At 53.7% G+C, this 115,343-nt stretch carries 89 protein-coding genes, 2 pseudogenes, 1 CRISPR repeat array and 1 riboswitch (1 of these 93 running past the window's edge); of the genes and pseudogenes, 31 read left to right on the forward strand and 60 right to left on the reverse strand.

The window, feature by feature from the left end; all coding sequences use genetic code 11:
* Nucleotides 1-2,106: S-layer homology domain-containing protein (locus WBG83_RS09340; protein ID WP_336744736.1), on the forward strand; the 2,106-nt coding region annotated here is incomplete at its 5' end.
* A 249-nt stretch (nucleotides 2,107-2,355) separates the two neighbouring features.
* Here WBG83_RS09340 and WBG83_RS22580 read toward each other — a convergent pair.
* On the reverse strand, nucleotides 2,356-2,610 hold the full coding sequence (locus WBG83_RS22580) for an integrase core domain-containing protein (protein ID WP_442955816.1): 255 nt from the start codon (nucleotides 2,608-2,610) through the stop codon (nucleotides 2,356-2,358).
* A gap of 202 nt (nucleotides 2,611-2,812) precedes the next feature.
* On the opposite strand from WBG83_RS22580, the pseudogene WBG83_RS09345 reads away from it, so the two are divergent.
* Nucleotides 2,813-3,953, forward strand: a pseudogene (locus WBG83_RS09345) (IS630 family transposase).
* 231 nt (nucleotides 3,954-4,184) lie between these two features.
* Here the strand turns inward: WBG83_RS09345 and WBG83_RS09350 are convergent.
* The 19 genes from WBG83_RS09350 to WBG83_RS09440 form a co-directional block, all read right to left on the reverse strand.
* Nucleotides 4,185-5,126 carry a serine/threonine protein kinase gene (locus WBG83_RS09350; RefSeq protein WP_336744738.1) on the reverse strand — a complete coding sequence of 314 codons (942 nt, stop codon included), beginning with the start codon at nucleotides 5,124-5,126 and terminating at the stop codon, nucleotides 4,185-4,187.
* A 285-nt stretch (nucleotides 5,127-5,411) separates the two neighbouring features.
* Nucleotides 5,412-6,659: a (Fe-S)-binding protein gene (locus WBG83_RS09355; protein ID WP_336744874.1), complete on the reverse strand. Its 1,248-nt coding sequence runs from the start codon at nucleotides 6,657-6,659 to the stop codon at nucleotides 5,412-5,414.
* Nucleotides 6,660-6,927: 268 nt separating this feature from the next.
* Nucleotides 6,928-8,343: an FAD-linked oxidase C-terminal domain-containing protein gene (locus WBG83_RS09360; protein WP_336744740.1), complete on the reverse strand. Its 1,416-nt coding sequence runs from the start codon at nucleotides 8,341-8,343 to the stop codon at nucleotides 6,928-6,930.
* A 189-nt stretch (nucleotides 8,344-8,532) separates the two neighbouring features.
* Nucleotides 8,533-10,056, reverse strand: coding sequence for a four-carbon acid sugar kinase family protein (locus tag WBG83_RS09365; protein WP_336744742.1), 1,524 nt, complete (start codon nucleotides 10,054-10,056; stop codon nucleotides 8,533-8,535).
* A 5-nt stretch (nucleotides 10,057-10,061) separates the two neighbouring features.
* Nucleotides 10,062-11,321 carry a ribulose-bisphosphate carboxylase large subunit family protein gene (locus WBG83_RS09370; protein ID WP_336744744.1) on the reverse strand — a complete coding sequence of 420 codons (1,260 nt, stop codon included), beginning with the start codon at nucleotides 11,319-11,321 and terminating at the stop codon, nucleotides 10,062-10,064.
* A gap of 293 nt (nucleotides 11,322-11,614) precedes the next feature.
* Nucleotides 11,615-12,295, reverse strand: a complete 681-nt coding sequence (locus WBG83_RS09375; RefSeq protein ID WP_336744746.1) for an aspartate/glutamate racemase family protein — start codon at nucleotides 12,293-12,295, stop codon at nucleotides 11,615-11,617.
* A gap of 11 nt (nucleotides 12,296-12,306) precedes the next feature.
* Nucleotides 12,307-14,040: a hypothetical protein gene (locus WBG83_RS09380; RefSeq protein ID WP_336744747.1), complete on the reverse strand. Its 1,734-nt coding sequence runs from the start codon at nucleotides 14,038-14,040 to the stop codon at nucleotides 12,307-12,309.
* A 1-nt stretch (nucleotide 14,041) separates the two neighbouring features.
* Nucleotides 14,042-15,661: a response regulator transcription factor gene (locus tag WBG83_RS09385; RefSeq protein ID WP_336744748.1), complete on the reverse strand. Its 1,620-nt coding sequence runs from the start codon at nucleotides 15,659-15,661 to the stop codon at nucleotides 14,042-14,044.
* Nucleotides 15,662-15,721: 60 nt separating this feature from the next.
* A complete protein-coding gene (locus WBG83_RS09390; RefSeq protein WP_336744749.1) occupies nucleotides 15,722-16,546 on the reverse strand; it encodes a carbohydrate ABC transporter permease in 825 nt (274 codons plus the stop codon).
* On the reverse strand, nucleotides 16,543-17,412 hold the full coding sequence (locus WBG83_RS09395) for a carbohydrate ABC transporter permease (protein WP_336744750.1): 870 nt from the start codon (nucleotides 17,410-17,412) through the stop codon (nucleotides 16,543-16,545). The genes WBG83_RS09390 and WBG83_RS09395 overlap by 4 nt, the downstream gene beginning before the upstream one ends.
* A gap of 87 nt (nucleotides 17,413-17,499) precedes the next feature.
* Entirely contained in the window at nucleotides 17,500-18,837 is a 1,338-nt protein-coding gene (locus tag WBG83_RS09400; protein ID WP_336744751.1) for an ABC transporter substrate-binding protein, read from the reverse strand.
* A gap of 385 nt (nucleotides 18,838-19,222) precedes the next feature.
* Nucleotides 19,223-21,070, reverse strand: coding sequence for a cache domain-containing sensor histidine kinase (locus WBG83_RS09405; protein WP_336744752.1), 1,848 nt, complete (start codon nucleotides 21,068-21,070; stop codon nucleotides 19,223-19,225).
* Nucleotides 21,071-21,507: 437 nt separating this feature from the next.
* The gene (locus WBG83_RS09410) at nucleotides 21,508-22,635 is read right to left on the reverse strand and encodes a PQQ-dependent sugar dehydrogenase (RefSeq protein WP_336744753.1); all 1,128 of its coding nucleotides are present in this window, start codon (nucleotides 22,633-22,635) and stop codon (nucleotides 21,508-21,510) included.
* A 261-nt stretch (nucleotides 22,636-22,896) separates the two neighbouring features.
* Nucleotides 22,897-24,525, reverse strand: coding sequence for a response regulator transcription factor (locus WBG83_RS09415; RefSeq protein ID WP_336744755.1), 1,629 nt, complete (start codon nucleotides 24,523-24,525; stop codon nucleotides 22,897-22,899).
* On the reverse strand, nucleotides 24,522-26,336 hold the full coding sequence (locus WBG83_RS09420) for a sensor histidine kinase (protein ID WP_336744756.1): 1,815 nt from the start codon (nucleotides 26,334-26,336) through the stop codon (nucleotides 24,522-24,524). The genes WBG83_RS09415 and WBG83_RS09420 overlap by 4 nt, the downstream gene beginning before the upstream one ends.
* A gap of 56 nt (nucleotides 26,337-26,392) precedes the next feature.
* Nucleotides 26,393-27,241, reverse strand: a complete 849-nt coding sequence (locus tag WBG83_RS09425) for a carbohydrate ABC transporter permease (RefSeq protein ID WP_336744757.1) — start codon at nucleotides 27,239-27,241, stop codon at nucleotides 26,393-26,395.
* Entirely contained in the window at nucleotides 27,238-28,185 is a 948-nt protein-coding gene (locus WBG83_RS09430) for a carbohydrate ABC transporter permease (protein ID WP_336744758.1), read from the reverse strand. The genes WBG83_RS09425 and WBG83_RS09430 overlap by 4 nt, the downstream gene beginning before the upstream one ends.
* Nucleotides 28,186-28,312: 127 nt before the next feature.
* Nucleotides 28,313-29,653, reverse strand: coding sequence for an ABC transporter substrate-binding protein (locus WBG83_RS09435; RefSeq protein WP_336744760.1), 1,341 nt, complete (start codon nucleotides 29,651-29,653; stop codon nucleotides 28,313-28,315).
* Between the two features lie 318 nt (nucleotides 29,654-29,971).
* On the reverse strand, nucleotides 29,972-32,290 hold the full coding sequence (locus WBG83_RS09440) for a glycoside hydrolase family 88/105 protein (RefSeq protein ID WP_336744761.1): 2,319 nt from the start codon (nucleotides 32,288-32,290) through the stop codon (nucleotides 29,972-29,974).
* A 434-nt stretch (nucleotides 32,291-32,724) separates the two neighbouring features.
* On the opposite strand from WBG83_RS09440, the gene yhbH reads away from it, so the two are divergent.
* Complete coding sequence (yhbH, locus tag WBG83_RS09445) at nucleotides 32,725-33,873, forward strand: sporulation protein YhbH (protein ID WP_336744763.1); 1,149 nt, start codon at nucleotides 32,725-32,727, stop codon at nucleotides 33,871-33,873.
* A 172-nt stretch (nucleotides 33,874-34,045) separates the two neighbouring features.
* On the opposite strand, the gene WBG83_RS09450 is transcribed toward yhbH, so the two are convergent.
* Both WBG83_RS09450 and WBG83_RS09455 read right to left on the reverse strand, forming a co-directional pair.
* The gene (locus tag WBG83_RS09450; RefSeq protein WP_336744765.1) at nucleotides 34,046-35,071 is read right to left on the reverse strand and encodes a DUF7309 domain-containing protein; all 1,026 of its coding nucleotides are present in this window, start codon (nucleotides 35,069-35,071) and stop codon (nucleotides 34,046-34,048) included.
* Between the two features lie 56 nt (nucleotides 35,072-35,127).
* A complete protein-coding gene (locus WBG83_RS09455) occupies nucleotides 35,128-36,777 on the reverse strand; it encodes a diguanylate cyclase domain-containing protein (RefSeq protein WP_336744767.1) in 1,650 nt (549 codons plus the stop codon).
* Nucleotides 36,778-37,181: 404 nt separating this feature from the next.
* Nucleotides 37,182-39,611: a CRISPR direct-repeat array (repeat unit 32 nt; unit sequence GTCGCATCCTATATGGGTGCGTGGATTGAAAC).
* Between the two features lie 466 nt (nucleotides 39,612-40,077).
* On the opposite strand from WBG83_RS09455, the gene WBG83_RS09460 reads away from it, so the two are divergent.
* Nucleotides 40,078-41,502, forward strand: a complete 1,425-nt coding sequence (locus WBG83_RS09460; RefSeq protein WP_336744768.1) for a SpoVR family protein — start codon at nucleotides 40,078-40,080, stop codon at nucleotides 41,500-41,502.
* 826 nt (nucleotides 41,503-42,328) lie between these two features.
* On the opposite strand, the gene WBG83_RS09465 is transcribed toward WBG83_RS09460, so the two are convergent.
* Complete coding sequence (locus tag WBG83_RS09465; RefSeq protein WP_336744769.1) at nucleotides 42,329-42,691, reverse strand: helix-turn-helix domain-containing protein; 363 nt, start codon at nucleotides 42,689-42,691, stop codon at nucleotides 42,329-42,331.
* 348 nt (nucleotides 42,692-43,039) lie between these two features.
* On the opposite strand from WBG83_RS09465, the gene WBG83_RS09470 reads away from it, so the two are divergent.
* The gene (locus WBG83_RS09470; protein WP_336744770.1) at nucleotides 43,040-44,368 is read left to right on the forward strand and encodes a CotH kinase family protein; all 1,329 of its coding nucleotides are present in this window, start codon (nucleotides 43,040-43,042) and stop codon (nucleotides 44,366-44,368) included.
* 54 nt (nucleotides 44,369-44,422) lie between these two features.
* On the opposite strand, the gene WBG83_RS22585 is transcribed toward WBG83_RS09470, so the two are convergent.
* The 5 genes from WBG83_RS22585 to WBG83_RS09490 form a co-directional block, all read right to left on the reverse strand.
* A complete protein-coding gene (locus tag WBG83_RS22585) occupies nucleotides 44,423-44,719 on the reverse strand; it encodes a TetR family transcriptional regulator C-terminal domain-containing protein (RefSeq protein ID WP_442955821.1) in 297 nt (98 codons plus the stop codon).
* A 61-nt stretch (nucleotides 44,720-44,780) separates the two neighbouring features.
* Nucleotides 44,781-45,494: an HD-GYP domain-containing protein gene (locus tag WBG83_RS09475; protein ID WP_336744771.1), complete on the reverse strand. Its 714-nt coding sequence runs from the start codon at nucleotides 45,492-45,494 to the stop codon at nucleotides 44,781-44,783.
* 300 nt (nucleotides 45,495-45,794) lie between these two features.
* Nucleotides 45,795-46,022, reverse strand: a complete 228-nt coding sequence (locus WBG83_RS09480; protein ID WP_336744772.1) for a hypothetical protein — start codon at nucleotides 46,020-46,022, stop codon at nucleotides 45,795-45,797.
* Between the two features lie 18 nt (nucleotides 46,023-46,040).
* Entirely contained in the window at nucleotides 46,041-47,468 is a 1,428-nt protein-coding gene (locus WBG83_RS09485; protein WP_336744773.1) for an ATPase domain-containing protein, read from the reverse strand.
* A 272-nt stretch (nucleotides 47,469-47,740) separates the two neighbouring features.
* Nucleotides 47,741-49,735, reverse strand: a complete 1,995-nt coding sequence (locus tag WBG83_RS09490; RefSeq protein ID WP_336744774.1) for a helix-turn-helix transcriptional regulator — start codon at nucleotides 49,733-49,735, stop codon at nucleotides 47,741-47,743.
* Nucleotides 49,736-50,131: 396 nt separating this feature from the next.
* Here WBG83_RS09490 and WBG83_RS09495 point away from each other — a divergent pair, with 396 nt between their 5' ends.
* On the forward strand, nucleotides 50,132-50,770 hold the full coding sequence (locus tag WBG83_RS09495) for an HD-GYP domain-containing protein (protein WP_336744775.1): 639 nt from the start codon (nucleotides 50,132-50,134) through the stop codon (nucleotides 50,768-50,770).
* A 296-nt stretch (nucleotides 50,771-51,066) separates the two neighbouring features.
* On the opposite strand, the gene WBG83_RS09500 is transcribed toward WBG83_RS09495, so the two are convergent.
* Nucleotides 51,067-52,176, reverse strand: a complete 1,110-nt coding sequence (locus WBG83_RS09500) for an acyltransferase (RefSeq protein WP_336744776.1) — start codon at nucleotides 52,174-52,176, stop codon at nucleotides 51,067-51,069.
* A 207-nt stretch (nucleotides 52,177-52,383) separates the two neighbouring features.
* Between WBG83_RS09500 and WBG83_RS09505 the strand changes: the two genes are divergently transcribed.
* Entirely contained in the window at nucleotides 52,384-53,454 is a 1,071-nt protein-coding gene (locus tag WBG83_RS09505; RefSeq protein ID WP_336744777.1) for a M15 family metallopeptidase, read from the forward strand.
* A 408-nt stretch (nucleotides 53,455-53,862) separates the two neighbouring features.
* Here WBG83_RS09505 and glgP read toward each other — a convergent pair whose 3' ends face one another.
* The 3 genes from glgP to WBG83_RS09520 form a co-directional block, all read right to left on the reverse strand.
* Nucleotides 53,863-56,022 carry an alpha-glucan family phosphorylase gene (gene glgP, locus WBG83_RS09510; protein ID WP_336744778.1) on the reverse strand — a complete coding sequence of 720 codons (2,160 nt, stop codon included), beginning with the start codon at nucleotides 56,020-56,022 and terminating at the stop codon, nucleotides 53,863-53,865.
* 433 nt (nucleotides 56,023-56,455) lie between these two features.
* Entirely contained in the window at nucleotides 56,456-58,216 is a 1,761-nt protein-coding gene (locus tag WBG83_RS09515) for a stalk domain-containing protein (RefSeq protein WP_336744779.1), read from the reverse strand.
* A gap of 18 nt (nucleotides 58,217-58,234) precedes the next feature.
* The gene (locus WBG83_RS09520) at nucleotides 58,235-59,959 is read right to left on the reverse strand and encodes a stalk domain-containing protein (RefSeq protein ID WP_336744780.1); all 1,725 of its coding nucleotides are present in this window, start codon (nucleotides 59,957-59,959) and stop codon (nucleotides 58,235-58,237) included.
* Nucleotides 59,960-60,230: 271 nt separating this feature from the next.
* Here WBG83_RS09520 and WBG83_RS09525 point away from each other — a divergent pair, with 271 nt between their 5' ends.
* The gene (locus WBG83_RS09525) at nucleotides 60,231-61,409 is read left to right on the forward strand and encodes a sensor histidine kinase (RefSeq protein WP_336744781.1); all 1,179 of its coding nucleotides are present in this window, start codon (nucleotides 60,231-60,233) and stop codon (nucleotides 61,407-61,409) included.
* 290 nt (nucleotides 61,410-61,699) lie between these two features.
* Nucleotides 61,700-62,776, forward strand: a complete 1,077-nt coding sequence (locus WBG83_RS09530) for a Gfo/Idh/MocA family protein (RefSeq protein WP_336744782.1) — start codon at nucleotides 61,700-61,702, stop codon at nucleotides 62,774-62,776.
* 236 nt (nucleotides 62,777-63,012) lie between these two features.
* Here WBG83_RS09530 and WBG83_RS09535 read toward each other — a convergent pair whose 3' ends face one another.
* Nucleotides 63,013-64,908 carry a PrkA family serine protein kinase gene (locus WBG83_RS09535; RefSeq protein ID WP_336744783.1) on the reverse strand — a complete coding sequence of 632 codons (1,896 nt, stop codon included), beginning with the start codon at nucleotides 64,906-64,908 and terminating at the stop codon, nucleotides 63,013-63,015.
* A gap of 323 nt (nucleotides 64,909-65,231) precedes the next feature.
* On the opposite strand from WBG83_RS09535, the gene WBG83_RS09540 reads away from it, so the two are divergent.
* Both WBG83_RS09540 and WBG83_RS09545 read left to right on the forward strand, forming a co-directional pair.
* A complete protein-coding gene (locus tag WBG83_RS09540) occupies nucleotides 65,232-66,074 on the forward strand; it encodes a DUF2161 family putative PD-(D/E)XK-type phosphodiesterase (protein ID WP_336744784.1) in 843 nt (280 codons plus the stop codon).
* 32 nt (nucleotides 66,075-66,106) lie between these two features.
* Nucleotides 66,107-67,126 (forward strand): polysaccharide deacetylase family protein, encoded by a 1,020-nt coding sequence (locus WBG83_RS09545; RefSeq protein ID WP_336744785.1) that lies wholly within the window; start codon nucleotides 66,107-66,109, stop codon nucleotides 67,124-67,126.
* On the opposite strand, the gene WBG83_RS09550 is transcribed toward WBG83_RS09545, so the two are convergent.
* Entirely contained in the window at nucleotides 67,107-68,426 is a 1,320-nt protein-coding gene (locus WBG83_RS09550) for an ATP-binding protein (protein ID WP_336744786.1), read from the reverse strand. The two genes, WBG83_RS09545 and WBG83_RS09550, sit on opposite strands and share 20 nt — an antisense overlap.
* A 104-nt stretch (nucleotides 68,427-68,530) precedes the next feature.
* On the opposite strand from WBG83_RS09550, the gene WBG83_RS22590 reads away from it, so the two are divergent.
* From WBG83_RS22590 to WBG83_RS09570, 5 genes are all read left to right on the forward strand, one after another.
* Nucleotides 68,531-68,638 carry an AraC family transcriptional regulator gene (locus tag WBG83_RS22590; RefSeq protein WP_442955817.1) on the forward strand — a complete coding sequence of 36 codons (108 nt, stop codon included), beginning with the start codon at nucleotides 68,531-68,533 and terminating at the stop codon, nucleotides 68,636-68,638.
* A gap of 52 nt (nucleotides 68,639-68,690) precedes the next feature.
* Nucleotides 68,691-69,137, forward strand: a complete 447-nt coding sequence (locus tag WBG83_RS09555) for a hypothetical protein (RefSeq protein WP_336744787.1) — start codon at nucleotides 68,691-68,693, stop codon at nucleotides 69,135-69,137.
* Nucleotides 69,134-70,198, forward strand: a complete 1,065-nt coding sequence (locus WBG83_RS09560; protein ID WP_336744788.1) for a phosphodiester glycosidase family protein — start codon at nucleotides 69,134-69,136, stop codon at nucleotides 70,196-70,198. Before WBG83_RS09555 ends, WBG83_RS09560 begins: the two co-directional genes overlap by 4 nt.
* A 75-nt stretch (nucleotides 70,199-70,273) precedes the next feature.
* Complete coding sequence (locus tag WBG83_RS09565) at nucleotides 70,274-70,396, forward strand: hypothetical protein (RefSeq protein ID WP_336744881.1); 123 nt, start codon at nucleotides 70,274-70,276, stop codon at nucleotides 70,394-70,396.
* A gap of 188 nt (nucleotides 70,397-70,584) precedes the next feature.
* Nucleotides 70,585-71,061, forward strand: a complete 477-nt coding sequence (locus tag WBG83_RS09570) for a hypothetical protein (RefSeq protein WP_336744789.1) — start codon at nucleotides 70,585-70,587, stop codon at nucleotides 71,059-71,061.
* A gap of 302 nt (nucleotides 71,062-71,363) precedes the next feature.
* Here WBG83_RS09570 and WBG83_RS09575 read toward each other — a convergent pair whose 3' ends face one another.
* Both WBG83_RS09575 and trmL read right to left on the reverse strand, forming a co-directional pair.
* A complete protein-coding gene (locus tag WBG83_RS09575; protein WP_336744790.1) occupies nucleotides 71,364-71,609 on the reverse strand; it encodes an AbrB/MazE/SpoVT family DNA-binding domain-containing protein in 246 nt (81 codons plus the stop codon).
* Nucleotides 71,610-71,803: 194 nt separating this feature from the next.
* Nucleotides 71,804-72,268 carry a tRNA (uridine(34)/cytosine(34)/5-carboxymethylaminomethyluridine(34)-2'-O)-methyltransferase TrmL gene (gene trmL, locus WBG83_RS09580; protein WP_336744791.1) on the reverse strand — a complete coding sequence of 155 codons (465 nt, stop codon included), beginning with the start codon at nucleotides 72,266-72,268 and terminating at the stop codon, nucleotides 71,804-71,806.
* 161 nt (nucleotides 72,269-72,429) lie between these two features.
* Between trmL and WBG83_RS09585 the strand changes: the two genes are divergently transcribed.
* The 3 genes from WBG83_RS09585 to WBG83_RS09595 all read left to right on the forward strand — a co-directional run bounded on the left by WBG83_RS09585 (nucleotide 72,430) and on the right by WBG83_RS09595 (nucleotide 75,686).
* Entirely contained in the window at nucleotides 72,430-73,143 is a 714-nt protein-coding gene (locus WBG83_RS09585) for a response regulator transcription factor (protein WP_336744792.1), read from the forward strand.
* A gap of 244 nt (nucleotides 73,144-73,387) precedes the next feature.
* Nucleotides 73,388-73,978: an RNA polymerase sigma factor gene (locus WBG83_RS09590; RefSeq protein WP_336744793.1), complete on the forward strand. Its 591-nt coding sequence runs from the start codon at nucleotides 73,388-73,390 to the stop codon at nucleotides 73,976-73,978.
* On the forward strand, nucleotides 73,956-75,686 hold the full coding sequence (locus WBG83_RS09595; protein WP_336744794.1) for a DUF4179 domain-containing protein: 1,731 nt from the start codon (nucleotides 73,956-73,958) through the stop codon (nucleotides 75,684-75,686). The genes WBG83_RS09590 and WBG83_RS09595 overlap by 23 nt, the downstream gene beginning before the upstream one ends.
* A 167-nt stretch (nucleotides 75,687-75,853) precedes the next feature.
* On the opposite strand, the gene serC is transcribed toward WBG83_RS09595, so the two are convergent.
* The gene (gene serC / locus WBG83_RS09600; protein WP_336744795.1) at nucleotides 75,854-76,942 is read right to left on the reverse strand and encodes a 3-phosphoserine/phosphohydroxythreonine transaminase; all 1,089 of its coding nucleotides are present in this window, start codon (nucleotides 76,940-76,942) and stop codon (nucleotides 75,854-75,856) included.
* A 410-nt stretch (nucleotides 76,943-77,352) separates the two neighbouring features.
* Between serC and WBG83_RS09605 the strand changes: the two genes are divergently transcribed.
* The 4 genes from WBG83_RS09605 (at nucleotide 77,353) to WBG83_RS09620 (ending at nucleotide 80,970) form a co-directional block, all read left to right on the forward strand.
* Entirely contained in the window at nucleotides 77,353-77,679 is a 327-nt protein-coding gene (locus WBG83_RS09605) for a 2'-5' RNA ligase family protein (RefSeq protein WP_336744875.1), read from the forward strand.
* 123 nt (nucleotides 77,680-77,802) lie between these two features.
* A complete protein-coding gene (locus WBG83_RS09610; protein WP_336744796.1) occupies nucleotides 77,803-78,585 on the forward strand; it encodes a hypothetical protein in 783 nt (260 codons plus the stop codon).
* A 199-nt stretch (nucleotides 78,586-78,784) separates the two neighbouring features.
* Nucleotides 78,785-79,462 (forward strand): response regulator transcription factor, encoded by a 678-nt coding sequence (locus tag WBG83_RS09615; RefSeq protein WP_336744797.1) that lies wholly within the window; start codon nucleotides 78,785-78,787, stop codon nucleotides 79,460-79,462.
* Nucleotides 79,459-80,970, forward strand: a complete 1,512-nt coding sequence (locus WBG83_RS09620; RefSeq protein WP_336744798.1) for a sensor histidine kinase — start codon at nucleotides 79,459-79,461, stop codon at nucleotides 80,968-80,970. The genes WBG83_RS09615 and WBG83_RS09620 overlap by 4 nt, the downstream gene beginning before the upstream one ends.
* Before the next feature lie 442 nt (nucleotides 80,971-81,412).
* On the opposite strand, the pseudogene WBG83_RS09625 reads toward WBG83_RS09620, so the two are convergent.
* Nucleotides 81,413-81,529: pseudogene (locus WBG83_RS09625) on the reverse strand (pirin family protein); the annotation flags it as partial.
* Between the two features lie 54 nt (nucleotides 81,530-81,583).
* A complete protein-coding gene (locus WBG83_RS09630; RefSeq protein WP_442955818.1) occupies nucleotides 81,584-81,982 on the reverse strand; it encodes a DoxX family protein in 399 nt (132 codons plus the stop codon).
* Nucleotides 81,983-82,356: 374 nt separating this feature from the next.
* Here WBG83_RS09630 and WBG83_RS09635 point away from each other — a divergent pair, with 374 nt between their 5' ends.
* Entirely contained in the window at nucleotides 82,357-84,240 is a 1,884-nt protein-coding gene (locus WBG83_RS09635; RefSeq protein WP_336744800.1) for an extracellular solute-binding protein, read from the forward strand.
* Nucleotides 84,241-84,501: 261 nt separating this feature from the next.
* On the opposite strand, the gene glnA is transcribed toward WBG83_RS09635, so the two are convergent.
* The 8 genes from glnA to WBG83_RS09675 all read right to left on the reverse strand — a co-directional run bounded on the left by glnA (nucleotide 84,502) and on the right by WBG83_RS09675 (nucleotide 93,476).
* Nucleotides 84,502-85,926, reverse strand: a complete 1,425-nt coding sequence (gene glnA / locus WBG83_RS09640) for a type I glutamate--ammonia ligase (RefSeq protein WP_336744801.1) — start codon at nucleotides 85,924-85,926, stop codon at nucleotides 84,502-84,504.
* A gap of 327 nt (nucleotides 85,927-86,253) precedes the next feature.
* Nucleotides 86,254-87,300, reverse strand: coding sequence for a 3-deoxy-7-phosphoheptulonate synthase (gene aroF / locus WBG83_RS09645; RefSeq protein WP_336744802.1), 1,047 nt, complete (start codon nucleotides 87,298-87,300; stop codon nucleotides 86,254-86,256).
* Between the two features lie 232 nt (nucleotides 87,301-87,532).
* The gene (locus WBG83_RS09650; protein ID WP_336744803.1) at nucleotides 87,533-88,051 is read right to left on the reverse strand and encodes a DUF2062 domain-containing protein; all 519 of its coding nucleotides are present in this window, start codon (nucleotides 88,049-88,051) and stop codon (nucleotides 87,533-87,535) included.
* Complete coding sequence (locus WBG83_RS09655; RefSeq protein WP_336744804.1) at nucleotides 88,044-89,003, reverse strand: 4-hydroxy-3-methylbut-2-enyl diphosphate reductase; 960 nt, start codon at nucleotides 89,001-89,003, stop codon at nucleotides 88,044-88,046. The genes WBG83_RS09650 and WBG83_RS09655 overlap by 8 nt, the downstream gene beginning before the upstream one ends.
* A gap of 89 nt (nucleotides 89,004-89,092) precedes the next feature.
* Complete coding sequence (locus tag WBG83_RS09660; protein ID WP_336744805.1) at nucleotides 89,093-90,544, reverse strand: sensor histidine kinase; 1,452 nt, start codon at nucleotides 90,542-90,544, stop codon at nucleotides 89,093-89,095.
* Nucleotides 90,545-90,547: 3 nt separating this feature from the next.
* Nucleotides 90,548-91,237 carry a response regulator transcription factor gene (locus WBG83_RS09665; RefSeq protein WP_336744806.1) on the reverse strand — a complete coding sequence of 230 codons (690 nt, stop codon included), beginning with the start codon at nucleotides 91,235-91,237 and terminating at the stop codon, nucleotides 90,548-90,550.
* A gap of 121 nt (nucleotides 91,238-91,358) precedes the next feature.
* The gene (locus WBG83_RS09670; protein ID WP_336744807.1) at nucleotides 91,359-92,936 is read right to left on the reverse strand and encodes a S1C family serine protease; all 1,578 of its coding nucleotides are present in this window, start codon (nucleotides 92,934-92,936) and stop codon (nucleotides 91,359-91,361) included.
* Nucleotides 92,937-93,062: 126 nt separating this feature from the next.
* Nucleotides 93,063-93,476: a YugN family protein gene (locus WBG83_RS09675; RefSeq protein ID WP_336744808.1), complete on the reverse strand. Its 414-nt coding sequence runs from the start codon at nucleotides 93,474-93,476 to the stop codon at nucleotides 93,063-93,065.
* Nucleotides 93,477-93,680: 204 nt separating this feature from the next.
* Here WBG83_RS09675 and WBG83_RS09680 point away from each other — a divergent pair, with 204 nt between their 5' ends.
* On the forward strand, nucleotides 93,681-94,967 hold the full coding sequence (locus WBG83_RS09680) for an ammonium transporter (RefSeq protein ID WP_336744876.1): 1,287 nt from the start codon (nucleotides 93,681-93,683) through the stop codon (nucleotides 94,965-94,967).
* Between the two features lie 392 nt (nucleotides 94,968-95,359).
* Here the strand turns inward: WBG83_RS09680 and WBG83_RS09685 are convergent, their stop codons facing one another.
* The 12 genes from WBG83_RS09685 to metA all read right to left on the reverse strand — a co-directional run bounded on the left by WBG83_RS09685 (nucleotide 95,360) and on the right by metA (nucleotide 108,412).
* Entirely contained in the window at nucleotides 95,360-95,743 is a 384-nt protein-coding gene (locus tag WBG83_RS09685; protein ID WP_336744809.1) for a hypothetical protein, read from the reverse strand.
* A gap of 509 nt (nucleotides 95,744-96,252) precedes the next feature.
* Nucleotides 96,253-96,384: a hypothetical protein gene (locus WBG83_RS09690; RefSeq protein WP_336744810.1), complete on the reverse strand. Its 132-nt coding sequence runs from the start codon at nucleotides 96,382-96,384 to the stop codon at nucleotides 96,253-96,255.
* An 84-nt stretch (nucleotides 96,385-96,468) separates the two neighbouring features.
* The gene (locus WBG83_RS09695) at nucleotides 96,469-97,008 is read right to left on the reverse strand and encodes an RNA polymerase sigma factor (protein ID WP_336744811.1); all 540 of its coding nucleotides are present in this window, start codon (nucleotides 97,006-97,008) and stop codon (nucleotides 96,469-96,471) included.
* Between the two features lie 142 nt (nucleotides 97,009-97,150).
* Nucleotides 97,151-97,831 (reverse strand): 3D domain-containing protein, encoded by a 681-nt coding sequence (locus WBG83_RS09700; RefSeq protein WP_336744812.1) that lies wholly within the window; start codon nucleotides 97,829-97,831, stop codon nucleotides 97,151-97,153.
* 126 nt (nucleotides 97,832-97,957) lie between these two features.
* The gene (thrS, locus tag WBG83_RS09705) at nucleotides 97,958-99,895 is read right to left on the reverse strand and encodes a threonine--tRNA ligase (RefSeq protein WP_336744813.1); all 1,938 of its coding nucleotides are present in this window, start codon (nucleotides 99,893-99,895) and stop codon (nucleotides 97,958-97,960) included.
* A gap of 448 nt (nucleotides 99,896-100,343) precedes the next feature.
* On the reverse strand, nucleotides 100,344-101,216 hold the full coding sequence (locus WBG83_RS09710) for a putative sporulation protein YtxC (RefSeq protein ID WP_336744814.1): 873 nt from the start codon (nucleotides 101,214-101,216) through the stop codon (nucleotides 100,344-100,346).
* 232 nt (nucleotides 101,217-101,448) lie between these two features.
* Nucleotides 101,449-102,033 carry an HD domain-containing protein gene (locus WBG83_RS09715; protein ID WP_336744815.1) on the reverse strand — a complete coding sequence of 195 codons (585 nt, stop codon included), beginning with the start codon at nucleotides 102,031-102,033 and terminating at the stop codon, nucleotides 101,449-101,451.
* Between the two features lie 273 nt (nucleotides 102,034-102,306).
* Nucleotides 102,307-103,440 (reverse strand): cyclic dehypoxanthinyl futalosine synthase, encoded by a 1,134-nt coding sequence (gene mqnC, locus WBG83_RS09720; RefSeq protein WP_336744816.1) that lies wholly within the window; start codon nucleotides 103,438-103,440, stop codon nucleotides 102,307-102,309.
* Nucleotides 103,441-103,537: 97 nt separating this feature from the next.
* Nucleotides 103,538-104,869 (reverse strand): EAL domain-containing protein, encoded by a 1,332-nt coding sequence (locus WBG83_RS09725; RefSeq protein WP_336744817.1) that lies wholly within the window; start codon nucleotides 104,867-104,869, stop codon nucleotides 103,538-103,540.
* 238 nt (nucleotides 104,870-105,107) lie between these two features.
* Nucleotides 105,108-106,277, reverse strand: a complete 1,170-nt coding sequence (locus WBG83_RS09730; protein WP_336744818.1) for a trans-sulfuration enzyme family protein — start codon at nucleotides 106,275-106,277, stop codon at nucleotides 105,108-105,110.
* Nucleotides 106,267-107,445 carry a PLP-dependent transferase gene (locus WBG83_RS09735; protein WP_336744819.1) on the reverse strand — a complete coding sequence of 393 codons (1,179 nt, stop codon included), beginning with the start codon at nucleotides 107,443-107,445 and terminating at the stop codon, nucleotides 106,267-106,269. Before WBG83_RS09735 ends, WBG83_RS09730 begins: the two co-directional genes overlap by 11 nt.
* Nucleotides 107,446-107,482: 37 nt before the next feature.
* Entirely contained in the window at nucleotides 107,483-108,412 is a 930-nt protein-coding gene (metA, locus tag WBG83_RS09740) for a homoserine O-acetyltransferase MetA (RefSeq protein ID WP_336744820.1), read from the reverse strand.
* 87 nt (nucleotides 108,413-108,499) lie between these two features.
* Nucleotides 108,500-108,620: riboswitch (SAM riboswitch) on the reverse strand.
* 357 nt (nucleotides 108,621-108,977) lie between these two features.
* Here metA and corA point away from each other — a divergent pair.
* Nucleotides 108,978-109,913 carry a magnesium/cobalt transporter CorA gene (gene corA / locus WBG83_RS09745; RefSeq protein WP_336744821.1) on the forward strand — a complete coding sequence of 312 codons (936 nt, stop codon included), beginning with the start codon at nucleotides 108,978-108,980 and terminating at the stop codon, nucleotides 109,911-109,913.
* Between the two features lie 104 nt (nucleotides 109,914-110,017).
* On the opposite strand, the gene WBG83_RS09750 is transcribed toward corA, so the two are convergent.
* A complete protein-coding gene (locus tag WBG83_RS09750) occupies nucleotides 110,018-110,971 on the reverse strand; it encodes a sugar ABC transporter substrate-binding protein (RefSeq protein WP_336744822.1) in 954 nt (317 codons plus the stop codon).
* 43 nt (nucleotides 110,972-111,014) lie between these two features.
* Here WBG83_RS09750 and WBG83_RS22595 point away from each other — a divergent pair, with 43 nt between their 5' ends.
* The 5 genes from WBG83_RS22595 to WBG83_RS09770 all read left to right on the forward strand — a co-directional run.
* Nucleotides 111,015-111,098, forward strand: a complete 84-nt coding sequence (locus WBG83_RS22595) for a DUF7004 family protein (protein ID WP_442955822.1) — start codon at nucleotides 111,015-111,017, stop codon at nucleotides 111,096-111,098.
* A 640-nt stretch (nucleotides 111,099-111,738) separates the two neighbouring features.
* On the forward strand, nucleotides 111,739-112,680 hold the full coding sequence (locus WBG83_RS09755; protein ID WP_336744823.1) for a carbohydrate ABC transporter permease: 942 nt from the start codon (nucleotides 111,739-111,741) through the stop codon (nucleotides 112,678-112,680).
* Between the two features lie 12 nt (nucleotides 112,681-112,692).
* Complete coding sequence (locus tag WBG83_RS09760) at nucleotides 112,693-113,526, forward strand: carbohydrate ABC transporter permease (RefSeq protein ID WP_336744824.1); 834 nt, start codon at nucleotides 112,693-112,695, stop codon at nucleotides 113,524-113,526.
* 129 nt (nucleotides 113,527-113,655) lie between these two features.
* On the forward strand, nucleotides 113,656-115,044 hold the full coding sequence (locus WBG83_RS09765) for an ABC transporter substrate-binding protein (RefSeq protein WP_336744825.1): 1,389 nt from the start codon (nucleotides 113,656-113,658) through the stop codon (nucleotides 115,042-115,044).
* An 86-nt stretch (nucleotides 115,045-115,130) separates the two neighbouring features.
* Nucleotides 115,131-115,343, forward strand: partial view of a cache domain-containing sensor histidine kinase gene (locus tag WBG83_RS09770; protein WP_336744826.1) — the start only. Its footprint extends 1,719 nt past the window's final position; the window shows 213 of its 1,932 coding nt (coding positions 1-213); it begins with the start codon at nucleotides 115,131-115,133; the stop codon falls past the right edge of the window.

A 115,343-nucleotide genomic window follows, 5' to 3' on the forward strand; every position in this document is an offset into this window, starting at 1 on the left:
GCGCAGGAGATTACCATCACCAACACCGGCACCGGAACGATTACCGGGTTGGCAGCGGCATTGGGCGGCACGGATTACGAGATCAGCACGGCGTTGTCGGCGACCAGCATCAACGCAGGCGGCACGGCTACGGTGAGCGTCCGCCCGAAGACCGGCCTGACCGCTGACACCTACACGGACACCCTGACGATTACCGGAGATAATGGCGTGTCCCAGACGGTGAGCCTGAGCTTCACCGTGAACGCGGCTGAATCTAATGTGCCGTCAGGAGTAACGGCAACTATTGGAAACGCTAAGGTTACATTAAACTGGAACCCGGTAGCCGGGGCCACCGGATATAAAATTTATCAATCTGTTGTATCAGGAGTATATAGCGATCCACTCGCAACAGTAGCAGCTGCTGTTTACAGCTATGAATCTACCGGACTTGTTAATGGCATTACCTACTATTTTGTTATTCAAGCAACGAACAATGGTGTTGACAGTCCGAATTCTGCAGAGGTCAGCGCAATGCCTCTGAATGTGCCCGGATCTCCTACAAACGTAAATGCTTTTGCAAGGGATGGGCAGGCAACCGTTACCTTTACTGCCCCTGCCGATAATGGAGGAAGTCCGGTAACAGGCTATGCGGTAACCGCAAGCCCCGGCAATATCACGGTTACGGGTACGGGAACCACCATCACGGTAACCGGCTTGACCAACGGTACAACCTATACCTTTACAGTCACTGCAGTGAATGCCGCCGGAAACAGTGCAGCTTCAGATCCCTCCAATTCAGTAACTCCGTACAAGCAGTCCAGTAGATCTGGAGGTAGTACTCCTTCAGCTTCTACTGAACCAACGACACCAGCGGAGACCGGTGTAATCGTTCTTGTTAACGGTAAGTCTGAAAATGCAGGTAAGGCAACTACCACAAAAGACGGTGAAAGAACGGTCACAACCATTGCTGTAGACCAGGCCAAGCTTGAGCAAAGGCTGTCTCAGGAAGACAAAAACGCAGTGGTTACCATACCCGTCAACACACAATCCGATGTAATAATCGGAGAGTTGAATGGACAAATGGTGAAAAACTTGCAGGATAAAACCGCGGTTTTGCAGCTTCGAACAGAAAGCGCCAGCTATTCGTTGCCGTCACAGCAGCTTGATCTTGCGGCTATCTCGGCACTCCTGGGCCAGAACGTCGAACTGAAGGACATTAAGCTGCAAGTGGAAATTGCAAAATCTCCCGCTGAAACAGTTAAGATTGTAGAAAGCTCTGCCCAAAAAGGCGAATTCGCTATTGTGGCTCCGCCTATGGACTTCAGCGTAACTGTCAGCAGCAACGGGAAAAGCACGGAAATGACTAAGTTCAGTGTTTACGTAGAAAGAACCGTACTGATACCTGACGGAGTCGACCCTAACAAGATCACTACTGGTATTGTTGTGGATCCTGACGGGACGGTAAGGCATGTTCCGACCAAAGTAACGTCCATCGACGGAAAATATTACGCAATCATCAACAGCTTAACCAACAGTACTTATTCCGTTGTTTGGCATCCTCAAGAATATATGGATGCCGCCAACCATTGGGCAAAAGAAGCGATCAACGACATGGGTTCCAGGATGGTAGTCACTGGAGTAGGCAATGACTTATATGAGCCTGACAGAGATATCACCCGTGCTGAATTTGCGACTATTGTCGTAAGAGCCTTAGGCTTGAAGCCGGGAACCGGAAACAGTCCATTTACCGATGTAAGCTCTTCGGAGTGGTATAGCCCCTATATCCAAACAGCCGCGGAATATGCAATTGTTTCGGGATACGGGGATGGAGAATACGGACCCATGGACAAAATTACTCGTGAGCAGGCCATGGTCATGATCGCAAGAGCAATGAACATTACGGGACTCAAATCCGGGGTTGCCGAAACTGAAGCGGATTTCTCACTATCAGTCTTCGGTGATTGGCAGCAAGCTTCCTCTTGGGCGAAGGAATATATCGCAGCCTGCGTCAAGGCTGGACTTGTGTCCGGTAAAGAGGGAAATTTGCTGGAGCCGGAAGAGCATATCACAAGGGCGGAAGTTGCGGTCATCGTCAAAAGACTGCTTCAAAAGTCACATTTGATATAAGACTACAGGAATAAACACAAAGAACCTGCCTTTATGTGAATGGCAGGTTCTTTGTGTTCTCTATCGAAAAAAATTGGCTCAAGTGAAGCGTTCAATATAACGCCATCAGATGGGGCACGCACAGTTCCGGCCGGTTAAACACCCTTATGGTGGACACTGCACCGCTTATTCAATATAGCGCTTAGATTTACTCGTAAATGCTTCGATTTACTGCCGAATGAGTATTTTAATAAGTATTTGGCACAATTTTCAGACTTTTATCGTCTTAGCCTTGATAGTTCCTTGTTTAATGGCATCCATGTATTCGTACGGGGATAGATCGTAGATGCTGCCATGAATGCGGATCCGATTGTAATCCTGAATAAAGTCGCTCACGATTATATACGCCTGTTGATAAGTCTCGAATTCATGCCGCTGGTAACACTCTTGTTCGATGATCGAATGATATGATTCGATATGGGCGTTCTTATTCGGCGTTTTTGGCGGAATGCGCTCATGAATCATCTCGAAGCGGTTTCAAGCCTCTTCGAATAAATGGCTAATAAATTGTGGACCGTTGTCTGAGCGAATGACAGGCTTATTCTCTTTATCAAAGAGCCGACGCTTCATAAGCGCTTCCTGCGTGATTTGTACTAGTACTCTCTCAACCCTAATTGTATAGATTGGATAGATCTGGTATAGTAGTGCTAAAAAGAGGTTTTCATACATGCGTCCTATCCAATACCCTGTTCGCTTAACGACTGAAGAACGCGAGCAATTGCGTGCATTCATATCCAAAGGCAAAGCTGCGGCCCGATCGATCCGTCGCGCTCAGATCCTTCTGGCTGCCGATGAAAACAGGCCAGGCGGCTGCTTGAAAGAAGTAGAGATCGCCGAGCGTCTGCAGGTCCACGTCAACACCGTGTATAATGTTCGAAAAGCGTTTGCTGATCAAGGGTGGGACAGTGCAATCGGTCGAAAGAAACGACTCACACCACCTGTAGCGCCAAAGGTGACAGGCGATGTTGAGGCAAAAATCATCGCGCTCAGTTGCAGCGCACCACCGGTTGGAAGAAGTCGCTGGACGTTGGATTTACTCGCCGACCGAGCGGTTGAATTGAACTACATCGACAGCATTTCCCATGAGACCGTCCGGAAGGTCTTAAAAAAACGAACTTAAACCTCATCTTCGTAAATGTTGGTGTATCCCACCTGAGCAAAACGCGGCGTTTGTTGCCGCCATGGAAGATGTGCTGGACGTTTATCAATTACCTTACGACGCCGATTGTCCGGTGATCTGCATGGATGAGAAGCCGTACCAACTGTTGGATGAAGCTCGCGAACCGATTCCGATGAAGGCAGCCAAGCCTCGTCGGGAAGATAGCGAATACGTTCGACACGGAACGTGCAGCATCTTTGTCTTTACAGAACCCTTGGCAGGTTGGCGGCATGTTGCGGTACGGGAGCAACGAACCCGTATCGACTGGGCAGAGCAAGTTCGCGAATTGCTGGACGTCCATTATCCAAATGCGCCAAAGATAAAATTGGTCATGGACAATCTAAACACACATTCCATTGCCTCGCTCTATCAGGCTTTTGAGCCTGAAACCGCCAGACGCTTGGCGAAGCGACTGGAAATCCACTACACACCCAAACATGGAAGCTGGCTAAATATCGCAGAGATTGAGCTCAGTGTGATGACCAGCCAATGCTTGGGACGACGCATCCCCTCCATTCCTGAATTGGCACGCGAACTGTCCGCATAGGAATGCGCTCGAAACGAGCGTCAGAAAGGCGTGGATTGGCAATTCACAACAGCCGATGCTCGAATTAAGCTAAAGCGGCTTTATCCACAATTTAAAAGTTGATTCGATACTAGTAAAGAGTTTGCGGCGAGAGGTTTATTATAAACCCGGGAACGTTAAGTCCTATCCGGAATATGACAGCAGTGAACCATGCCTATACTAGAAAAGAGACCCTCCAACGCCGCTGCTGCGGCGTTGAAGGGTCTTCTTTTTTCGGCAGGCCAGGCAGGATTCAAAAAAGCGCAATGCCCTGCCTGGGCGGACAGCCGGCTCTTAACGCCCGGCCCCGGCTATTTACCGTGAGCTTCCGCGATTTCGGACAAATCGGGCCTGAAGCCGCAGCTTCCGGCATTCGAGCTGAACCGCCGTTTGCAGCAGCTTGACGGAGCCGCACCGGCGCTCCTGGCGCACAGCCAGCCCCCACCGGATCATCCAGGCTAGAAGCGGCGACACGGATTTGTTGTGCTGTCTGACGGGCGGCAGATGGTCCTCGAACAGCCGGCGCGATACATCCAGCGGCGCTTGCCCGCAGCAGTAATAATACAATGTGGCAGCCAGACTGTATACGTCCGAGTGGACCCCCTGTCTGGACCGCTCCGAATAAAACTCGAGCGGCGAGTACCCTGTGGATGTGAAAATAGCGTGGCGCTTCTCCCGCTCGAAATACACAGCCGATCCAAAGTCGATCAGCTTCGGGCTGCCATCCTTCCCGATAATGATATTCGCCGGCTTAATATCCCGGTGCAGGACGCCTTGGCTGTGAATGTAGCGGAGCGCATCCATAAGCGGGAGCACGATGTTTTCAAAAAAATCGGCGGCAACGTCCGGATGGGACCACGAGTCAAGCTCATCCAGCCGGCGGCCGTAGCAGTAATCAGTAACGAAATAACAGGTATGATTCGCTTCCACGTGTCCGACATAGGCGGCTATGCTCGGATGAGCCAATGATTTTACAATCATCACCTCGCGCATAAAAGCCTGCAGCAGCTCTTCATACTTGCCCTTCAGAGACGGCTGACGGCAAATAACGGAGGTACGGTCTGTATCGCGCAGCGCCAGCTGGCACGGAAAAAACTCCTTGACCGCCACCTTCCGGCCGTCTTTTCCGGTCGCCAAATAAACGATTGACAGCTCACTGGAGGAAATGACGTGCTTCAGCTTATATTCGCCGTTCAGCACCGTATTTCTTCTTAACGCATACTCCAGCTCAGGCTTCTGTTCAGGCCTTCTTCGCATTGCTCTCCTCAACAGCCTTTCATCGGATATTTCAACGGTTTGTTTCCCTTTTATCCTGTCGACGACTGTATTTTATCATGTTCCTTCACCGGCGGCATGGATTTTGGACAAGATAGTAGAAAATGCTCAGTATTTCCCACAACCAGGACAAAGGTCGGGGGCCCCTTGGATTTCATGCTTTCCAACGATCATAGGACGGTGTGGCATGAGACTGGCCGGCCGTCTGCACAAAAGGCCACCCTGCGGGCGGCAGTCCCGCAGGGTGGCCTTTGTATACCTCATCTCTCATTTCGCCGGAACCAGGCGCTCCGCCAGGAAGTCCACCACATGACCAGCCTGCATCGTGCCTGCAGCATCGTGCTTGTCGATTCCCAGCTTCATTTGCAGCAGGCAGCCGGGATTGCTGGTCAGCAGACAATCCGGCGCGGCCGCTTGTACATGCGCCATCTTATGGTCCAGAATTTGGCCTGCCATGTCCGGCTGGGTCAAATTATAAATCCCCGCCGAGCCGCAGCAGCGATCCGCTTCCTTCATTTCGGTAAAAACGGCCCCCTCTACCTGCTTCATCAGTCGGCGCGGCGCATCCGAAGATCGCATGACGTTGCGGAGATGGCAGGAATCCTGATACGTAATACGGACCGCGGAGCCGGAAAATTGCAGCGCCCGTCCGAAGCGCACCAGCAGGTCCGAGATGTCGAACACCCGTGAGGCAAACCATTCCGCCCCTTCCTTCCAGTCGGGGTCCTCATGCAGCAGATGGCCGTACTCGACCATGCTGGCGCCGCAGCCGCCTGCATTGGAAGCAATATAATCTACTCCAGCCGCCTGGAATACTTGAATATTGCGCCGTGCGAGCCCTCTGGCCTGCTCTGCCTCGCCGCTGTGAGCATGCAGCGCGCCGCAGCAGTTTTGATCCGGCGGGATAACGACCTCAAAGCCCGCCTCCGTCAGCAGCTTGACCGTATTCACATTCGTCCCGGCAAACAGCACGTCCATAATACAGCCCCGGAACAAGCCTACCGTCGCGATCTTCTCCCCTTTGGCCGGATGCCTCTCGCCAATTAGGCCGATAACCCCTTGATAGGACGCTTCCGGCATAATCCGCTCCATCGCCTGCAGATGAGGCGGAAAAAGCTTCATCAGCCCGGTTTTGCGCGCCGCCTGATTCAGCTTCCATTTCTGCGCCAGTCGCAGTGCCCCGCCCAGGAGCCGCATCCGCTGCTGATAAGGGAACAGCTGCTGGAAGGCAATCCGCCGGACCGCCCGTATCCATGGACGATGCGTTTGGGTATGATCCTCCAGCGCATCCCGGGTTTGCTCGATGAGATGGCCGTACTGAACGCCCGCAGGACAAACCGGCTCGCAAGCACGGCAGCCCAAGCAATGATTCATTTGTTCTTCAAAATCATGATTCGGCTCCATGAGCCCGTCTACAGCAGCCTTCATTAGTGAAATTCGCCCGCGCGGCGATTCCTGCTCCACTCCCGTCTCCCGAAAGGTCGGACAGGCTGGCAGGCAAAAGCCGCAGCGCATACAATTGGTCAGCTGCTCATAATCAAGCCGGGCAGCCAGCTTCTCGGTCAGCGGCTGATAAGGAGATAGGGCAGCGGGAGCGGATTGTATTCCCCCGGATGGAGACGGAGCAGTCAAGGAAGACGGAATGCCGGCGCCCGTAAGAGCTGCTTGGCTTCCTGCCATGTGGCTAGTCCCGGCAGGCCGGGCTCCTGTTATGGCTTCCCCGGTGCGATTGTGCTCCTGGTTGCCAGCCGCAGGTTGCGGTTGTACAGCTTGCCGTCCAGCTTCAGCCACGGTCAATCACCCGCCTTTTCCGGGTTTCCTTGGCAAACAGCTTGCCGGGGTTCAGCAGATTGTGCGGGTCAAACGATTGCTTGATGGCCCGCATGACATCGATTCCGGCACGGCCCACCTTCCATTCCAAATAAGGAGCCTTCACCGCGCCGACCCCATGCTCGCCGGTAATCGTGCCCCCGAGCCGAATCGCCGCCTCGAAAATTTCGGCGAACGCCTCCTCCACGCGGTGGATTTCTTCATGATTCCGTGCGTCAGTTGTCGCCGTCGGGTGCAGATTACCGTCACCGGCATGGCCGAAGGTGCAAATTTGCACCTCGTATTTTTGGGCAATCCGGTTAATTTCAAGTACCATTTCCGCGATTTTGGACCGCGGCACCGTGGCATCCTCCAGAATCGTAGTCGGCCGCAGCCGGGCCAGCGCAGTAAAAGCGCTGCGGCGTGCCGTCAGCAGCTTTAACGCTTCTTCCTCACTTGCCGCCACCGAGACGCGGTCGGCCTGCTCAGCCAGACAAATCGCTTCGATCCGGGCGATATCCCGCTCCACCGTCTCCTGTTCCCCGTCCTGCTCGATCAGCAGAATCGCGTTCATATCCAGCGGCAGGCCCAGCTTGGCGAAATCGTCAACAACACGAATCGTCGGGTTGTCCAGAAACTCCAGGGTAGCCGGTATAATACGCTGCTCAATGATTTTGGACACCGTACGCGCCGCTCCGTACAAATCCTTGTACATGGCGAGCATCGTTTTTTTGTACCGGGGCGGGGGAATCAGCTTCAGCGTAGCCTCAGTAATGATGGCCAGCGTTCCCTCCGAGCCGACCAGCAGCTTCGTCAGGTCATAGCCTGCGACATCCTTCATCAGCTTGCCGCCGGTCCGGATAATCTCGCCGTTTGGCAGCACGGCCTCCAGGCCGATCACATAATCCTTGGTTGTACCGTACTTCAATCCGCGCAGGCCGCCCGAGCATTCGGCAATGTTGCCGCCAATCGTTGAAATGGACATCGAGCTGGGATCCGGGGGATAAAATAAGCCCAGCTCCTCCACCTTTGTAATAAACTCCTTCGTAATCAGTCCCGGTTGAACCGTCGCCGTTAAGTTCTCCAGATCGAACTCCAGGATCTGGTTCATTCTATGCATCACCATCACAACGCCCCCCTGCAGGGGCACCGTACCGCCGCACAGGTTCGTGCCTGATCCGCGGCTGATGACCGGGATTCCGTCTTCAGCCAGACGCTTCATAACGGCCGCAACCTGCCGGGTATTCTCCGGGTAAACCACCGCATCCGGCAGCGCCTGGAGCATCGGTGTTCCATCATAGGAGTGGGTAATAAGCGAATTCATATCATCCTTGAAAAATGCGTCGCCGACAATGTGGCGCAAATCGTGCTTCACGGCTTCAGACAGCACTGTGCGCACCTCCTGGCTGTAGTTTCTTAGTTTAAGCGGTGTTTGCTCTATCCACCGAATTTTGAATGAATGGATGAAAAACAGCTGCCCCCGGTCAGTCAAACAGGCCGGATCTCCGGCCGTTATTCAGCCCGTGCCGCCGTTTCCAGCGCTGACAGCGCGCACCGGCATGGCGCGCGCTGTCAGTGATTAATTTTGAACCGGCTCTGCTTTGCCGCCAAGCCGGACCTTCTCGAAGAAATGCTCGCCGCCCACTTGCCCGCCCTTGAGCACCAGCTCCAGGCCGTCAAACGGCAGGTCTTCGGAATACGCCTCGCACAACGGCGCTCCCGGGTCCAGCGCTGCCTTGCAGGACAAGGCGTAGACACCCAGCTCCCGGGTAATGTAGCCCGACGTATCGCCTCCGGCAATGACAATCCGCCGCAGGCCTGCAGCCCGCACCAGCTCCCGGGTCAGACGGCCAAGCGCTCCGCCAAGCAGGCGGCCGCTTTCCTCCGGCTTGCAGCCTTGGGCCGCCAGGATGCTGCGAATGCGCCCGATGCTCTCATCCTGCGGACCGGAGGCTGTATACAGCACGACACTGCGGCCGCTTTGCAGCAGGCACAGCGCCTCTGCCTTCACCTGAGCATGGGCGGCTTCAGAGGTTTCGGGCTGCAAAAGCTGATCCGCCGGAACACGGATACCCGCATGACCGGCCCGCAGCGCCGCCTGGATTTGCCGCTCGGTCACCGGCGAGCAGCTGCCGGAAACCGTAAGCAGCCGGTCCTCCTCGCCTACGGACGGTCCATCCGCACCAGCGTCTGCGGCTTCGTTCAGTAAGCCCGACGTTTTCCACCAGGAAGCCAGCGCGTACTCGACGCCGGAAGAACCGACAACGAACAAGCTGTTCCCGGCAGCTGCCTCCTGCTGTGCTTCCTCCCAGATTAACCGGCCGGCTGTTTCCAGCCGCCGCTCGTCCAGCACATCAAACAGCACCAGCTTGGACCGTTCTGCTTGCAGCAGCTGCTCCAGCCGTCCGCGAACCCCTTCATAAGCACCGTCAAGCGCGACGATATCCAGCAGAGAGACCGGCAGCTCCGTTTGCTTCCGCAGATGCTCCCGCAGATCCGACTCGGCCATAGGCGTTACAGGGTGCCGTGACATCGTCGGATGGCGATCCAGCCGGAACACAGCTTCCCCTCCGGCAGCCGCAAAATGATGCCCGAACACCGTATACCGGCGCAAATACGGGACACCTGCCAGCAGCGGAGTATAACGCCCGCCTCCAAACACGTCCCGTCCGATCTCCGCCGCTTTGCCGATGCTTCCCGTCTCCGGGGAGGAGTCGAAGGTAGAGCATACCTTATAATGAACAACCGCAGCCCCTGCGGTCTTCAGCGTTTCCAGCACCGGCCGCAGCTCCTGCTCCATCTGATCCGGCGTCAGCGAACGGCCCACTCCGGCCACCCCGAAGCAGCGAACAGTGGCAAAACGCTCCTGCAGCAGCTCTGCGGACGGTGGCGACAGGAATAAAACCGTCTTCAGCCCGGCACGGAACAGCGATTCCAGCACATCCGTCGACCCGGTGAAATCGTCCCCGTAGTAACACAGCAGCCTTCCGGGCCGGGACGAATCCTGCTCCTGTCCATGTGCTTTCTCCAAGGGAGCGGACAAGCCGGAAACCGCTTCTCCGGTTCCGCTGTACGCCCCCAGGCCTGGTTGACTTCCATTCATTCCGCTCAGTCCTTCCCGAACTTCTCAATCGCCCGCTGCAGCACAGGGTGACTCGCAGCGTATACCTCAAGCGGGATGCCCTGAACTGCCGCCTCCCAGCCCAGCTTCATGCTCTCGAAGCCTGCGGTCGCCCCATCAGGATGGGCAAGCATGCCGCCTCCCGCCAAATGCATGACATCCACCGATCCGGCAGCTGCATAAGTCGCCGGCGCCGAGCCCGCCCACTGCATGGAAGAAACAACCGGCATCGTCTGATAACCGCCCCAAAGCGGGGTCGTGCATGCCTCAATCGAGCGGGTGACGGAGGCGTTACTTTCGTAGAATTTGCTGTTTAGCCCGTTGACATGAAGCTGATCAGCCCCAGCCAGACGGCACAGCTTTTGGTAGGCGGTAAATTCAAGCCCCAGCCCCGGGCAGCGTGTCAGCATCCCCCACTGATTCCGATGGCCGTGAATCGGCACCTCGCTGTAAGTGTTCAGATGCGCCAATCCGGCCAGACCGACGCTCATCACACTGACCATGACGCAGGTTCCTCCTGCCTTCACGACCAGGTCATGATTGCGCTGCAGCTCATCAATATCGCCCGTAATGTTAAAGGCGTACATCAGCTTTTTGCCGGTGGCGTCCGCAGCCCGCTCTACAGCCTCCATAACCGCCTTGACCTTGTGCTCCAGCGGGGCGAACGGCGGATTTCCGTTTAACTCGTCATCCTTGATAAAATCCATTCCGGCCAGCGCCAGCCGCTCCACCAGTGCGGACAGCTGCTCCGGCGTCAGCCCGATGCTGGGCTTGACGATGGTGCCGAGAATCGGCCGATCGTAGACGCCCGTCAGCCTGCGAGTGCCTTCAATGCCAAATTTGGGGCCCGGATAACGGGCGGCAAAAGCCTCTGGCAGATCCAGGTCCATCAGGCGCAGCCCGGACAGCTCCTGCAGCTCATACAGATTCCCCGCCACAGCGGACAGCAAATTCGGGATCGAAGGCCCGAAATTATGCAGCGGAAACGATACCTTAATCAATCCGCGCCGGAAACGGCCGTCATGTCCCGCCGGGGGCTTCGAGCCGGGAAGAGTCGGTGTATCCAGCTCCTCCAGGGGCTCAATAGACTCTACAATCGCCCCGTAGCGCTCCTTCAGCTCATCTGTCTCCCCAGGCACTGCCGTAAAGGTCCCGGTAGACTGTTCTCCGGCTATAACAGCAGCCGCACGCTCCAAGGAATACGGCGTTTCCGCCAAATAAGTGGCGATTACTCGTTCTTGCTGCATGGTGCTTCTCCCCTCTGCTTCACTTGCATATATTGTCCTCCCGAGGTTACGAGAGTCTTCTCCGGCATTCGGTAGGGATAAGGCTGGAATGAAGCGCCGATCGCCGCTCCACTCCAGCCCTGCCTCCGGTTTTTTTCACCGTTCTATAAAATTTAAACAGTCCGCTCTTTCTGAATTTCGAACGCATGAACGTCAGCCGGAACCGGATATCCTCCGGACTGTCCGCACCGCACAGCGCCTCACAGCACGCACTTGCGGCCGTGCCGCTCCCGGTTACAGGCCATCAGCCTGCCCTATGCCGTATGCCCTTGCTCCGCCGCAAGCTCCAGTGCGGCCTTTACGGCCTCTACGCCAAGACGCGGCGAAGACAGCACCGGCTTGCCGGTCTCCTCGCGCAGCTTGCTTTCCATCCGGGCCATGGATCCCTGCGCCAGCACGATGACATCAGCATCGCTGGCCGCACGCTTGGCCGTTTCCAGCAGGATGCGGTCATGCTCCTCCGGCTTGCCGCCGACCAGCGCGTCAAATGCGCCTTCCGCAAGACCGTTCACCAGCGTGACTTGCCGGCCGGCCAAATCCGCCTGCTTTTGGACCAGACGCATCGTTGGCTCCAGCGTAGAAGGCAGCGTCGCCAGCACGGCAATCCGGTCATAGCCAATCGCCGCTTTGGCTGCCATCGCCTCGTCAATTTTGACAATCGGCACGCCGATGAAGCCCCGTGCAGCATCCGCCACTTCTCCTACGGAAGAGCAGGTGTTCAAAATAACATCCGCGCCAAGCTCCTCGGCATGATGGAAATACTGAATCAGGCGGCGCGCCACGCCAGGCGGCACCTGCCCTGCTTTAACGACATCCCCGATCAGGCTGTCGTCGATAATATTGACGAGCCTGCAGCCCGGCAGCACCTCTTGAAAAACCGCCTTAAGCGGGTCGGCCAGCCCCTGGCCGGTATAAACAGCAACAACCGTTTTCATGTTTCCGCCTCCTACCATACGATTTCTTTCTCCGGCCGGCGGTAGCTGCCCTCGCGCATCGGAGCCTGATCATATACCTTGCGGCCGCTGTACAGCGGCTTTTTCGTTCCTTCCGGACTAATGCCGACTACATCATCCCCGCGCCATATTGTTTCAAACGTTTGGCCTACCGCATTTTCAATCGTTTTGCGGTGGCTGATGGGGAAGGTGATCGTAATTTGTTCCCCTGCCTTCGCTTCGCCAAGCAAGAGGAAATGCTTATTGACCCAGCGGCTTGGCTCACGTCCGTTCCCTTCGGTAACCTGGCCGTCCAGCTCACGCACATACTGGATTTTGGTGAAGCCCGCCCACTCCGGAATCCGGACCTGAAGCCGTTTTACATCCTGATGCACATCGATGACCACCTTGCCCTCATGCGGCAAATAGCTGCTCACATCCAGCCATTTGGAGCCCCGGTTCAGCAGGAAGTTGACACTCACGGTGCCGTCCTTCTCCGTGACCGTGTTGCTCCAGCCCATGAACAAGCCGCGCGTGCCGGAGCCCAGGCAGCAAATTTGCAAATCGCTCGTATGCCCGCGGCCCTCGATGACGTCACAGACGAAGTCGTTCGGAGCCGAATAGCCGGCGAAAGCGCCCTTCGAGCGCTGCGCTACCTTGAAGAAGGTTTTGCTTGCCGGAATGTCGCCGGACTTGCTGTCGCTCTCCTCCACCCAGCTCAAATCCAGCAGCTGCGATTCGGTGAGATGGTTGCGCAGGAACCGCTCCACGATCCCCCAGTACTCCACATATCCGCTCTTCGCCAGCGAGATGCCTGTTGCGATGAGGTCCACCAGCGAGCACGTTTCATGCTCGTAAGCCTGCTCATGCAGGTCGCCGGGCGTCCAGCCGAAGGCCGTGCACTTGGTCAAAGCCCAGTCATAGCTTTTCTTCACCCAAGCGATGGTTGCGGCATTTCCTGTAAACATGCCAAAACGCGCGATTGCATCCAGCGTGCCAAGGCGGGTATGGAAATGTCCGCTCCGGTAGGCCAGAGAATCGTTAAAGCTGCCGTCCGGGTTGAAGACGCCGCTGCGTTCCATAATCAGCGCGGTGAAAAACTCGCACAGCTCCAGCGCATCCGGATTGCCCGTCAGCTCATGATATTTCAGAAGCGGCATCACCAGGCGCCCGCAGAAGGCGGCCGGGTCCGGGGCAAGACGCAGTTGAACTCCGTTGCTGGACGGCCATCCGCCCTCTTTATATTCGGAAGCCGGATAATACCAGATATCCCGCTCCTTAATCGCGATCCGCTTGAGCGCAGCTACATGACGATCCGCGGCTTCCTTCACCTTCAGATCGCCGGTATCCAAATACCAGGTCGTTAAGGAAAGAATCACCGCGCGCTGGTCGATCAGATTCGCGTTCGTATCCCAGCGGTGTACCGGATTCAACTGACGATAGCTCATTCCGTCCTCCTTGAAAAAGGACAGCAGGTTTTCCCGGTACTTCTCCTCAACCTCCTTGCCGTACTCCTCGCCCGACATGTGCCGGGCCAGAATAAGACCGTCGATCATCCGGCCGTGCGAGGAGCCGTAGTCCCAGTCGCCGTGCGTCATAAAAGCAGGCTTGTGCATCAAATCCGCAGCAAAAAACGGAATGCCGTTATAATCCTCGTCCGCCATGCCAATCATGGCGTTAATGGCGTGTCCAGCGCGCTCCTCCAGCATCAGGGTATCGGGAATAAGCTTTTTCGTTTGGTTGTCCATGTCATAACATCCTTTCTTCACTGCGTTGTACGGCAAGCCGGTACTGGCCAATAGTGAGACCTGTTTTCTTTTTAAAAATTTGGCTGAAATACCGGTAATCCTCATAGCCGACCTTTTGCGCAATTTCGTAGTTTTTATAGGCAGAGTGCTTCATAAGCTCTTTGGATTTGCTAATCCGGTAATCGGTTAAATAATCGACGAAATTATGGCCCGTCATTTTTTTGAACAAGCGGCTCAAATAATCGGTATTCATAAAATAACCGGCCGCGATCTGATGCAGCGTAAGCGGCTGATCGTAATGAGCTTCAACCAGCTTCTGCACCTCCCGGACAACCTTCTCGCCATGCTTTTCCCCCAAGCTGCCGGTGCTTGCCGCGCTTGCCAGCGCGCCGGGGATAATAACGCTTTCGAACAAAGCCTTCACTGAAGCCGCATCGCTTCGGCAGCTAATCATCTCGGCATAGGCCAGCACCGGCTTGCCGCACGCCTCCTCCAGCCCAATTCCGCCGGTTTGCAGCTGCTTCTCTATGGCATGAAGAAGCATTGCGGCGCTTCGCTGCATGTGCTCCACAGACGCGGACTCCCCGCTGAATGCGGCAAACAGCCGCTCGAAATTCGAGGCGGCCGCCGTCCGGCTTCCCAGCTGTAGCGCTAACAAGAAAGCATCCTCCAGCTCCTGCGGATAAACAGGAGAAGGACAGCCGGGGTCCTTCCCGGCAGTCCGGATAACCCCCTGCTCCAGCAGCCTTTTCTGCTTCAAAGCCTGCTTGCCCTCGGCATACGCCGACCGGATAGCGCCGGACATCTCCCGGCTTCCGACCGCCATGAGAATGCTGCTTGCCCCGAGACTGAAGCTCACTCCGGCTGCCTGCTTCAAGGCCGTTTGCAGCTGCTGCCCCAGCTTCAGCAAATGCTCCGGTATGAGCCGCTCCCCTGTAACCATGACGACGATTTCCCGGGAAGGGCCGGGCGCCGACGTGATCCCGGCCTCCCAGCGCCCGCCGAACAGGAACGGCCTGCTGCGCTGAAGCGCTTCTAGAACAGGAGCCGCCAGAGCACGATGGTCAAAGGCGTCCCGGTATACGTCCGGCTGCCCGGCCAGCACCGCCAGCTGCACGGTGGAGCTGCCGCCGGATGGAAGCCACGCCGCCGGAAGCGGCTGCTCTGCCGTCTCCTCCTGAAACAGCAGCCGATGAAGCAGCGCTTCCCTGCCGCCCTCAGCCGGAGCCTCCCGCTCTGCATCCCGCCGGTCCAGCTCGGCGACGGCTTTGTCCAGCACTGCCGCAAGCTCTTCCTTCTTCACCGGCTTAAGCAGGTAATCGAACGCCTTATGCCGGATGGCCTCCTTCGTGTATTCGAAATCGGAATACCCGCTGACCACCACCTTGAGCAGATCCGGCGCAGCTTGATGCAGCAGGGCCAGCAAAGCCTTGCCGTCCACCTCTGGCATCCGCATGTCCATAAACAGCAAATCCGGCTGCAGCGCCATCACCAGCTCATATGCCTCCTGGCCGTCCCCGGCTTCCCCCGCAAGCACGAGATTGTAGCGTTCCCATGGAATCGATTGAATAATTCCCCGGCGAATCCACTTCTCGTCATCCACAATGACAACCTTCCGCATGGACGCGACCTCCCGTGTGTGTAATGGCTGCAGGTGACGGAGCCGTTGCTTTTGCATCGCTCAGCCCTTCAGCGAGCCCGCCGTCAAGCCTTCAATAATATATTTTTGCAGCAGCAAATATACAAGCAGCACAGGGGCAATAACAACAATCATGAAGGCAAAAACAACGCCCCAGTTCGTGCTGTACATCGTCACGAAATTGAATATTTGCAGCACAATGGTCCACTTCGTACTGTCGGTCATTAAGTAGAACGGACCGAAAAAGTCGTTCCATACCGACACCATCACAACGATGGTCACTGTCACAAGCACGGTCATGAGCAGCGGAAGAATCATTTGCACGAACAGGCGGAAGTAGCTGCAGCCCTCCATCAGCGCGGCCTCATCCAGCTCCCGCGGAATCGATTTCATAAACCCGACCAGCAGAAACACCGAGAACGGGAGCAGCACGGCGGTATAATACATCACCAGACTAAGGTAAGTGCCGCGAATATGGAGCAGCCCCATCAGTTCAATCGTAGGCACAATAGAAACCGGAACGATTAACCCCATAATGAACAGGAAGTACACGCCCCGCAGCAGCTTGCTGTCCCGGCGCTGAATAATGAACGCCGCCATAGAGGCGAACAAATTCACACAAATGACCACCAGGCCGGAGATTAAAAAGCTGTTCGCAAACCCCCTCAGAATATGGGCCTGCCCGAAAATATCCTTGTAATTGCTGAAGTGCCACTCCGACGGAAGCGACAGGCCGAACAAGGCCGATTCCCGGATATCCTTGAACGAATTAATCAGGATCATGACGAACGGAATGAGAATGACCAGCGCGCAGCATACGGCGACAAGCTCCAGAGCAAGAAGCACAGCACGTTTTTTCCGGCTCACATCTCCACCTCCCTGCGCTTCATGCCCATCAAGACAGGCACGCCGACAAGCGTGACGAGCACGAACAAGACCACATTGACCGCTGTAGCGTAACCGAACTCGCCGGAGCTGAACATGCTGCGGATATACGTGAAGAACACTTCCGTCGTATAACCCGGTCCGCCCTCAGTCAGTACCATAACCATTTCAAATACTTTCATGGAGCCGATCATCGACAGCAGCACATTTACGGTAAACGCAGGCGCCAGCAGCGGAAACACGATGTGGCGGAAGCGGTTCCAGTAGGTGGCGCCGTCAATGGAGGCGCTTTCGGTCAGATCCTTCGGAATGAACTGCAAGCCGGCCAAATAGACAACCATCGCAAACCCCGCCACCCGCCAAATGTCCGTGGCGATAATCGAAAACAGGGCGTAGGCCGGGTCATTGAGCCAGTCCTGCGCCAGGCTGCCCAGCCCGACAGCACGCAGCAGCTCATTCACAATGCCGTGCTCCGGATGATAAATCGCCCGGAAAATGTACCCGATAACAATTGGCGCAATCACATAAGGAAGAAAAAACACCATCCTTAGCAGGTTGCGCAGCTTCAGAGCCTCATTTAGCACCAAGGCCAGAGCGAGACCGCAAACATTTTGCAGCACTGTGACCGCCGCCGCAAAAATGAGCGTATTGGACAGCGCTGTTGTAAGCCGCGGCTCCTGAAACAGCTCCACATAGTTAGCAAATCCGACAAACCGGATATCCGGGGCGTTAATGTTCCAATCGGTAAAGCTGTAATAAAACCCAATTAAGGTCGGGGTTATAAAGAACAGCAGAAACACCGCCAGCGCCGGAAACGAAAAATAAAGCGGGTACCTTTGTTTGCCCACGCCTGCCCCTCCTTCCTTGTATACACTGCGCAGCCCGGCCGGATTCGGGAGAATTCCCGTCCCGGCCGTGTCTGCGGCAGAAGCATGTTATTCGAAACCGGTTAAACGCTTGGATTTGCCGTCTTTTTTATACCCTGCATCAAATTCCTTCAGGGCAGCGTCGACATTTCCGTTAATAAAGAAGGTTTGCAGCGTTTTCTGGAAATCCGAAAAGGTAGGGGTCAGGCGGTTTTGAATATTGACTTTGGCCTTCCCGGCATCAATCAGCGCTTGCACCTGCTTCTGAACCGGGTACAGCTCGCTCTTGGCATCCTTGAAGATCGGAATGCCTGGCGCGTTTTGATAGTACAAGTTCACCATATCCGCAGAAATCATGTATTTCAATAGGTCAATCGCATCTTTAGCGTGTTTGGCCTTCTCCGGGATCATCAGCTGGTTCGGCGGCGTAATCGCAGCGATGCCTTCATCGCTGGCCGAAGGGAACGGGAAGAAGCCGATATGCTCCGCGACGAACGGCTTGCCGAATTTCTTCTCCAGCTGCGGAATGATGCCATCCAGCATGAAGGCCATCGCGACCTTGCCTTCGCCCATCAGATTTTGCAGCTCGTCATAGGTGCCTGCCATAACATTGTTCTGCATCAGGCCCAAGTCCCGCAGCTCCTTCTGCTTGACGAACAAATCTCTGACCTGAGGAATGTCAGCCAGATTCAGCTTATTGGCCTCCAGCTTCTGAACGCCCTCATCACCAATGGCCGGATCGACGTTCGTCACCCATCCTGTCAGGTAAAACACCTGCGGCGGCCAGCCGTCCTTCACACTCTCATAAAACGGTGTGACGCCTGCGGCTTTAATTTTCTTAGCGATCTCAAGCAAATCGGCATAGTTTTTCGGAGGCTGGACACCGGCTTTTTGGAAAACGTCCTTGTTGTAATAGACGCCCATCATGCCGGTAGCGCCGAAGGGCACGCCGTAAATTTTGCCGGCAGTTGTCGTTTGGAACTGCTTCATGGAAGGAATAATCCGATCCCACACCGCAGTATCCCCGGACCATTCATGCAGAGTCTCTTCCGCACGCAGCTTGACGTTCTGCTTGGTACCCGGCTGCATCAGGAACAGGTCGGGAAAATCGCCCGTCGAGAACCGGGTTTTCATCATATTGTCGTAATCCGCCCCCGGCAGCGCCTGCAACTCCACCTTGTTGCCCGTCTGCTTCTGGTATGCTTCAAAAATTTTGGTAAACGGCGCGGAATCCACCGTATTCGGAAGCACGAAGGTCAGCGTGACAGGCTCCTTTGCCTTGGCCGGACCTGGAGAGCCCTGCCCTCCCGCGGCCGGAGTCCCGGCATCTGTCGACGCGCCGCCGCTGCAGCCTGCAAGCCCCATAACCGCCAGACAGAAGGCCAGCATCAGGAAAACCGGTTTCATCTTTTGTCTCATCCTTTGTTTCATTTTTTGTTTCATTTCATGTACCCTCCTTGACGTTCTCTCATGAAATGGGAAATCCGTTGAAGCCATTTATTGAAATCGCTTACATTCTTATTATATGAAATCGGTTTCACCAGACACATTCACGATTCCGACTTCCAATGTTGAAAATTCCGACCTCCGCCAGGCATCGCTCCGGTCCCGCCAATCGGTGTGCCGTCCCATGACGGCGGTCAACGTTGGCGCTGGTCATGCTTCCCGGATTCCGCCTGCCTTCCGATTATCCGCCCCGAGGCCTGCCTTGGTTGACAGCCGGTTTTTTACGCCGCCTTACTTATCACTAGAATCAGGAAAGAAGTTCACCCCGACAGGTCATCTTTCCCGTTCAGTCCGCAGCTCCTTCCGAAGGCTTAACCGGCCGCTCAAACCGGAGCGTCACGCTGGTGCCGCGCCCTTCCCGGCTCTCCAGCAGCAGATCGAATTGCTCGCCCAGCCGAATCGCGTACCGGGCGTACACATTGCGGACACCGATGCCGCGTCTGGCTTGCCGAGGCGGCTCACTCTCCCGGTAAAGCCGCTCCTGGAGCATCTGGCGCACCTCGTCGAGCCGCGCCTCGGTCATCCCCGCCCCGTCATCACGAACCGTCAGCAGCACCCGGTGCCCTTCCCGCCGCGCGATAACCTGTATCAGAGTCGGTCCCCGCTTCCGTTCCCCGCCATGGTAGACGGCATTCTCCACAAGCGGCTGAAGGGTCATTTTTAACAGCGGATAATCAGCCAGCTCCTCATCTATTATCTGCTCGCAGCGGATTTTATCCTCAAACCGGATGCCTTGGATATTCATATAAGCGTTAATTTGCTCAAGCTCCTCGCGCAGTGTGACCACCTCGTCCCCGCTGCGGGTGTTGTACCGGAACATATCGGCCAGCGACTGCGACATTTCGCCAATTTGTCCGACCTCGTAGTAATCCGCCATCGCCTTGATGCTGTCCAGCGTGTTGTACAGGAAATGCGGATTGATTTGAGAATACAGCATCGCCAGCTCCGCTTGCTGCAGCTTGATTTGGTAAACATATTTGGTCTCGATCAGCGTTTGCAGCTCATCCTGCATATCGTTGAAATTCATCGCAATGCGGCCAATCTCATCCCTTCTCCGGATATCGACCCGAATGGAGAAATCGCCTCGTTTAATCCGGTTGACCGTCTTGTACAAATCCAGAATCGGCCTTGTAATTCTGCGCCCGAACAGCACGGAAATCAGGAACGTGACGACAAACGCAGCCAGCGCGGTGACCAGCGTAGCGGTCTTGATTTGATCGAGAGGACCGAAGATTTCATCCCGCGGCATAATCAGCAGCACCTTCCAGCCGGAATAGCCGGACTCCGTGTACGACACGAATTCGCTCCGGCCGCCGTTTGTTTCCCAAAAGCTGCCGGACGCCCCGTCCAGCCGCTGAAATATGCCCGCGGACAGCTCGCCGGACGAATCGCTCCGGGAAGAGAAAACCTGCTCGCCGCGTTCATTTAAAATGACAAACCGGCTGCTCGGCGATAAGCTTTCCCGCTGTCCGATTTGATCGAACAAATCGTCGGTATACTCCGCCCGCACGATAATGAAATGCAGCGGATTGGCAAAATCCCGAATCAGAATCGATGAGGCGTAGGCCGCTTCATCCCTGTATGCCCGTCCGCCGGATAGCGGTCCCTGGAAATAAACAAGCCCGTCCTTCCCCACCGTACGAAGAAACCAGTCCGACTGCCGCACCTCATCAGCCGTCCACGGATTCCGGTTATCGGATGCATAGAGCAGCTCTCCGCTGCTGTAATAAATTTGGAACCGGGTGAAATCCCGGATGGGCGTGATATTGAAGCCGCGGAGAAACAGGTCCCCAAGCTTTTGCCGGAACTGGAATTTCTCCTGATCGCTCATTGCCGCATAGCCGTTAATTCCGCTAATGTACTCCGAATCGTAGTATGGGGCCAGCAGGCGTCCGCGCTTGCTTTGGAAATCGTTATCCATGCTTTGCTCAATTTGCTTCACGATTTGCAGACCGGCTGCCTCAATCCGCTCGGCCATCGTCTGATACGAAATATAGAAGGAGATGGCTCCCACCAGTGCAACGCACAGCAAAATAATGACGGTATAGCTGAGGATCAGCACCGTACGAATGCTAGAAAATCTGGCGCCGAGCTCGCCAATCGCGGCCCGGATGTTCTGTTTTACCGACAGCATGGGCGTACCTCCTGCCATTCATTCCCAAAGTAGAAAACGCTATCATCAGTGTAACTTCTCCGCGGCCGGGCATAATCCTTCTCCCCTGCTGTTCCAAAAGCTGTTCCAAATCCTCCCGGGCACAGGCGGCTCGCGTACTCATGCCTTCCCGGAAGGCTGATACAAGGACCATCGTGATTCAGATGCCATGCCGAACGCTGAAGCTGTGCAGGCTGAAAGAAGCACACCGCTATCTGGGGAATCCCGCCGTTTAAACTGGAAGGACAGCTTTATTTGAAGCTATAGAGGCCTTCCGGAAAGCCGCTGCCGCGGCTTCAATCCTTCGGAATTCAATAAAAGCACTGCTTCTCTTCACAGCCATATCTGTGAGAAGCAGTGCTCATCATGTCAAACCATGTTATTGGGGCTGGTCCGCCAAGTCGGGGCGCTCGTCCTAATTATTTCAGCAGCAGCAGCCGGTCGTCCTGCTCTGAAGGCGTGCCCCGGCCATCGGTATTGTTCGTGATGACGTAGGTGCGTCCTTCATGAATCTGGACATCCCGCAGCCGCCCCCCCTTCTCCAGCACGGCCGTCAGCTTGTGCGTGTCCGTATCGAGCATGAACAGCCGCTGGCCGCGGAGCGCGGAGACCAGCAGCTTGCTATCACCGGCAAACGTGATGCCGGAGGGCGCGATCGCCGTCTCGCCGGAGTGATACAGCGGCTTAACCATGTCCGGGTGCTCCTGGTCGCCGATGATGACCGGCCAGCCGTAATTTTTCCCGGGCTCAATGCGGTTCATCTCATCATGGCCGCCCGGAGTGCCCGAAGGCCCGTGCTCCGAGCTGTACAGCGCCCCCTTGCTGTTCCAGGCCAGCCCCTGCGGGTTGCGGTGCCCGTATGAATAGACGAGCGAATTCGGAAACGGATTGTCGGCGGGAATTTGGCCGTCCAGGGTCATCCGCAGTATTTTGCCGGCAGTGCTGCTCAAATCCTGCGCCAGCTGCTCCTTTCCGGCATCCCCCGTCGTGATATACAGCTGCCGGTCCGGGCCAATCGCCAGCCGCCCCCCGTTATGCGTGACAGAGCCGGGAATGTCCTCAAGAAGCGCTCCCGCCTCGCTCCAGCTGTCTCCCTGCTTCTTCAGCAGGACGACCCGATTGAGCACGTTCCCGTTCTCCCGGTACGTATGATAGGCGTAAGCCTGCCCGGAGGATGCAAAATCCGGCGCCAGCACCAAACCGAGAAAACCGCCTTCCCCTTGCGCAAAAACAGCCTTGCTCAGCTTCACCGGCAGACGTGTCATCTGCATGTCCTGTACGGCAACAATATTGCCTTCCCGTTCGCTGATATAAATCGTATCCCCGTGAAATTGAATCCCCCACGGCACCCGAAGCTTCTCCGCCAAAACGGTAAAAGCGGCCTGATTCAGCTCCGCCTTGCTCCCTGCGGACAGTGATTGTTCATGGCCGGAACCGCTCCCGCTTCCGCCCTTAAACAGGCTTTCTTCCTGCCGGCAGCCAGCCGCCGCCGCAAGCACCGCGGCAAGCTGCAGGCAGACGGCAGCCCGCCTCCAGTTTTTTGTCATCCTGCTTCCCCTCCTCGTCAGCCCTTCGGGCTCCTTGTTAGTACCATTATAAACAAATTCGCCCCGTTCTAAAAAATGCGGGGACTGTCTCCATATCGGCTGCAAGGCGGGGACGACTCCAGGATGACGACAAAGAACCCCGATCTCCGCTGCCGCGCGGGGACGAGGTTCTAGTTGTAGAAGCACACGCAGACCGCCATCTTGCAGCTATCATGCGCTTGAAGCTGCGCACAGCGTGCATGATGACGGCATCGTCTTGAATTACAAGCGCAAGTATTCGGACGGACTCTTGCCCGTTATCATTTTAAACACCTGGCTGAAATAGGTGGCGTTATTGAAGCCCACCATTTCGCTGACCTCGTATACCATATGCCGGCCGGATTGCAGCAGCTCTACCGCCCGTTCAATCCGGTACCGGTTCAGATAGCTGACGAAGTTTTCCCCTGTGACCCGTTTGAAGAGCTGGCTGACGTATTTCGGATGGGCATACAGTCCTTTGGCCAGCGCCGCGAAGCTGATCTCCTCCGCGTAATGCGCCACGACATAAGCCTTGACGCTATCGACCAGCCGGTTGCTTTTTTTCTCGGACAGCTCCTGCCGCACCGCCTGCAGCCAAACCTCCACCATGGTATCCATCCAGCCGATCAGCTCTTTCAGCGCGTAGTGCTGCTGTATTTCCTGCAGAAACTGCTTCATCGCAATCGGCGGGGGCAGCACCGGAAAATGGCTGTTCCAGCTGTAGATAAGGGAATGGAACAGGCTGACAAAAACGGTGTACGTATCCTGCACCGTGCCGGATGCTTCCTCCCGAAGCATATCCCTCAGTATCCCCCATGTCTCCTCGGCCTTGTCCGGGTCCAATAGGGACCAGGCATCGTTCCACTGCTTCAGCAACTGGGTATAATCGTCCGCCTCCCGCCCGCTCCGGCTGTCCCCCTCATAAGGGTATACCCGGCTCATGCCCTGGAACTCCGCAGTCTCCAGCGCTTCCCGGCTTTCGAGATACGAATCGATCACCTCGCACAGCTGTACTCTAACCGATCCGATTCCCGCTGTCGCTTCCATCTTCAAATAGGTTGAGATTTTATCGACGATTCTGCCGGTCATTTGCACTGTCAGCTCCGGCAGCTCCTTCTCCGGGGGAGCGTCCGCATGGCTGAACATCAGCAGGACGAACAGCTCGTCGGAGTAGTCGAGCACGTGCCCTTCCAGGTGGCTGACTGTGCTCAGCTCCTGCTCCAAGGTCTCCCGGATAATATTGCCGGCCCCGAATTTCAAAAGCTGCCAATCCCGCTCCTTGAGCTTCGTCACGAAGCCGGGCCGACTCAATTGAAGGCTCACCGCAAGCACCTGCTGCGGAATGCTCAGCCCTACATAGTCAAACCGTTCCTTGAGCAGCTCATCCGGCCGATACCTGGTCGTCAGCAGCTCCAGCAGCAGCTTTTCCCGCAAATACGGCTGTATTTTGCCAATTTCCTGCTTGTACGCAAGCTCCAGCTTCCGCTTCTGCTCAAGCACATCCTGCTCGGTTATCACGTCGCGCAGCACAGCCTCAATCTCGTCCACGCTTGCCGGCTTCAACAGGAAATGATTGACGCCCCAGCGCATCGCCGTCCTCGCGTTCTCAAACTCGTCGTATCCACTCAGGATGACAATCGGCAGTCCCGGGCATTCCTTGCGCAGCGCCTGCGTCAGCTCCAGCCCGTTCAGTCCCGGGATGTACACATCCGTCATCACCATATCGGGGCGCAGCGTCCGAAACAGCTCCAGCGCCTGCAGCCCGTCAGAGGCCGTACCGGCAATTTGCAGCCCAAGCTCGTTCCAGCGGATATGGCGGGTCAAGGCCTTCATAATGTGCGGATCGTCGTCTACCAGCAATATGGATTTCATTGACTGTCACCGTCCAACCATTGGTTTAGCTCTTCCTCTGTCTCAATGACGGGCAGCGTCATCGTTACCTTCGTCCCGCTATTCCCGTTCCGGGCAGCCCGCAGCCCGTACGTCATGCCGCAATACAACTGAATGCGCTTGTGTACATTGTGCAGTCCGATGCCCTTAGCGCTGCCCAGCTCCCAGCCGTCCGGCAGGCCGGCTCCATTATCGGTGACGCTGATTTCCAGGCGAGGCGGCTCCCCCGGAGGCTCCAGCACACTCAGCTCCAGCTTGACAGTCAAGATGTTCAGCTTCCCTTGCGGATTGCCGTGGATTACCGCATTTTCGATTAGAGGCTGGAGAATCACCTTCGGAATGAAAAAGCCCCGGATTCGCGGGTCCATCCGCTCTTTGTAATCAATGCCGAACGACAGACGCTCCCGCTGGATGTCGACATAACAGCGCGCGTGCTCCAGCTCATCGCGGACCCGGATGAACATTCGGCCTCCGCTCAGACCGATTCGAAGCAGCCGGCTGAGCTGCAAGATCATGCGGCTAATATCCTCCGCCTCGTAATCCAGCGCCCGCCAATGAATCATATCCAGCGTATTGTATAAGAAATGAGGCTTGATTTGCGCCTCCAGCAGCCCGGTCTCCGCTTCGCGCTTGGCCTTGCTTTCCCGCTTGACTGCATCCATCAAGTCTGTCAGCCGGGAGGCCATATGATTAAACCCATGGGAGAGCTGGGCGTATTCCTCGGTGAAGGAAAGCTTAACCTGTGTATCGAAATGCCCCCGCTCCAGCCGTTTCATGCCTTGAATGAGGATGCGCAGCGGCCGGATAATCCGGCTGACGAAAAAATAGGCGAACGCGGCGGACAGAACAAGTCCCAGCACGCCGATACCAAACACGTACCAGCCGGCCTGGCGTGTCCCGGCCAGCAGCACGCTGACCGGCACAATTTGCACCAGCCGCCACTGGATAGTACTTGGCTTGGAGTAGATGACCAGGTGGGACGCGTTATTTTTCCACTTGATCTCATACCCGTCCTCCTGTACATAAGTCAGCGCTGTCAACCACTCGGAATCGGCTGCGCTCTCCCTGCCCTCAAAGCCCGGGTCGTCAACCTGCATCACGATTTTTCCCGCTGTATCCAGCAGCAGCACCTGCCCTTCCAGCACCAAAGGGACATCGGCAAAGCGCTGAATAATATCGGCCCGGGTCAAACGAATCAGCACATAGCCGACCGTCCCGCCCTGCTGGTTGAAGATGCGCTGGGCATACCCGATAAGCGAGGCGCCCGTCTCTTCATCCGGCAGCGAAACCCAGACCGAATCGGCCTGCTTAAGCGTCATAAACCAGCCCGTCTCCGTAATGCCGCTAATCGGATAGATGCCATCCCCGGCGCTTCCCGAAACGTCCCGAAACACATCCGTATACAGCTCGATGGCGCTGACGCCTTTATTTACGACGAGAGTGCGCTGCAGCAGCTGCGACACCTCCCGCCGTTTTATAATCAAATCCAGCTTGCTGTCGGCGCCGCTGCGTTCCAGCCGTTCAATAAGCTCCTTGCTGCTGACCAGCGAGTAGGACATGCCTGTCACATTCGGAATAAAATCGAAGCCCCGCTTCGTGCTCTCGTTCAGCAGGGCCAGCCGCGCCTTGCTAATTTCGGTGAAGGTCACATCCGAGAAAGCCTGATACGCAATCCACAGCACCGCGGACAAAAACAGCAGATTAAAAAAAATGAAGCAAGACACCATTAAGGTGGATAGCTTGCTTCGCTGCAATGAAAATCGGCTAAACCGGAACGCTGGTCTCTTAAGCATGTATGTCAACCCGTTTCCTGTTGTTTGAAAGGCGAAACGCCCAGCATACCTTGAGCTTATCCTTTCAGACCGGAGGTTGCAATTCCTTCTACAAAATATTTCTGGCACAGCATAAAAATAATAAAGCAGGGCACGAGCGAGAGCACTGACATGGCGAACATCGGCCCCCAATCCGACTGGGAGCTGGAATCCAGAAACAGTCTCAGTCCGAGCGGTACCGTGTATTTGCTGACGTCACTCAAATAAATGAGCTGGCTGAAGAAATCGTCCCACGTCCACAAAAAGGTGAAAATCGTCGTCGTAATCAGCGCCGGCAGCGCAAGCGGAATAATAATCCGCCAGTATATTTGTACCGGCCCGCAGCCGTCGATGGTTGCGGCTTCATCCAGCTCTCGCGGCAGGCCGCGGATGAACTGGACGATCAGGAAGACAAAGAAGGCATCCGTCGCCAGCCATTTGGGAATAATAAGCGGCAAATACGTGTTGACCCACTCCAGCTGGTTGAACAAGATGTACTGCGGAATGAGGGTCACATGGTGCGGCAGCATAATCGTCATTAGCATCAGACTGAAGCCCAGCGCCTTGAAGCGGAAGTCCAGCCGGGCGAACGCGTAGGCCGCCATCGAGCAGGAAATCACATTTCCCAGCACCGCCCCGAGAGAAACAGTAAACGAGTTGGTCAGAAACAGGGAGAACGGATTGCCCTGAATGCCGCTCCAGCCGGTGCCGTAATTGTGGAAATTCCATTCGCTGGGCCAGAACCAGGTCTCGGAAAAAATCAGGTTGGCCGGCTTGAAGGAGCTGCCCAGCATCCACAAGACCGGGTACAGCATCACAAAGGCAAGGAGCGAAATAATCGTATGCTTCAGCAAAGCAGGCCACACGCCGGAACGGAGCAGCGTCATGATTTTCCACCATCCTCATAATGGACCCAGAGCTTGCTGCTGCGGAAGACGAGCAAGGTAAACAGTCCAATCAAAATAACAAGCACCCAGGCCATCGCGGAAGCATAGCCCATTTGAAAGAAGGAGAATCCTTTTTTGTACAAATATAACGAATACATGAGTGTCGAGTTGACCGGTCCGCCCGTTCCGTTGCTAATGACGAACGCCTGGGTGAACGACTGGAACGACGTAATAATCTGCATCACCAGGTTGAAGAAAATGACCGGCGTCAATATCGGCAGCGTGATGCTGAACAGCTGACGCAGCTTGCTGGCCCCGTCCACAGAGGATGCCTCATAATAGTCCGACGGGATCTGCTTGAGGCCGGACAGGAAAATGACCATGGACGAGCCGAACTGCCATACCGACAGCAGCACAATGGAATACACCGCATATTTCGGATTGGCAATCCAGTCCGGCGCCTCTACTCCGAACATCGCCAGGAAGCTGTTCACCAGGCCGTCGCCGCCCAGCATTTTGCGCCACAGCATGGCAATGGCCACACTGCCGCCCAGCAGGGTCGGAATGTAATACACAGTCCGGTAAATCCCCAGACCGCGGATGCCCTTGTTAAGCAGCAGCGCGACCAGCAGGGCAAAAATCAGCTTCAGCGGCACAGAGACGAACACATACAAAAAGGTGACCTTGAGGGAGGCGAGAAACAGCTTGTCGCCGAACAGCATCGTACTGTAATTGCTAATCCCCACCCACACCGGTGCGCTCAAAATACTGTAATCCGTGAAGGAAAAGTACAGCGAGGCCAGCATCGGACCCAGCGTTAAAAAGACGAGACCGACAATCCAGGGGGATAAAAACAGAAGCGCCGCTTTGTTATGGGCATACCTTCTCCGGGCTTTGGTTTTCTCCGCCTGCCGGCTTTGTACAAGACTGACTTCAGCGTTCATTTCATTGTCCTCCTTCTTGCAGCTTGCTGCAGCATCTTCGGTGCCTGCAGCCTCAAGACGCATAGATAGTATAATGGCCGGCACGCCTTGCGGCCTTCCGTTCCCGGTTCTGGCCGCGAGCGTGCCTTTATTTGGTTTTGAGCAGGCTTTTGTTGGCCGCGGCGATAAACTGTGTCATGATGTCGCCTGTCTCGCCTTGACCGAAGGCGATTTGCTCGCTGGCGGTTTTGAAGTGTTTGTCCACCTCGGAATAGCCTTGCGGATACGGCGGATCAATATCGCCGGAGTGTGTGGAGACCAGGTCGATAAAAGCAAACACCTCCTTCTCCCCCTGCGTCAGCGCCGGCTTCAGCCCATCGCGGAGGGTCGAGTTGACAGGGACACCGCGCTCGGCTCCGAGGATTTGGGCTGCTTCCGGGTCATTGACCATAAATTCCAGCAGCGCTGCGACTTCTTTCGGATGCTTGGTCTTGGCATAGCCGGTAATAAACATGCTGGGCTTCAAATATTCCCCGATTGCTTTCTCTGCCGCGCCATGCGGAATGACCTGAATTGCTAGCTTGTGATCCTGATTTGTCATCAGCTTCTGGAACGTCAGCAGCTGGTTCGACCATGCGAAATCCATGGCGGCCATTCCAAGCACAATGGGCCGGGTCTCCGGCGCATTCGTTGTGGCCGCGGCGATTTCCGCTGTTGTCGTGCCGCCGTTCTGGCGAAGCTCCGACCACATGCCGAACCATTGTGCAAAATCCTCCGGAGCGGCGCCTAGCCCGCCTTCCTTAAATAGCCCTCTCCCGTTTTGCCGGACCTTAATTTCAAAGATGTTGGTCGTGCCGGAGACATCCGCCGATCCGAAGTAGCCTTTGCCTTTGGCCTGGGCGATTCTGGCCGCCGTGTCACGAAAGTCCTTCCAGGTCCAGCTTTCCTTCGGCTCCTCCAGCCCCAGCGCCTTGAATTCCGTCGCGTTATAAAGCACGCCGGGTGCATTCACACCCCAGGTCAGTCCATAGAGCTTGCCGTCTATCGTTCCCGCCTTCAGCATGCTCTTGTCATGGTTTTCCGTATGCAGCTCACTGCTCTGGACATAAGGCGTTAAATCAAGCAGCGCTCCGCGCCTCGCGTAATCGGCCAAAAAGGCGTAATCCATCTGAATGATGTCCGGCGCATTGGCTCCGGCCACCTGTGTGGACAGCTTGTCAAAGTAGCCGTCCCAGCCCGAATACTCCGCCTTGACGGTAATGCCGGGATGCTTCTGCTCGAACAGCTTAATCGCCCGGGCTGTCAAATCATGACGGGTCTGCGACCCCCACCAGGTCATGCGCAGTTCCACCTTGCCCTCTGCGGCTTTGTCCGGGCTGCCGCCTGCCGCCGTATCTCTTGCTGCCTGATTCCCGCTGGAGCAGGCCGCCGTCATCAACAGAAGTGAAATACCAAGCAACGAAAGGGTTTTCTTAGACCGCTTCATCATTCCAGCATCCCTTCGTAACGTTTTGGCTTCAACCATTGAAAGGGCTTACAAATATATCTTACCCGGGTTGGTATCCGCTTGAAATAAACAAAAGTAAGGTGAAGTATCAAAAAAGTAATATCCTTATTTAATGGCTTTATCCGCCATAACAGCCGCATTCTATCCCTCACAGCGCCATGTCCTCCGGCTTATTTTGGCATCATTTTAGGAAAGCGCTTTTCCATGCTGTTAAACCAGCAGAAGCTCCTCGCTCCACACGTCGGGAACGGCAAAACGCCGGGCAGCACCCCGGCGTTTCCGTCTCATGTTTCTCCCGAATTATACAACCTCTCCAGCCAGCCAGCTTTTGAGCTTGGCCACCTCCGTGCCGGCCAGCATCATAATGCCGATGCCGTGATTATCATTGGTCACAGTCAGCAGATCCTTGTTGTAATATTCGGCCGTAAACGCATACCGCGACCCGCTGCATACCCCGTGCACATTGCCCTGCCGGTCAATCGCGATCCGCGTCAGACCGTCCCAGGCGCGGATCGCGGCCTCGGTGAAGCGCACAGGCTCTTCCAGCCAGCCGAAGCGTACTCCGCGCGAGAACGCATAAGCGAACATCGCCGTGCAGGAGGCTTCCTCATAGGTCTGGTCATCGTTCAGCACCTGATGCCATAACCCGCTGTCCGCCTGGAGCGCTGCGTATCCGCCGCACAGCTCGTTGAAAAAGGCAAGCAGCTCGGGCCGGGCCTCATGTCCCTCCGGCAGCGCCTCCAGCACCTCCGAGAGGGAGAAAATCGTCCAGCCGTTGCCCCGTCCCCAAGGAATTTGCGTCGCTTGCCCGTATTTGAAATCATATACATGCGACATGATACGCTGCTCCGGCATGAACAGATAGCGCCGGAACAGCAGGAACTGCCGGGCCGCCTCGTCCAGCGCCTCCGGTGTCCCGGTTAACCTGGCATAACGGCACAAAAACGGGGTGCTCATATACAAATCATCGGCCCACATCGTATTGGCGGAATATTCCCCCGGGCATTTGCGGTAAAAGGCGCCATCCTCCCGGCGCTCCAGCCGGTGCAGCATAAAATCGGCAATCCGGTGCCCAATCCGCAGGAAATCGCCGTCGCCCCCCTCGCGGTGCGCTTCCAGCATCGCAGAGCCGAACGAGCCGCAATTGTCCAGCATCTTCATCATAACAAGCTGCTGATTAATCGCCGGAAATCCGTACCGCTCCTTGTCCCACAAGGAGTAATCAAACATCGTCGTGCAGGCCTGCACATGCTCCAAGGCGTACTGCACGACATCCGGCCGCTCAAGATACCGTCCGGTCTGGAGGAGCCCGTAAATCGTTACGCCTAGCGGGTAGTCCCAGCGGGCATAGTTTGTCACACTGCCGACGGTCCACTTGTTGCTCAGCATCGCATTCTCATAATAGGGGCGGACCCACGCCTTCGGCCGGTCCAGCCTCCAATAGGTATGTGTGCCTGCAGCTGTCGTCAGGCCGTTTGCCGGGGCGGACTGTCCGCCCGCGCCGCTTGCGCCATCCGCCTCAACTGCTGCCTCGTGACTCGTCCCCTCCAGCGGGTACAGCCTGTCGATGCGGGTCAAATCTTCCCGGGCAAACTGTGCTTGCGCCGGGAATGGCCCGGTATACAGCCATGGCTCGCCCGACAGGCCGTGAACCGGATACGGGGCTTCCAGCGGCAGAACGGCTCCGTCCGACGTAGCAGCCTGCAGAGTAAAGCCCCACGGCTCCGCTGTGCACAGGCTGTGCACCAGCACGTCATGACGGCCGCCGCCTAGCTCAATCTCCGTCCGGAAGCTGCCGCCCTCCTCCAGCACAACAGCCGGCTTACCCGCGACCCAGACGGTTACGGGCCCGGAAGCAGTCCCCTCCAGCACGGCCGGCTCCTGCCCGGCCGACGTCTTATTCAGCTTGGTCCAAGCATAAGCTCCATGTCCGGGACAGTGGCCGTAAATCCGCTGCAGAGCCGGCATACCGAGCTGCTCATCCGGCCAATTCGTCTGCGGCAGCCATTGCAGGCCATATTGCCGCTCGGAAGCAAGCAAATCCGGAAAGGCTCCTTCCCCGATGACATCCCGGTCCACCGGCTCCGAATATGCCCATCCGGCCTGCCCGGCGCGTTCCTGAAACGGCGACAGCACATTCAGAATCCGCACCTTGGCCTCATCGGGACCGAACAGGCAGCCGAAGCCGGCCGGGGTGCTTGTGAGACTTAGCAGCAGACTGTTCCAGCCCTTGGTGAAGTGCAGATTCAGCTTTACGGTCGCCTCCGGGTCCAGCTCATCCATAACGGTAGATCGGTACGCCAAATCGCCGTTGAAATAAAACCGCACCGGGCCGAGACTGCGGATCAGCACATCCAGACTGCGCTCACCGTCGCTCCAAACCAGTCCGCCCGCATAAGCAATCTGCCCCGGCTTCGCCTCTGGAAAACGCTTACTCAAATCCAGTACAAACAAGCCCTCGTCATTTTGCAAAATGCCGGCTTCAAAAAAAGTCCGGAACGCGAACCCGGCCTGCGGGTTGGCTCCGATGTACCTGTCGGCCAGCACCTTCAGCATAGCACTGTCGTTATCTCCAAAGCGGTACCGGATGCTTTCTTGCTCTTGAAAGTATTTCGTCATCTGTCCAGTTCCTTTCCGTGCTTTTCACAGGATTTTTGATAAAGCGCTTAACCTAATCTGTCTCCAGTATACATGAATCCCCCTCCGCTTGTCACCGTCTCCTGTATGAAAAAAATGACGTGCTGTGGCCCAAGTAAAGAGAAGAAGCAGCGCTGTTTTTTTTCCTTTTTATGCTTGTCCTTTGACTTGAACGAGTTATACCCAGATGTGAGCCCGAACCGTTCTCCATCCCCCGCACCTGATTCCACTCGAAGCATCCGGTATAAACCAAATAAGCCGATTGGAGAAATAAGATTTATAAATTTCTGCGGCTGCCTGCTCACATATCCCCACAGCGCCTGAATATATTTGATAACAAGCTCTTTTTTTCGGGGAGACCTTTCAGGGTATGGCCTGCCCCTTTGGAATACACATTTGTTCGGGAGGTGCCGCACTTGAATCAACCGCTGTTTATCGTGTCCCGCGACGACTGGTCCCTGCACCGCAAAGGCTACCAGGACCAGACCCGCCATCAGCAAAAGGTCAAAGAAGCGCTCAAGGATAATTTGCCCGATTTGGTTACAAATGAGGACATTATCCTGTCCAAAGACAAGCAAATTATTAAGGTCCCGATCCGCAGCATTGACGAATACCGGTTCCGCTATAACCACCATAAGAACAAGCATGTCGGTCAGGGCGACGGGGACAGCCAGGTTGGAGATGTGCTTGGGGTCGACCCCGCGCCTGCGAACGGACCGGGTCAAGGGGAAGGCGCCGGGGATCAGCCCGGCGAGGATTACTATGAAGCCGAAATCAGCATGGAAGAGCTTCAAAATATGCTGTTCGAGGAGCTGGAGCTCCCGCATCTGGAGCAGAAGGAGAACGACAACGTCTCCGCCAAGGAAATTTTGTTCAAGGATGTGCGCAAAAAGGGCATGATGTCCAACATCGACAAACGCCGCACCATGATTGAGAATTTGCGCCGCAACGCCCGGGAAGGAGCTCCCGGCATACACGATATCAGCCCGGACGATCTGCGCTTCAAAACCTGGGAGGAAGTGGAGGAGCCGCACTCCAATGCGCTGATTTTGGCCATGATGGATACTTCCGGGTCGATGGGCCAGTTCGAAAAATATATCGCCCGCAGCTTCTTCTTCTGGATGACCCGCTTTCTCCGCACGAAGTACGAGAACGTCGAAATCGTATTTATTGCCCATCATACCGAAGCGAAGGAAGTCAGCGAAGAGGAGTTTTTCACCAAGGGGGAAAGCGGGGGCACCATTTGCTCCTCCGCCTACCAGAAGGCCATCGACATTATCGACGCACGCTACTCGCCGGCGCGGTACAACATTTATCCGTTCCACTTCTCCGACGGCGATAACCTGACCTCGGATAACGAACGCTGCGTCAAGCTCATCCAACAGCTGCTGGAGCGGTCCAACCTGTTCGGCTATGGCGAGGTCAATCAATACAACCGCAGCAGTACGCTCATGTCGGCCTACCGCAGCCTCCATCACGACCGATTCCAGCACTGCATCATCCGTGAAAAAGGCGAAGTGTACAAGGCGCTCAAAACCTTCTTCGGCAAGCCCGCCGGCGCGTAAGCAGCACCCGGATGCAATAATTTTTTTTATATTGAAGACTTATTTTTTCAACGCGCTTTTACGAAATAAACTTCCCCCCCCCTGTTGCAGGTGTTGACTGCCGGACGGCTCAATGAAACAAACCCGCCTGGTTTAGCAGAGACCGGCGGGTTTGTTGTATATAAAACCAAAATCAGAAAGAAGCTCTGGAGAAGTACTCCATCAAATCGTTGCGCGCCTCATCCAGCATCGGCAAGCCCTCCTCACAAAGAAAAACACGAATGTCAAAGAAAGATACAATTTGCCGGATATAGCCAAGTACATCCTCATCCTGAAGCCAAATCTCGGAAGGAGCCGCCTTCACGGTTTCAATGACACTCAGCAGCAGCTCCGCTGTTCTCTCAGCAGTCGCTGCCTTCTCTCCCATATCGAATTTCAATATTTGTCCGCTTCCCTGATCCACAAGCAGGCTTGACACCGGATAATAGGGCCGCTCTCCCTCCTTCACCGGTAGCGGCATGAAGAAACAATCCAGCTCCCAGACACCAGCCGTGCCTTGAAGGGATTTCTTCGCTTTGGCCATACGGATCTCATTTATGATCGCAGCCTGGATAGGCGTGCTCTTCTGGGGCTCGCCTGGAGCCAGCCACTGGCTTGTCCAGACCGGATCACTGCCGTTTGTCTGGATCACCCTGGTCAGGAAGGTCCCCTTCTCCGTGTCTATCAGCTCATCCGGATTGGACTTGAAGCTTTCAGCCACCACCACCGCCTGCTGCAGCACCAGGGTCAAAAATAAAACCTGCTCCTCCGCTTTAATGGGCCAGGGCATAAATCCTGGTTCATAGAGTCTGAATGTCGGCCAGGCATACGCTCCCCGGAAGGTGAGACCCAGAGATTTAATTTGCTTCAGCTCTGCTGGATGCAGCTCCGCCCGGCTGTCGAATGAAATCATATAGCAATGCTGGGAAAAAAGCGGGTCCCCTTCCAATTGCCCCATCATCATGTCGAGCAGTGTTTGCAGACCCCCAGACCCGATATAAACGGCAAGCCCGTACATTTCTCCGCCATTACCAAGAATGCAGCAGTAGCCTGTTTCTCCAGTGGCAGGATTCTGTACGCCAAAGATATGCCCATTGGACATCCAGTCCCAGCATTTTTTCTTCTTAAAGGCCGCTGCAGCTTCATATAATTGTTGCCATTGCTCCGTCTTTGCGTTCATATCGATTTCTCCTTTAATAAGAGGGATCGCGGAACTTCCGAGCAGCTCCATCGCCGTTATTTCGCCTGATTCGTGACAAAGGCAGCATCCCCGGCAAAGGTCACGCGATTTTTCCCTGTTTGTTTAGAGTGGTACAAGCATTCATCTGCCCGTTGTATAACTTCCGCCAGCTCCAGGCCGTGCTCCGGGTACATCGCCACCCCGATGCTGCAGCCGACAGAAACCTGCTCGCCTTCAATAACAAACGGCTGATTCAGCAGCCTGACGATTTCATTGGCCAGTATCTCCGACTCCGCATAGGCTTGTACAGCCGGCATACGCAGAAGCAGCAGAAATTCGTCGCCGCCCAAACGAACGGCAAGGTTGCCCGGCAAGGTTGCCGATTCCAGCCGCTTCGCAACCTGCTGCAGCAGAAGATCACCGCTCTGATGGCCCAGGGTGTCATTCACCTTCTTGAACCCGTCCAGATCCAGATACAAAAAGACAAGGCTTTCCGCAGAATCAAGCTGCACAACCGTCCGTTCCAAGTAGCCCTCCAAAGCGGCGCGGTTCGGCAGACCGGTCAGTTTGTCGTGAAGCGCCAGGCTCTGCATGCTTCCAAGCGCAGATTCCGTCCGGCTCAAGGATTCCACCAGACTGCGCAGCGAACGGGATAAACTGTACAGCTCCCTGAAGCCCTTATACGCAGGAATTTCAATCGGCTCGCCGGCCCTCAGGCGGTTAGCCGCTGTCGTAAGCCCGCGGATGGGCAGTGAAATTCGTTCGGCCAGCAGCCAGCCGACAATAGCAAACAACACAGAAGCAATGACGCAAATGAGAATAAAATCGTCCATCAGCTCCTCCACCGGGGAGAAAGCGACCGCTTCCGGCTGCCGCACCAGAACGGTCCAGCCGAGTCCTTCATAATTCAGGTAGCCGTCACCGTAAGCATATCCGGTCAAGTACGTGTTCCCGTCCGGCCACTTCACCAGCTCCCAGCCATTGCCTCCCTGCTGTGCCCGCTTCACACTGTCCAAAATCAGAGGTTGGCCGACCATCTCCTGCGGTCCAAGCAGGACCGTGCTGTCGGATTTGCTGACGATAAACAGGTCTAAATGCTGGATATGGCCCTGCTGCGGCTCCAGAACCGTCCGCTGCACTTCCTTGGACCATTCCCAGCTCAGATGGGCAGCGAGTACACCGAGCGTTTGCCCCTCGGCATTTTTTACAGGCAGACTGATGTCTACAAACTGCAATGCTTCCCCAGTCGGATTGGGCAGGAATTTGGACAGCAGCACCGCCTCATGCACATCCCCGATAAACCGTCCATTGATGCCTTCCTTGAATACCGGCCGCGCGGAAATATTGCTTCCGACGAGAATACCGTTCGTTGCAGCAACGACCTTTCCCTCTGTATCCGTGTAGCCCACCCATGAAAACGAAGGGAAGCTGGCCTTTAGCTGATCCAGCAGCCTCTGAACGCCGTCGGCGCTTCCCATCTGCTGGAACGTATCCAATGTGGCAAGCATTTCCATCTCCCCGGCTCTGGACCACATAAAATTGTCCAGCTTGTCGGACATCTGGTAAGCAATGCCCGAAAGAGACTGTCCGATTTCCGTTTGAATGACACGTGTAGCCTGTTTTCCCATGAGCATTCCCAGCACAACGGACAATAAAATAAGAAACGCAATAAAGGTCAGGGTTAAAAACGTACGCAGTTTAATCATGAAAGCCTCCAAAGCAGCGATTCAAGCCTTCTGGAACAAAAACCCCCACTTAAACAGGCGGTGACCGATGAACAAGATCATCGGGGCCCCAGGCTTATCAAACAAATGTGGGCCAAAGACTTCTTTGCTGCTCAACTGCTTGTTAAACTATAATACAATGAGGAAAAGAAAAGCAACACAATCAACCGGAGCCTCTTCCCACATTGGGGCTGCGTCGAATCTGGTGCGAATGTGAAGCTCACATGCTTTTCCCGGATCATTCGCACCTCAGATTTTGTCGAAACAAGTAGAATCACTATGTCTTGCAAAAAAGTCAAGGATTGATCTATACTTTTATGGAATGGGAATTATAGGAATCCAGTATGATTCATGCTTCTGTGTTATGAATCATGTTGATTTTCGCTGTCGCATCCTATATGGGTGCGTGGATTGAAACTTTCATGTACTCATCAGATAATTGATAAACATTTTGTCGCATCCTATATGGGTGCGTGGATTGAAACTGCTCAGTGGGATGTAATCGTGCAGGAAGCCTTAGAGTCGCATCCTATATGGGTGCGTGGATTGAAACCTAACTGTTTGGCGATTACTCTAATATCGAGAACGTCGCATCCTATATGGGTGCGTGGATTGAAACAGATATCCCAATAATAATCGTTTACCGACGAGATGTCGCATCCTATATGGGTGCGTGGATTGAAACATCGAAGCAGCAGAACGGCTTGGAAGGTCAGAGAGTCGCATCCTATATGGGTGCGTGGATTGAAACGCAATCTCCCAAGCTTTAACCATTATCTTTTTCGTCGCATCCTATATGGGTGCGTGGATTGAAACCTCGCCGCTAATGTCGCCGTCTACAGCGGCGTTATAGTCGCATCCTATATGGGTGCGTGGATTGAAACTTTAGAATTTTGATTGAATTAATCTTACTTAGTGTCGCATCCTATATGGGTGCGTGGATTGAAACCTGAAATCCGCGAGCTCGTCCTGCGGAACCAATAGTCGCATCCTATATGGGTGCGTGGATTGAAACTATCAGCCCCACCAACCTCCCCAGGCTTGGGGAGGTCGCATCCTATATGGGTGCGTGGATTGAAACTCGGGATATTGCTCAGTCTGATAAGACAAGTCAAGTCGCATCCTATATGGGTGCGTGGATTGAAACGCCACTTGCTCGTCAATGACCGGCGCCATGTCCAACGTCGCATCCTATATGGGTGCGTGGATTGAAACAGACATGTTTTGGACATTTTTTCAAGCTAGGAATGTCGCATCCTATATGGGTGCGTGGATTGAAACTGTATTGAATTGATCTCCTCTTGCTCCGTCTGAGACGTCGCATCCTATATGGGTGCGTGGATTGAAACGGCAAGCCCGACATTCGTAGGGGTGACGGCAGAAGTCGCATCCTATATGGGTGCGTGGATTGAAACTGTTGTTACTTCCACGTTTTCAAACTTGCCCAATAGTCGCATCCTATATGGGTGCGTGGATTGAAACTGTTGTTACTTCCACGTTTTCAAACTTGCCCAATAGTCGCATCCTATATGGGTGCGTGGATTGAAACTGTTGTTACTTCCACGTTTTCAAACTTGCCCAATAGTCGCATCCTATATGGGTGCGTGGATTGAAACTAATGGCTATCTGCTCATCCTCTGGCAGTGAGCTGTCGCATCCTATATGGGTGCGTGGATTGAAACAAGCTCGTTAATCGTTTCGGTGTCTTGGCAGAGGTCGTCGCATCCTATATGGGTGCGTGGATTGAAACACCGCTGCAATCCTCACCGCCGACCTCCAAGACATGTCGCATCCTATATGGGTGCGTGGATTGAAACAATCCAGAAGATTTGGCGTTTGCTTATGGATAACCGTCGCATCCTATATGGGTGCGTGGATTGAAACCATTCGAAAATTGATAGCAATATCAGTTAATTTTTTGTCGCATCCTATATGGGTGCGTGGATTGAAACATAGGGAGTGAATAACATGATGCATAAAATACCTTGTCGCATCCTATATGGGTGCGTGGATTGAAACCGCAATCACAGACGCAAACCCAACGTCGAGTATGTCGCATCCTATATGGGTGCGTGGATTGAAACTTCAAGGGTTTCCGATGTCGGCAAAATGACGTTGGTCGCATCCTATATGGGTGCGTGGATTGAAACATACCACTCATGGCAGTCCTCCTCCTCGTAGACATCGTCGCATCCTATATGGGTGCGTGGATTGAAACATTGAACAGTACCGTCACAGTATTTTCCGACGGGGTCGCATCCTATATGGGTGCGTGGATTGAAACTAGGAGCTGCGTGGCGGCAGGCTGCGCATGTCTCCGTCGCATCCTATATGGGTGCGTGGATTGAAACTGGATTTCAATAGTTTTTATAACCTCCGAATTCTTGTCGCATCCTATATGGGTGCGTGGATTGAAACAAGAAATCCGATCTCGTCTAAACACTCTTTCTTGTCGCATCCTATATGGGTGCGTGGATTGAAACGAAAGGACTTTACGGGTCACTACAGAGGAGTCTACGTCGCATCCTATATGGGTGCGTGGATTGAAACGCATGATATCACCTCACATTTTAAAGGTCGCGTGTGTCGCATCCTATATGGGTGCGTGGATTGAAACCGAAATCAATTCCCAATTCAACTTATCCTGAAACTGTCGCATCCTATATGGGTGCGTGGATTGAAACTTCGCAAGCGTTTTAACAATGGCCTGGATCACAGTCGCATCCTATATGGGTGCGCGGATTGAAACAGATAGGTTTCGCCCCCGCTGATCCGCTCGATCCAGTCGCACCCTACACGGGTGCATGGATTTAAACCGGAATAGCACCAAAATTATGACCGAGGGCCCGGCTTCGTTTCGCCAAGGTGCTTACGCAAATAAGCTCTCCACGAACGATCAGGGATCGTCGGGAGAGCTTTCTTGTTGTCTGTTTTCCAATGAAATGGAAGTACCGAAGCAGTAAGGAAACCAAATATCCTCAACCGCCAATAAACCCATTTTTATCATTTAATGTTAAATTTAAGAATTACAGATAGTTATTTTTATTCGATATTTAGATCCGATAACGCCTGATTCCATAGATTACAAATCTCTACTTGAATTCGTCACAGTAGAAAAAAGAAAAAAGCGATACACCCGCTAAGCTTCCCTCGATTTTTAGCCATTCATCATGAGAGCCCTGATCGCCCTTCCCCTGTCCATCACATATCTGACGACGCACTGAATATATATAAAACAAGCGCTCTGCATGGAACAACAGCGTGCAAGGGGAGGGACGATTCATGAAACAAGAGGACATCCGGCAGCTCGAACGGGCGATTGATGAAATTACCGAAATCGCCTCCGGCTTCGGGCTTGATTTTTATCCGATGCGGTATGAGATTTGTCCGGCCGATATCATCTACACCTTCGGTGCGTACGGGATGCCGACCCGGTTTTCACACTGGTCCTTCGGCAAAACGTTTCACCGGATGAAGACCCAATACGATTTCGGCCTGAGTAAAATTTACGAGCTCGTCATCAATTCCAATCCGTGCTATGCTTTTCTGCTTGACGGCAACTCGCTGGTGCAGAACAAGCTGATTGTCGCTCACGTGCTGGCCCACTGCGATTTTTTCAAAAATAATGTCCGCTTCTCCCGCACCAACCGCAACATGGTCGAAAGCATGTCCGCGACCGCCGAGCGTATCCGCAGCTACGAGCTGGAGTACGGGACTCATGCCGTGGAGACATTTATTGACGCAGTTCTGGCGATTCAGGAGCACATTGATCCGTCTTTGGTGAAGCCGTACCCGCCGATGCCGAAAAAATCAGCTTCCGCCCCGGGAGGCCAGAAGCCGAAGAGCGCCTATGATGACCTGTGGAATTTGGATGCCATGACTAGAGAAGCAAGCGCCCCAGGCGCCAAAGCCGAAACCAGCCGCAAATTCCCGCCCCAGCCGGAAAAGGATTTGCTCTTTTTTATTGAAGAGCATTCTCCGGTGCTGGAGGAATGGCAGCGCGACATCATGTCCATGCTTCGCGAAGAAATGCTGTATTTCTGGCCGCAGCTGGAAACCAAAATTATGAACGAGGGCTGGGCCTCCTACTGGCACCAGCGCATTATGCGCGAGCTGGATTTGACCGTCGAGGAAACCATTGAATACGCCAAGCTCAACTCCTCCGTCGTTGTCCCCTCCCGGCACAGCCTGAACCCCTATTATTTGGGGCTGAAAATTTTCGAAGATATCGAGAAGCGCTGGGAAAAGCCGAGTCAAGCCGACCAGGAGCGATTCGGCCGCACACCGGGCGAGGGCCGCGCCAAAATATTCGAGGTGCGCGAATTCGATTCCGACCTCTCCTTCATCCGCAACTACATGACCAAGCAGCTTGTCGAAGAGCTGGACCTGTATGTGTTCGAGAAAAAGGGACCGGAATGGAAAATCACCGACAAATCGTGGGAAAATATCCGCGACCAGCTCGTCTACTCCCGCGTCAACGGCGGCTTCCCCCACATCGTGGTCGAAGACGGCGATTTTCACCGCAATGGCGATTTGTACCTCAAGCACTACTATGAGGGCGTAGAGCTCGATTTGAAGTATTTGGAAAAAACACTCCCCTACGTCTACCAGCTCTGGAGCAAATCCATTCACCTGGAAACCGTCGTCGAGGATAAGCCCGTCGTCTTCACCTTTGACGGCAAGAAACAGCACCGGAAGTTTTTGTAGCATTTTTGGTGGGTGAAGCCGCAGCTTATTCGGCCTGAAGTGTTGGAATGATCGAATCCTGAAACATTGGTTGAAAAATTCCCCCGGACGTTTCATCTCTGGCTCGTTTACTAAACAGAACCCGCGATTGCCCGGGTTTTTGTGCTTCTGCTTCCCTTGCCAAGAGCTGATTAATGGCAAAGCCTATCATATGCCGCCATCTCCGTCATCCTTGCATCAAATTTCATCAATAGTACGGAAGTGGTGCTCCTGCCGCCTGCTTTTAGGCGTGTGGATATGAAATTAAAGGGACTTTTGCTATACTGGAAACGAGGTTCACGAATGACCCTACAACCCTAACCTTGTTTTCAAGGTGCGAATGTGAAGCTCCCATGAAAATCCCGGATCATCCGCACCTTGGATTTTGTCGAAATAAGTCGAAATCAGCTTATTTGAATAAAAGTGAACCATTTATTTATGCTGATTTTGCATAAAAGCTGTTCATTTTCGCTGTCGCACCCTATATGGGTGCGTGGATTGAAACCAAGTGAACGCCGCCGCCGTTTTCGCCGCTTATGAGTGGCACCCTATATGGGTGCGTGCTGTGTTTTCGCAATCGAAACGCTCCTGGGGTGGAGGACCGACTAGAAAGCAAGGCCGTACTCTAAACCGAAGCCCCCTGCTCCTCACTGGGCCAAAAGAAAACATCACCCCGCCAAAAAGACATAAACAAAGACGCCAGAAAACCATGTGGGTTTTCTGGCATCTTTGTTTTGATTGAACACGCGCCTATTTTATTCAATTTTGGTTGGAGCCCGTTACTCTCACAGAAGACATGTGAAGGACTCTATTTTTTAACTGCGTCGATGGCTGCAAAAATCTCTTTCGCGACACGAAGTACAGTTAATATTTCAGCCGCGCTTCGTCCCGCCAATAGCGAATGAACAGCACTCAGGGCTTCTGCGGCTTCCGCTCGCCCTTCCTCTAACTCCAGTTCATGGAACTGGAACATTTCCATTGGAGCGACATCCAAGGCTGCAATAATTTTCTCCAACGTTTCCATCGAAATATTCCGATCCGCATTCTCAATTCCAGACATGTAGCTGTAATGGATACCCGCTTTTTCCGCCAGCGCCTCCTGGGTCAATCCCTTCTTTTTTCTCAAGTACCGAATCCGTTCCCCGACCAACTTCAAAAAATTCGAAGCCACGTACTACTCCCCCTTTTACATAAGGGTAGGGGAAGGACTCAACCCCAAAACAGGAGTATATAAACAAAAATATATTTATAACTTTACTTATAAGTAATATTATTAACTTGCCGATAGGATTTTATACCATGCCATAGGAATAGAAAAGTGAACCTTATGCTTTTGCTATGGCTTGCGGAAGTATCGCCTGCTGTCAGATCCGTCATTGTAGTGTTAGGCGGGACATGGATTATCCTCATGATCAGTATTGAACTGCGTTTCCGAAAGAAGTAGCAAAATCGCTAATAACAAGACAGGATAACCATTCCTTGACCTCCCCAAAGAACTGCGCATGAAAGAGTTGAGCAGGTGAACGAGTCGTTTCTGGAACGGAATTTCGACAATGCCTACGGCGCTTTGTACAAGCCGGATGGTACGGGCAGCGACCTGAAATGGATCGATGACAATATTGATTCCTACCAGGGCCTGAATCTGAAATCCGAATCGTCGAACGATGATATTATTTTGGATATGCTCAATGAGCTTAACAACGGGTCCGATTATGAAAAGTATATGAACTTCGACGCGGCCTTGCGCTATTTCGCCGTCAGCACGGTGCTGGCGAACATGGACAGCTATCAGGGCAGCAAAATGCACAATTATTATTTGTACGAGGATAACGGTATATTCTCGATCCTGCCTTGGGACTTTAATATGTCGTTTGCCGGCTTCTCCATGGGAGTCAGCAAGCAGCAATTGATTGAGATGATGATTGATGAGCCGACGGAAGGAGCGGTGGCCGAGAGGCCGCTGGTCGCCAAGCTGCTCGCCAATGATGCGTATAGAGCGACGTACCATGAATATGTACAGCAGGTGATTGATTATCTGAACCCCGACGATTTCGAGGCGCGGGTGAATGAACTTGCCGCTTTAATCGGCCCTTCGGTGGAGAAGGACCCGACCAAATTTTATACCTATGAGCAGTTCCAGCAGTCCTTGACCCAGGATGTGCAAAATATTGTGGGCCTCATTCCGTTCACTGCCTCCCGGGTTGAGAATGTGCAGAAGCAGCTCGACGGGACACTGCCTTCCTCGGGAACCGGGGCAGGCATGGGCAGTACCGGAATGGACGGCGGCAGACCCGGCGGCCAGGGCGGTATGAACGGCCAAGGACAAGACCGGCCCAATGCGCAAGCCGTACAAAACGCTGATGGCGCAGCACAAGGTAATGCTCAGGGCCAAGCCGGGATGCCCGGTGTGCCCGGAGCTATGGACGGCCAGGGCGGCTTTCCCGGCGGGATGAATGGCCAAGGGGCCCCCGGTGGTATGAACGGCCAAGGCGGTCCAGGTGGCATGGGTGGCGGCGGATTCGGAGGTGGCGGTCCCGGCGGTATGCCAGGCATGGGCAGCACCGCATCACAATCGCAAGGAAGTGTTCAAAAAGCGGTTGAAACCGGCGTGACCGTCGTCATCCTCCTGCTGCCTGCCTGTTCATCGTTATGTTCCGCAGGAAGCAGCTTTAGCAGGAAAGCAGCGGATAATAACAAAGGGCGTTTCAGTTCAATTCCATGGCAGCTCCATGCTGTAAGATACCAAATAAAACACCTGTCCTCCTTACTGGGACAGGTGTTTCATTTGGAATCCGCTCCTCCGACAAGCTTCTGCTCTCTCACCGGACTCATGCATTCTCATGGATAAATCTTCAAGAACATTCATTCTCAAAGTTGTAAAAAAATTAGGTTTCTAACACGCTCATTGCTGCTTCAGCGATGCGCCACAGCTTTCCTTTCGTGGCGGAGTACGCGCCATCACACGCAGACCAACCAGCGAATTGTGCAGGCTCTCGGCAATTTGCTCCGGATGAAGTCCGGCGGCAAACTCCCCGCTCTGTTGCCCTTGCTGAATCAGCTCCGCCAGCTGCTGCTCTGTTTTCGTAAAACCGTTCAGCGTCTTCCCGATCGCCTCCGGATCTCTGGACCCGAGCTCTACTGCCGTATGCCCGCCGGCCCTAGAGTAGATCCAGGCTCGGCAGCCCCGCCGAACCTGAATACGCCTCCCAGCTCACGGGTTCACTCCGCCGTCCGGCAGCGCCTGGCTCTGGAACGGCTTTCTACCAAGCTGGCTCCGATGCCGCTTCAGCGCCCGGCTCCACTTGTTCGGATTCGACCGCACTCTCGTTCCGGGCTCCCTGCCCCGCCCTCTGTTTCAGCGCCAGAAGCCGCGGGTACAGATCAAAGAACAAATCCAGCAGCTCCGGGTCAAAATGGCTTTCCCGTCCCCGGGCCATCTCACGCAGCGCTTCTTCTTCACTCCAGGCCCGCTTGTACGGCCGCTCACTCGTTAATGCATCATAGACGTCGCAAATCGCCGTTAACCGCCCGGTTAGCGGAATATGCTGGCCGGACAGGCCGAACGGATAACCGCTCCCGTCCCATTTCTCATGATGCGTAAGCGCAATTTGCTCAGCCATTTGAATCATTCTTGATGTGCTTCCCGATAATATTTGTGCTCCAATCGTGGTGTGGGTTTTCATAATATTCCATTCCTTCGCCGTAAGCGGACCCGGCTTCAACAGAATGCGATCAGGGATACCGATTTTGCCTACATCATGCAGCGAGCTGGCATAGTATATTCGCCTTGCATCCTCAGGCTCCATGCCTGCGGCAAAGGCCATTTCCATGCAGAATCGTCCGATACGTTCAATATGACCGCTCGATTCCGGGTCCCGGTACTCGGCCGCTCGGCCCATCCGATGAATTAACTCGATATACGTCCGCTCAGGCTCATGCAGAAGCTGCTCATTCGGCTCCTCATTGACTATCATTCGTTCTCCCCCAACCCATGGAATTATTCAATTGTTGTCCGCCCCATCGTCGCTTTATGTCCAGCATTTAGTATAGAAGGATATCGCGTAAGATGGTATCAGGAGGCATTCCTAATTCATGCATAACCCGGAAGATAGGAAGCCTTCCCTATTCGACTGCAATTCCGTGCGACAGATTATCCAGCCATCATGCATCCGGGAAGCAGCTGCTCCGACCAGTGTCGGGGGAAAAACGAGGACAAAGCAAAAAAGCGCCTTCCACAATGGAGAGGCGGCTATAAATATCCGGGGTCAGGCTGGCTAGCTGCTGTACACATCAGGGCTGACATAGCGGTAAATGGCGTCCGGCTCTTGTCCGCTTTTTTGCACGACGCCGTTTGATTCCATCTGATGAAGTACCGGCTCCAAATCCTGACGCTTGCGGCCCAGCCGCATAGCAATGCCGTCTGCAGTCTCAAGCGTATACGGATTTTGTTGAAAAAACAGTACACATTCCATATTGAGGGTCAAGCGATGACGTTCCTCCATGGCCTTCTCTCCTTATATCTACAGCAATCGGATGTATGGGATCTGTTCAATATTCTCCACCATCATTGGGGGAGTAATCCGGCCCAGCGGCGATTTGACGACCTGCACATACTGGTACACCTCATCCACCCACGTGCGAATTACGCCGCTGCAGCTTCGTTTAATCACGGAAGCGGCTTCCGGCTGCATCTCGGAGAAATTGCACAGGAAAACATAGGTATGGCCTTCTGCGAGCGCCCGCTTGTGCTCTTGCCTGAAAAGCTGAAGCGCAGCCTGAATTCCCTGCTCGTTGGCAATGGAATACAAATCAAATTTAAGCATCATTTCCTTGCCTTCAAGGGCGGCGTTCTTCGTGCATTTATCAATTACCATGTTCAATGAATCCAGCAGCTGCTCCCCTTGCAGACCGCTCAAATCACTAACCCAGTCTACCGATTCCGGTGTCTCCAACCGCTTGTAAAATTCAATTAACTGGAGACGGCCATCCTCCAGCAGCTCGCGAATTGGAATATTATATTTGCCCATCATCGCCATAAATTGCTTCACATTGGTCAGGCTGGACAATTGAATGACGCAATTGACATTACTCTCCATAGCCTTCGTAAAAATTGAATTCAACATATAACGGTAATTCGCTCTGCTGTTCGTATCAATGGCAAACACGGAGCCGCGCGGAATTCCTCCGCCCAAAGCCCGATCCAGCATTTCAATGCCGGTGGACAGCCGGTCATGCTTGTCGTTCATCGCCATTTCTTCCACCATGGTCATGGTCGGCAGCACATAAATCCCGTTATTCATAATTCTGTAAGCGTGTTCACCTTCCAGAAACTTGCTGTTGCGCATTTTCAGCACTTCAAGCTTCCGCAGTCGATATTCCGATTGAAACGGCTTGAGCGACAAGCGAATCACTCCGTCAGCGACATAATGCTCCACCGGAGCCTCTCCTTCGGGACTGCTCTGGTTCTCGCTAATCAGCAGGGAAGTAATCTGAAATTTGCGCAGCAGATTGGTCAGGCTATAAAACGCTTTCCTAAATGAAGGCGCTTCTTCAGCGAACTGCTTATACAAGCTAACGCTGTCAATGACGATACGCCGGCATGACATCGTTTCCAAAATCCGAGACACCGTGCTTCCAGCGCTCATCATCTCATTCATAAAGACGCTGGGAGAAATACAGATGACCTGGAGCTTATTTTGCCGCTCCAGTTCACGAATGTTCCAGCCAAACGATTCCATGCTCCGGTAAATCATGGCTGGAAGCTCCTCAAAGGTGATATACAATCCGGACTCTCCGCAAGAAACGGCCCCATGCATTAAAAACTGCATGCCGAGCGTCGTTTTTCCTGTACCCGGAGCGCCTTCCAGCACCACTTGTGAATGCGTAGGAATGCCGCCATTCAGTATATAGTCAAGCCCGGGGATTCCTGTTACTGTCGTCATATTCATGGGCTAACCTCCGCTTCAGGATCGTTGTTCGCTCAATTGGTCCAGTCACCAATGGCTGCCAATGAGGGTCTGCCGTCCGCGATATATTGCCATTGTACCGGGGCGGATGCCAGACTGAACATGGCTCGGTCTTCTTAGTTAACCGGAGGACATCAGCATAGGAGTAGGAAGTATTTCCTATGCATATCCCATATTCACGGAAATGAAAACCATTCATTTACTGAAATAGAATGTAATTTCTTTTTCAATTTGTTTTTCATAAGCCTTCCGGTCTACGATTCCGAAGCGTGCGTATAACGCCACTCATACAAAAGGGCTACCGCCTGATTCCGGTCGGTCAGCTCCAGCTTGTGAAACATGTTGCTGATATGATTTTTGACGGTATGCTCACTAATGAACAGTGCCTTGGCAATTTCCTTATTGCTGTGCCCCTGCCCGATAAGCTCCAGAACCTCCATCTCTCTGGCCGTCAGCAGCGGGAGCAGCTTAATCCGGTCATCCTGGGACACGGTCGGCTTCACGGCGGAAGGTCCCGGCAGCACAAACTGCTGTTCCACCACCTTGCTGCTATGCAGGAAATGCTGGAACGCGTGCTGCAAGGAAAGCGGCACAAGCGAAGGATCAATGCCTGCGATACAAGCGTCCTTCTGCTCCAGATGCAGCCGCACAAGATGAAGCGCCTGCGCAGCCGTAATCGCGGAGGAGCTGGCCACTTTGACCGTTCCGATAGCTTCGCCCCGCTTCAGCCGTTCAGCTTCACGCAGAATCGTTACTGTCTCCGCTCCGATTCCCTGCTCTGCCACGAACTCTGCCGAGTACGGCTGAAGCAGGCAAGCATTGCGCATGGACCATTTCACTTCGTCCGTCAAATCCAGCGAGTCGGCGAAGGAAGTGGCCAGCTCACCGAGCTGCAGGGTGTACGAGTAAGCCTCCTGATCCCAGCGGGCTACGGCCCTGTTAAGCGCCATAATGGTCTGATCCCGCCGCTCCGACTGCTCGTCCGCCTTCTGAAGCGCCATGGAGGCAACAATAGTGAAGCCGTAAAAAAACGGCTTGATGCTCTCATAGTGCTGCTCGGTTGTCAGCTTCACGCTAAGCACACCCTTTAGCTGCTTGTAAGGCTGCAAGGGCGCCTCCAGAACCAGGCCAAGCACCGCGGAATCCCGGATGACCGGCTGTTTGAATTCCGGGCCGGAAGCCCCCGGCTGGAAGTAACAAGCCGTGAGCTCTTGGCTGTAGCCCCGGCTCAATTCGGCCGGAAGGCCACGAGAGAATAGCGAGAACTGGTCGGAGCCAGGATTGTTCTTGTAAAGAACGGCCGCGAAGCCCCCTTCTGCAATCGATAAGCTCATATCCACCAGCACATACAGAATGTTCCGGGTGCCGATATCGTCCATCATTAAGTAGCGGCTAATATCCAGCAAGGTGGACAGCCGGATCAAGGAATGGTGAGCCTTGCTCTCCAGCTCTGTCCGATCCTCAACCAGGCCAAGATATCTTCCGTACATCTGCGCAAGCCACGGCAGAAGCTCCGAAAACGGCGGCTCCGCGGTCTCGCTTCCGCCCCCGAAAAACAAGATTTGGGACTCCCCCTTGGATCGGACCGGGTAGCAGAACAGCCGCTGCAGCGATTCAGCCAGCACACTCAGAACGCCAAGGGACAAGTAGTCGGAGGCGTCCTCCAAGTATTCGCCCTTCCCTGTTGCAGCCACCCGCCCCAGCAGCCCTTCTCCGATATAAAACTCCCGCTGCAATAAAGCGGCAGCGCTTCCGGAGCCGGCAACCTGAACCACCTGGTAGCGGTCCCCGTCAATCTTTTTGGCGATGCCTACGAATTGGAAGCCCTGCAGCATCTCCAGGCTTTGCTTCAATAATACATCCGTATCGTATTGGGTCATCCGGGCGAGCTGCCGCATGGGGCCCAGAAGCTGCTCCGTGACCTTTTTCTGTTTATTTGAAGCCCACAAATCCCCGATAAACTCCACAAGCTGATCGATCTGCTCCTGGGCGCTGCGGATGCGTCCTTCATCCCATACATCCCCGTGCAGCAGCATTTCCGTGTTCGATATCGCACCTGTACGATAAGGTGCCAAAAAACCCGACCATACAAATAAAGGCTGCTTGTTGTCCACCCAGACAGGGGCAAAAAGCAGGGATTGGCGTGCATCCGCCGTCGTTTTGCATTGAAGCTCTATCGTTGCCCGGCTGCGTCCGTAATCATTCAGCAGCGCTTTGGCCATCGCCTGGGGCATTCCGTCCGGGCCCATCCCCTCGAACGGCTCCGTCCCGGACGGAGCTGGCCCGTTATTATCAACCGGAGTTAAACAAAGATTAGTATAGGAACTGGCAATCACACCACCATCAGGTCCGGTTACAAACAGTGGAAGTCCGCATGATGCCGAAAACGCATGCAATAATCCAGTCAACTTCGGCAGTAGCTGTCTCATCCACTCACCCCGCCGTTAAAATCAGTATATATCAATTGATAAATTCTCCAGCATGCGACAAAACTCCTTCTGGTGGGGGACGTTTTTTTTAAGAAAGTTGTCCTATTCGGTCGAATAGGAGCAGTTTTCGTGAAGATAAGAAGCATTGGTCATAGAATTGAACCATTCACTAGGGCATAATAAGGAAAATGAGGTTTGGAAGGAAGTAGATTCTTAATGAAATTATCCATGTGGACCTACGGGGAACTGGAAACAATGCGCAGACGTATCGGACATCCAGACATGGAATTTTTGCTCAAGCGCCAGGAACGAACGAATAAAGCCCGGTACGATCACTCCTTACGGGTGGCCTATTACTGTAATATCATTGCCCAGGAGCTAGACTGGAATGAGCCGGAACGGCTGCGGCTGATGCGCGCAGCGCTGCTTCACGAAATCGACCCGTCGGCGGATTGGAAAAAAACGACCCGTGCCTCAGCCGCGCTTCAGGCCCGGATCGGCGATCAGTGCCCGGAAGCTGCTGCCGGCATTCTGCGGGAGTGGAAGCTGGAAGAGCTTGTCCATATCGATGCCGTGCAGCAGTACCAGGAAAATCTGGATGGCACCGGTTTGCCGAACAGTCTGTGCTGGAATGAGATCTGTCAAGCGGCGCGCATCCTCCGGGTTGCCGACAGCTTCGACCGGATGACCCGCTGCCGGCCTGAGTACGGACAATCGCCGCTGTCTGAACGTGAAGCGCTGGAGGAGCTGTTCCGGTGGTCAGATATGATGTATGACGCCGAGACGGTAGAGCTGTTCCAGGCTGTGATTCAGCGTAAGCTTGGAGAAGCCGCCCCATCCAGAGAACATAAGTAAAGAAGCGCAGCCTGCTCTCAAGCCAAAGAATGCGCCGAAGCTGGAGCGCAAATACATCCATCATTCACCTAGCCAGGTAGCGATCTTGTGCCAGCCGCACCGCCGCTCTGCCACATTAACCTGCGGGGCTCCAGTGCATACGGCGTTTGCTGCATTTTCCGCACCGCGCGCAGCTCCCAGCGCGCGGTGTTTCGCTGCATGACGGCGGTCGGTCGACCACATGCCCAGATTACTCATCAACCCCATTTCTAAAGGATTTTTAAATAAGACAACAAAAAACCCCCGACAGGTAACTGTCAGGAGCCGTGAGATGCGGCCTGTCCGGCCGATTCAGGTTGAAGCCTGCGCCGCCATGCGGTCCGCAGCCGTTTCGTCACGAGCTGGTACACAAGCACGAGAAGCCAGGGAATAACAAGACTTGTGACAAGAGCCCCCGCCGCAAGGAGATGGTACTGCTCCATCCCGAAGCGATCTGCCGTCATATTCACGCGCCATATCGTCAGTACCATCGGATGCAGCAAGTAAATACCGAACGAGACTGCGCCAAGCGAGAGCAGAATCCGCGACAGCGCGGGCCTGCGGCTGAGCAGCCTGCGCGCCAAGCCAATCATAACTACAGAAGCGGCAACCGGATATGCGTTAAACAGAAGCTCATATAAGATTTGTCCCAAGCCGATGCCAGATTGATCGAGGATAAAGAAACCCGCCAACGCTGCGCCCATACATAGGCTTGCAGGCACCGCCCAGAGCAGCAGCCGCGGCAAATGGCGGACAAACGCCTCATAGTTCAAGCCGATATAACCGCCCAGCAAGAAAACTCCCAAATACGATGTCGCCAGCGATGGCGAATTCGGAATCGGCTCCACCCAGTGCCCATAGCTGAAGAAAAGCGCCTGCACGGCAAACCCCAACCAAATCAGGTGCGGCCTCAGCCGCGGCCAGCGTTCCATCACCGTCATAACAATCGGGAACAGCACATACATTTGCAAAATAATGATAACGTAGTACAAATGGTAATTCGCGTCGGCCCACGGCAGCAGATCCGCATATTCCCGCCAGTCGATCCGGAGCTCGCTGCCCGCCAGGCGCTGATGGAACAAGTAGTAGAGCATAGACCAAATTAAATACGGAACAACGATATATTGCAGACGTTTCCGGTAAAATCCGGCGGCGCGCCGCCAGCTCCACCCGCCCTGATACGCATAAAATAAAACCATGCCGCTCAGCAGCAAAAATACCGGCACCGCAAAATTGCTGACCTTGTTGACACTTAAATAGATGAGCTGTGCTGGCGTGCCTTGCGGCATATCCACAATGCCTTCGGAAGTGCCGTGAATGAACAGCACCGCCAAAATAGCGAAAGCCCGGACAATATCCAGCTCTATCAGCTTCGGTTTTGATTTCACTGCTTAACCTGACCCCCTGCTCAAATGTAAAGCGCATGTAAAGAAAAGTGCCCTACCAAGTATAGCACTTCTTGCGGGAGCTTGCTGAATTTTTTGTCGAATTTTGCTGGTAAATAGATGGTATTTCAAGCGACTCTTCAAAATTTAACCTCCACGGATCGGCCATGATATAATACTCCCATACATGTACATCCAGGAGGTGCGACATTGCTCTCGCCGCGTTCTTATTTATGGTATTTTTTCCGCCCGTCCCCGACGATGGCGGCTGCCCTAATAGCACTGCTGCTGCTGGGCGGCTGCCAGTCAGGCGATTCGCCGCAAGACACGAACCGCGTTCCCGCCGAAGGCAAAGCAAGCGACAGCATCACCTCCCTTGCTTTTGCCTCAGCAAGCCTTAGCATGGGGCCGGGAGCCAGACAAGCCTTAACCGTATATGGAACCAAAAAAGACGGCACCCGTCTCGATCTGTCGAAGCTGCCCGGGCTTCAGTTTGCCGTGGAGCCGCCCGGCACAGCCTCCGTCGCCTCCGGAACAGCGGAGGTGCTGGCAGCCGAAACCGCCAAGACCGGTGCCAGAGCCACCATAACCGTCACCTATCAAGGACAGACTGCAGAGCTGCCGCTGCGGATTAAGCCCTCCCTGCAGGACACGGTTACTGTGAACAGCAAAGGGGAGGCCGTAATCACCAATACGTCCGACATCGCTCTCGTTGTCAACAAACAGCGCCAGCTTCCTGAGAATTACGCCCCGTCCGATCTGGTGGAGCCGAGCATTCCTTTTTCCTTCAAGGAGAAAAACGAGAAGAAGCTGATGCGCAAGGAAGCCGCCCAGGCGGTGGAAAAGCTGTTCGCCCAGGCCAAAAAGGAGAATCTGTCCTTGACCGGCGTATCCGCCTACCGTTCCTATGCGACCCAAAAATCATTGTTTCAATACTATGTCAAAACACAAGGCGAACAAAACGCCCGCAAATACAGCGCCATTCCCGGCACCAGCGAGCATCAGACGGGACTCGCTATTGACGTATCCTCTCCCGACGTGAGGTATGCGCTGGACGAATCGTTTGCAGGCACAAAGGAAAGCAAGTGGCTCGTCCTGCACGCGGCCGAATTCGGCTTCATTATCCGTTACCCGCAAGGCAAGGAGCAGCTGACAGGCTACGCTTATGAGCCTTGGCACATCCGTTATGTCGGAGCGGACATTGCCGCGGAAGTGCAGCAACGGGAGATTACGCTGGAGCAGTACTTTGAGGATGCCGTGGCGGCCGGCTCCGCCCAATAAGACGCGCCATCGTTTCAGAAGAAACCAAACGACCGTTCCCCGGTGCAATACCGAGAAACGGTCTCTTTATGTCCAACGTGCGCGAATCCCAAGCGCGCGTTGCGACACTGCGTGGCGGTCGGTCGAACCATTCTGGTCTGCTTGACGGGGGGGAGAACCACACCGGCGGCTTTCGCTTCGTTTGGCCCGGCTCGCGGAGTGGTGTTGTGATGCCGCATGACCGCGACCAGTCGCAATGCACGGCCTTTCGTGAAGATAACAGCATGTAGTTGACCGACCGCCGTCATGCAGCGTAACACCGCGCGCTGGAGCTGCGCGCGTGCGGAATTGCTGCTCCCTGTCCGGATCGGCATAGCCTAACGTTACTGCCTTGTGATGCGCAGTAGTTGTTCCTGCTTGAGCTGCCGCTTATCCCCAGGCAGCCAGTTCCATCTCAAAGTCATGGCTGAAATCGCAGCTGACAGGGGTAACCCTCACATTGGCGGTGGACTGCCAGAGCTGATCCAGCGTATCCATCACCACAGCCTCATACGTGTAATACCCCTTTTCCGCTTCCCCGGATTTCACAAGCTCCACCTTCACAATCCCCCCGTAACCGTCAGCGCCTACCGCTTCTACCCGGACATCCCGATCCCATATCGGACCAAGCTGGACATTCGCTTGAATCACAGTTTGCGGGGGCCCGATTTTGGTCGCCTGTCCAGAGGAAATCGACAAGCCATGCACCTTTACCAGCGGCCAGCTTTTTCGGACAAACGCTTTATACGCGGCGACTTTTCCGGCTATTTCCAGCTGATTGGCAGCAAATCTGCTGCCTCTGTCTCCGACAGGAGCATAAATCCGGTTCCAGTAATCCTGAACCATACGATGCGTGTTGTATTCGGGGGCCAGCGTACAGATGGCTTCCTTGATCGTGCTTACCCAGCCTTCCGGCACCTGCTCATGGCTGCGCCGGTAATAGAGCGGAATAATCTCGTGCTCCAGCAAATGGTATAGCGCCTGGCTGTCATGATGAAAGCGCGCTCCCTCATCCCCGGGCAACGACCCTTCAATGGCCCAGCCGTTGCGTCCGTTATAGCCCTCATCCCACCAGCCATCTCTTACACTGCAATTGAGGACGCCGTTTACAGCCGCCTTTTGTCCGCTCGTGCCGCTGGCTTCCATCGGCCTCACGGGTGTATTCAACCAAACATCCACACCCTGCACCAGCCACTTGGCCCGGCCCATATCGTAGTTTTCTACTACGAATATCCGGTCTTTAAACCGCTCCTGCCTGGCAATCTCCACGATCCGGCGAATTAGCTCCTGTCCCGGTCCGTCCGCCGGATGGGCTTTCCCTGCAAAAATAAAGCTTACCGGCCGCGCTCCATCATTCACGATGCGATCGAGACGGTCAAGATCCTCAAATAACAGCAGCGCTCTTTTGTACGTTGCGAAGCGTCTGGCGAAGCCGACAAGCAGCATGTCCCTGGGGGAGACGGGCAGCCCGAGCTCCTGCAGCATCTTGTCCTTGGCCTGCCGCCGTGCCGCCCACAGCTCCCCGTCCGGGATATTCCGGACCGGAGCCCAGGTCTGTGCGGCAGCCTGCCTCCCCTCCCAACCGGCTGCCAAATGCTTGTCAAGCAAGCTCCGCATGCCGGACGACAGCCAGGTTCCGATATGAATCCCGTTGGTAATCGCGTCCACCTGAACGTCCTGGGCTGGAATAACAGGCTTCCACTCATGAAATAAGTGCTTGGTCACCTCAGCATGCAGCTTGCTGACTCCATTGACCCTGGATGACGTGCTGACCGCCAGCCGCGTCATATTGAATTGTTCCCCGATACATCCGAGGGCCAGCACTTTCTCCCGCTCCGCTCCCAGCTGCCAATAATAATCACCGAAATACCGGTCCATCCTTTCCAGGGAGAACACATCGTGACCGGCCGGAACAGGGGTGTGCGTCGTAAATACGGTGCTGGCTTTTATCGCCTCCAAAGCTGTCTCAAACGTGACCCCCTGCTCCGAATATTCGCGGATACGCTCCAGGGTAGAGAATGCCGAATGCCCCTCATTCATATGCCACACCGCCGGCTTGATTTGCAGCGCTTGCAGCAGTCTGACACCGCCAATCCCGAGAATAATCTCCTGGCTAATGCGGATATCCGGGTCGCTGGCATACAGCCGGTCGGTGAGCCTGCGATCATCATCATGATTTTGCTCCACGTCCGAGTTCAGAAGATATACGGGAACCTGCCCGACGTCCACCCGCCAGGCCTTCAAAGCAATTTGACGCCCTGCAGCGGGCACTTGTATGAGTAAGGGCCGGCCCTCGCAATCCGTAACTTGTTCTATCGGCAGCCTGGAGGTATCAAGCGGCGGGTAATGATGCTCCTGTACCCCGTCTTCACGAATCCGCTGCTGAAAATACCCGCTGCTGTAAAAGATCCCAACCCCGATTAAAGGCAGCCCCAAATCGTTTGCCGCTTTAATGTGATCTCCGGCCAGCACACCAAGACCCCCCGAATAAATCGGCAAAGCCGCATCGATACCGAATTCAGCGGAAAAATACGCCACCTTGCTGGTCATAACCCCATCACCTCGAAATTATGCTTAGTCACTGCCAGGGTATAACGATTCGCTGCTCCCTACACCATATGCCGCCCGTTTTGTCATGTGCATGCGCCCGGACATTTTCAGCGGCGGTTCGTCCGTTCTCCCCGTCATCATCGCATCAAACTGTACCGGGCTTCAATAAATGAGACTGGTATATTCCTTTCTCTATCATCCTTGATTCGCAGGCTTCCTTCTCCTCTCGCTAAACCGGGAGACAACAAACCGTTCGCACCGCCCGCAGCTCCCAGCGCGCGATGCATTGCTGCATGAAGGCAGTCGGTCAAACCACGCAATCCGGACGAACCAGGCCCAGACCATAGTTGTTGTAAAATCCATACCAACCCAAACAGCCGGATCCTGCTTACAGTCAGGACCCGGCTGCTTAACATCCATGGAAGATATTCATTTATTCCTGCGTCAGCGGATAAAAAATAACGTCTATCGGGAACGCCGATCCCGAAGCCGGAGAGAATTCCAAATCCAGGGACGGCTCGGTTCCATTCGTTCTGGCAATGATTGTATATCCCTGATAGTCGACCATGACTCCTGAAGGCGGGGTTTGTACAACCTTGCCGTTCACCAGGAACGGCCCTTTAAACACGCCGCCCCGCGGGAGAACGAGCACCGACATTTTGGGCGGTGCATCGATATGAATTTTGTAGACGACGCCGTAGTTGCCCAGATTCAGGGACGGCTCCTTGCTGATATAATCCGTTCCCTTTACAAATATATCCGAGGTTCCGTCGCCGATGGCGAAGCTGGACGGCTTCGTAATCGAGGAAGCATTGATATTCCAGTACACCTCTGAGCCGACGAACGTCCCCCGTACATTGCCTTTGTAGGCCAATTTCGGCAGTGAATCCAGTGCATCGAGGCCCTCCTCCTGATCCATCGCCACAAAGGAGAATTCTACCTCGCCGTCGGTTTCTACATCATACAGCACATTCATGCCTTGATCAGGATAAAAATCCGGCATGTCCTTATAATATGCCGTTTCGTTCGGCCGGAGCACCAGCGTTTCCTCCGCCCGTCTTCCCTGCAGGAATTCAATCGTCGGTTCATTGCCAATCAGGTTGGCGTAAATAGACGGATATACTTCCCCTTGGTTCGTCGTCTTGATCGTAACGCTGCGAGCCGGATCATGGTTACGGACCATAATGGCGAATTTCATTTTCCGGCTCATCCCGTTGACATGGGTCGCATACAGCCGGGCTTTCCCGTTAACCAGCTCCTGATACAAAATCCCCTTCTCCGTAAACGTCTCCGGGCTGTCGCTTACAATAAGCGGGCGATCGGTAGGCTTTCGCTCCATCTTCGGGATTTGCGGAATGCCGCGCAAATATTTGCGGAGCACCTCTTCTTCCTCGCGGACATAAGTGCCTACCGGCTTGTGGTATACATGATGCTCGAATTCATCCAAATAAGGCTCGTCCTTGACAAGAATGTTGCGGGAATACGTGTTGCTTACATTGCCGAAGCTGTCTTTGACCGTAAGAGAAACCTTGTACAAGCCCGGGGTAAAAATCGTTTGCGCATTCCCGATCCATTGAATGTCCTTCAACGCCGTCCCCTTCGGATCATAGCTTAAATTGCTGTAATGAATCGGCTCGCCAATCCGGTATGCTTCTTTATCGACCGTGAACTTGGCGACGGGCTTGACGTTCGGCGCCGTATCGTTCGTAAACAGCGTCCGGTCCGCTTCCGGCTTGATATAGCGCAGCTCAATCCGGTTCAAATCCTCATCGGCATTCGCCTGAAAGGAGATATAGGGCTGGAGCGCGGATAATTCCAGATAAAGCCGATCCTCTTCGAGCAGGGCGGTATTTCCCCACTCGCGGATCTCGCCATTCTCAAGAACGGTCCGGTCCGCAAGCGAATATTCCAGAAACGCCTTCGGTGTCGTAACTTGTACTGTTCGCTTCTCGGCGTTCCATTTGACCGGCACGCCGAACCATACGGTCAGCTCGGAGGCTGGCAAGTAATAGCTGCCGTTCCGCTCCAGCGGAGCCGCTCCGGCTTCCGTTTTTTCTCCATTCATATAGGCTGCCGTGTTGCCGGGATACAGCAGCAAATGGCTATCCTCCGGGGCGGCGGAGACACTCACGCCCAAACTCCCGAAGGCAATAACCACAGAAAGGGTCAGCAGCAATTGACGCAATGGTTTCATCAGCGGATATATTCCTCTCTATCGTTTACTTCTTTCATCCAGCGGATAAAAAATCCACTCCACTGCAGACGTAGTTCCGGGAGCAGCCAGCCATTCTATCTTGACATCCGGCTCCAGCCCCTCGGCCCGGTAAACCACGAAAGCGCCGTCCTGATCCGTCAAGCCTCCTTGCGGCAGAGCCAGCACCTGGCCGTTAACCCGTACAATACCGTTGACATAGCCTTCCTTGGCCCGGAGAGCAATCACGGACGGACGCGGGTGCTTCAGGTTCAAGGAATACACCATGCCTCTGTCTTCAGCCGGGGACAAGCCTGGCGTCCATGTGGACAGCACCGGCAGATTGGTCCGGTCCAGACTCGCTTCATAATGAATTTCTGAAGCTTCATACACAGCCTTAGTAACCGAAGGCGTGAATAGGGCGCTGTACGGCTTCATGATTTCGTTCTCGCCGAAAACAACAAAGCCGATTTCGGCCTGGCCATCCGTTTCAATATCCTGAATCGCCGCAAAGCCTTGTCCCGGCTCCAGCGTCACCTGATCTAACACAGCCGTTTGACCGGGTTTCACCTCGATGCTTTCCCCCGATCCCGGCTGAGTGATGAAATTGACAGCCGCTTCTCTGGCATTCGCCTGATGCAGGATCGTCGGCTGAAGCAGACCCTCGCGCGTGATTTGTACGGTCCGGGTCTTGCTCGAATCCGGATTATACAGCACTGTGGCGACATTTACCTTGCGGTGCATCCCATTGCTGTGATGCAGGGTTAAGCGGGCTTTGCCGTTCAAAGCCTGCTGTCCAAGCATGCCCGTGCTCCGGATGACCTGATTCTCGCCGCTGCTGATCCGTTTTCGTTCCTTCGAGCTCGAGATGACGCCAAGCAGCGGAGGGCTGCCGGCCAGCGTATGTTCCCATGGACCGGAGGAGGATGCTTCCCTAATCACGCTGCCGGCCTGGCTTGTATACCAGGGGAATTCGGCTTTGCTTAAATAAGGCTCATCGGTCACCTTCACCGTTTGAACCGCGGTGTCACTCCAATTTCCGTTTCCGTCCCGCACCTGCAAGGACACAGTGTATGTCCCCGGCTCAAAGAAAGCCGGCTTGTTCCCCGACCACTTATATTCCGGCAGCCCTTCGGCATCGGGATCATAGCTCAAATCAATATAAGAAACCGGCTCACCGAGCCGGTAAAACGGCTTATCGGGAACAAAAACAGCGATGGGGCGCGAATTCCGCTGCAAATCCTCGGAATAGCCCGACTCGCGATACGCCGTATCGGTCGGCTGCACATACGTCAGATCTACACGGGCAGGATGAGATTGAAAAGCATAGTTCACCTGCAAATAAGGCGCAATCCAGCTCAGCTTGACCAGCAATACGCCATCGCTAATCAAGGAAGTTTCCTCCAAGGGCACTGATGACCCGTTGACACTGACGGTTTGGCGCGCCAAATCCCACTCCAAATACGCATTCGGCGTAGTCAGCCCCGCCGTCATGCGTTCCTCATTCCATTTTGTTTCCAGCCCAAGCTGCTGTGAGGTCCAGCGCAGCGGGATGTAGAAGCTTCCGTCCACAATTTGTGCCGCCGTTTCCGTCGATACGGCCGAACCATTCACTGACGCAGACAACTGCTTGTCCAGCAGCTGCAGCTGCAGCGTCGTGCCGGATACCTGAGCCGATGCCGCTTGCCCTTGGGCAGCGGCAATCGCCAAAGCCAGCGTAAAAGAAAGTAGATGTTTCTTCTTCAAGAGCTTAAATCTCCTTTCTATAAATGAACACTTTGTCTCCCAATGTAGCATGATTCATATCAAAAATCATCCCAAAATAATAATACGCGCATTTATGGCTCAAGGTTTCCAATCCATGTGTATGAAGCGGAATGAAAACTTCCATTTTTCCCATCCAAAATCCATTCTAAATAAGGTATAATAATATAAAATTCATTATGTGTAATCGCTATCATTGTATAAACCCGCTTAGATCCAGCACAGCGATGGATAAGAAGGGACAGGAGCATGTATGCAAACCGGAGAGCTGCTACAACAGTTTTGGCTTGTCAGCAAGGACCAGATTATTCAATTGTGGGTTCTGGCGATTGACAACCATTTCCAAGAAATCCCTCATACTCCCCCACTTCGCCGCATAGGCGAGCTTTTTTTGGATATATTGTTTGACTTCGATACCCCGATAGAAGAGAATTCAGCCTTCCCTGCGCTGCAGCATAGCTTGCTGGAGCTTGTTGGCGTGCAGGCGCCGATTATCGACGTCCTCAAAATTTCGCATCTGCTGCGGGAATGCTTCATGGACCAGATTTGGCCGTTTGTAATGAAGCATGATTTGGATCTGAAGCACCTCCATTTGACCATTCCTGTCATTCACCGCAGGCTGGATCAGCTGCAAAGCATCATTTGGAACGCTTATTTGAACCCGTTTGATGCGGTGACTGTACAAAACGTTGAGGAAAACTCCGCGCTCCAGCACAAGGAACGCTTGACCCTGCTTGGCAAAATGGCGGCAAGCATGGCGCACGAGCTGCGCAATCCGCTGACAGCCATCGAAGGCTTCCTCAAGCTTATCCGGGCCAATCTGCCTTCGGACGCCAGCACCAGCATCCCGCGCTATCTGGATGTCATAGAGAATGAATTCGATAACCTGTACCGGCAAATTTCCGGCTTCCTCAGCTTTTCGAAGAGCAACATTCACGAGGAGAATCAGGTGCTGATTGACCTGCCGAGCCTCGTTCATTCCGTGCTCATTCTAAACCATCCGCGGCTTGACAGCGAGAGCATCGAGGTAGAGCTTGATTTCGGCGATCATCCGGCCCTTTCCGTTCCGAAGGTGTCCTTTCAGCAGGTCATCTCAAATCTGCTCAACAACAGCATCGACGCCTTATCGACTATGCCTCATCCGCGCAAAATCATCTTAAGCAGCAATGAGGATGAACAATACATATTTTTGCAAATCAGAGACAACGGTCCCGGCATTCCGGAATTGATGCAAACGAACATTTTCACTCCGTTTGTGACCGGCAAAAGCAACGGCACCGGCCTGGGACTGGCTATCTGCAAACAAATTATGGATAAGCATGGCGGCGGTATCGATTTCACCTCGCATACGGGAGAGACGGTATTCACGCTGTCCTTCAACAAGCAGACCGATCCGGTGAATGCCGTATCCACCGTGGAGCTGTTTCCTTAGCTGCCGCACAGCGCAGGCGATGCAGACCGGCTCGGTTGACCGGGGGCAGATGTATCCAGCATGCTTAAATCCCGGAGACTGCCCCGCTGCCGGAAAACGGCGGATCGAACCCCGACAGACCGTACACTTCTCCCAGCACGCGGTTAAAGTCACATGACGGGGGGCAATGTCATATGCTTAACGTGCCGGGATGGTCGTGCGGACCGGCTCACAGATGTTCAAGACTGCAGCAGTCAGCCGCCCGCCTGCCTGCTTCTTAATCAACGTACTTCTCAACTGGAGGGATTCCCGTGACAACCAACCAACCGCTGCGGCTCGGCCTTATCGGGGCTGGCAATATTGCAAGCGTACATATCAAAACGTTTACCCAGCTTCCGGACATCCGGATTGAATCGATTACCGACACCTATTACCCTCTTGCCGAGTCCCGGGCGGAGGAATTCGCTATTCCGAAGAAGCCCCGCACGGCCCAGGAGCTGCTGGCCGATCCGGAAGTGGATGCAGTGATCGTCTGTGCGCCGAACCAGTGGCATGCTCCGCTTGCAATGGAGGCGATGCAGGCAGGCAAGCATGTAATTCTGGAGAAGCCGATGGCTTTGGACGTCGCTTCGGCCAAAGCCATCGTCCGGACCCAGCGCGATACCGGCGCGACCTTGATGATTCCGCATCAGATGCGCTGGGAATGGGTCGCCCTGCAGGTCAAGGAGCAGATGCAGCAGGGAGCGCTGGGCCGTATTTACAACGCCAAGGCCGGCTGGCTGCGCCGCAAGGGCATCCCGGGCTGGGGCAGCTGGTTCACCCAGAAAGCGATGTCCGGCGGCGGGCCGCTCATCGACATTGGGGTGCATATGCTGGATTTGTCGCTGTATTTGATGGGGAATCCGAAGCCGGTCTCCGTGTACGGCTCCACCTATGCGGAATTCGGGCCGAAAAAACGCGGCATCGGCAGCTGGGGCACCCCAAACTGGGACGGCTTCTATGATGTGGAAGACATCGCTGCGGCCCTAATCAAAATGGAGGACGGCAGCATCCTGTCCCTTGACGTAAGCTGGGCCGCCCATCTGGATACGGACAGCGAGCCGTTTGTCAATCTGATGGGCACCGAAGGCGGAGCGGCCATTCGTGGCAGCCGGGGCAAGCTGCTCCATGAAACGGCTGACGGACAGCTGGTAGACCGGGAGCTGTCACCGCCGGATGGGGATGAAGGAGCGCGGCTGCGGATGGCCCGCCACTTCGTCAGCTGCGTCCGGGACGGTCAAGCGCCGCTGACGGACGCGATATCCGGGCTGACCAACAATCTCATTTTGGACGCCATCTATGAATCGTCGCGGACCGGACGGGAAGTGCAGCTCGACTGGTCCTTATAGGCAGAGCAATACAAATTTACCTGCAAAAAACAGCAGCACCGTGCAGACGGTTGGTCAGGAACCAACCGCCGGCATGGTGCTGCTGTTTTATACGATTTTGTCGGCATCGGCAGGGGCTTCCGCCATCCTGCTGCAGGCCGCGCAAGATGGCGGGGCGCACAGCTGCCAGCTCGCACGTACTGCTGCTCCACGCCGCACCGGAAGCAGTGCGTCATCATCCGTGCTCGACACGACGCTTACCGGTTCAGCAGGCTCCCGACGTAACGAAGCAGCTCATTGGCGCATACCGGGCAGTAGTTGTGCTCGTCAATGAGGCGTTTGGTCACCTCATTTATTTTCTTAAGCTGGCTTTCATCCGGTGTTTTGGTCGAGGTTGTAATTTTGACGATATCCTTCAGATCCGCGAACAGCTTCTTCTCAATCGCCTCCCGCAAGCGCTCGTGGCTGCTGTAGTCGAACCGGCGTCCTTTTCGGGAATAGGTGGACATCCGGATGAGGATTTCTTCCCGGAACGCTTTTTTGGCATTCTCGGAAATGCCGATCTGCTCCTCAATGGACCTCATCAGCCGCTCATCGGGATCCATCTCCTCCCCGGTCAGCGGATCTTTAATTTTGCCCCAGTTGCAGTAGGCCTCAATATTATCGAGGTAGTTGTTAAACAGCGTCTTGGCGGACTCCTCATAGGAGTAAACGAACGCCTTCTGAATTTCCTTCTTGGCCAGCTCGTCATACTCCTTGCGGGCCACCGAGATGAAGTTCAGGAACCGCTCCCGTTCTTCCTTCGTAATGGACGGATGCTGATCGAGTCCATCCTTCAGGGCGCGCAGCACATCCAGCGCATTAATGCATTGCAGGTCGTTGCGGATGAGAGCGCTCGCGATCCGGTTGATGACGTACCGCGGATCGATGCCGGTCATGCCTTCCTCCAGGTACTCGTTCTGCATTTCCTTCAAATCGGCTTCCTTGAAGCCCTCGACGGATTCCCCGTCGTACATTTTCATCTTTTTGACCAGGTCGACGCCCTGCTTCTTCGTTTCCTTCAGCCGGGTCAGGATAGAGAAGATTGCAGCTGACCGCAGCGTATGCGGAGCAATATGTATGTGACGCATATCGCTCTGTTCAATGAGCTTTTTATAAATTTTTTCCTCCTCCGATACCTTCAGGTTATACGGCACCGGCATGACGATCATCCGCGACTGGAGCGCTTCATTCTTCTTATTGGCAATGAAGCCTTTGTACTCCGCTTCATTCGTATGGGCGACAATAAGCTCATCCGCGCTGATGAGGGCAAAGCGCCCGGCTTTGAAATTCCCTTCCTGCGTCAGGGACAGCAGGTGCCACAGGAACTTCTCATCGCACTTGAGCATTTCCTGGAACTCCATCAGCCCCCGGTTGGCTTTGTTAAGCTCGCCGTCGAAGCGGTAAGCGCGCGGGTCCGATTCGGAGCCGTATTCGGTAATGGTGGAAAAATCGATGCTGCCGGTCAGGTCGGAGATGTCCTGGGATTTCGGATCGGACGGACTGAAGGTTCCAATACCGACACGGTCATCCTCGGAGATAAAGATGCGCTCGACGATAACATCCTCAATCCGCCCGTCATACTCCGTCCGCAGCCGCATCTGGTTCAGCGGAGACAGGTTGCCTTCGATTTTGATGCCCAGCTCCCGCTCAATCTCCGGACGCAGATCGTGCGGAATCAAATGAAGCGGCTCCTCGTGCATCGGACATCCCTTAATGGCGTACAGCGCCCCCTCCGGTGTTCGGGAATACCGCTCCAGACCGCGTTTGAGCATGGTCACCAGGGTGGATTTGCCGCCGCTCACCGGGCCCATGAGCAGCAGGATGCGCTTCTTGACATCCAGCCGCCGTGCGGCGGAGTGGAAGTATTCCTCCACCAGTTTTTCGAGCGTCCGGTCCAGGCCGAATATTTCCTGCTCGAAAAATTTATATTTCTTCTGCCCGTTTTCCTCATAAATGCCATGCCAAGCAATCATGTCATATACCCGGGCATGGGCGTTTCGCGCAATACTGGGGTCCTTGCGCACCAGCTCAATGTACTCCGCGAACGTGCCCGTCCACGCTTCCTTCTCCCGCACTGCACGATGATCGGCAATTTTTCTAAAAATGTCCATGGGTACCTCCTCTGGGTTTTGCCCTTGATCGAAACGGCAGCCTGCTGCTGCCCGGGGCCGTGCCGTCCCGTGAGATGGCATTTTGTCTCCTTAGAGCATGCGCATGCTTTTCACGTCCTGCCGGGCAAAACGTATTCTATCTGACGTTCCTCTGTAGGCTCTCTCTTTCGTTTGGTGTACTAAATATGTATGCGCCCCACTTGGATAAGTTGCCGGAATTTTTATATGGAAATGCTTGACAAATTGCGCGGTCTTTCGCCGGACAAACATGCTATAATGACAATGTCTTCTAGGCATAGACTCGCAGAAAGGGGCTGTAGTACATGCCCGTTCGTAAGGAAACCGACCTGTACGCGCCGGTCAAGGGCTTCTGGGAAGCACGCGGCTACGAGGTGCGCGGGGAGGTTGGACATTGTGATTTGGTGGCGCTTCGCGGCGAAGAGGAGCCGGTCATTGTCGAGCTAAAAAAAACGTTAAACCTGCCGCTCCTGGTCCAAGGCCTGGACCGCCGCAGACAATCCTCCCAGGTCTATCTTGCGGTGGAAACAGGCAAGAACGGCCGCGCGCCGCACGGCCTCAAATGGAGCGAGCTTACCCGGCTGTGCCGGATGCTTGGACTCGGACTGCTGACGGTTCGCTTCTACAGCCGCAAGAAGCCGTTCGTAGAGCTGCTGTGCGAACCGGAGGGCGCCTGTCGGCAGGGAGAGCGTTCACCAGCCGCCAACGCTGCGGCGGCAAGCGCGAACCCGGAAGCGGTTGAAAGCGCTTCTCCAGACGCCGATTCCACCGGGCAGGAACCGGTTGTGCCTACCGCGTTCAGCGCCTCCCTGAAGCCCATGAAGCACCGGACCGCCCGCCTCGTCTCGGAGTTCCGTGAGCGAAGCGGCGACTACAACGTCGGCGGCAGCACAAAAACCAAGCTCGTCACCGCATACCGGGAACGGGCGCTGGAATGCGCGGAATGGCTGCATCGCAAGGGACCGCTAAGCCCCAAGCAGCTGCGCGAGCTAACGGGAAGCAGCAAGGTTTCCCTGATGCTGCGGCGCAATGTGTACCGCTGGTTTGAACGTGTGGAACGCGGTGTATACCGGCTTACGCCGCATGGAGAAGACGCGCTGCAGCAATTCGCCCACGTTTTGGAGGCCAAGCGCACTCCCTCCCCTTAACCGGAAATTCCCTCAAGGAAAGGAGCTTCCTTATGACCAAATCAGGCGGTGTACTCACCGCGTTGTGCCTCATGCTGCTGCTTGCCGCTCCCGGCTGCAGCCCTAGTCCCGGCGGTAACACGGCAGAGAGCGTCTTGACGCAGGAAACCGCCGTATACCTGCAGGCGCCGCTCGCTTTTTCCAATCCTGCGCCCAGCCCCAGCCCGTCTATGCCCAATCCCGCTCTCCCGGCAGACCGTCTTCCCGCCGATGACGGAGTTCCGGCCGGAGGCAGCGCCGCCGCCTCTGATTCAAAGGAGCTGCCGGCTCCAGATCCGGCCCCATCCGCCACGAGCCTCACGATCCCGCCGGCCGGCTCTCCTAGCGTTACAGCCTCGGTCTATAACCCGAACCAGGCGAAGGTCCGCATTCCCGTTCTGAATTACCACAGCATCGCCATCGACCCCGGCAATCCCGCAGCCTTAACCCCCGACAAGCTGGAGGCCCAGCTTAGCTACCTGGCCGAAGAAGGCTACACCACACTAACCTTGCAGCAATTTACCGATATCATGGAAGACAAGCAAAAGCCGCCGGCAAAGCCAGTTCTCCTGACGTTTGACGACGGCTATACCGACAATTATGAAACGGCCATGCCTCTGATACGGAAATATGACTTTCATGCCACCTTGTTTATGACCCCGGGCTGGGTTGACAAGCCAGGGTACTTAAGCTGGGAGCAGGTTAAGGAAATGCAGAAGGCCGGATGGGACGTTATGCCCCACGGCATGAGCCATCCGAAGCTGAATCAGCTGAATGCCGAGCGGCAGGCCCAGGAAATTATCGAGGCCCGAAAGCTAATCGAAGCGCAGCTTGGCGTGACCGCCGATATTTTCTGCTATCCTTACGGCCTCTACAATAAACAGACACTGGCGATTCTGAAGGAGCAGGGCTTCCGCTACGCCTTCACGATCGATCAGGGCTTCACTGACCCGGGCCAGCAGCCGCTGCAGCTCAAACGCATCTTCGTCGACGGGAACCAGAGCCTGCCATCGTTCATCCGCCGTTTGAAATAGCTGGCGTATTGTTCACTTCCCCTGGCAATCCCTCCGGGGACAGCGGAAGCGCCACGGTAAATATCGTCCCCTCGCCGGGCTTGCTGTCAATCTGAATGGTTCCGCCGTGGCTGTGGATAATCTTGAAGCTGACCGTCAGGCCAAGACCTGTCCCTTTTTCCTTCGTTGTGAAAAACGGCTGGCCGATTTTATTCAGCTCGCTCTCCTTAATTCCGCAGCCCTGGTCAGCCACCCGGATAACAGCCTGCCCGTCTTGTTCGAACGCCTCCAGCCGAATCACCCCGCCGACGGGCATGGCATCCATCGCATTTTGCAGCATATTAATGAACACTTGCTTCAATGAATTCTCATCGCTCCGCACCCAGATAGGCTCGCCGGACACCATCAGATGAATCTCCACATTATTCAGCATCGCCTGCGAATGAAGCAGCAGCGCGACGTTGCGCAGCATTTTGCCGATATTGTTCACCCGGAACACCATTTCGTGCGGCTTGGACACCATCAGCAGCTCACCGACAATCAGCTCAATGCGGCTAAGCTCCTCCTGCATAATTTCCATGTATTGTTCCCGCTTATCCGTGCTTTTGTGCATCAGCTGCAGGAAGCCCTTCAAGGAGGTGAGCGGATTGCGAATTTCGTGGGCAATGCCCGCCGCCAGCTGTCCGGCCATCGTCAGCTTCTCGGATTGCACCATCAGCTTCAGTGCTTCATTCTTATCCGAAATGTCCCACATCAGCAGCAGCACCGCCGGCTTGTCCTTGAACCATATAGAAAGCGCCTTCATTTCTACTGTCTTTACTGCTGCATCGGCGCATACCATGCGGAGCTGCATACAGGCAGCCCCCGGTGGCTCCGGAAGACCGGCAGCCAATTGTACCGCCCCCAGCCAGTGCTTGAAGCACAGCAAATCCTCGGACGCAACCCATTCGGTAACCGGCCGCCCGGCAAGCCCGGCCTCCTCCGCTCCAAGCAGCCGCAGCGCTTCATTATTCACGTATTCCCAGTTCCGTTCTTGGATGACGGCAGCCGGCTTGGGAAGCTCTTCAATTAAACGCTGATATCGCGCTTCAGCCTGCGCCAGACGCTCCTCCAGCTGAACCTGCCCCATTTGCTCCCGGCCTGCCGCGCCCAGTCTCATCTCTTGAAGCTGCTGCTCGACCATACGATATTGTTTCTCTGCCCGTACTCGCTCCCGATGCTGAACATGGATGACATATACAAAGAGGAACGTTATACCGGCAACCAGCAAAAAATAAACCAGCCCCACGCCTTGATAAAACATTGCATTCACAAAATACATGCCCGTCTCCTTTAAAACGAATATGTTATCCAATGGTATCTAAATTATTCGACGCTTAGGTAATATTTTCCTTTTTAACTTGAAAAAAAATAACCCGGCCGTGAGTGGCCGGCTACGGGGATGAGAATTATTTCCGCAAGGTGTTTAAGAAAGCGATCGGTGTTTCGCCGGGGGAATACCGCAGGCGGGAAACGCAGAAGCTGACGCCTTGACAGGGCCGCCCGAGGTGTACTAGCATAACGGAGAGGGAGGAGGCATAACCACATGAACACAATGGAGAACACGTCCCCTGCTCCGTTATCACAGCAGGCCTACACCGGTCGCGCAGCTGGACAAGCCCGATCGAACCGGAAGACGTACATACTCTTTTTCTTAAGCTGGATGATTCTCATCGCGCTGGGAACGACAGGCACGATGTTGTACACGAACTACTTGAAGCAGCAGGTGGCTGCCGAGATCAGCCAGCAAACCCAGGCGCAGCTAGCGACGATTCAGGCGGACTACGAAGCCCAAATCAAGGCGCTGAAGGACAGCTACACCGCGGATATGACTGCGCTGCAAACCAAGGTCGATTCGCTGAACGAGCTGCTGGCGTTTGCCAAGGACAATGCCAATAACAAAAACGATAACAGCAACCAGCTCTACACCCAGCTGAACGAAGTGAAGAGCAAGCTGGATGATTTGAAAAAGAACCTGGACGTGCTGAAATGAATGTCCGTCTGTTAAACCGTTTCTTCCTGCTGCTGTGCGCCCCATGCCTCGGCATGCTGCTGCTTCTGGCATGGCAGGGCTTCCATGTGCGGCTGCCGGACCTTCCGGCACTGGCGCCGCACACGCAGAACCAAACGGCAAGCGCCGCAGTCAATCAAAAGCTGGAGAAGGCCGTCGCGAACGCCGGCACGATGCGCACCTCTCTGGAGAGCCTGATTCAGCTGTACGACAAGACAAACAGCGAGATGAACACCATTCACAAGATGTCCGGGGAACAAGCAGCCCGGCCGCAAGAGATTTTCGACTCGCGCATCTCGGTCAAGCTGGGCAAGCCGGTAAGGGCCATCAGCTCCAACAATATTGATTTGAAGCTGTACACCTTCAACCGGACCACCTATACCGGTTATGCCCTTAAGGTGAATCTCAAAACCGACAACGCGATGAAAATGGTGCTCGGCAAGGATCGCGTCGGCGGCAGCGAGACAACGCTGGATGCCGTCAAGCGGTATGGAGCTGTCGCCGGGATTAACGCCGGCGGTTTTGCCGATGATACGGCAACCGGGAAGCGTTTCCCGCTCAGCACGACTGTATATGGCGGCAAATACGTGTACGGCTTTGAGCCCACCTTTGAAAATTTGGCCTTTGTGGGCCTCAGTACGGACCGCAAGCTGATTGGCGGCCGCTTCTCCCGTCAGGAGGATCTCGACAAGCTGAAGCCGGACTTCGGCGCCACATTCGTGCCGGTGCTGCTGAAGAGCGGCACGAAGCAGCAAATCCCGGCCCAGTGGCAAAACTCGCCGCGGCGCGCCCCGCGCACAGTCGTCGGAAACTTCGGCAACGACCAGCTCCTGTTTATCGTGACGGACGGCTACGACGAAAAAGGCGGCTCCGGCGCGACGCTGATGGAGCTCCAGGATATGCTTCAGGAGCTCAAAATTGTGGATGCCTACAATTTGGACGGAGGCGGATCATCCTCGCTGATTGTGGAGGGCAGAACGATTAACCGGCCTTCGGACGGCCGTTTGCGCCCGCTGCCGACACATTTCCTGTTTTTTAAATAGGGAGTTTTCATTTGATTTCGGTTTGGGTATAATAAAGCTATTGATCTGGGCTAAACGGAAAGGGGTATATCCAACATGTTTGAAGGTTCCGATATTATGGGAGGCATTACGTTCTGGATTGTTATGCTCGTATTTGCCATGTTCATTGTTGCGATGCTCACAGCATCCTACAATGATGACAAAACTCAAGGCCTGTAAGCCGATGGGCAAACCGCCCTTTCAGAAGATTGTATTGTACCCGAATGACGCTGCGCGCTCCAACCGGACGAGGCAGCGTCATTTTTTTGTGCGCAGGCGTATGAATCATCTAGTATACCAAGTCCAAGAGTTTCATAGAGCACCTTCATAGATTAGTAGCATAACAAAGATGGAGGTGTCTTATTCAAATGCCGATGAACAAAAAAATCCGTAAACCCGCAGCAACCAAGTCGGTGAAGCCAGCAGCAGCTAAAGCCCGTAAACCGGCAGCCAAAGTCCGCCAAGCCGCAGCGAATCCCATGGTTAAAAAAGCAATGGCCATTCGTGCCGCCGCACTTCGTCCGAAGGCCCGCCGGCGCGTAGGTCCAAAACAGGTCGATTTGACCGGAACCTGGACCGGCAGCGACAACAACACGTATTATTTCAATCAAACCGCAGCAAACGTGCTTTGGTTCGCGGGCTTGAACAACAATGGGCAGGTTACTTCCGTATACCGCGGCACCATTCAAGACGATGAAGTTACCATTGTCGGCCAATATTCCACCGTGCGGCTTGCAACCCCCAGAAACGGCAACCTGCGCCTCAACATTGAAAGTGCAACCTCGGTCACCAAGGTTTCCCAAACAGGAGGCTTTACTTTCCCGGCCAGCTGGGCAAAAGTGTAAGCCTGTTTCTCAAAGCCTCGCCGAGCTTTCTCTCTAACCCCAAATCGTCCGGACTTCCCGCAGCGGAAGTCCGGATTTTTTATCCATATCTGCTGACTGAACAGAAGCTTACTACATATTTCGCTGAAGAAAGGGAAATTTTGTTTATCCCGAATTTTTTGTATGATGGTCTAAAAAATCGAATAAGGACTTTCATCGCCAAGTTATCGCCCAGGCCAGGCGCAAAACGAACAAAGCGCCCGGCCTCCTTATTGCAGGAGGCCGGACGCTTTGTTTCATCCATATAACCAGAAGCCGCGGGCTTAGACATGAAATTGTGTCATTTCGCCCAAGCAGCCTTTGCATATGTATTTGTCTCGGTAATCCACCACATCGAGTGCTCCACAGAATACGCAACGGGGTCTATACCGTTCGAGCAAAATGTGGTCGCCGGAAACAAAAATCTCTACTGGATCCCCTTCGTTCATTTTATATCGCTTGCGCAGCGATTTGGGAAGCACGATTCGGCCAAGTTGATCGACCTTCCGCACAACACCTGCCGGTCTCATAATATCGTATCACCTCGCTTCAGTAACATCTTCTGTAAGATCTAGATGTCAACAGCGTGCATTATATCTTCGCTACACGAGATGAAAATCCTTCTTTTGTCCTAGAAACTTTTTTAAAAAGCGCGATTTACGTTAAAAATAGCGATATTTTGTCATGTTCTAGCCCAAATCGGATAAAAACCTGACCTGAAGTGTTAGCTTAATCCCGGAAAATCGTTTTGACGCAGCGCTTCAAACAGCACGATAGCCGCGGAATTGGACAAGTTTAACGACCGAACCGCATCCGTCATCGGCATACGCATCCATCTTCCCGGATGCTGCTCCAGTATTTCCGGTGACAGCCCCTTTGTTTCTTTGCCGAATACGAGAAAATCCCCATCCTCAAACCGGAGGTCAGTATACCGTTTATCCGCTTTGGTCGTCGCGAAGTGGAACCGGCCTTCAGGATACTGCTCCTTCAGCTCCTGAAAGGAATCGTGATATTCCACCTTTACGGCATGCCAGTAATCCAGACCGGCCCGCTTTAAGGTCTTGTCATCCGTCAAAAATCCGAGCGGCCGCACCAAATGCAGCACCGTCCCCGTCGCTGCGCAGGTGCGCGCAATATTGCCCGTATTCGCAGGAATTTCAGGCTCGACCAATACAATATGAAATGCCATCTTTTTGTTCACCTCTGTCGTTTGTCCCAACTATTATACACCGGTTTAACGGCAATTTTAACATACGTTTTACGCGTTCTTAATATCCGCTTGATAGTGTGCCGCCATAATAGGGAATATCAGACCGATTCAGCACGACTTTCGGAAAGCGAGGAAACGTTATGAAGAAGAAAATTCTCGTCGTTGATGATGAACCCTCCATCTCCATGCTCATAGATTTCAACCTGAAGCTGGTTGGCTTTGATGTTCAATGCGTCTTCGACGGCGAGGCTGTATTTGATTCCATCCGCCAGTTCCGTCCCGACCTGATTGTTCTCGATTTGATGCTGCCCAAGATGGACGGCATTCAAGTATGCCGCAAGCTTCGCAGCCAGAATAATATGGTTCCTATTATCATGCTCACCGCGCTGCAGGACCTGTCCGATAAAATCGCCGGGCTGGATAACGGAGCCGATGATTACATGACCAAGCCCTTCAGCCCGCAGGAGCTGACCTCCCGCATTCAAGCCATTTTGCGCCGTACCGGAGCACTGCCGACAGCGGATGAAGCGCAGGCTATGGAAATCGGACCGATCCGTATCAAGCCCGACCAGCGGGAGGTTTATTTAAACGAAAGCTTAATCGATTTGACCCCCAAGGAATTCGAGCTGCTGTTGTTTCTGTGCAAGCACCGCGGCAAGGTGCTGAGCCGCCAGCAGCTGCTGCATGGCGTCTGGGACTATCATTTCCTGGGCGATACACGTATAGTCGATGTCCACATCAGCCACCTTCGCGACAAAATCGAAAAAAACGCGCGCACACCGGAATTTATCGTGACCATCCGCAATGTCGGCTACAAGCTGATGGAACCGGCTATGAAAGAAAGCTATGCTTAACCCCCGCCTCACAGAAAAGGGCTTGGTTTAATGCTTAGTGAGGCGTTACTCCCAGCAAGTCAAATACATTCCCCTGTACTCATTCATTGCCGAATAAGCTGCGGCTATTCCTCCATCGTATGAAACGAATCTTCAACTCCACATCAACGTGGAATTGAAGATTTTTTTTTCGTTCCCTCAAGGTGAGAGTTTCCGGTGTATTCCACGTCTATAGAATATGAAGCTACTGAAAGGAGAACTGGCCGTGGCGGAACACCTGGATTCTATCGAGAACAATCCTGAGAAGCAATGGATTCGCCGGGTGCTGGAAGGGCACAAAGACGAGTATGCCTTTTTGGTAAACCGGTACAAAAATAAAATTTACGGCCTGCTGCGCGGTATGGGAGCTGATCATCAAGATGCCCAGGATTTAACGCAGGAGACGTTTATTAAGGCTTACCGGAAGCTGGCTTCACATGAGACAACAAAAAGCTTTTCCGCCTGGCTATACCAAATTGCCGTCAATGTGCTGAAAGATTTCTGGAGGAGCAAGTACCGAAGGGAATGGCTGCTTGAGCTTCCCTCCCATGTGGTAACCCTTAGCGGACCGGAAGATGCCATACTTCAGGAAGAGCACCAAACCGAGCTTCAAGCGCTGATACGGCGGCTACCGGATAATTACCGGATCTCACTGCTGCTCCGGTATACGAATGATTTAAGCTATGACGAAATAAGCTCGCTGCTGAATGTTCCGCGAAACAAAATTCAAAATGACCTGTACCGGGCTAAAAAGAGGTTAAAACAAATGCTGACCGACGAGGAGATGAGAACCGATGCAGTGCTTAAGCCCCGCTAACATGGAAGATTACATCTTGAACGCCAAGCTTCCGGATAAACAACGGACAGCCGAGCATCTTGCGGGCTGCCCGCGCTGCCTGGCTCTATACCTAGCGCAGTCCGAAGAACAGGCACGCTGGTCACAGGATCTTTATACGGACGCTCTGCCGGATGCTTTTACCGCTCAGGTGATGGCTTTGCTTGAAGATGAGGAGATTGAGCCGAGCACCCCGAAAGCCCCGTTACAGCAAGCTGATGATGAAAATAACAAGATAGCCGCCGCCAATCCCGTTCAAGCGGACGGAGAAAAGCCTGCAGCCCAAGCCGTTTCTCCCGCTTTTTCAGATGCCGCAGCATTCCGTAAAAACCGGTTCCCCGCCTGGAAGGTGGCCATTGGCGCGGCCTCCCTGCTTGTCCTGTTATTCTCTGTGGCGGTATACTCCGTTCCGACGCTCGCGGAAGCGCTTCGTTCCCTGTTCGGGCAAGAGCATGCAGACATCGGGCTGCTGCGGGCCCAAGAGCTTGGCCTGGTGGAGCATCCGAATATTCGGGTCACCGATCGGGGCTACACTCTCAAAATCGACGAGGCGGTTGCAGACCCGACCCGTGTCGTTGTTGCCCTGCAGCTGTTCGGTCCAAGCGGCCAGCATGACAGGGAACGGCTCGTCCTTTCAGAAGAAAATACGATTACAATCAAGGATGGTCAGGGAAAACCGGCCGGCTCTCTGCATGACATCGGCTATACAAATGATTTTTACTATCTTGTCGCCCATCTCCCGGAGCCGCTTCAAACCGACCATATTACGATCGAAGGGCGCCTTACCCAGCTCGGCAACAACATGCGCGGCATCCCTGTTCTTTCAGGGGACTGGAGCTTCAATTTCTCCATCGACCTGACGGAAGCGAACAAGAAAACAACTGTTCTCCCGCTCTCCGGAAGCTACACGTCTCCGGACGGTATGACCGTCCGGTTGAAACGGCTGACCCGGATGGTTCAGGGGGTGCGGTTAGAAATTGACACTGAGCTGAGCGCAGATGCGCTCGCCCGTTCTCCTGGCGAATTATGGAAGGAGCAGGGCCTGCGGTTTCATTTCGAGAATGCGGCGGGAGAAGAAATTCATAGCGTGAACACCCGCATAAATCCTCATATGGACAGCCTGATGACCCAGCTTCATCTGCCTGGAGACAAGCCCGGGTTAATGCACTCGAGCTATACGTTTAAGTCTTTGCCGGCGGACGGCCCGTATACGTTCGTCTTCGACGGATATTTCGTTTCTGAGCGCGACGGGGCTTCCGTTTCATTTGAACCTGCGAAGCTGAAAACGCAGCCTGTAGTATTCCAATCGGACGGGGATGAGCTCCTGTTACAGGATTTCACTGTAGAATCCCCGCCGAATACAAACGGCGATAAGCCCGAAGGCTCCCTGCAGCTGAGCGGGCTGCTGCGGAATGAAAATCAGAACAGCCAATGGATTCTCACCGCGCCCGGCGGCCAGCCATATCCCATTACTATGCGCGGCGTATTAACCTGGTCCGCCACCGGTTGGCAGGACGGATATGTCCGGCTTGGCGGGCCGGACCTGGGCGGGCTGTTTGAATTTCGCGCCTCGGGGCTTGCCGCCATCCCGGAGCAGCTGCAGCTGACACGCACGGTAGTAAGCCGAATGTATACGAATGTAGCTTGGTCAGTCCCCATGCCTGAGACCGAGGCATTCCACGCCAGGTAGACCAAGTGAAATGTTTCCGCACGCGCGCAGCTCCCGGCGCGCGGTGTTTCGCTGCATGACGGCGGTCGGTCGACCACTGCCTGAAATGAAAAGAGGGTGTTCCTCAGCCATGTTTATGGCTTTGGAACGCCCTCTTTTTTATGGTTCACGGAAGCCGGAGCTACCGATTAGCCGTTGCGCTTCTGGAAATCGGCCAGGAAATCAGCCAGCGCCTTGCAGCTTTCGTAAGGTACTGCGTTATACGTGGAAGCACGCAGACCGCCTACGCTGCGGTGACCGGCCAGTCCGACGAAGCCGTGCTGAGCCGACTCCTTCACGAACGCTTTCTCCAGCTCTTCGCTGGCCATACGCCATGTGATGTTCATGGTCGAACGGCTGCCCGGATCAACGACACCGCGGTAGAAGCCGCCGCTGTTGTCGATTGCATCATAAATCAGCTTCGTTTTTTCGATATTTTTTTGCTCCATTGCTGCAACGCCGCCGTTGGCCTTAATCCATTTCAGAACCAGGTTAACCATATAAACCGAATATACCGGCGGAGTGTTGTACAAGGAGTCGTTTTTCACGAATGTGCTATAACGCAGCATGGTCGGGATCGTTTTTGGCGCATCCTGCAGCAGATCTTCTTTAACAATCACGATTGTAACCCCGGACGGCCCCAGGTTTTTCTGAGCGCCCGCATAAATCATCGAGAACTTCGAAGCATCGATCGGACGGCACAAGATGTCACTGGACATATCTGCGATAAGCGGGATATTGCCTGTTTCCGGGTATTTATGGAACTGGGTCCCGGCAATCGTTTCATTGGAGGTAATATGTAAATAAGCAGCGTCCTGACGCAGTTCAATCTCATCCTGAGACGGCATGTACAGCGGGCGGTCAGCAGCGATGCTTGCCGCGATATGCGTCTCGCCAATCAGCTGGGCCTCTTGAATGGCCTTCTCTGCCCAGGAACCGGTCATTACATAGCTGCCCACCTTGCCCGGCTTCAAGAAATTCATCGGAATCATGGCGAACTGTGTGCTGGCTCCGCCCTGCAGGAACAGGACCTTGTAGCCCTCCGGAATGCCAAGCAGCTCCTTCAGCAGCTCCTGTGTCTCGCTGTTGACCTTCTCATATTCCTTGCTCCGGTGGGAAATTTCCATAATCGACATGCCGATGCCTTGATATTCCACCAGCTCTTCCTGTGCTTGCTGAAGTACCTCCAGCGGCAGTGCAGCCGGCCCGGCGTTAAAGTTATAAGCGCGTTTGCCCATTGTTCCCCTACACCTTCTCTTCATTCATTTGATATGGCTAATAATAACAAGATTCGTCACGGACAGCAAGCCCGGATCAGCGGCTTTTACAAGCTTTTCATAGAGCCCGGCCTATTTTTAGGCGCGCCGAATACAATGCTTGCAGAAACGGGCGGCATCCCTTTTAAAAAAGAAGCCGCGGCAGACCTCATCTGCTTTTCAAGCTTGCCCCATGCTGACCCCCATCATGCAGCACTATGACTGCTGTCTATTCGTTTCCTTCCTTATAAATGGTTGCCGCGGCATCATCCCTCTTCAATTCGGCCTATAGCATAAAGATGTACAAGAAAGGAAAGATTATGAGGCAGAGGTGATGAAAACTGCATCCTCCTCCCCATTCTTCTGCAGCCGGAGCGGTCCTGTACCCCCGTCTGTTTGCTGCTGTTCCGGTCCCTGACGAGGTGAAGCTCTCCCTTTACCGGTGGTGCAGCACATCGGGCTTGCCGTTCAGGCGCTGGACGCACCGGGCGGACTATCATATCACCCTGCAGTTTTACGGGAGCACCCGCCCGGATCAGGCAGATCTTCTTATCCGGCAGCTCTCTGCTTTCAGTGCAGGTTGGAGCCCTTTTACACTGCAACTGGACGGGCCTAGCGTATTCGGCAATCCCCAGTCTCCCAAGGAAATCCTCCTCTACGAAAGCCTGCTTGGCCAACAGCCGATGTACCGGCCGTTTGCCCGTTTCCCCATCACATAATTTCACACAATTTCGTGATATTTATGACATACTTTTGGGGTAAAGTAACGAGGAGCAGGACCCTTGAAAAATTTGGACATCAACCCAACATGCAGCCATACTCATTTTGAAGGAGGAATCCCTTTGAAATCGTGGAAAACAACAATTCTTCCGGCAGCGCTCGCTATCGCAATTGCCGTACCGGCGGCCGCATTCGCCGCAGACAGCCTGACCTCTACTGAAGCCGGTCAAGCCCAAACTCAGAACCAGCGTTCCTTCAGCCACCCGGGCGGCAAGGGACACCACGGCTTTGGAGAAGCCCGAGGCGGGTTCGGCTTCGGCAGCTCCGCCCATCAGGACATGTACTTGACGCTGCTCGCGGAGAAATATGCGCCGGGAACACTGAATGACCTGAAAAGCGTGCTCGCCGAACGGAGCAGCCTGAATGAGCAGATCAAAGCGCTCAGACCGGAGGCTAAGGAACAGCGCAAAGAATGGACCGAGGAACAAAAGGAACAGTTCAAGCAGCAGCACGAGCAGGCCAAGCAAAAGCGTGAAGAACTGAAGGCTCAACTCGACAGCGGCTCCATTACAAAAGAACAGTATCAGGAGCAGATCAAAGCACTGGGCGGAGATATGAAAAAAAGCTCCAAAGACTCCTCCAAGGGCAAGGAGCATAACAAGTCCAAGAATGAAGCGACGCAGGGCGATCAAGCCGCGCAGGAAGCCCGCAAGGCTGAAATGGAGGCCCGGAAGGCGCTGCGCGACGAATTCGATACCGCTGTGAAAAGCGGCGATGCCGCCCAGATTCAAGCCGTGCTTCCAAAGCTGATCGAGCAAATCAAAGCAAGCAATACCAAGCTTGCTCAAAAGGTCCAGGAGCTTAAAACAAAATCAACCTCGGCTGATACGCAGGCAGCTGAATAACGCAGGATAGCCTCACCCTGATTGGCGTACAAGACCGTTTATACGTTTGAATAAGAATGCTACTGCAGCGCACCCAATCGCGCATTCTTATCGGAAGCAAAGGAACGTGTTGTCGAACACGTTCCTTTGTTTTATGATGATAGCAAATGAGATTGCCTCTAGTGTAGATGCAGGACGATTGGAAAGGAGCAAGCCATCCGTGACATACCGTATTTATCTTGTAGAAGATGAAAAAAGCCTGAATCAAGTGCTTGCTACCTATTTGCAGCAGGAGGGCTGGCAGGTCCGGGCGTTTCTGGACGGCGAGTCGGCGCGGCAGGCGCTAAGCCAGCAGCCTGACTTGTGGATTCTGGATATTATGCTGCCGGATATTGACGGCTATCAGCTCATCCGCGAGATTAAAGCCGCCGCCCCGGAGGTGCCGGTTATTTTCATCTCCGCTCGGGATGCCGATCTAGACCGGGTCGTCGGGCTGGAGATGGGCAGCGACGACTATTTGCCCAAGCCGTTTCTGCCGCGGGAGCTCGTCATCCGGGCCCGTAATTTGCTAGAACGGGTTTACGGCAAAAGCATGCCCGCCGCTTCTCCGGGCACCGTGCTTGTCCCCCCTTACCGGATCGATTCGCAGCGCAGAATTGTGGAGCATGACGGACAGGCCATCGATCTGACCAGCAAAGAGTTCGAGCTGATCGCCTTTTTCGCCGCTCATACGGGGCAGGCCTTCTCCCGCGAGCAGCTGCTTCAGCAAATATGGGGGGAAGACTACTTCGGATCGGACCGGGTCGTTGATGACTTGATTCGCCGAATCCGTAAGAAGCTGCCTGATTTGCGGCTTGAAACGATGTACGGCTTTGGCTACCGTCTGGTGAAGCCATGAAAAATTTATCGTTGGCCTATCAAATCTGGATCGTCCTGGCCGGAATTACGGTCGGCATTTTTTTGCTGCTGCTGCTCATTATTCCCGTCACCCTGGGCAGCTTCTTCACCCGGGAAACCTTCGCGAACATTGAGCACGCGCAGATGAATGAATTCCCGAGAATTTCCGGCGAGCGCAGCATCGACCGCAACATCGACCGTTTTTTGCAGCAGCCCAGTATCGAAAAGGATCAGGAAAATCAGAGCAATCGAACCGTATCCCACCTGCTGATGACCAGCGACGGGCGCGTCAATTTCCCCGGCCGGAATCTGCCGTCGAGCGTGATGCTGGATATCCGGGAGCAGGCGCTTCAGCAAAGCGAGGACAGCAAGCAGTACATCAGCAGCATAGATGGTAAAAAGCTCTATTATATCATCCGTCAAAATATTAGCTTTCAAGGGCAATCGGCCTACTTAATTTCTTACATGTGGGATACGTACCATGACCAAATGGTGCGCTCCCTAAACCGGCAGCTGATGCTTCTAATGGCGCTCGTTACGCTAGTAAGCTGGCTGCCCTCGGTGTGGCTGGCCAAATACTTGTCCCGGCCGCTCGTCCGGCTGCAGGAGCACGTCAAGCAAATTGCTCACCGCAAATGGCATGATCCGATTCAGCTGAACCGGCAGGATGAATTCGGACAGCTCGCCTCCTCCATCGACCGGATGCGGGAGCAGCTTCGCCGCCAGGATGAAACCCAGCAGTCCCTGCTGCAGCACATTTCTCATGAGCTCAAAACGCCGGTGATGGTCATCCGCAGCTACGCACAGTCTATCCAGGACGGAATTTATCCCCGCGGCGATTTGGCAAGCTCCGTTGAAGTCATCGATCATGAATCCCAGCGGCTTGAGAAACGGATTCGCGATTTGTTGTACTTGACGAAGCTGGACTATTTGTCCACAACGCTGCTGCATTCCGAGGAATGGTTCGATTTGAGCGAGCTGGCGGTTCATGTCTCCGAACGGCTGCGCTGGCGCAGGCCTGAGCTGGAATGGAAGATGGACCTGCCTCCGCTGCAAATACAAGGGGACCGGGAGCAGTGGCAGGTGGCACTGGAGAATTTGCTGGATAATCAAATGCGCTATGCCGTCAGCCGAATTGAGCTGTCCCTTGCGCCTAATGCTTCGCCAGCCATGGAGCATCCCCCCGCTTTGCCTGAGGCCGCTGCCCAGGCACAGCAATCAGGCAGTATGAGTGTCAATGCAAGCCCCGCGGTTCCAGCAAATCCGAAGCTGCCCGCAACCACGGACGTGCCGTCCCTTCGAATCTGGAATGACGGCCCTCCCATCGATCCGGGCGTTATGGAAAATTTGTTCCATCAGTTTCAAAAAGGCTACAAAGGAGAATTTGGCCTGGGCCTGGCCATCGTCCAGCGAATCGCGACCCTGCATGGATCAAGGGTATGGGCTGAGAATGACCCTCAGGGCGTTTCCTTCTGGCTGCAGCTGCCCCGGCCCGTCAAAGGGAAGTAGCCTGTAAACGGGGGCCATCCCATTCCAAGAAGCCCATTCCAAGGAGCCGGGTTGTTTCTTCTTACCTTCAATTGCTTGAACCGGAAAAATCCGGCGGTGCCGGGATTCCATTTCCCCAGGCCAACCGCCGGATGCTCTGCAGGCGCTGCCGTTGCATTTTTTCCCGCAAGTATCCAACTACCATCCTTACAGCACTACCTGATTATCAAGACAGGAAGCTCTCCGCACCTGCCTCCTCCGCGCCGAGCGTGGGGTTCGACCGACCGCCACGCAGTGTCGCAACAGGCGCTTGGGATTCGCGCGGGTTACTCTCACAAGCAGCGCTAATTTGCTGATGAAAATTCCACTTATCCGCTATGCTCATGCTTCAGCCGGTAAATCAATAAGCATCCAGACGGCCTCTTCAGCCGCAGAAATATCAAGTGCCGTTTCCTCCGTAATGCGGGCCGAAATTCATATTAGCAGGGTCGTAATAATCCGCAAACGAGAAGCCGAAGCTGCTTTTTAGCCATCCATGATCGGCGCTATAACGTTGTTCTGCCGGAAAAATACGAAGCATGCTGCATCTCCTCCTGTATTTGGCGCTTGCTCAACACTGCTCTGTCCTTTAAGCTTATTTGCTCAAAACCGCATCGAGAGAAAATTCCCCTGCACCCGTCAGGGCAACCGCCACCGCGATTGCGATAAGAACCAAATGATATTCTATCCCGTTTGCTGTCGACCACAGCCCGTTCTTACCATGCACCTTGATAATGGCGACCAGCATCGTTGCAATAATCGCAATGGCGCCGACTGTTGTCAGCAAGCCCGCCGCGAACAAGAGTCCGCCGACAAGCTCAAGCAATCCGGCGATAACGGCCATAGCAACGCCCGGCTTAATGCCAATCGATTCGAAAAATCCGCCCGTCCCTTTCGGACCATAGCCGCCAAACCACCCGAACAGCTTCTGTGCTCCGTGACCTACAAATAACAAACCAACTACCAACCGGACAATCAGTAACCCTAAACTCATTTGAATCATCCTCCCCATTCATTTTATAAACCCTTAATTCAAGATATATGAATTTAAATTATCTTGATTTCAAGATAATCATATTCTAAGCAATTCGTTTTGTCAACACATGAAAATTATATTCTTCCGGCCGAAATAAATAACAAGAAATCAAGATCAAGAAATCAAGAAACAGCTTGGGCAGCGGCACATGTCCGCTCATTTTCAATAAGGATGAAGAGAGGATTGTCATTGTCAGCCTCGATTCTTCTGGTTCTTCTGGTTCTTCTGTAATCCCCGAGTCCTTCCCTACGCTCATCTGTTAACATTTGTAACTTTTTTGCTTAAAAAACGTAATTAAGTTATTAAACTCTTGTCCAATGGAGGTAACCCGCTTGAAACGTAAAAAGAAACAGCAGCTAACTAAGAAAGCGACTCTTCTGGTGTTATCCTTAGCGGCGGCAACTTCCCTTTATGCTAGCCTGGCCTCAGCCGCGGATAACGCTGCTTCCGATCAGGGCAGCGCCCTGCATCAAGCGAGGAAGCCCGCAGCTGACATTCAATTAATTTTTGACGGAGTCCAGGTTGTTCTGCCTAAAGCCCCTCAGCTGATTGGCAACACGATGATGGTTACGGGCCCTTCCCTGCTGGACGGCTTCGGTTATCAATTAAAATGGGATTCGGAACGAGAGCAGCTGACCGCAACCCACTCGTCCAGACCGTCCCTAGTATTCCAGGCCGGCCGTAAAGCTGCGGAGGTAGACGGTCAGACGGGCCACGCCTTAATAGAAGCCCCATTTATGGATGAGGACGGGCTGCTCTGGATCCCGCTCCGGTTCGCTGCGGAAACTAGCGGAATGAAGGTATCATGGCAGACCGAGGATCGCATGGCGGTTGTCAAGGAGCCGAATCCGCTGCTTCAATTACGCATCAGCACCCGCGCCGACCAAGCCGTTACCGGCAATCCGGGCAAGCTGATGGATTACATACGGGCGGAGCAAAAAGCCGAAATTCAGCTTACGCTCATCCCGCCGTTGTATTACCGTGATAAGACCAATCTCATGATTGCCGCAGGCGATCCGACCGATTTAATGCTGATTGAACAGCCGTTTCAATATAATGAAGAATTGTTCACTTCCTTTGCAACCGATCTGACCGGAATGCTGGAGCAGTTTCCGCGCCTCCAAGCGCTGGCGGCTGAAAGCTCCCCTTCGGCCCGTTCCATTGATGGAAGGCTCTATGGCATTCCAAGACCTTATTCTCCCCATCAAAGCGCCTTTCCGGCTATCCGCAAGGATTGGCTCGATAAGCTGGGGCTCAAAGCGCCGGAGACGATGGACGAGCTGTACAATGTGCTCGTCCGGTTCGTCAAGGACGATCCGGATGCCGACGGCAAGCACAATACAATCGGAATTACAGCCTTTACGAAGGGACAAGGACTTGGTTCTTTATCCTGGGTGGAGCAGGCCTTCACAGGCAGCCCGGAGCGCTTCATGCTGAAAGACGGGCAAGTGATTGACACCGCTGTCGGCAGCGAGGAGCTGCAGGCGTTAAACTGGATATCCAAAGCGTACGCGGACGGGCTGATTGATAAAGAATTTGCCATTTCCCAAGAAAACCATGCGTTGGACAAAATCCAACAGGGCCGGGTCGGGCTGGCCGCTATGTCACTGGAGCAGGCTGCGGAGGCTTCCACCTTGTCTGATCACGCTGCCGGCGGTTCTGCGCCTCTGTGGGTCCCGCTGGCCAAGCTACAGGCCGGCTCCAATTCACCGATTGCCCCTTGGAACAGCGAGGGCTCCGGCTTGTACATCATTCCCCGGACAGTTCCAACTGATAAGGCTGTGAAGCTCCTGGAATGGCTTGATCAGGGACTTGCCATGAGCGAGGCCGGAGCGTGGGAGCAAATTGACGGGCTGAATGAACAGGACCGTGTGATGCTGGCTAATCTGTTCGGTCAGTCTACTCCGCTGGACGGCAGCACAGCCATAAACAAGCTGTCTTCCGCAGCCAAATCCGGCTACCAGTCGGCAGTCAAGCAGTGGAGCAGCGTGGACTACAGCCGCAGCAGCGTGCCTCAAGCGGCTCTGCAGCAGGTTTACCGGGACTATTCGGAGACTATCGGGAAGGTAGAAGAGCTCAAAATCAAATATATTCTTGGAAAGCTATCCCCGGCCGATTGGGAAAACCATATGAAAGCAATGACAAGCTCACAGGATTATAAATCCATGATGGAGACTTTGAATTTGATAGTTAAAAATGAAAACCCAAATATATAACATGCTATGTTATTTTTGTAATTTTAAATTACAATCAGGACGCAAAAATCCCGCATGTCGGCACACAGCCGGCAGCGGGATTTCTTTTTTTCGACAATTCTCTACATGATTCATTTTAGCTTGCATTCAACAGCTGGAGGAAAACCTGTCTTGCTTCAGCTGGACTAGTCGGACTACTCCGATCCGTCAGAATACGCGGGCAAAAAGAAGACTGCGAACCAAAGTCCACAGTCTTCCAGCAAGGTATAAGTTCGCTATCAATTAGCAGTCGAAGTACAGGCCGTACTCGAATGGGTTGATGCGGATATTTACGGATTTTGCTTCCGCGCGTTTGAACTCGATGTAGTTGTTCAAGAAATCCTGGGAGAATACGCCGCCTTCAGTCAGGAACTCATGGTCAGCTTCCAAAGCGTCAAGCGCTGCATCCAGGTCTCTTGGAACGCTGCGGATTTCTTTTTTGTCTTCTTCCGGCAGGTCGTAAATGTTTTTGTCCAGCGGACCGTAGCCCAGTGCGCGAGGGTCCAGCTTTCTTTTGATACCGTCCAAACCAGCCATCAGCATCGCTGCGAATGCCAGGTACGGGTTAGCTGTGGAATCCGGCGTACGGAACTCGATGCGGCAGCCTTTTGGCGAAACAGCGGCAATCGGAATACGGACTGCTGCGGAACGGTTACCTTTGGAGAATACGAGATTAACCGGTGCTTCGTAGCCAGGTACCAGACGTTTGAACGAGTTGGTGCTTGGGTTAGTGATAGCAATCAGGGCTGGAGCATGGTACAGAATACCGCCGATGTAGTGCAGAGCCAGCTCGCTCAGGTTAGCATATCCGTCTTTGTCATAGAACAAAGGCGTGTCGCCATTGAAGATGGACATGTGAACGTGCATACCGCTACCGTTATCGCCAAACAGCGGTTTTGGCATGAAGGTTGCCACTTTGCCGTATTGACGGGCAGTATTATGAATGATGTATTTGTATTTCATCAGGTTATCGGCTGTTTTGGACAGTGTGTCGAAACGGAAGTTGATTTCGCCTTGACCGGCAGTAGCAACCTCGTGGTGGTGACGCTCAATGCGCAGGCCGGATTCCATCAGCAAACGACAGATTTCGCTGCGGATATCTTGTTGTGTATCCATCGGAGCAACAGGCACATAACCGCCTTTTACCGGAACCTTGAAGCCCAGGTTGCCGCCTTCTTCTTTACGGCCGCTGTTCCATGCAGCTTCTTCGGAATCTACTTCAAAGTACGCTTTGTTCATGCCGTTCTCAAAACGAACATCGTCGAAAATGAAGAACTCGGATTCAGGAGCGAAGAATGCAGTTGTACCAACGCCTGCTTTTTGCATATACTCTTCCGCTTTTTGAGCGATGCTGCGCGGATCACGATCGTAACGGCCGCCTTCTGGCGTATGGATGTTACACATAATGATCAGAGTCGGATGCGCGGTGAAAGGATCGATATATACGGATTCAGTGTCAGGCATCATAACCATGTCAGATTCTTCGATTCCGCGGAATCCCGGGATGGAGGAACCGTCAAAAGCAACGCCTGCAACGAAAGTATCTTCATCAACTTCGGAGGCTGGAAGGCTGATATGTTGAGCTTTACCTGACAAACCTACAAAACGAAAATCCACCCACTCGATGTTTTTGTCTTTAATAAGTTGAAGTACGTTAGCAGCGGACATATTATTTAATTCCTCCTAAATTCCGAACATTCTTCGTTCTCAGGACGAGAATTGTTCAAGTTTTTATTAATCACATGGTCATATTATAGAACGAGACCTATACCCCGTCAATACTTATGTGAGGTATTTTTTGTGGGGGTGTAAGCTATGCTCACACCCTTAACAAAATGTTCACGATTTGGCGCAGAAATTCGAGGAAATTCACCATTTTTCAATACCATACAGCAAAAAAATGAACTTGCCGACCCGCTTCTACAAGCGGACCGGCAAGCCTCTCCGTGGATTTACCTTATTAATTTTAACATATCGACAAGCTTTATGCACGTTCTAGGAAATGGAAACCGGCTCTTTCTTCGTATCGAAGGTTTTGCCGCACAGCGGAGCCAGCTTCTCCAAATCCTGCATCAGCTTGGCGAACTGCTCCGGGAACAGCGATTGAACGCCGTCGCCGGTCATCGAATTGTCCGGGTCTGTATGCATTTCTACGATAAGTCCGTCGGCGCCTGCGGCTACGGACGCTTTGCTCATCGGCTCTACCAGCTCGCGGCGGCCTGTGCCATGGCTGGGGTCCGAAATGACCGGCAGGTGGCTGAGCGATTTGAGCACCGGAATGGCTGCAAGATCCAGAGTATTGCGCGTGTACGACTCAAACGTACGAATCCCGCGCTCGCAGAGCATAACGTTCGGATTTCCTCCAGCCAAAATGTACTCGGCCGCGCTCAGGAACTCTTCGTAGGTTGCGCTGAAGCCGCGCTTCAGAAGCACCGGACGGTTTGTTTGACCCAGCTTGCGCAGCAGGTCGAAGTTCTGCATGTTGCGTGTTCCGACCTGAAGGATGTCCGCGTATTCAGCGCATACATCAACATATTCCGGCGTCATCACCTCGGTAATCGTCAGAAGACCGTGCTTCTTGCCCGCTTGAGCCATCATCTCCAGACCTTCTACGCCGATGCCTTGGAAGCTGTAAGGGCCGGTGCGGGGCTTGAACGCGCCGCCGCGCAGCACCTGCGCACCGGCCGCCTTCACCAGACGGGCGATTTCGTCGATTTGCTCCGGCGATTCCACCGCGCAAGGTCCGCCCATGATGACGAGCTCGCCTCCGCCGATTTTGACACCGTTGATATCAATTACAGAATCCTCCGGATGGAAATCGCGGCTGGCCAGCTTGTAAGGCTTGGAGATCTTGATGACATTGTCAATGCCGCTCATCTGGCGGAGCTGCTCCGCCAGCTTCGGCTCAGCCTTGCCGATAATGCCGATTACCGTACGGTCTGTGCCGCGCGATACATGGGCCTGCACTCCGAATTTCTCAATATGATGGACAATCTCGGCGATACGCTCGTCAGTAATAGTGCTGGAAGTAATGGCGATCATGAAAAACACGCTCCCTTAAGGTTAATTATATCACTTGCATACTTAGACGCTTATCCGCTGCAACGCTTGTGTGCTTTTAAGCTTTTAATCACTAAAGTATTTGTTGGGTTAATTATACCCGGCTCTCCGGCATGGGTCAAGATATTTTTTGGGGACTGCTGTTCTCGCAAAAAAGGCCTCCCGGAGCTTCGAGCTTCCGAGGGGCCTGATGAAACAGGATTCAACTATCGTCTTAATGCATCACCACGCGCAGCGCCTTGCGTTCTTTGCGCCGCTGCAGCCGGCGGGTCAGCATGTACTGCAAAAACCAGCGGATCGGAAAATACAGAAGCAGTCCCAGCAGCAAGCCGTTAATGATGCCGCCCACCAGGAGCTGTGAATAAAAGGAAAGCAGCTTATGAGGCAAGAAGCTGATATGATCGATAATCGGTTCCAGCTTATGCCCCAGCAGCATACGGCCCAGCCTTGCGTTCGGAAAAGCAAACATGGAGTAAACGAGCTTCCCGGCTACAAAGCCGATTAATGCTCCCTCCATACTTGCCCGAAACAGACGGACAAAAGGAAAGAGGAGCAAAAATGCGGCGCCGAACGTCGGCAGCGTAAACATTTCCACGGCTATCCCGATGGAGAAGCCCGCCGCTACCATGGAAGCTCCCCCCTTGGCACGCAATAGCATCAAATATTTGAATTTGATGTACCTTTTCATCGAGGTAAAGCTGAATTTCGCCGGCTTTCCTTTTCCATTACGCATGAGCTTTGTTCCTGATGGACGGGAGCAGCTTGCCGGGCTGTACAGACCGCACAGGCTCCCATGTATCCGGATTGTTCTCGTCGTACTGCTCCAGATACAAAATAACTTCCCTTGTAATCGGAGTCGGTGTCGAGGCGCCGGATGTTACAGCCACCTTGTTAACGCCCTTCAGCCATTCCCGGTTCAATTCCGTCACGTCACCGATGCGGTATGCCTTAGTGCCGGCAATTTCCTCAGATACCTGGGCAAGACGATTGGAGTTATTGCTTCGCGGGTCCCCTACGACAATACACAGGTCTGCAGCTCCAGCCTGCTCAGCTACCGCCTCTTGGCGCACTTGAGTTGCCAAACAAATTTCATTATGAATTTCAGCCTGCGGAAACTTCTCCAGCAGCATATTCATAATATGCCGGATGTCCCACTGGCTCATTGTCGTTTGATTCGTAATAATAATACGCTCCTGAGGAAGCTTCGGCACGAGGGCCTCCACGTCCTCCAGCTTTTCGATCAGATGCACGTGATCCGGTGCAATGCCGACAGCGCCCTCCGGCTCGGGGTGACCTTTCTTGCCAATGTAAATAATATGATAGCCTGCCGCGGCCTTCTCACGGATTAAATCATGGGTCTTGGTCACGTCAGGACATGTAGCGTCAACGGTCGTCAAGCCCTTTTCCCGGGCGATGCGGCGCACCTCCGGCGAAACACCGTGCGCGGTAAAAATAACCGTTCCCCGGTCGATTTTCTCCAGAATCTCCAGACGGTTCTCCCCGTCCAGCGTAATGATTCCGTCGTCCGATTCAAAAGCGTCCGTCACATGCTTGTTATGCACAATCATGCCCAAAATATAAATCGGGCGGGGCAAGTCGAGATTCTTGGCCGTTTGGCGGGCAAGCACCATCGCATCCACGACGCCATAGCAGTAGCCACGAGGCGAAATTTTGATGACTTCCATAAGGGTTGACCTCATTTCTTGAACAGCCTGTGCTTAACGGCACGGCTCTCGCTCTTTTTGGCGAAAACTGTCCTGTCTTTTAGTATACCTCACTCTGCGGGAAGTGAAAAGTTAAGCGGAAGCCAAATCATGAAGGTAGTGCCTTCGCCAAGCCTTGTTTTCACCTCGACAGAGCCGCGGTGCTCATCAATAATCCATTTGGCAATTGACAAGCCGAGTCCGGTGCCCGAGGTTTTGCCGCGGGACGGGTCTGCCCGGTAAAAACGCTCGAAAATGTGGGGAATCTCCTCTTTATCCATGCCGATCCCGGTGTCGCTGATCCGGAAGCCGATCTGGCCGTCCCCCTTCACCGCCTCCAGACTGACCTCCCCCTCCGGTGTATACTTGAAGGCGTTGTCGATGAATATAAAGAGCAGCTGCTGCAAATAATCCTTGCTGCCATAAACCGTCAAGCCGTCCAGCACCGACAAATCGCCGGGACGCCACTCGGCCGTTTTAGACAAAAATTGGGCACGGCGCACCACTTCTTGAACGAGCGGAGCCAGCTCCACCGGCTCCTTCATCATTTTCAGACCAGCGTCTGCACGGGCCAGGGACAGCATATCGTTCACGAGCCGGCTCATCCGCTCGGCTTCGGCGGAAATGTCCTGCATCGCCTCCCGGGTAATCACCAGCTGCTCATCTGAATTGTGAAGGCCTTCCTCCTGCACTTTTTTCCACATTTTCTCCAGTAAATCCACGTTCCCCCGGATTGTCGTGAGCGGCGTGCGCAGCTCGTGGGAGGCATCCGACACAAATCGCCGCTGCGTCCGGTATGCTTCATTCAGCTCGGAGTATATCCCTTCGATTCGCACCAGCATCCCGTTAATCGTCTCCGTCAAACGGCCGATTTCATCGGTAGGCCCCTCGTAGGCAATCCGTTTGTCGAGGTCGGCGCCCTTCTCGATTTGCAGTGTTGCCGTAATCACGTCGTCGATAGGCCGAAGCGCTTTGCGCGCCAAAAACCAGCCGAGAGATGCCGCAAGGGCCAGCATGAGCAGGGTAGAAAACAGCAGCAGATTGCGCACCCGGGTCAAGAGAAGCTCATCTTCCCCGATATAGACCCCGGCCTGCAGCAGACCGACCACATCGCCTTGTATGTGCAGGGGCAAATTGTACACAATAAACCGAGTATCCTTCTCATAATAGGCCTCCCCGGATTTCGCCAGCTCCGTTTGAATGGGAAGCCGCACGTTCAGCTTCTTCAGGCTGGTGGAGCGGCTGATTTCCCCGGTCTGAAAATTCGCCAGCTGCAGCAAAATGCCGCTGTCCTGAATCGAATCGTATATGTCCAGCTCCAGGTTCAGGTTAAGCCCCCGCTGCGACAGAGAGGTTCCAACATTCAGACGCTGATAAGCCCGCTGGGCATAGTCCTGCAAGGTTCGCTCATACTTGCTTTGCATGGAAACAGACAAAAAAATATAAATCCCAAAACCAAATACAAGCATCGTCGCAGCCAAAACCCCGGTATACCACAGGGTCAGGCGGAGCCGAATAGACATGGCTCAAGACTCCCCTCTAAGCACATACCCGGCGCCGCGCACGGTTTGAATGATGCGCTTCCCTCCGTATTCCTCCAGCTTTTGACGAAGGAGGGCAATGTACACCTCTAGTACGTTGGATTCACCGCTGTAGTCAATGCCCCAAATTTTATCCATAATCACATCACGTCCGAGCACCCGCTTCGGATTCTGCATGAACAAATGAAGCAGCTCGAACTCTTTTGTCGTTAATTCAATGGAATTGCCCTCCCGAAATACTTCGCGGGTATCGATATCCAGAATCAGATCTTCAAAGCTAATCCGTGCCGTGCTTGCGGCCGTACGCTCCACCTTCCGCCGCAGCAGCGAACGGACCCGGGCCAGCAGCTCCTCCAGGGCGAACGGCTTCACCATATAATCATCTGCGCCCAGATCAAGCCCTTTCACCTTGTCGGCAATTTCGTCCTTGGCGGTCAGCATCAAAACCGGCACTTCACTTCCAGCCTCGCGCACTCGCCGGCAAACCTCCCATCCGTCCATCTGCGGCATCATCACGTCCAGAATAATCAAATCGGGCTCTTCCTGAAGCAGATGCTTCAGGCCCTCCGAGCCGCTGGCCGCCGTCACAACCGAATACCCGTCAAAGGCCAGGCTGCGGCGGAGCATGGAAGTAATTTTATTATCATCATCAATGACTAGAATCTTCTCACGCAAAATGGTCCCCCCTGAATCTATCGTTTACGTATCATTGTAGCAAATTTGGCCCCGCGTTAAAACGACAGAAAGCGAAGAACCGGTTTGGCCGTGTTCTCCGCTTCCCGAGCGAATCTGCGTCTTATTTATTTTGGTCGCCAACCGTTACAGCGGTCGTGAGCGACTGGCCTTCGCGAACGACCGTAAGCGTCGCTTTGTCGCCAACCTTCAGCGTTTTGATTTTTGCCGTAAACTCTTCCGCATTTTTGACCTTCTCGCCGTTAATTTGAGTGACGACGTCATACGGCTGCAGGTCCGCGCGTGCAGCCGGGCTGCCGGTTACAACGGAGATGACAACAACGCCATCCGTGCTGTCAACCTTAAGCTGCTTCGTCCAGTCGGACGGGATATCCTGAATCCGCACGCCGATGAACGGGCTTGGCACCTTCACGTTATTTTTCAAATTGTCGAGCACCGATTTGATCGTGCCGGTCGAAATGGCGAAGCCGATGCCCTGCGCTTCCGAGCTGACAGCGGTATTAATGCCAATGACTTCCCCGTTCATGTTAATGAGCGGTCCGCCGGAGTTGCCCGGGTTGATGGAAGCATCCGTCTGCAGCAGGTGCTGGTATTTCCGCGCTTGCTGGTTGGACTGACTAATCGTAATTTCCCGCTCCTTGGCGCTCAGCACGCCGACACTAACGGTGTGATCGAAGCCCATCGGGTTCCCGATAGCTGTGACCCAATCCCCGACGCGAAGCTGATCGGAATCGCCAATCGGAAGCACGGAGAAATCCTGATCGCCCGTAATCTTAATGACCGCAAGGTCCAGATCGCGGGAGGTTCCGAGCACTTCAGCCTTGAACGGCTCTTTGAAGCCCAGTACCTCGACTTCTACCTCGTCGGCCCCTTCCAATACGTGCTGGTTGGTCAAGATATAACCCGATTTGTCAAAAATAAATCCAGAGCCTACACCCGCCTGCTGCCGCTGGCTTTGCTGACCGCCGCTTCCCCCGCTATTGCCGCTGTCAGGAAGCTGACCGCCGTTGCCGAAGAAATAACGGTAAATATCGTCATTATTAAAAAACGGATTCGAGCTGCGGCTGCGGGAGGAGGAGGAGGAAGACTTCACATACGTGTCAATCTTCACCACCGCCGGGCTTGCCTGATCGACCAAATCAGCAATCGAGTTCGGACGGGCTGTGCTTGCTACAGCCGTGGTTACTCCGCCGCCGCCCGAAGACGAGACGAGCGTGCTTCCTGTTCCGGCCGCCGCCGATTGAACGGCCTGCTTCGGCGTAAACAGGTTTAACCGGTCAGAGGTAACCATCAAGCCCCCGACGAGAACGGCGCCGGCCATAAAGGCGGCGAACATGCTTTTCCAGCCGGTTCGTTTTTTCGGCGGGCCGTACTCCCATTTCGCCTCACTTTGGGTAGGGGACACATGCACCTGAGAGCTTGCATACGGTCTGACCGGACGCGGAGCGGAAACATCGGCGCTGGCCGCTTCTCCATTTGAAGTCGAGTAGGTGGTATACCGGCTTCCATTCTCATTCTCGCCGTTTGATTTGTACGGTCCGTAGGAATAATAGAAGGAAGAGGAGGATTGGCCTGATTCTGCAGATGGCTTGCTGCTATCGCCCTGTTCCTTGCCATCACCATTTGCTGCGCCTCCGCTGCGGTAGAAAAGGTTGTCATCCTTGCGTTTGTTGTCTTCCATTTTGAACTGCCTCCTTCTAAGGTCATTTATGTGTTTGAATTCATAATTTGCTAATGTCCTGATGTCTATATATTGGACCCCGTAGCTTAAATGAACCTTAAAAGAAGATAAAGCGCAGTTAAAAAGTTACGGGCGGATTTGCTGCTCGGCTTCCTTTAATACAGCCGCCGCTTGTTCGACCCAATTTTGCTCCACATCCGCATCCTTGTCAATAGGGGCCGCGAACTGATCCACAAGCGCGCCGTATATGCGAGGCTGGGTATCCTGATCCGTATTGTCTTCATATAAATGCTTCAATACATAAGGCGTTCCGATTCGGACAACCGCCTCCGGGTTATCGTCGTCCCCGTCCAGCTCGCCCCGGATAACATCAAAGGGAATTCGCAAAAATACGGTATGGCGTTCATCCAGAGGACGATCTAGCGAACCATGGGTGTAATCCCAATTGCCGCCGAGGGTAAAGCCGCTGCCGGACAGCCGGTCTCTCAAATTGGCAAAATCAAGCTCATGGCCTTCGATAGCGGACGTTAACGGAATCATAATGTCGACACTCCTTTAAGGGTTAGTCATCGGAAGCATGCTATTTTTTAGGATGAACCTCCGGCCTCCTTTTTATGAGCCCGGTTTCCAGTAAAATCACGTAATAAATACTAACACCTTTCGTTGACATACTTATCAACAGACACTTATAATGGACTGCGGAAACGATTACAACATCACATGTAAGGAGTGGAACGGTTGGAGCTGGACCTGAAACAATTGGCCAGCGGCGTGGATACGATTTGGGTCGTCCTGACCGCGGCAATGATTTTGCTCATGGAGGGCGGATTCGCTTTGCTGGAAGCCGGATTTGTCCGTCAGAAAAACGCCGTGAGCATTATTATGAAGGTGTTTGTCGATATTGCTTTCGGAGCCCTGGTGTTTTATATTTTTGGCTTTGCCATTATGTACGGTACGGATGCCGGCGGGTTTATCGGAACGAGCGGCTTTATGCTTGGCGGCGATTTGTCGCATATTGACCTGTCGATTAATCACGAAACCTACTGGCTGTTCCAGTGCGCCTTTGTTATCGCCGTCATCTCGATCGTCTCCGGGGCCGTTGCGGAGCGTGTTAATTTCCGGGCTTATATTTTGTATACCATTGTTATGACGGGCCTCATCTATCCAATTGCCGGCCACTGGGTATGGAGCGTTAACGGCTGGCTGCTGCAGCTGGGCATGATAGACTTTGCCGGTTCGGCTGTTATTCACGGTCTTGGCGGCTTCTCGGCGCTCGCCGCGGCGATGATTATCGGTCCCCGCATCGGCAAATTTGCCGCAGACGGATCGGCCAATATCGTGCCGCCCTCCAACCTGCCGCTCGCCTCAGTCGGCGCCTTTATTCTCTGGTTCGGCTGGTTCGGCTTCAACTCCGGCAGTACCCTTAGCGCCACGAATACATCGATCGGTCATATCGCTGTGACGACGATGCTTTCCGCCGCCGCGGGGAGTGCTACCTGCATCCTGTTTACGATGATCCGCTATAAGAAATCCGATCCCCCGATGGTCATCAACGGCGCCCTGGCGGGTCTGGTCGGCATCACCGCCGGCTGCGCCTTTGTTTCCGACGCCGCCGCTATTCTTATCGGTATTCTCAGCGGAATCGCCATGGTGCTCGCGACCGAATTGCTGGAAAAACGCGGCATCGACGACCCTGTCGGCGCCTTTGCCGTTCACGGCGTCAGCGGCAGCATCGGCACACTGGCCGTCGGGCTGTTCGCTATCCCGGAGCTTACCGGCGGGACGACAGCCGGCTTATTTTATGGCGGCGGCTGGAGGCTGCTGGGCGTCCAAGCGCTCGGGCTCGTCGTTGTATGCGTTTGGGGCTTCCTGCTGACCTGGGCGGCGCTCAAGCTAATCGGCACGGTAGTCAAGCTCCGTGTCAGCCGGGATGAAGAGCTAATCGGTCTTGATGTCGGTATTCACGGCGTCCCCGCCTACAGCCAGGAAAAGGATTTTATCGACTTGAATGCCTTGAAGAAGGATCATTAAAGCTAACAAAAGCTAACATTCAAGAAGAAATAAAAGAAGCGCTTCTCCGCCGGAGAAGCGCTTCTTTTTTCTTCCCTTATCCCGCTCACCTCCTCTGTGCCCTTTGACTATCCCGCTTTCTAAGCTTGGTGAGGGCTTTTTATGCGGACCGGGCTATGTGCATATACCGAAACTGCGAAGTGAGGCAGGCTATGCGGGCGGTCTAGGGTCCGCGTGTGGTCGACCGACCGCCGTCAAGTTGATCTAAAACCGTCATGACTTTCTGTCGCCTCCCCGGTGTGAAAGCAGCTCCTTCACCAGACAAAAATAAACCCTGCAGCCATTACGACTGCAGGGTATACATACTCAAACCCCGTATTTCATTCTAAGTTCCGTGATGCAAGGCTTCTCGGCTACAGCTCCAGCGCACCGGACAAATCCTCACTTAATGTAATCAAATCTCCCGGCTGTGAGCTGCTCATAATCGACTTGGCCGCTTCAACCTCCAGCCGGAGCCTTCTGACCTGCTCCATCGGCTGTTTGACATAATGAATGTACTCGACCGCCAGATGATGATCATGCTTCTTGCCGGAGAACATTCGGCGCAGCGGGGACATCGTCTGGTACGCCTGCTCTTCCTTCATCCGCTTATGCTCATACCGTTCAACAACCTGCTCGATGTCAGCAATCTGCTGCTCTTTACGGGCAATATACGCCTCCAAAAAAGGAAACACTTCCGCAGCCTTGCGCTGTTTAAGCCGTGTGCCTGCCGTATTATTATTACGCACTGCATCCATCACGATAACTCACCTGCCGATTAATGTGAACATTCATAACGCTAGTTTACACCATTATTCGGTTTTTGCAAGTGTTTTTTGATGGGAATGCGTAAATTAATGTAACATCAATTCCATGTCAAAAATCCCAAAAGGCCGCATCTGCTCATCTACAATGGCTGCGGCTTCCTTGCTTTACTCCGCCAGCTTCTTGATTTCCTGTGCCACGACAATAATCCCCGGCCACAGACCCGGCAGTAAAAAAGCCAGAGCAGCTGTGGCAATGCCGATTACACTAATCACTGGCAATCCGCGACGCGCCCCCCCCTGATTATTCAACTTGCTCTACTCATTTCCATTCCGGTTTAAATTCGCTTACATTATAATCAAACGATGTCTGTGGTCGACCGACGGCCGTCATGCAGCGAAACACCGCGCGCTGGGAGCTGCGCGCGGTGCGGAGTCGAATTGAAAAAAGGGCCGCCTGTTTCATCAGACGACCCCGCTGTGTTTGCAGCTGTGATGCATTATTATTCGTTTGCGTTATTGGATTGAGCGTTAGTTGCCGCCCGGTTGGCATTGTTTGCCGAAACCTCTTCAGCAAATTCAGCCTTGTTTTGCTGGTTATTCACATTTTTGTTCTTGTTCTTGTTGTTGGCCATTGTTCAAGTCACCTCCCCTGCACAACCTTATTATGAGGAGAGAAGGCCTGTTTTATTCCTAGGATTAGGCTGTGATTCCAGCCCTTACGAATCCATTTCGTATATATGTGTCAGCTCCGCGCGAAGCCGCTCCTTGCCGCGATGCACCTTGGCCTTCACCGTTCCGGCCGGCAGCTCCAGCATCGCAGCGATTTCCTTATCGGTAAAGCCGTATACAAATTTAAGCTCGAAAATTTTGCGGCTCTCCTCATCCAGCTGGCCGATGCTGTCCCAAATCTCCTTGCGAACCAGATACATCTCCAGTCCGGCCGCCTGTTCATCTATCGCCAAGCACGGATCGACCTCGTATCCGGTTACCCGTGTGTGCAGCGACTTGCGGCGCAGCAAGTTAATAGCCGTATTGGTTGTAATCGTCTTGGCCCAGGCGATAATCTTATCCGGTGATTTCAGGGTATCGATGTTTATTAGTATTTTGAGCCAAGCCTCCTGGACGATATCCATGGCATCCGTACGATCGCGGACAAAGGCGTACGCCACGATAAACATTTGACGATACAGCTCGTTCAGCAGCGCGTCATGGTTTTCCGGGCTCTGAGCGCTTTCTGACTCCAAAAAAGTCCACATCCCGCTTTTCATCTCCCCATCTCCAACCTGAAAACAAGATGTATGCGTTTACAATAACTCCATAAATTGTAACATATCCGGTCTATAAATAAAAGAAGCTTGTGATAAGAATTCTCACTTATCCCAAGCTTCCCGTATCCGGTTAAGGAGCCAGCGCCGTATCGTTCATTTGCTTCAGAGCGGCTTCCGTCATTTTCCCTTTCCCCCACTCAATAACATATACATTGACTTTGCGCTTGCCCCATTCTTTGTAGACATCTTCTTTTTTATTAAAATACAAATCGATAATGTTTCCTTTGATGGCCGACCCGGTATCTGCGACTACCGCATAGCCGTAATCTGGAATATACAGTACCGTACCAATCGGAAATACCTTCGGATCGGCGGCAATCGTGGAATATACATCACGCCGGACCTGAACACCGGAATAGGTAATTCCATACGAAGGATGACCGGGCTTCTTGCCCGTTGACTCGACTCCGGCGTAATAGCCGGTGGCAACAACTTCCTTGGCTGTAAAGCCGGATATATCCTCATGCAGCGCGGGATATCTTTTGTTCGTCTCCATCAGCTCCTGAGCTGAACGATAACGCGCGGTCCTCACCTTGCCCGCCTCAGCCGCTTGCGTTGTGACTGGCGTCGCCGCGGAGATGCTGGGGGTGCTGACCTTCTTGAACGATGGCTGTTCTATCGTTACGGGTAAATACGGCTTTGCTTCGACTCCCCGGTCCGGTGGTTCCCACTGCCCTGGTACCGCAACAAGCACGATGCACAGCATAAAGCAGCTAAACCATCTGGCCGGGGAGTTCGTCGTAGAATCCATGTAGGAACCCTCCCTGTTAGAGAGGGTGCCCAAGTTCGGAAAAAATAATCATTTTTTAAAACAAACAGGCCCTGAGAGCCGCATATCCACACGGTCCCAGAGCCTTATTCATTACACCGGCTTCACTTAGAAACGTTTGCCGCCGATATCTTCGCCAATCATCGCAATAACGTCTGCAACCAGCTTCGCGCCCAGATCGCCTTCTCCGCGTTTGCGCACGCTCAGCGTTCCGTTCGACTGTTCATTCTCCCCGACTACGAGCATGTAAGGGATTTTCTCCAGCTGTGCTTCGCGGATTTTGTAGCCGAGCTTCTCGTTGCGCAGATCGGATTCAACCCGGATACCCGCCTGCCGCAGCTTCTCGGTCACTTCATTCGTATAAGCCTCGAACGCCGGCGAAACCGGAATCACCTGGGCTTGTACAGGAGACAGCCAGGTCGGCAGATTGCCCGCAAAGTTCTCCAGCAGGAACGCGGTCATCCGCTCCATGGTGCTGATAATGCCGCGGTGAATAACAACCGGACGGTGCTTCTGACCGTCATCGCCGATATATTCGAGCTGGAAGCGCTCCGGCAGCAGGAAGTCCAGCTGAACGGTCGATAAGGTTTCTTCTTTTTTCAATGCAGTTTTAATTTGCACGTCCAGCTTCGGCCCGTAGAACGCGGCTTCGCCTTCCGCCTCGAAGAACGGCAGATCCAGCTCCTCAATAACCTCACGGAGCATACGCTGGGACATTTCCCACATGGCATCGTTCTGGAAATATTTCTCCGTGTCCTTCGGATCGCGGTACGACAAGCGGAAGCGGTAGTCGGTAATGCCGAAGTCCTCATATACTTGACGGATCAGGTTGACGACCCGCGCAAATTCATCTTTAATTTGGTCCGGGCGGCAAAAAATATGAGCGTCGTTCAGCGTCATAGCGCGAACGCGGTGCAGGCCGGTCAGAGCGCCGGACATTTCGTAACGGTGCATGGTGCCCAGCTCCGCAATACGTACCGGCAAATCGCGGTAGCTGCGCATTTCGCTTTTGTACACCATCATATGGTGCGGGCAGTTCATCGGACGAAGAACAAGCTCCTCGTTGTCCATGATCATTTTCGGGAACATGTCCTCGCTGTAATGATCCCAGTGGCCGGAGGTTTTGTACAGCTCCACGTTAGCAAGCACCGGCGTATAGACATGGCTGTAGCCAAGCTTTTCTTCCAAATCTACAATATAACGCTCCAGCGTCCGGCGAAGCTTGGCGCCCTTGGGCAGCCACAGCGGAAGCCCTTGGCCCACCTCGCGCGAGAAGCTGAAAATTTTCAGCTCTTTGCCTAGCTTGCGGTGGTCGCGTTTTTTGGCTTCCTCCAGCAAATGCAGATGCTCGTCCAATTGCGCTTTTTTCGGGAACGCTGTTCCATAAATACGCTGCAGCATCTTGTTGTTGGCATTGCCGCGCCAGTAGGCTCCGGCTACGCTCAATAGCTTGAAGGCTTTAATTCGTCCGGTGGACGGCAGATGCGGCCCGCGGCACAGGTCAAAAAATTCGCCCTGATCGTAAATGGTGAGTTCAGCATCCTCGGGCAGGTCGTTAATCAGCTCGATTTTGTACGGATCGTTCATGCCGCGGAAAATCGCCAACGCCTCTTCACGGCTCACAACCCGGCGGGTAATCGGCAGGTTCTCTTGAATGATGCGCTCCATTTGCTTCTCAATAGCCGCCAAATCCTCAACGGAAATGGGAGTCTCGATATCGATGTCATAGTAGAAGCCGTCTTCGATGACTGGGCCGATACCAAGCTTTACCTTGTCATCGCCATAGATGCGTTTAAGGGCCTGAGCCATCAAATGCGCAGTGCTGTGACGGTAAACCTCCAGCCCGTCTGCGCTGTCGAGAGTGACGATTTCAATCGCGGCATCCTCTTCCAATGTACGGGACAAGTCTACGGATTTGCCGTTAATTTTGCCCCCGATTGCATTTTTCTTCAGACCGGAGCTGATGGAGCCGGCGATGTCTTCAATGGTTACGCCCTGCTCGTACTCGCGTACAGCGCCGTCCGGCAGTGTTACTTTTACGGACATTTTCATTCATCTCCTTGGATTTAGTAACAAAAAAACACCCATCCCGCTAGGGACGAGTGTGCTTCTCGTGGTTCCACCCTGAATTCCGCCGCCCGCTCTGGCATGCCAGCTTCGAGTCAGCGCTTCATTTGTTCTGTAACGGGAACTCCCGGCAATGCATACTACGGTCAATTTCTGGAAATCATCCGCATGTTCCGCATCACAGCTTACAAAGGGGTAAACGGCTTCCCGATGCCGAAGGAGCTTGCAGCCTAGGCTCCCCTCTCTGAACGGACGGTGAAGACATTCATGTCTTTGCTCAAACACTTTTACCAGATTAGAAATGATAGGAGTCTCGCTTCTACAAACGGCTCTAATCCAGCTAATAAACAGGCATTGTACCTCCGAAAAGGACAGCAAAGCTGTTTATCCGGCAATGCTTCCATTATAATGAGGTTCGTGACCAAGGTCAAGAACCAGATGTACAAAGTACGGTCCGATGCTCGAAAATATTCATAATCGTTTGAATGACCGGTGCCTCCGGCTCATGGGTGTGAATATAAATCCGCTGCGGGGACATCGTAATCAGCGTGCTGACAATCATATCCTCGAAGTTAATTTCCTTGCCCGACAGCTCGAAGGTGACCTCGGCCGGTTTCGTCTCAATCGGAACCATATGCTCGTTCAGCAGGGAAAACTCATGGCCTCCGTTATGCAGCAGATGGGCGACCGGCATTTTGGTGTCCTGCACATACACGAAATATTTCAGCAGGGAAATAAAATCCTGATACTGCTTATCCATAACATATTCATCCATGGCGTATTCGGCCACATCGCGCAGCTCGCTCCAATATTCATTCAGCCGAAAGCGGATAAATCCGTTCATATGGAGCCGAATGTCCTCTCTGAAGTATTCCTGCACGGAGGCGATGATTTTGTTTTTGCGGCGCTGTAAAGCCGTCATTTCCTCAAATCCGTGCTCGTCCGAGGGGTCAAGAAGGCGAAGGCAGTACGGCTCGATCACCTCCAGCTCGCCCGAATCGCCATACCCGTACTCCCGTGTAATAATACCCCGCAGCAGCGGTCGTTCCTCATGCTCTATAATGTAGTCGGCAATCGCTTGCGCGGCTCTGCGGTATACTTCTTCTCCGGTCCGGCACAAGGAAAAACCGGGCAATTTGCCATAACAGCGCAGCACTGCATGAGTCGGATACGCCTCTTCAATCAGCTTTACGCCGCTTCCGGTGCCGAGCAGACTGCCGAGCTCCCGCTTTACAAGTGTTTTCAGCAGGCTGCGGCTTTCCTCGTCCGGCTCCATAGTAACCAAAGTAAACAGCTCCATCCCTTCACTCCTTCCCAAAAAGCGAATTACTTCTAGTATATGCAGGGAAGGCGCATTCCATTTAAGGAACATGAAACAATTGCGAAGGGCTTGCCTGCCTCGCAGAAGGCCGCGCGGCGCCCAAACGCAGCTTAACCTCATGTAAAATCAAAAAGACATCCCCACCAGCAGGACAGGCCGCTGCGAAGGGATGTCTTATAAAAGCAGGACAAAATCGGATACGTGTACTGTATCAGCCAAAGTGGGTTCTCCTTATTTTCAAGCTGGTGTCCCCGTCAATTAAGCTCCGGATCGCCTGAATAATGGGGTCAAATTCCGCATACTTTTTTCCGTATGCCAGGTTGAATTCATAATCGAAGTTAGCCGGGTTGTCGCCCTGATTGTGCTGAATGATGGTCTCCATCTTATCTATCGCCTTGACAAGCTTCGCTTCCTTCGTCTCGCCCAGGTTGTACTCCCACCACAGCTCCATGATTCGGGTCCGGATCGGTTCCGGGAGCGTCGCCGTTATCGTATTCATCGCGTACTCCTCGGTTTTCAGCTTCTGCTTCTGATCCACCTCAAGCTTGGCAGAGATGTCACCCTCGAACGCCTCCCCCATATCATGAATCAGGCTGAGCTGAACCGCCTTGGCCATATCATAGTCAGGAAAATAATCCCCCAATACGAAAGCGTACATCGCCAGCCGCCAGGAGTGCTCCGCCACGCTTTCCTGGCGCTTCTCACTGGTCCAGGCCGTCCGGGTAATATTTTTCAGCCGCTCAATCTCCTTGATGAAAGAAATGATGTTGTAGTACTCCGCCGCATTACCTCGCATGGTCTTCCCCTCCTCTATCTGTATTTAAGTGCTGCAGCATCACATCCAAGGTACAGGAAGGTTGCATCTTGTCTGCAGGAATCGAAAACCACGTCCCTACTGTGATGTAACTCTATTGTATGATAATTGTCAAAATAATGCGACAATTTGGTGAACGAAAATTTTTCTCTCTTGTGCAGAAGCTGGGAATCCAGCGCCGCGTGACGAGTAAATCATGAAACAAAAGCCCTCCAACCGCGCTTCATTCACGCTTCATGGAGGGCCGCCAGCTCTTTAGTTCTGCATAATGAAGTCCCGATCCGCACTTTCATGCGCCTCGTATACCTTCAGCAGATTATACTTCGTATCGCGACGGGCCGGAATTTTGCCCGCTTCACGGATCAGCTTGAGAATCAAATCAATGTTCACCTTATGCGTAGTGCCCGCCGCCGAAACGACGTTCTCCTCCAGCATCGTGCTGCCGAAATCGTTGCAGCCATATTCCAGTGACAGCTTGCCTACATCCGCCCCCATCGTCACCCAGGACGACTGGAAATTCGGAATGTTGTCCAGCGTAAGCCGGGCAATGGCTACTGCCTTCAAGTACTCCTCTGCGGAAACCTTCTCCGCCTTCATGTTGGTGAAGTCGGACTGGAACGTCCAGACGATGAAGGCAAGGAAGCCCGGCGTCGGATAGCCTTCCCGGATAATGATGTCCTGCGCGTCCCGCAGCCGGTGCAGATGAAGCGCCCGCTCCTCCATGCTCTCGCCGAAGCCGATAACCATCGTCGCCGTTGTATGCAGTCCGACCTTATTGGCCGTAATCATCGTATCAATCCACTCGGTCCAGGAGCCCTTCAACCGGCTGATTTTGCGGCGGGTCCGGTCATCAAGTATCTCGGCTCCTGCGCCTGGAAGCGAGTCCAGTCCAGCCTCCTTCAGCTGGCGCAGCACCTCCTCCATCGGCAGGCCGGACAGTTCCTGCATCTTGGCTATTTCGGCCACGGACAGCGAGTGCATCGTAATATCAGGGAAGCGCTGCTTAATTTCCCGCAGCAGGTCCAGATAGTAGCTGAAAGGCAAATCCGGGTTCACGCCGCCCTGCATCAAAATTTCCGTACCGCCTACATCCACCGTCTCCTGAATTTTTTGCAGAATGACATCGTTAGGCAGCACATAGCCTTCTTGATGTCCCGGTCGGCGGTAAAATGCACAGAATCTGCAAAATACATCGCATACGTTGGTATAGTTAATATTGCGCCCTACGACAAAGGTAGTAATCGGCTCCGGGTGATGACGCAGCATGATCTGGTTGGCGGCCCGCCCCATCTTCTCGATTTCGTCCGATTCCCATAGCTTGATGGTGTCTTCCAAATTCAGCCGCTCGCCCGCTAATGCTTTGTCCAAAATCAAGTCAATGCTGCTCATAGTCTGTTCCTCCGTCTCCATCCATATGACCTAATCCTATCACAATCGAACTAAAAAAAATAGCGCCGTAGGGGGCGCTAGGGGGGTAACGTTATGGCTAAATGATGGCAGTTTGCACAGGGACCGGAACCGGCAGCAGACGACCTGGCTTCGCAAAGAAATAACCCTGTCCCATCTGAACCTCATGGCGGAGAAGCACATCGGCCTCCTCCTGGCGCTCCACGCCTTCAGCGACGACTTCGCAGTTGATATTCTCCGCGAAGAGCAGCAGCGCCTTCAGCAGCGACTGCTTCGCCAGAGTTTGATCAATATTCTGGATCACGGATTTGTCAATCTTGATAATGTCCGGGATCAGCTCGCTTATCGATTGCAGGCTGGAGTAGCCTGCGCCGGCATCATCCACCGCAAACCGAAACCCATGGGACCGGTAGCTGCGCAAAATCGAGTTCATATGGTCGAAATCCCGGATGGAATGGCGCTCCGTAATTTCAAATACGATTTGGCACGGCATAATGACTGCATATTCGTCCAGAAGCTCCATCAGGCGCTGTAAAAATAGCGGGTGATTCAGAGACACCGCCGTCACATTAATAAACACCTGCTCCCGGATGCCGCGGACGGAGATTTCCTGGAACACCTTCTTTATAACAACCAGCTCAAGCCGGGTGAGCAAATCCGCCTGATAAGCAAAATCAAACAACTCGTCCGGCAGATGATACGGCGTGTCCCTCGGACCGCGGGTCAGAAACTCCCAGCCGTACACCTGGCTGTCCCGCAAACGGATAATCGGCTGCGCCAGGACGGTAATATTCTCTTCATTTAATATCTCATGAAGCTGCTGTCTGGAATGGCTGAAATGGGCCGACAGCTTCTTCGTGGCAATCGCATGTGCATAATGAAACGCGCTGAGCAGCGCCGCGCGCGTGTCGCCTGTATCCATATCAAGCTTCTGGCAGCCGACCTGGAAATGAATTTTCCCGGCAAACGGCAGCTCGGCATGCTGCTTCAAAGCCTGCTCCATATCCTTCCGCAGCTTCTGGGCCTTCTGCTGCAGCTCATCATACTTCGTGTCCTGCTTGCAGCGGATGTAGAGGCAAAAGCTTTCGCCATTGACTTGGCGTACGCCAATAATTTCACGGGCTTTCCAGTGATGCAGCATCTGCTCCTTCATCAGCTGTTTAATCTGAGCATGCATTCTTTCCAGCATCTCGCCGGTGAAGGTGGTCAGCAAAGTGTGGTAGTTCTCCATATTGAACAAAAGAAGCGCGCAGCCATGTCCCTCGGACCGGTGGCGGTGAACCAGAGAAAAAATGGGGTCCCGCAGCGTAAATTCCGGCGGAAAGTATTTCAGTGCCTGATTCGTGAGAGGCAAATACAAAAGCTGTGTGACCCGTTGTCTCCATTTCGTCCAAAACGTGGATCGAAGCATGCTGGTCCCCCTTCACTTCCCCAAATAAAAGGCACACGTTCTACTTCACAAATAAACGATCCCTCTTCTTCTGGCAAAACAGGGCGTTTACAGGCTGTATAGGAGCGCAAATTCGGTTTAATTCATAAAAAAACAAATCAACTTTCCTCAATATACCATAAGGAAAGTTGATTTGAACAGTTGAAAAATGTCGAATTTTGTCTGTTGGTTCGGCCTATTTTTAGGTGTGATGCAGGGCCTACCGCAATGCTTGCTTCAGGTCCGAAATGATATCATCAATGTGCTCCAGCCCTACGGAATACCGGAGCAAGCCGTCTCCGATTCCCCGCTCCAGACGCACCTCGCGAGGCATAGCGGCGTGGGACATCATCGCCGGATAAGACAAAATGCTCTCTACAGCGCCGAGGCTGACTGCGACCAGCGGAATCGTCACCTTGTCAAGCACCTGCCTTGCCCGCTCGCCGGAGCCGACATCAAAGGAAACGACTGCGCCGTAGCCGAGCGACTGCTTCTCATGAATCTCCCGTCCAGGATGATTCAAAAGTCCCGGATAGTACACCTGTTCAATGCCCGGCTCCTGAACGAGCCACTCCGCCAGCTTGCGGGCGGAACGCTCGGACGCTTCCATCCGCGCTTGCAGCGTCTTCATGCCGCGCATCAGCAGCCAGGAATCGTATACGCCCAGTACGGTTCCCATTCCGTTCTGCAGCTGCTTTAACCGTTGGCCCAGGCTGTCATTCGCTACAACAGCAAGGCCTGCGAGCAGATCGCTGTGCCCGCCCAGGAACTTGGTCGCGCTGTGCAGCACAATATCAACCCCATGCTCAATTGGGCGCTGGTGGTACGGCGTCATGAAGGTGTTATCCAGCATTGTCAGCAAATCATGCGATTTCGCCCATTCGCAGACCGCTCCGATGTCGGTAATTTTGAGCGTCGGGTTCGACGGCGTTTCCAGGAAAACCGCCTTTGTATTCGGCTTCAGCGCCGCTTTGACCTGCTCCAGATCCGTCATGTCCACAAACGTCGTTTCAATGTTCATCCGCGGCAGGATGCTGGTCAACAGACGGTATGTGCCGCCGTATACATCCTCCGTGCAGATGATATGGTCTCCGGCCGAGAGCAGCATAAAGGTCGTCGAAATGGCCGCCATTCCCGAAGAGAACGAGAAGCCGCGCGCGCCGCCCTCCAGCAGCGCAATGTAATCCTCCAGCGCTTGGCGGGTCGGGTTGCCGGAACGGGTGTAATCAAACTCCGGCGGGTTATCCAAAGAATGATGATGGAATGTGGAAGCCTGATAAATCGGAACGCTCGACGCTCCGGTCGCCTCATCAATCTCTGCGCCGAAATGAAGCAGCCGTGTGGAGAATTGACGCTTGTCCGGACCGTTCTGCTCTTTTTTACTTGCCATTTGCCGCGCCTCCTTCAACCTCCGCCTTAGCAAGCTCAAAGGCGCGGGAAATATCGTCAATCAGATCCTCGATATGCTCAATACCTACAGAGAACCGCAGCAGGCGATCGTCAACACCGACCTGGCGGCGTATTTCTTCCGGAATGTCGGCATGGGTTTGAACCGCCGGGTACGTCATCAGCGATTCTACCCCGCCCAGGCTCTCCGCAAAAGCAATAAGCTTCACATGCCGCAAAATCGGTTCGATATAGCGGGCATCCGTCATTTTGAAGGAGAAAATTCCGGTGTTGCCCGATGATTGTTTATTTTGAATCTCGTGCCCCGGGTGCTCGGGCAGGGCCGGATAATACACCTGCTCCACCATGGGGTGATTCTGCAAATATTCGGCCATCCGGGTGGCGTTGTACTGATGCCGCTCCATCCGAAGCGCCAGCGTCTTCATGCCGCGCATCAGCAGCCAGGAATCCTGCGGATTCAGAACAGCCCCGATGGAATTGTGAAGGAACGCCATTTGCTCGGACAGCTCCTGGCCCTTCGTCACGATCAGACCGGCCAGCACATCATTATGACCGCCCAAATACTTGGTCGCGCTGTGGATAATAATATCCGCGCCGAGCTCGAGAGGCCGCTGGAAAAACGGTGTCAGCAGCGTATTGTCGACAATGGATAAAATCCCTTTGCCCTTCGCCCATGTACACACCGCTTCAATATCCGTAATCATCATCAGCGGGTTGGTCGGCGTCTCGATGAGAAGCGCTTTTGTGCTTCCCGGACGGAAAGCTTCCTCCAGCGCCTGAATATCATTGGTATCGATATAAGAGGCGCTCACCCCGAAACGGGACATGATGCGCTCCAGCAGCCGGTAAGTCCCTCCGTACAAATCCAGAGATACCAGCAGATGGTCCCCTTGACTGAACAGAGCGAAGATGGTCTGCAATGCAGCCATCCCGGAGCTGCAGGCGAAGCCGGCATCGCCGGATTCCAGCTCTGCCGCAGCAGCTTCCAGCACCGCGCGAGTCGGACTCTTGGTGCGGGCGTAGTCAAACCCCGTGCTCTGTCCGAGACGGGGATGACGGAATGCGGTTGCCTGATAGATAGGAAAGCTTACTGCGCCGGTAACCGGCTCCTCCTGTGAACCGATTTGGGCCAAACGGCTTTCGATTTTCATGAACGAATTCCTCCTGAGATTAGCTGCTGGATATTTTTTATAAATGAACCTGCTTGCGGGTTTGCAAATCAAACGGCGTCATCTGATATACATAATAATTCAGCCAGTTGGAATACAACAAGTTGGCATGGGCCCGCCAGGTATTGAACGGCGTCTTGTCCGGGTTGTCGTCCGGGAAATAGTTTTTCGGCACATCGATCCGCAGCCCCTTCGTGACGTCACGGTCATACTCCCACTTCAGGGTCAAGGAATCGTATTCCGAATGGCCGGTTACAAAAATATGCTTTCCGTCCTTCGTCGCAACGATGTACACGCCCGCTTCTTCGGATTCCGAAAGAATCTCCAGCTCCGGCACCTTCTCGATGTCTTCCCGGCGCACCTCGGTGTGGCGTGATTGCGGCACGAAGAACGTTTCATCAAAGCCCCGCAGCAGCTTTACGTTTTGTGTACTAATATAATGAGGGAACACACCGAACATCTTACCCGGCAGCGGATATTTCGGAACACCGAAGTGATGGTAGAGGCCGGCTTGCGCGCCCCAACATATATGGAATGTGGATGTCACATTGGTTGTGCTCCAGTCCATAATCTGCTGAAGCTCCCTCCAGTAGGTCACCTCTTCAAAATCATACGTCTCCACCGGCGCGCCCGTAATAATCATCCCGTCGAAAAACTCGTCCTTCACATCCTCGAACGTCTTGTAGAACATGTTCAAATGCTCGGCCGATGTGTTCTTGGAGGTATGCGTTTTGGGATGCAGCAGAACGAATTCCAGCTGCAGCGGGGTATTGCCGATCAGACGCAAAATTTGTGTCTCCGTCGTTTCCTTCGTCGGCATTAAATTCAAAATCGCAATCCGCAGCGGGCGGATGTCTTGGGCAAAGGCCACACTTTCATCCATGGTGAAAATGTTTTCCCGGTCTAATACTTCTTTAGCCGGCAGGTTGTCAGGAATTTTGATCGGCATGTCTATCACTCCTTATCGGATGTAAAATTCAAAAAAACAAAAAAGCCTTTCTCCACGAGAAAGGCAGGCTTAACGTATCCATGTCCTCTCTCATCTCTCGAAACCGGAATGGTTTCAGCAAGAATTAGCACCGTGCTATCCATATGACTATGGATCGTCGGTTGCCGGGTATCATAGGGCTAGTCCCTCCACCTACTCTTCATGAGCGATTACAGCTATTCAATTCGTAAAAATGGTTATCCTAAATGTATACGAATTCCTCTCATTCGTCAAGCGGAACTGTAACCGGAAATGAACCCGGATTCCACAAAATCATGTTGTGCGCGTGAGGAGGCAGGGAGTATACTTATACATGCCAGACTTGGCAAAACCATGACGAATGAGGTGCAGACAGTATGGACGGCGACCCCAGGAGTAGCAAGCTGATGGCAGTACAACTGAATATTGCTTCCCCCTTGGCAGCCGGCGTCTGCATTTGGACCAGCCAATCATAACCTAGCTGGCTTTGTCCGGATTATCTCGTTCTTGCCATGGGGGAACAGCACTCATGGAAGGTGTGAGACGGATGAAGGTACGGTTGGTGAACAACGGAGAGTTTCATGCAGTGGAGGATGTCAGCCTCATATCCATTCCTCCTGAACACGGGTTTTATTGGATCGATGCCAATGTGGAAGATCTGGAGCTGCTCCAGCCCTTGTTCCACCTGCATGACCTGGCTGTAGAGGACTGCATGTCCGAGGAAGAGCAGCGGCCAAAGATTGAGATTTATGAGAATCATTATTTTATTGTCATTAACAGCATCCGTTATGATGATGAAGAGATATTCCTGCGGGCGCTGAACATGTTTTTGTTTAAATCGGTTATTATCACCGTGACCAAGCAAAAAATAAGCGAAATCCGCACCGTGAAGCCGGTACTGTGGGAAGAAGAGGTCAATACGCCCGATCATTTCCTGTATCACCTGGTGGACCTGGTGGTGGACAATTATTTCACTGTTATCGACCGGATCGAGGACAAAATCGAGAAGCTGGAAGAAGATATTTTGATGCATACCAAAAAATCGCATCTGGAGCAAATTATCGGGATGCGCTCCGAAATTTTGTGGCTCAAGAAGGTGCTGGGACCACAAAAGGAAGTTATTCATGCCTTGAATAAAAAGGAGCTGCGGCTCATTAACGACCAGCTGCAAAAATATTTCAGCGACGTCTATGAGAACTCGGTCAAAATCGCGGAATCGTTCGATACGTTCCGCGACCTGATCGCGAACTTGCGCGAGGCCTACCAATCGAGCCTGGCCAGCCGCGCGAACGACATCATGCGCATTTTTACCGGCATGACGATTATTTTCAGCCCGTTGACCTTGATTACCGGTATATACGGCATGAACTTCGAATGGATGCCTGAGCTGCATTCCCCTTACGGATTTCATACGGTGCTGGCGTTTATGGTGGTGATTGGCGGCGGGATGTTCTGGTTTTTCCGCAAAAAAGACTGGCTGTGAGCCAGTCTTTTTGTTGTTTTACATGGGTAGTTAAGAACCGGGGCAGTCGTGGTTGCCACATTGGGCGCAGTGTATATTGTTTCCTATCAGCGGGACAGCGCCGGTTATGGGCGGCGATGCGATTTCTCCGGCTTCAGGATCATCTCCAGCTCGCTGGCGGCGCTGATCGTAATTTCCTGTATCCCCGTGTCAATGAAGGAGGGGACCGTTTTCCCTTCATCCGCCTGGATTAGCAGCTCAATGATTTGCCGGCCCCACTCCTGCTCATTCCGGGCAATCACCGCTGTGATCTGGCCGTTGCGGATAGCCTCCAGCGAGCTCGGCGTCAAACCGAAAGCAACCGCATCCCGGCTTAAGCCTTTGGCCTTCCAGACGAGAATAGACGAGGTGCTGGAAACAAAATCCAGGGCGACAAACGCATCGAAATGCGGATGCTCATTAATCATCTGCTCCAAGTCGGATAACGCCCGATCGCCACTACCCTCATGATGGCGGACCTCCAGCACTTGAATGCTCGTTTTCTCGTTGATGTACCGGAGCATCCCGTCCAGACGCTCCCTGTGAATCCCAAGCTGAGACCTGCCGTTCTCGACCAGGATCATCCCCTTCCCCTTGAGCAGCCTGCTCACAACCTCTCCAAGCCGTTGTCCGCCTGCGAAATTGTCTGTTCCGATATAGGCCAGCCTGCTGCTTGCCGGGGCATCCGCCTCAAAGGTCACGACCGGAATCCCCGCTTGAACCGCTTTGTTAATGACCGGCGCCAGCGCTCCGGCATCAATCGGGTCCAGCGCAATCCCGTCCACCTTCTGCTTGATCGCCATATCCATCATGCGGATTTGCTGCTCCAGATTGATTTCGTCCGGCGCTTTGACGATGAGTGATACCCCATACGGCTCTGCGGCCTCCTCGGCGATCCGGGTAACCGTCTCATAGAACGGATGAGCCATCGGATAAATAATCGCGAAGGTCCGGGAAGACGGCGTCTGCTGAGCCGGATGGGCCGGCTGGCTGGATGCAGAAGGACGGGCGGAATTCACCGGACCGGCCGAACTAACCACGCTTACCGGCGGGGAAGAAACCGGAGGCGGCTGATGCCCTACACTGGAAGAAGCGTGCAACTTCAGCAGGGGCCGGAACTGGCGAGAGCTTGACCAGCTCTGTAATGAGCGGGGCTTGCAGCGGTAGGGAACCTGCCCCATATCACAGAAGCCGGGACAGCTGCACCAAATACCGCATCTCGTAAGCCATAATGTCCGACAGGCGTATTTCTCCAAGCGTCAGCAGAGAAATACGCCTTTGTTATTTGTACAGTGCATATATTGAAGAACATTTATTCGCCGTAGTAGCCTGTTATATACCCATCCAGAAAACTAAAATTTTCATTGTTTTCCGGGCGTTTTAATACCATTCCGGACTTCTCACTGATTACAATACTATCAGCATTCCGTAGTATACAAAAGAGCCAATGCTCCCGTACTTGACTTTTTATAGTACTGGGTCCTATACTCTCGTTCGCCAAGACAATTGTCTTTGAATTTCAAGTTAAATACACCCGCGCTAAACCCCACTTTCATGTTGGAGATACGACCGAAAGTCATGATTGTTTTAATCATTCTCCCCCATTTAATCCAAAATGAAAACATCTTTGTTATTTTTATTCTAGGGTACGGAATGTGAGGTTACATATATTTGTAGAATAAATTTTGGTGGACTCTACCCTCAAAAAAGTCAAAAAAAGAAGCATTATGATCAAAATACCGTTAAACAGAAGCGGCTCCCTTTACCTATAATGAAAACGTAAAGATGAATCCAAGAGGTGAGCCAAATGAATCAAACCACATCCGATGCTTCTCTGCAGCCTCAAACCGCAAGCCGCAAAAGGATCAGCACATTGCAGCGCAATGAATCGCTGGCCGGCTGGCTGTTCGTCAGCCCCATGCTGATCGGGCTTACAGTCCTGACGCTTATTCCCATTCTGGCCTCCGTCGTGCTCAGCTTCGCGGATTGGAACTTTATTGCCGGACTGAACGGGCTGAAATGGGTCGGGTTCAAAAATTTCGAGAACCTGTTCGAGGACGCAACCTTTCTGAAATCACTTGGCAATAACGGGATTTTCCTGCTCACGGTACCGGTATATCTCATCATTTCTCTCGTCCTGGCCATTCTTATTAACAAATACGTGTATTTCAAAAGCTTGTTCAAGGTCATTTATTTCATGCCTTACATCTCCAGTGTCGTTGCTGTGGCCATTGTGTGGCAGGTGCTGTTCCATCCGTCGAACGGTCCGGTGAACCGGTTCCTGATGTCCATCGGCATCGCCGACCCGCCGAAGTGGATTGCCGACACGAACTACTCGCTGATTTCGGTCATGATGATTTCCGTCTGGATTTCCATCGGCTTTAATATGATTGTGTACTTGGCCGGGCTGCAGTCGATCCCGAAGGAGATGTACGAAGCCGCAGAGATCGACGGGGCGAACGGCTGGACCCGCTTCACCCGGATTACGTTCCCGCTGATTTCGTCAACCACGTTTTTCCTGCTCATTACCGGGATCATCTCTTCCTTCAAGGTATTCGATCTGATCGCGGTGCTGACCAAGGGCGGTCCGGCCGGCTCCTCGTCCGTAATGGTCTGGTACCTGTATGAAACCGCCTTCACGAATCTCAAAATCGGCTACGCCTCTTCCATTGCCATGATGCTGTTTGTCTGCGTGCTGGCCATTACGCTGCTGCAGTGGATCGGCCAAAAAAAATGGGTCAATTACTAAGGAGGCTTCGACATGCCAAAATCATTCCACCTGCCCAGGCTGCTGCTGACCCTACTCATGCTCGTCTTGGGCGTTCTGTTTCTGCTGCCTTTTATTTGGATGCTGTCCGCTTCCTTTAAGCCCGAATCCGATGTGTTCAAATATCCGATAGAATGGATCCCGACCCAGTGGAACCTCATTGAGAACTACAAAGAGGTATGGCTTGGAGACCGGCCGTTCTGGATTTACTATGTCAATTCCATTAAAGTAACGGTGCTGACAACGATTATTTCCTCTCTTGTGTCTGCGCTGGCCGCTTACGGCTTTGCCAAAATTCAGTTTAAAGCAAGCAAAGGGCTGTTTTTCGTCGTACTCGCCACTTATATGGTGCCGAGCCAGGCTATTCTGGTGCCGCAATTTATTTTGTACCGGATGATCGGCCTGTTCGACAGCCACTTCGGCCTGATTCTGCTTTGCAGCTTCAGCGTGCTCGGCACGTTTATGCTGCGGCAGTTTTTCATGGGGCTGCACAACGAATATATTGAATCAGCCAAAATCGACGGGGCGAGTCATCTGCGCATCTTCCTCAGCATCGCCTTCCCGCTGGTCCGGCCTGCGGTGGCGACCTACGCGATTTTGCGCTTCATCTGGACCTGGAACGATTACCAGAATCCGCTCATTTTCCTGCGCAGCGACAAGCTGTTTACGATTCCGCTTGCCGTCACCAAATTCACTTCCATGAGCGGCGAATACTATTCGCTGATTATGGCGGCGGCGGTATCCGCGATTGTGCCTCTGCTCATTATGTTTGTCATCGGCCAGAAGCACGTAATTGAGGGGATTTCGGTCGGCGGCGTCAAAGGATAGGGAATTTTTTGTACGGAAGTCAAAATATTTTTAAAAAAGTCAATTTATGCGCATGGACGTACGGCCGCTCGTTGCTACAATGTCGTTGTAAGCGAATACAAGGAGCGTAAAATGAAGGAGGGGCACTTTATGAAAAAGAGATTATCCAGCATTCTGCTGACGATGGCGGTTACCGTCGGCCTATTGTCGGGCTGCGGCACCGATAATGGCTCGGCCGGCGCGAGTCCATCCGGTTCCCAGGGAGCGAGCGGAGCAGCCAACAAGGAACCGGTTCGGATTAAGCTGCATACGTTCGGCAATGAACAAGGCTATGCCTGGTCAAAAACAATCCCTGCCTTTGAAGCAAAATATCCGGACATTAAAGTAGACGTCGTTGTGCTTAGCGAAAAAGGCGACACCCAGGAATCGATGCAGAAGCTGGACCTGGCGGCCGCAGCAGGCGATGAGATGGATGTCATAATGTTCAGCGACCCGGCTGGCTATGCCCAGCGCGTCGGGCTCGGCATGGCGGAGCCGCTGGATGCATTTATCTCCAAAGAGGGCTTTAAAGTGACGGACGACTACAAGGTCGACACGCAGCTGAACGGTAAATATTACGCGCTGCCGGGCAAATTCAACCCGTGGTATGTGCTTTTGAACAAGGATCATCTGGATGCAGCGGGACTTCAGGTGCCCAAGGACTGGACCTGGGATGACTTTATGGACTATGCCAAAAAGCTGACCAAGGACGAGGGCGGCACGAAGCGCTACGGAACATATTTCCACGGTCCGCAAAACGGCGGATGGATGGAATTCCTCAAGCTGGCCCTCGCGAACCAGGCGGAGAACACCGAGTTCCTGAAGGCGGACGGAACCTCCAATCTGGACAGCCCGCTGTTCAAGAAAACGGTGGAAATGCGCGTGAAGATGGAGAAGGATGACAAATCGTCCACCCCTTACGCTGACATGCTGTCCCAAAAGCTGGCTTACCGCCCGCAATTTTTCAATCAATCGGCAAGTATGATTTTGATCGGCAGCTGGATGAACACGGAGATTGGCGGTACGGCGCAAACGCCGCTGAAGTTCAATGTCACCGTGGCCCCGTATCCGAAAAACAGCGCCTCCGATCAAGGCGGCTACACGCCGGTAACGACCGACTATGTTTCGGTTGCCGCCAAATCGAAGCACAAGGAAGAAGCTTATAAATTCGTTCGCTGGTACACCACAGAGGGTCAGCTGGCTCAGGGCAAGAACATCCCGTCCTGGAGCAAGGTGAAGGATGAGGATTTGACCAAAATCGTCGATACGATTTTGAGCGGCACCAAGAACCCGGAAAAAGTAGATAAAGCGTCTCTCATCAATGTGCTGAAAAACTCCAGAGCCTCCAAAATCGTTGCCCCGGTAACGTACCAGGCGGAGGTTTACAAAGCGATTAACCAGCAGTATGAGCTGCTCATTCTCGGCAAGCAAAGCGTAGACGAGATGATTGCCAATTCCAAAAAGGATGTCCAAAAAATTATTGATTCCAACAAGAAATAAGCAGGTATAATGAAGGGAGAGGGTCGGCATGATGCCCGCCCTCTTCGCATTTGTAACCCATGCAAGCCGCTAAGGAGGAGACAGACGTGCTTCAACGACTGCAGCAATGGATTAGCCGGGTTCCCCTTCCTTCCTTCCGCTTTAAGCTGATTGCGACGGCGGTAGCCTGTGTGCTGATTCCAACCTGCATCACACTCGCCGCCTCCAGTGTGCTGACCAAGGACGCGGTCAAGGAGCAGGCGGTACTGAGCGCGGAAAGCTCGCTGCAGCTCGTAAACGGCTACGTTTCGAATACCTTG

This window comes from Paenibacillus sp. y28, from assembly GCF_037137075.1.
GTDB lineage: Bacteria > Bacillota > Bacilli > Paenibacillales > NBRC-103111 > JBBBNV01.

Bases quoted from the DNA above. Each gene is read 5' to 3' on its own strand.
- WBG83_RS22580 (WP_442955816.1), bottom strand. From the start codon at position 2,610: ATGATTCATGAGCGCATTCCGCCAAAAACGCCGAATAAGAACGCCCAT.
- WBG83_RS09350 (WP_336744738.1), bottom strand. From the start codon at position 5,126: ATGCGAAGAAGGCCTGAACAGAAGCCTGAGCTGGAGTATGCGTTAAGA.
- WBG83_RS09355 (WP_336744874.1), bottom strand. From the start codon at position 6,659: ATGCGCTGCGGCTTTTGCCTGCCAGCCTGTCCGACCTTTCGGGAGACG.
- WBG83_RS09365 (WP_336744742.1), bottom strand. From the start codon at position 10,056: ATGAATGGAAGTCAACCAGGCCTGGGGGCGTACAGCGGAACCGGAGAA.
- WBG83_RS09370 (WP_336744744.1), bottom strand. From the start codon at position 11,321: ATGCAGCAAGAACGAGTAATCGCCACTTATTTGGCGGAAACGCCGTAT.
- WBG83_RS09375 (WP_336744746.1), bottom strand. From the start codon at position 12,295: ATGAAAACGGTTGTTGCTGTTTATACCGGCCAGGGGCTGGCCGACCCG.
- WBG83_RS09380 (WP_336744747.1), bottom strand. From the start codon at position 14,040: ATGGACAACCAAACGAAAAAGCTTATTCCCGATACCCTGATGCTGGAG.
- WBG83_RS09385 (WP_336744748.1), bottom strand. From the start codon at position 15,661: ATGCGGAAGGTTGTCATTGTGGATGACGAGAAGTGGATTCGCCGGGGA.
- WBG83_RS09400 (WP_336744751.1), bottom strand. From the start codon at position 18,837: ATGAAACCGGTTTTCCTGATGCTGGCCTTCTGTCTGGCGGTTATGGGG.
- WBG83_RS09405 (WP_336744752.1), bottom strand. From the start codon at position 21,070: ATGCTGTCGGTAAAACAGAACATCCGGGCCGCGATTGGCGAGCTCGGC.
- WBG83_RS09410 (WP_336744753.1), bottom strand. From the start codon at position 22,635: ATGACAAAAAACTGGAGGCGGGCTGCCGTCTGCCTGCAGCTTGCCGCG.
- WBG83_RS09415 (WP_336744755.1), bottom strand. From the start codon at position 24,525: ATGAAATCCATATTGCTGGTAGACGACGATCCGCACATTATGAAGGCC.
- WBG83_RS09420 (WP_336744756.1), bottom strand. From the start codon at position 26,336: ATGCTTAAGAGACCAGCGTTCCGGTTTAGCCGATTTTCATTGCAGCGA.
- WBG83_RS09425 (WP_336744757.1), bottom strand. From the start codon at position 27,241: ATGACGCTGCTCCGTTCCGGCGTGTGGCCTGCTTTGCTGAAGCATACG.
- WBG83_RS09430 (WP_336744758.1), bottom strand. From the start codon at position 28,185: ATGAACGCTGAAGTCAGTCTTGTACAAAGCCGGCAGGCGGAGAAAACC.
- WBG83_RS09435 (WP_336744760.1), bottom strand. From the start codon at position 29,653: ATGATGAAGCGGTCTAAGAAAACCCTTTCGTTGCTTGGTATTTCACTT.
- WBG83_RS09440 (WP_336744761.1), bottom strand. From the start codon at position 32,290: ATGACGAAATACTTTCAAGAGCAAGAAAGCATCCGGTACCGCTTTGGA.
- WBG83_RS09450 (WP_336744765.1), bottom strand. From the start codon at position 35,071: ATGAACGCAAAGACGGAGCAATGGCAACAATTATATGAAGCTGCAGCG.
- WBG83_RS09455 (WP_336744767.1), bottom strand. From the start codon at position 36,777: ATGATTAAACTGCGTACGTTTTTAACCCTGACCTTTATTGCGTTTCTT.
- WBG83_RS09460 (WP_336744768.1), top strand. From the start codon at position 40,078: ATGAAACAAGAGGACATCCGGCAGCTCGAACGGGCGATTGATGAAATT.
- WBG83_RS09475 (WP_336744771.1), bottom strand. From the start codon at position 45,494: ATGATAGTCAATGAGGAGCCGAATGAGCAGCTTCTGCATGAGCCTGAG.
- WBG83_RS09480 (WP_336744772.1), bottom strand. From the start codon at position 46,022: ATGGAGGAACGTCATCGCTTGACCCTCAATATGGAATGTGTACTGTTT.
- WBG83_RS09485 (WP_336744773.1), bottom strand. From the start codon at position 47,468: ATGAATATGACGACAGTAACAGGAATCCCCGGGCTTGACTATATACTG.
- WBG83_RS09490 (WP_336744774.1), bottom strand. From the start codon at position 49,735: ATGGGCCCGGACGGAATGCCCCAGGCGATGGCCAAAGCGCTGCTGAAT.
- WBG83_RS09495 (WP_336744775.1), top strand. From the start codon at position 50,132: ATGAAATTATCCATGTGGACCTACGGGGAACTGGAAACAATGCGCAGA.
- glgP (WP_336744778.1), bottom strand. From the start codon at position 56,022: ATGACCAGCAAGGTGGCGTATTTTTCCGCTGAATTCGGTATCGATGCG.
- WBG83_RS09515 (WP_336744779.1), bottom strand. From the start codon at position 58,216: ATGAAACCATTGCGTCAATTGCTGCTGACCCTTTCTGTGGTTATTGCC.
- WBG83_RS09525 (WP_336744781.1), top strand. From the start codon at position 60,231: ATGCAAACCGGAGAGCTGCTACAACAGTTTTGGCTTGTCAGCAAGGAC.
- WBG83_RS09535 (WP_336744783.1), bottom strand. From the start codon at position 64,908: ATGGACATTTTTAGAAAAATTGCCGATCATCGTGCAGTGCGGGAGAAG.
- WBG83_RS09540 (WP_336744784.1), top strand. From the start codon at position 65,232: ATGCCCGTTCGTAAGGAAACCGACCTGTACGCGCCGGTCAAGGGCTTC.
- WBG83_RS09545 (WP_336744785.1), top strand. From the start codon at position 66,107: ATGACCAAATCAGGCGGTGTACTCACCGCGTTGTGCCTCATGCTGCTG.
- WBG83_RS09550 (WP_336744786.1), bottom strand. From the start codon at position 68,426: ATGTATTTTGTGAATGCAATGTTTTATCAAGGCGTGGGGCTGGTTTAT.
- WBG83_RS09555 (WP_336744787.1), top strand. From the start codon at position 68,691: ATGAACACAATGGAGAACACGTCCCCTGCTCCGTTATCACAGCAGGCC.
- WBG83_RS09560 (WP_336744788.1), top strand. From the start codon at position 69,134: ATGAATGTCCGTCTGTTAAACCGTTTCTTCCTGCTGCTGTGCGCCCCA.
- WBG83_RS09565 (WP_336744881.1), top strand. From the start codon at position 70,274: ATGTTTGAAGGTTCCGATATTATGGGAGGCATTACGTTCTGGATTGTT.
- WBG83_RS09570 (WP_336744789.1), top strand. From the start codon at position 70,585: ATGCCGATGAACAAAAAAATCCGTAAACCCGCAGCAACCAAGTCGGTG.
- WBG83_RS09575 (WP_336744790.1), bottom strand. From the start codon at position 71,609: ATGAGACCGGCAGGTGTTGTGCGGAAGGTCGATCAACTTGGCCGAATC.
- trmL (WP_336744791.1), bottom strand. From the start codon at position 72,268: ATGGCATTTCATATTGTATTGGTCGAGCCTGAAATTCCTGCGAATACG.
- WBG83_RS09585 (WP_336744792.1), top strand. From the start codon at position 72,430: ATGAAGAAGAAAATTCTCGTCGTTGATGATGAACCCTCCATCTCCATG.
- WBG83_RS09595 (WP_336744794.1), top strand. From the start codon at position 73,956: ATGCAGTGCTTAAGCCCCGCTAACATGGAAGATTACATCTTGAACGCC.
- serC (WP_336744795.1), bottom strand. From the start codon at position 76,942: ATGGGCAAACGCGCTTATAACTTTAACGCCGGGCCGGCTGCACTGCCG.
- WBG83_RS09620 (WP_336744798.1), top strand. From the start codon at position 79,459: ATGAAAAATTTATCGTTGGCCTATCAAATCTGGATCGTCCTGGCCGGA.
- WBG83_RS09630 (WP_442955818.1), bottom strand. From the start codon at position 81,982: ATGAGTTTAGGGTTACTGATTGTCCGGTTGGTAGTTGGTTTGTTATTT.
- glnA (WP_336744801.1), bottom strand. From the start codon at position 85,926: ATGTCCGCTGCTAACGTACTTCAACTTATTAAAGACAAAAACATCGAG.
- aroF (WP_336744802.1), bottom strand. From the start codon at position 87,300: ATGATCGCCATTACTTCCAGCACTATTACTGACGAGCGTATCGCCGAG.
- WBG83_RS09650 (WP_336744803.1), bottom strand. From the start codon at position 88,051: ATGCGTAATGGAAAAGGAAAGCCGGCGAAATTCAGCTTTACCTCGATG.
- WBG83_RS09655 (WP_336744804.1), bottom strand. From the start codon at position 89,003: ATGGAAGTCATCAAAATTTCGCCTCGTGGCTACTGCTATGGCGTCGTG.
- WBG83_RS09660 (WP_336744805.1), bottom strand. From the start codon at position 90,544: ATGTCTATTCGGCTCCGCCTGACCCTGTGGTATACCGGGGTTTTGGCT.
- WBG83_RS09670 (WP_336744807.1), bottom strand. From the start codon at position 92,936: ATGGAAGACAACAAACGCAAGGATGACAACCTTTTCTACCGCAGCGGA.
- WBG83_RS09675 (WP_336744808.1), bottom strand. From the start codon at position 93,476: ATGATTCCGTTAACGTCCGCTATCGAAGGCCATGAGCTTGATTTTGCC.
- WBG83_RS09685 (WP_336744809.1), bottom strand. From the start codon at position 95,743: ATGGATGCAGTGCGTAATAATAATACGGCAGGCACACGGCTTAAACAG.
- WBG83_RS09690 (WP_336744810.1), bottom strand. From the start codon at position 96,384: ATGGCCAACAACAAGAACAAGAACAAAAATGTGAATAACCAGCAAAAC.
- WBG83_RS09695 (WP_336744811.1), bottom strand. From the start codon at position 97,008: ATGTGGACTTTTTTGGAGTCAGAAAGCGCTCAGAGCCCGGAAAACCAT.
- WBG83_RS09700 (WP_336744812.1), bottom strand. From the start codon at position 97,831: ATGGATTCTACGACGAACTCCCCGGCCAGATGGTTTAGCTGCTTTATG.
- thrS (WP_336744813.1), bottom strand. From the start codon at position 99,895: ATGTCCGTAAAAGTAACACTGCCGGACGGCGCTGTACGCGAGTACGAG.
- WBG83_RS09710 (WP_336744814.1), bottom strand. From the start codon at position 101,216: ATGGAGCTGTTTACTTTGGTTACTATGGAGCCGGACGAGGAAAGCCGC.
- WBG83_RS09715 (WP_336744815.1), bottom strand. From the start codon at position 102,033: ATGCGAGGTAATGCGGCGGAGTACTACAACATCATTTCTTTCATCAAG.
- mqnC (WP_336744816.1), bottom strand. From the start codon at position 103,440: ATGAGCAGCATTGACTTGATTTTGGACAAAGCATTAGCGGGCGAGCGG.
- WBG83_RS09725 (WP_336744817.1), bottom strand. From the start codon at position 104,869: ATGCTTCGATCCACGTTTTGGACGAAATGGAGACAACGGGTCACACAG.
- WBG83_RS09730 (WP_336744818.1), bottom strand. From the start codon at position 106,277: ATGGCAAGTAAAAAAGAGCAGAACGGTCCGGACAAGCGTCAATTCTCC.
- WBG83_RS09735 (WP_336744819.1), bottom strand. From the start codon at position 107,445: ATGAAAATCGAAAGCCGTTTGGCCCAAATCGGTTCACAGGAGGAGCCG.
- metA (WP_336744820.1), bottom strand. From the start codon at position 108,412: ATGCCGATCAAAATTCCTGACAACCTGCCGGCTAAAGAAGTATTAGAC.
- corA (WP_336744821.1), top strand. From the start codon at position 108,978: ATGAAGGTACGGTTGGTGAACAACGGAGAGTTTCATGCAGTGGAGGAT.
- WBG83_RS09755 (WP_336744823.1), top strand. From the start codon at position 111,739: ATGAATCAAACCACATCCGATGCTTCTCTGCAGCCTCAAACCGCAAGC.
- WBG83_RS09760 (WP_336744824.1), top strand. From the start codon at position 112,693: ATGCCAAAATCATTCCACCTGCCCAGGCTGCTGCTGACCCTACTCATG.
- WBG83_RS09765 (WP_336744825.1), top strand. From the start codon at position 113,656: ATGAAAAAGAGATTATCCAGCATTCTGCTGACGATGGCGGTTACCGTC.